This is a genomic window from Cobetia sp. Dlab-2-AX, assembly GCF_024124625.1.
Taxonomy (GTDB): Bacteria; Pseudomonadota; Gammaproteobacteria; order Pseudomonadales; family Halomonadaceae; genus Cobetia.
The window spans coordinates 1-115,343 of record NZ_JAMXRV010000009.1 but is presented as its reverse complement, the minus strand read 5'-3'; the positions used below and the strand labels follow the sequence as shown (position 1 = coordinate 115,343).

Genomic DNA, 115,343 nt, shown 5'->3' with positions numbered 1-115,343 from the left:
CAACGGCATCGACTGGAAGATGATCGATGCCTTGCTGGCGGTTCAGCAGGAGCTGCATGCCCGCGCTCGGGAATCAGGCCTGCGCGCCGTTGTGCTATCGGGCGAGGGGCCCAGTTTCTGTGCGGGGCTGGATATCGCCGCCATCATGGGCGACGCCGCCCGCGTGCCGCAGTTGCTGGTCGCGGGGGCCAACGGCTGTGCGCCACAGCGCAATACCGTGCAGCAGCTGGCGCTGGGCTGGCGAGATGTCGGGGCGCCGGTCATCGCCGCCTTGCATGGCAACGTCTTCGGGGGCGGCCTGCAGATCGCGCTGGGGGCCGACATTCGCCTGTGTGATCCTGATGCGCGTCTGGCGGTGCTCGAGATCGACTGGGGCATCATTCCCGACATGGGCATCAGTGTCAGTGCGCGCGGCGTACGACCGGACTGGCTGCACGAGTTGACGTGGAGCGGGCGCAAGGTCGAGGCCAACGAGGCGCAGAGCGCTGGCCTGGTCACGCGTGTCATCTCCAGTCCGCAGGAGGAGGCGTTGGCCCTGGCGCGCCAGATTGCCGGGCGCTCTCCCAGCGCCATCCGCGCGATCACGCGTCTCTATGACGAGGCCCTTGATGCGCCGGAAGCCGAGGCACTGGCGCTTGAGGCAGAGCTGCAGTCCTCGCTGCTGGGACGCGCTGAGCAGACCGAATGCATCAAGGCCAAGCTAGAGGGGCGCGCGCCGCGCTTCTGCCCCTGACTGGCCGGGAGAGATGGTCTTGACTTGACGGGCGAAGGTTGGCGGGCTCAGGTTATCCACACCCACTTTGCCGCTGCGGTCGCTGATGCGGATAATGGGGACATTGTCCACCCCTGCGATTCGGCGGCCCCTTGATGTCAATGTTCCTGTCAGCCATCACTTCCCTGTCAGCCCTCACGCCCCTGTCAGCCATCTCTTCCCTGGGCCTGCCTGCCGGCAGCGCGCCCACTCGCGTGTCTCGCTGGGCGGCGCTGAATGTTTGAGCTGCGCCCGTACCAGCAGGAGGCCGTGCGGCGTACCGTCGAGCACTTTCGCCGCAGTGATGAGGCGGCGGTGGTCGTGCTGCCCACCGGCAGCGGCAAGTCACTGGTGATCGCGGAGCTTGCGCGTATCGCGCGTGGGCGTGTGCTGGTGCTGGCGCATGTGCGCGAGCTGGTCGAGCAGAACCACGCCAAGTACGAATCCTATGGCAAGGACGCCGACATCTTCAGTGCCGGCCTCAAGCGCAAGCAGGCCTCGCGTCAGGTGGTGTTCGGCTCGGTGCAGTCAGTGGTGCGCAACCTCGATGCCTTCACGCCGGCTGAGCAGGCGACTGATGCTCAGGCGGCGCCCTTCACGCTGCTGGTGATCGATGAGTGCCACCGGGTCTCGCTGGAGAAGGACGCCAGCTATCGCAAGGTCATCAATCATCTGCGCGAGCACAATCCGCGCCTCAAGGTGCTGGGACTGACGGCGACGCCGTATCGTCTCGGTCAGGGCTTCATCTTCCATCGTCACTATCACGGCATGGTGCGCGGGGATGATGACTGCTTCTTCCGTGATTGCGTCTTCGAGCAGCCGCTGCGCCTGATGGTGCGGCAAGGCTTTCTGAGTGAGCCGCGGCGCGTCGATGTGGCGGTGGCGCGCTATGACTTCTCGCAGCTGGCGCCCGGCATCGGCGGCAGCTTCCAGGAGGCGGAGCTCAACGAGGTGGTGCAGGGCTCGCGCGCGACGCCGGGCATCGTGCTGGATATCGTCGCCCAGGCACGCGAGCGGCGCGGCGTGATGGTGTTCTGCTCCACCGTCGAGCATGCCGAGGAAGTCACCGCACTCCTGCCTGACGGCGAGGCGGCGCTGATCACCGGCGAGACCCCCGGCGAGGAGCGCGAGCGGCTGATCAATGCCTTCAAGGCCCAGCAGCTCAAGTATCTGGTCAATGTCGCGGTGCTCACCACCGGCTTCGATGCGCCGCATGTCGACCTGATCGCCATCCTGCGGCCCACGGAATCCGTCAGTCTCTATCAGCAGATCGTCGGGCGTGGCCTGCGTCTGAGTCCCGGCAAGACGGACTGTCTGATTCTCGACTACGCCGGCAATCCCTGGGACCTCTACGCGCCGGAGGTAGCGACGCCAAAACCGGCCGGTGACACCGAGATCGTCCAGGTCGAGTGCCCGGTATGCGGCAATGCCAATCTGTTCTGGGGACGCAAGGATGGCGAGCTGGTGGTCGAGCACTTCGGGCGCCGGTGTCAGGGACTGGTCGAGTCGCCGGAGGGCGAGGGCAGGCCGCTGGTGCAGTGTGACTTCCGCTATCGCGCCAAGGCCTGCCCGCAGTGTGGCGAGGCCAACGACATCGCCGCCCGCCATTGCTACGCCTGTCAGGCGCGACTGGTCGACCCGGATGACAAGCTGCGCGATGCGCTCAAGCTGCGTGATGCGCGGGTGCTGCGCGTCAGCGGCTGGCAGCTGGAAGAGGCGCGCAATGGGCGCGGTCTGCCACGCTTGAAGGTGACCTATTACGACGAGGATGGCACCGATCTGTCCGAGTGGTTCGCGCTCGAGACCCCCGCCCAGCGCCATGCCTTTCGCTTGAGCTTTCTCGCGCGCCATCTGCGCGCGCCGGGCAGTGACTGGGCACCGAAGGACATCGCCGAGGTGCTGGCAGGCGAGGAGCGTCTCAAGGCGCCGGACTTCGTCATCGGGCGCAAGAGCGGTCGTTACTGGCAGATCCGCGACAAGCTGTTCGACTACGCCGGGCGCTATCGCACAGGTATCGCCGCCGGCTGACAGGCGCGCTGGCCGCTGCGTGATCCGGTCGCGTGGCGCATGTTGTCAGGGACACGACGTCGCGGGGATGCTGATCGGGGCCTCGGGTTGCTAGACTGGCGGCTTCATACGCCTCAGGGAGAACTCACAAGGTGAGTGCCACCGATACCTCGGCCAGGCTGGTGTCCGGCTTACGCCCCACCGGACACCTGCAACTCGGACACTATCAATCCGTGATCCGGCGCTGGACCGAGCTGCAATACCATCACGATGCCTATTTTCTGGTCGCCGACTGGAACGCGCTGGCGGTCAGCGGTCACGCGCCTCACGAGATCGAGCAATACAGCTGGGCGATGGTGATCGACTGTCTCGCCTGTGGGGTCAACCCCAAGGTCGCTACCCTGTTCATCCAGTCCTGGGTGCCGGAGCTGACCGATGTGCACATGATCCTGGCCAGCGTCACGCCCAAGGCATGGCTGGAGCGTCTGCCCAGCTACCGCGAGATGGTCGCCGGGCTCGGTGAGCAGCAGGGCGCCAGTCTGGCCATGCTCGGTGCGCCCCTGATGCAGGCGGCCGACATCCTGGCGCTGCGGGGGCAGGTGGTGCCCGCCGGCCCCGAGCAGCGTGCGCATATCGAGTTCACCCGTGAGGTCGCCCGGCGCTTCAATCATCGCTATGGCCGCGACGCCGGCTTCGAGGAGCAGGCCGAACGCGCCATCGCGCGCCTGGGCAAGAAGAGCGGCCGCCTGTACCGCGAATGGTTGAGCGACTATCAGGAAGAGGGCGATCTCGAGGCCTTCGAGCGCGCGCGTGGCCTGCTGGCCGAGACCAGCAAGCTCAACCGCAACCAGCAGGAGCGCCTGCTCGGCTATCTGGAAGGTGGCGGGCGCCGCATCCTCGGCGAGCCGGAACACTGGCAGGGGGAGGTCGAGCCGCTGCTGGGCATGGAGCTCAAGACACACAAGGCCGCACGGGAAGACGCCATCTTCCTGCGCAGCGGGCGCGACGATATCGCGGCCTGCGTGCGCGAGATGCCCACCGACCCTGCGCGCGTGCGCCGCAAGGACCCCGGCGACCCGCAGCGCTGCCCGCTGTGGACACTGCATGAAAGCTTCACGCCCGCCTCGGACCGCCAGTGGGCGGAGGAGGGCTGCCGTGATGCCAGCATCGGCTGCCTGGACTGCAAGGGCTGTCTGATCGAGCATGTCGACGCGGCGCTGACGCCGATTCGTGAGCGTGCCGAGGCGTTGGAAGGGGAGCATGGCAAGGTGCGCACCATGATGACAGAAGGCGCCGAGCGGGCCCGCGACACCGTGCGTGACACCCTGGATGAGCTGCGGCGCGTGATTGGCCTGACCTATCGCTAGACGCGGGCGGCGTCGAGCGCGGCTCCGGCGTCTTACCGGCGGCGCAAAGACTTGGGGGATGGGGCGCGAGCCGCTAGAATGCCCGTCCCCCAGACCCACCTTCACCCGCCTCCTGCAGGAGATGTCATGAGCGACCTGCTCGATGGCGCCAGTTTTGCCCTCACTGATGGGCTTAAGCCCGCACCTCTCGTCACGCCCACGACAGTGGCGTCGACGGTGCTGGCGCGCGTCAATGACACCGCGCTCACCGAGATGCCGCAGGACCTGTACATCCCGCCGGAGGCGCTGCGTGTCTTTCTCGAGACCTTCGAGGGCCCGCTGGATCTGCTGCTCTACCTCATCCGTCGCCAGAACCTCGATATCCTCGCCATCAATGTCGCGGCCATCACCCATCAGTACATCGAGTATGTCGAGCTGATGCATGCCATGCAGATCGATCTGGCAGGGGAATACCTGCTGATGGCCGCGATGCTGGCGGAGATCAAGTCGCGCAGTCTGCTGCCGCGTCAGCCGAAGGAGAGTGATGACGACGAGGAAGAGGATCCGCGCGCCGAGCTGATTCGTCGTCTGCAGGAATACGAGCAGACCAAGCTGGCTGCCGAAGGGCTGGATGAGATGCCGCGCCAGGGCCGCGACTGGTTCGTGGCCACGGCAGACCTCCCTGAACTCGAGACGCGCGTGGTGCACCCTGATGTCGACCTGTCGGAATTGCTCGGCGCGCTGTCCGGCCTCTTGCGTCAGGCGGACCTCGTCCAGGCGCACACCATCTCGCGTGAGGTGATGTCGACCCGCGAGCGCATGCTGGCGATCATGAATCTGTTGACCCATGAGCACTTCACGCCCTTCGAGAAGCTGTTCACGCTCGAGGAAGGGCGTGCCGGTGTGGTGGTCAGTTTCATGGCGATTCTGGAGCTGGCCAAGGAATCGATGATCGAGATCGTCCAGAACGCGCCGCTGTCACCGATTCATGTGCGCGCCCGCACGCCGGAACCGGACCCCGAGGATGACGAGGACTGGCTGGCGCTGGAATTCGCCGACGAAGACGAGGTGGCGGCCGATCAGGGGGCGTTCGATGACGCAACGTACGATGACGCAGCGTCCGATGATGCGCAGACGTCACCTTCCTTACCCCCATCCGACGAGCAGGAGAACGCGGCGTCATGAGTTTGCGCGATGTCCCGCTGGACCAGATCATCGAAGCGGCCCTGCTGGCCGCTGGCGAGCCATTGACGCTAGAGCGCCTGGCCGGTCTGTTCGATGAGTATTCAAGCCCGACCAGGCCCGCGCTGCGTGAGGCCTTGAGCAAGCTGGAGGCGCGTCACCCGGCCGACAAGAGCGCGCTGGAGCTGATCGAGACCGCCAGTGGCTGGCGGCTGCGCGTTCGCCAGCAGTACTCCCCCTGGGTATCGCGGCTGTGGGAAGAGCGTCCGCAACGTTATTCACGCGCCTTGCTGGAGACCCTGGCGCTGGTGGCCTATCGTCAACCGGTGACCCGCGGCGATATCGAGCAGGTGCGTGGCGTGACGGTCAGCTCCTCGATCATGCGCACCCTGGTCGAGCGCGGCTGGGTGAGAGTGGTCGGCCACCGTGATGTGCCGGGGCGTCCGGCGGTCTTCGCCACCACGCGTCAGTTCCTTGATGACTTCGGTCTCAAGACGCTGGAAGAACTGCCGCCGGTGCATGAACTGAAAGGCTTCGAAGGACTCGAACAGCTCGAGGCAGACCTGTATGATGTGCCGCCCTCTCAGACCTTGCCGCTGCCGGACGACCCGGACGGCGAGACGGAGGAGGCACCGGCAGACGGCGCTGATCCAGAGCATGAGACAGCGGCTGAGTCAGCACCTGACGCAGAGGCTGGGGAAAAGACTGAATCAGGCGCTGAGACAGGTCTTGAATCAGGTCTTGAGTCAGAGGGTGAGACCGACACCGGCACCCCGGTGCCCGACGACTGGCAACCGCCGGACGTCACCGCCGAGCAGCTGGAAGAGGCGCTGAAGACGCGCGCACTCGATACCGCCGGTGCCTCGGCTGACACACCGAACACAGCAGCACCCTCCGCCTCACAGGCGGAAGATAACCACGCCGGGATGGCGTCCACCGGCTCGGGGTTCGACTTCGCCACACTTGAAGCGCGCCTCAGCCAACGTTTGCGCGGTGCAGACGAGGATGACGACGCTGCCGATGCGCAGCCGCACGACTCCTCCGCTGCCGGGACCGTCGATGATGACGACCCTGCGTAGGCGAAACTCCTATAGATGAAATGGTTCATGTCATGAGCAAGACAGACTCTGATAAGCGCAAGACCTCTCGCCCTGGCAGCGGCCAGGCAGGCAACAAGCACGCTGGTGGCAAGGCCGCGACCGGCAAGTCCACGCGCGGCAGCAAGGCCAATGTCGGCAAGAAGCCGGCTGCCGGCGATGCGCCGGAGCTGCGTCCGCTGCCGCCGCAGGCCAAGGGCGACAAGCTGGTCGAGGACGAGAAGCTGCAGAAGGTGCTGGCGCGCTCCGGTTTCGGCTCCCGCCGTGAGATGGAAGCCGCCATCAGCGCCGGTCGCGTCAAGGTCAACGGCAAGGTCGCCCAGCTGGGTGACCGCGTCGGCCCGCGTGACCAGGTCAGCCTCGATGATCGCCCGCAGAGCCTGAAAGGCGCGGAAGAGACGGCGCGTCGCGTCATCATGTACAACAAGCCGGAAGGTGAGCTGTGCACGCGCAAGGACCCGGAAGGCCGCCGCACCGTCTTCGAGCGCCTGCCGCGTCTGAAAGGCGAGCGCTGGATCGCGATCGGTCGTCTCGACATCAACACCAGCGGTCTGTTGCTGTTCACCACCGATGGTGAGCTGGCCAACCGTCTGATGCACCCCTCGACCCAGATCGAGCGTGAATACGCCGTACGTGTCATGGGTGAGGTCAAGCGCGAGCACGTCGTCAACATGGTCAATGGCGTGATGCTCGAAGATGGCCCGGCGCGTTTCACCGATGTGCAGGAATTCGGTGGTGAAGGTATCAACAGCTGGTTCCACGTGGTGATCATGGAAGGCCGCAACCGTGAGGTGCGTCGTCTGTGGGATTCCCAGGGGCTGACCGTCAGCCGCCTGAAGCGCGTGCGCTACGGCAACATCTTCCTCGACAAGCGCGCTCGCGCCGGTGAGTGGGTGGAGATGGAGCAGAGCGAGATCGATGAACTGTCCACGCTGGCAGGTCTCGAGCATCGCAAGGCGCCGGCCCTGACGCCGGACGAGCAGAATCGCTGGAGCCGCGACAAGCAGAAGCGTCGTCCGGTGCGTGCCATGAAGAAGCCGCCGCAGCGTATACGCAAGCCGCGCTGATGGCGTAGTCGGTGAGGACGGCGATGCGCCGTCATTCACTGACATGGCATGAGCTCGTGGACATGCCACAAGCTCGTGCGACCTAAGTGGTAGCCCGCAAGCCCGCGCCCATCGCGGGCTTGCGTGTCTTTGTCACAGGGGCTGGCCCACGCGCTGGCGCGGGCGTTTCACGAGGCGCCAGCGGACAAGCTGGTCATTTACTTGAAGTTTTTTTGCAAAAGGCTTGCGTCGAAACGGGATCGGCGGTATCTTACGTCCCGCTTCGCAAGGGTCGTTAGCTCAGTGGTAGAGCAGTTGGCTTTTAACCAATTGGTCGAAGGTTCGAATCCCTCACGACCCACCATTCTCTGGAATGGTCTCTTGCAAAGCACCCGGCGGCGGGTCGTTAGCTCAGTGGTAGAGCAGTTGGCTTTTAACCAATTGGTCGAAGGTTCGAATCCCTCACGACCCACCATCCGCCACCCAGTTTTGGGTCGTTAGCTCAGTGGTAGAGCAGTTGGCTTTTAACCAATTGGTCGAAGGTTCGAATCCCTCACGACCCACCAGATCTTGCCCCGTGCCTTCATTGGTGCGGGGCAATTTTTGTTACGCGAGAGGAAAGAGTCCGTTGCCCCCAAGTCGACTGGAGCCGCGATCGCGCCAGGCGTATCCTTGTGGGCGAGCCAAGGCTCATGTCCGCTCAGTGCGGACGACGCTGCGGGCGATAGACGCCCAAGGCACACGCCGCAGTCTGGGGAGCCCAGCTGCAGCGCTGGCAGGGCCGCCACGGGCCGTTCGTGTCCGGGCCGAGTCCTGACCCACTCAGCACAGGGGGAGCCCCTGTGGGCTAGGTGAGAGACACATGAACAGCCTGACTAATGCCATGCCGGGTCGTGAGGCCCACAATGCCGTCCGTGAGCAGGTGCGCGAGCATCTGGCCCGCGCTTACTGCCCGACACGCCCTGCCGCCGAAGATGTCGCGCTGATCGACGAGATCAAGCGGCTGCTCATCGAGCGTGATGCCGCACTGGTCGCGCATTACTATTGTGACGACGCCATCCAGCAGCTGGCCGAGGAAACCGGTGGCTGCGTCGCCGACTCGCTCGAGATGGCGCGCTTCGGCGCCCGCCATGAGGCTTCGACACTGATCGTCGCCGGCGTGCGCTTCATGGGCGAGACCTCCAAGATCCTGTCGCCGGAGAAGCGCGTACTGATGCCGACGCTGGAGGCGACCTGCTCGCTGGACCTCGGCTGCCCGGAAGACGAGTTCGCGGCCTTCTGTGATGCTCATCCCGACCGCACCGTGGTGGTGTACGCCAATACCTCGGCGGCCGTGAAGGCGCGTGCCGACTGGGTAGTGACTTCCTCGATCGCTGTCGATGTCATCGAGCACCTGCATGCCCGGGGCGAGAAGCTGATCTGGGCGCCGGACAAGCATCTGGGCGCCTACGTGCAGAAGCAGACCGGTGCCGACATGCTGCTGTGGGACGGCGCCTGTATCGTCCACGACGAGTTCCGTGCCCAGGGCATCAGTGACCTGCTCAAGGTCTACCCGGACGCCGCGGTGCTGGTGCACCCGGAATCACCGCAGTCGGTGGTCGAGCTGGCCGATGAGGTCGGTTCCACCTCGCAGCTGATCAAGGCCGCCGTCGAGCTCGAGAATCAGCAGCTGATCGTCGCGACCGATCGTGGCATCTTCTTCAAGATGCAGCAGGCCGCGCCGCACAAGCAGCTGTACGAGGCGCCGACCGCCGGCAATGGCGCGACCTGCAAGAGTTGTGCGCACTGCCCGTGGATGGCGATGAACGGCCTGGAGAATCTGGCCGCCGTGCTGCGTCGCGATCCGGCGGAAGCCAATGCCGAGGAAGTCTTCGTCGATGATGACCTGCGTGAGCGCGCCCTGAAGCCGTTGACGCGGATGTTGGAATTCAATCGCGGCTGAGCGCTGACGCTGATCGCCACCGATTGCTGCCTGCATGAACCAGGACCGCCGCTCCCGATTCCCCGGGGCGGCGGTTTTTGTTTGCCTGGTGCTTCGAGAGGGAGGGTGCCTCAGAACTCCTCGATGGCGTTGCGATAGCGCTTGAAGTCCTCCCGGCGTGAACTGATACGGTTGGCCATGCTGAAGTCGCCGTTCTTGCGTGCGGCCTCGTCGGCCAGCTTGAGCTGAGCGAAGGCCTTGTCCATGCGGCCCTCCAGCTGATCGAATTCGGCGCGATACAGGAAGGCCTCGGCGGTGTGGCCGCTGCGCCCACTGGCCTCGGAGGCCAGACTCCAGACCTTGGGGTCATCGGGATGATCGCGGCGCATGTCCTCCAGCTGCTGGCGCGCAGCGGCGGGGTCCTGTTGCAGCGCGACTTCCGCCATGGCCAGGCGGGTCGGCAGGTAGTCGGGTTGCAGGCGCAGCAGGCGTCTGGCGCGGCGGGTCGCCTCCTCATAACGCCGGGCATCCCGCGCGACCTCGACCGCACTGGCGCTGATCAGGGTCAGGTCAGGATGCTTGTCATGCAGGCGGTCCAGTGCGGCCAGTGCCTTGTCGACCTGGTTGTGCTCCGCCGCGGCCAGCGCCTGATAGTAGGCAATCGCGTCGGGGTCGGGGTTGTCTTCGCGCAGTGTCGTCAGTCCCTGCTCGGGCTGGCGCAGATTGAGCGCCAGCAGGGCGCGGGCACGGATCATCGCGTAGGCGAGTTGCGCGAGCGGGTCGGGTGTTACCTTCTGCATGGCGTCGGCACGCGCCTGGGTGTCGCCGATACGTGCCTCGGTCACCGGGTGCGTGAGCAGAAATTCCGGTGCGTTGCCGCCCTGCAGGCTGGCCATGCGTTGCATGGCGCGGAACATGCGCGGCATGGCCTCGGGGTCGAAGCCGGCGCGTGACAGCGCATCGATACCGACGCGGTCGGCCTCCTGTTCGAAGCGGCGCGAATAGGCCAGCTGGTCGGAAATGGCAGCGGCCTGGGTGCCGGCCATGGTCGCGATGCCCGCTGAGCCGCCACCGCCCGCCGCGATCACCATGCCGGCGAGGAAGCCGGCCAGCGTCGGCAGGCGTGTCTCGGCCTGGCGCTCCATGTTGCGCGCGAAGTGATGCTGGGAGAGGTGGCCCAGCTCGTGGGCGAGCACCGAGGCGAAGGCGTCGCGGTCCGGCGCGAAGGCGAACAGCCCTGTATTGACGCCGACCACGCCGCCGGGCACGGCGAAGGCATTCAGCTGGCTGCTGGCGACCAGCGTGATGATGAAATCGCGGTCATCCAGCTCGCTCCACGGCGCCAGTTGACGCACGATGCTACCGATCCAGTCCAGAGTGATGGGATCATCCCATTCACGCACATGGGCGCGGAACTGACGTAGCCAGGCGCGACCGATACGATATTCATCGTTGCTGGAGATGCCGCCACTCGCACTCCCCAGGTCCGGCAGTCCATAGTCGTTCTGGGATGCGGCTGGTGCACTGGCGACCGGCGCGCCCATCAGCAACAGGCCGAGCAGGGCGCTCGACAGGGTGGCAAGCCCGCGGCGTCCGATGCGAACGCGTCCGCTCAAGGGGGGCAGCAACGACATGCAGGCAATCCTCTTCGATATGGCGCAAGGTGCGGTCGGCTCGCAGGATTGCCGGGCGCCGCACTGGCGTTGACGACCCTGCGTGAGTCCGGGCAAGACGCAGCCGCGCAGGGCGGAAAGTTGCTTTGTCAGGCAAGGTGCCCTTAAATCGGGGCGTTTTCAAGCTGCACTCTCCACGGCGTGCGGCAGAACATCATAACGAGAACGGAAGGGCAGATGGCATTCGAACGACCTGGCGCTGAGACTGCGAATCCGATGGTTGACTCCACGGCCGATACCCACCTGCAGACGCTGGATGCGCGCGGCCTGCACTGTCCGTTGCCGCTGCTGCGCACCAAGCTCACACTGGCTGGCATGGGTGCCGGCGAGCAACTCGAGGTCCTCGCCAGCGACGCCGGCGCCTGGGGCGACATCCCTGCCTATCTGGCGCTGAGCGATCACGCGCTGGTCTCGCGTGAAGAGACGCCAGAGGGCGATTACCGCTTCGTGATCAAGGCGCTGTGCGAGGAAGATCCGTCATGACCATGAAGACGTTGTTGCGTGGCTGGATCGAGCGCTATTTCTCCGACGAAGAAGCGGTGGTGCTGTTTCTGGTGCTGGTGCTGGTGTTCGCCGCCGTCATCTGGCTGGGCAGCATGCTGGCGCCATTCTTCACCGCCCTGATCGTCGCCTTCCTGCTGCAGAGCGGCGTGAGCTGGATGGAGCGCCGTGGCCTGCCACGTCTGGCGGCGGTCAGCCTGATGACGCTGGTGTTCATGGGCATCATGCTGGCCAGTGCGCTGATCCTGCTGCCGCTGGTCTGGCATCAGCTTGCCAATCTGATCCAGGAGATTCCCGGCATGTTCGCCTCCGGGCAGCGCTGGCTGGGCGAGCTGCAGGAGCGCTTCCCCGGCCTGATCACGCCGGAGCAGGTCCAGCAGTGGGTCGGCGCCGCCGGGCGTGAGCTGACCCAGTTCGGGCAGCGCGCGGTATCGCTGTCGCTGGCGTCGCTGGGCAACCTGATGGGGGTGGTGATCTACCTGGTGCTGGTGCCGATCCTGGTGTTCTTCATGCTCAAGGACCGCGAGCGGCTGGTGGACTTCACGCTGGCGCTGCTGCCACGCAAGCGTCTGCTGATGAACCGGGTCTGGAACGAGATGGATGATCAGATCGCCAATTTCGTGCGTGGCAAGGTGATCGAGATCGTCATCGTCGGTGGCGTCAGCTACGTCACCTTCGTCGCCTTCGGGTTGCCGTATTCAGCGCTGCTGGCGATCGTGGTCGGCTTCTCAGTGCTGATCCCCTACATCGGCGCGGCAGGGGCGACCTTGCCGGTCGCCGCCGTCGCCGGTTTTCATTACGGGCTGGGCGATACCTTCATGTACGTGATGATCGCCTACGGCATCATCCAGGCGCTGGATGGCAACGTGCTGGTGCCGCTGCTGTTCTCGGAGGCGGTCAATCTGCACCCGGTGGCGATCATCCTCGCGGTGCTGTTCTTCGGCGGCATCTGGGGCTTCTGGGGGGTGTTCTTCGCCATCCCGCTGGCGACCCTGATGAAGTCGCTGCTCTACGCCTGGCCGCGCCGGGCACGCGCCGAGGAGAATCGGGTCGCGGACAAGAGCGCCTGATCGAAAAAGCCCCGCCAATCGGCGGGGCTTTTTTCATGGCTGAGGCGGCTGGCACACAGGCTCTCTCTACCCAACTGCTTCCAGACGAGCTGCTGCCACTCGAGACTAGCGGGCAGCGTTGAGCTCGCGGGCGGCTTCCAGCACTTCCTCGACATGGCCCTTGACCTTCACGCCACGCCATTCGCGCGCCAGATTGCCATCGGCGTCGATCAGAAAGGTGGAGCGCACCACGCCGAGACTTTCCTTGCCCATGAATTTCTTCATGTGAATGACGTCAAAGATCTTGCACAGGGTCTCGTCCGGGTCGCTGATCAGCTCGAACGGGTAGCCCTGCTTGGCCCGGAAGTTCTCGTGGGTGCGCAGGCTGTCGCGGGAAACGCCGAGAATCACGGTGTTGGCCGCGTCGAATGCCTCGAGGTTGTCGCGGAAGTCACCGCCTTCGGTGGTGCAGCCCGGCGTGTGGTCCTTCGGGTAGAAATAGATGACGGCTTGCTTGCCCTTGAGGCTGGCCGGAGTGACTTCGGTATCACTGGTGGCCTGGGCGGTAAAGTCGGGAATTGGCTGACCGAGGCTGACGCTCATCGTGCTCTCCTGGCGATGACTGACGGCCATGTGGCGGCTGACAGTGCTGAATGATGAAAGAAACCGGCAGTGATGGGCATCGCGCTTGCCCGCTTCTGCGGTGTGTCCTGCATTACACGCAGGGCGTCCTGACTTGTCAAAGACGGGGCAGAACTCTTGTGTTTCACCGTCTTGGCGACCAACGCCATCGTGGCCATCCACCGTGCATCTGCCCCGCGGACAGGCGAGGGAATCCACCGCTTTGCACAACGGGTGCAGATGGCGTCTGTACAGGCTTCGATGGTCTTTGTAACATCATCACCCTTGACGCGACTCGCGTGTCGGCGTGCCCACGCAATCAGAGTCCTGCGTCAACCAATTTATGTCAGATGTCTGTCCCCGGGATCCGTTGTTTCAACAGCGCAGGGACACGCCTGGCACATCAGGCACCAGAGGAGAATTCGAGGGATGATCACAGGTAGCATTGTCGCACTGGCGACCCCGATGAAGGCCACCGGCGAGATCGACTGGGACGCCCTGCGCCAGCTGGTCGCCTTCCACCTCGAAAATGGCACCGATGCCATCGTCGCCGCCGGCACTACCGGCGAGCCGACCACCATGTCCTTCGCGGAGCACTTCGATGTCATCCGCTGCGTGGTCGAGACGGTCGCCGGCAAGATTCCGGTCATCGCCGGCACGGGCGCCAACGCCACCTCCGAAGCGGTCGAACTGGCTCGCTACGCCAAGGAAGTCGGTGCGGATTACTGCCTCTCCGTGGCGCCGTACTACAACAAGCCGACCCAGGAAGGGCTCTACCAGCACTTCAAGGCCGTCGCCGAGCAGGCCGGTATTCCGGTCATTCTCTACAACGTGCCGGGTCGTACCTGCTCCGATATCTACAACGAGACGGTCTTCCGCCTCGCCGAGCTCGACAACATCGTCGGCTTGAAGGATGCCACCGGCAACCTGGAGCGTGGTCAGGAACTGATCGACCGTCTCAAGGGCACCGACTTCGCGCTCTACTCCGGCGACGACCCCACGGCCTGTGACTTCATCCTGATGGGCGGCCACGGCGATATCTCCGTGACGGCCAACGTCGCGCCGCGCCTGATGCACGAGATGTGTGAAGCCGCCGTGGCCGGCGATGCCGAGCGCGCTCACCAGATCAACACGCGCCTGATGCCGCTGCACTCCGCGATGGGCGTCGAGTCCAACCCGATCCCGGTCAAGTTCGCCATGCACCGCATGGGCCTGTCGCCGGAATCCGGCGTGCGTCTGCCGCTGACCTGGCTGTCCGAGCAGTACCACTCCACGGTCGAGGAAGCACTGCAACTGGCCGAGGTGCTCAACTGATGAGTCAGCGTTTCGTGCCACTGGCCCTGCTGACGGCGCTCGCGGTCGCAGGCTGTTCCAGTGATGGCTACTACTACGATCGCAACAGCGAGTATGCCGATGCCAGCATCGCACCGCCGCTGGAGCTGCCGGACACGATCAATCGTGGTGATTACCAGGATTCCATGCCGGTACCGCAGGCCAGCAGTGACTTCCTGGCCAGCGACGACTTCGAGGCGCCGCGTCCCCAGCCACTGGCGACCAGCGAGCAGGGCGGGCGAGAGTTCGTCGCCATGCGGCAGAGCGGCGATGCCCGCTGGCTGGCCGTGAACGCCGCGCCGGCAGCGGTGTGGACACGTCTGCAGTCCTTCGTGCGCGACCAGGGCCTCGATGTGCAGAGCATCGATGCCGGCAAGGGCGAGATCACCACGGCCCAGGGCATCATCAGCGTCAGCCAGGGGCTGCGTGCCGATGCCTCCGAAGTGCGTTGTCAGCAGGGCGACGATGTCGCCGGCAGCTGCCTGAACGCGCTGAGCGGCTATCTGGCCGCGTCTTCCGCCGATAGCGGTGTCTCGCTGGCAGCCCAGTCGCTCAGTCGTGATGACCGCGTGCGCCTGGAAGGCCGCGATGGCACCTGGCAGGTCGATCTGGCGCTGGACATCGAGCGCAGCTGGGCCGAGCTGCTCTATCAGCTGCAGAAGAACTTCAACACCGACTACCAGACGCTGACCGATCAGGACCGCTCGCGTGGCGAGTTCATGGTCGATTACATCCCGCGTGAAGAGCGTGATGGCGGCTGGTTGGGTATCGGGGGCGATGGTGATCCGGTGCCGATGATACTCAAGCTGCGCGCCGAGAATGACCACACCCTGGTCACGGCGACCCGTGCCGATGGTGAAGAGACCACGCCGGCACTGGCGCGTGAGCTGCTCGACGCCGTGGCGTCGACACTGCGCTGAGCATGTGGCTCGACACGCCTTGCGCCGCCTCATCTGACGACTCGTCGGGTGAGGCGGCTGCGTCGTTTCAGATCCCCCTCCCGGTGGCAGGTAGTGGGGCGCTGGCGGATGGCCTGACGGCCGCCCTTGGGCCGAGTGGCGACGCTCAGGGCGTGCTGGCGATGGCTTCGCTGGGCAGCGGCAGCAAGGGCAACGGCACGCTGATCCGCACTCGCGAGGCACTGGTGCTGGTCGATTGCGGCTTCACCCTTAAGGAGACCGAGGCCCGTCTGGCGCGCCTTGGCGTGCATCCCTCGCAGCTGGACGCCGTGCTGGTCACCCATGAACATGGTGATCATCTGAGCGGCGTGGGGCCGTTGGCGCGTCGCCACGCTGTGCCGGTGCATCTGACCACCGGCACCTGGCTTGCCGGGCGCGCGAAGAAGCTGGGCACGTTGCCGAGTCGCCATCTGATCACGCCGCAGCAGGAATTCGCGATCAAGGATCTCGAGATTCTGCCGGTCACGGTGCCCCACGATGCGCGCGAGCCGGTGCAGTTCGTGTTCAACCGACGCGGTGAGACGGCCGCGCGTCGCCTCGGCGTGCTGACCGATCTCGGCCATGTCAGCGAGCATGTGCTGCAGTGCTTTGCCGATTGCGATGCGCTGGTGATGGAGTTCAATCACGATCCGCAGATGCTGGCCAGCGGGCCGTATCCGCCCAGCCTCAAGCGGCGGGTCGGAGGGCGGCTCGGTCACCTGGCCAATGCCCAGGCGTGCGCCGCCTTGCCCTATCTGGGGCTGGCGCGCCTGCAGCGGCTGGTGGCCTCGCACCTGTCGGAGAGCAACAACCATCCGACATTGGCCCGGGAAGCACTGGCCCCCTGGCTTGCGGATGACGATAGTCGCCTGATCATCGCCGCGCAGGACAGCGGCTTTGGCTGGCAGGCCATCGCCTGATTTTCATGACGCCCGGTCGCTTCGCGATCGGGCGTTCGTGATTCTGGACGAGCTGACCAGATGGACAGCTCTCGAATCACGTTATACACCAACGCCACAGTCCCTCTCGGCTGGGCGTGACAGACTCAAGCGTGATCGATTCATCGTCGACCGCCTCAACACTCGACGCGTCTAGCGTCATCAGGGGGAATCTCATGGAAAAGCGTGAAGAGCTCTACGCTGGCAAGGCCAAATCCGTCTTCGTCACTGACGACCCGGATCTTCTGCTGCTGGAATTCCGCGACGATACCAGCGCCTTCGACGGCAAGCGTATCGAGCAGCTCGACCGCAAGGGCATGGTCAACAACAAGTTCAATGCCTTCATCATGGAGAAACTCAAGGCGGCCGGTATCCCGACCCACTTCGAGCGTCTGGTCAGCGACAACGAGTGCCTGGTCAAGCGTCTCGACATGATGGCGGTGGAGTGCGTGGTGCGTAACATCTCCGCCGGTTCGCTGGTGCGTCGTCTGGGGGTCGAGGAAGGCCTCGAGCTCAATCCGCCGACCTTCGAGCTGTTCCTCAAGAACGACGAGAAGGGCGACCCGATGATCAACGAGTCGCTGGTCGAGACCTTCGGCTGGGCAGAGCCCAAGCACCTGGCGCGCGCCAAGGAACTGACCTTCCAGGTCAACGACATCCTCAAGCAGCTGTTCCTCGACGGCGGCATCCTGCTGGTCGACTACAAGCTCGAGTTCGGCGTCTTCAAGGGTGAGGTCGTGCTGGGTGACGAATTCTCGCCGGACGGCTGCCGTCTGTGGGATGCCGAGACGCGCGAGAAGCTCGACAAGGACCGTTTCCGCCAGGGGCTGGGCGGCGTGATCGAAGCCTACGAGGAAGTCGGTCGCCGTATCGGTATCGATTTCTCGGCCTGAGCCTGAGCCTGGGTGACAGACAGGGGCCCTGAGGTCCTGACGTCACGCAGACAGCGCATCAAGGAACGGCCCCCTGCCATCGGCAGGGGGCCGTTCCTGTTGTTCGGGCGGCAATCAGGAAGGCGCCATGAACGAGGGTCGCTTACGACGCGCGCAGGCTGGCCAGATCGATCACCTGGCGGGCGACAGCCGCGAGGGCGTGGTCCTGGCCTTCGTCATCCAGGCTGCCATCCTCGTGGAAGGCGCTGGCGGCACGCGAGACCGCGATCTGCTGGGGCGCGACCAGCATGCCGAGGTTGTTCAGGTACAGGCGCACGAAGGGCAACGCCCGCATGCCGCCCATGGCACCGGGGGAGGCCGAGACGATGCCGACCGGCATGCCGCGCAGGGCATCCATGCCGCTCTGGCCATCCGCCGCCGGGCGTGACAGCCAGTCGAAGGTGTTCTTGAGCAGCGGACTGAAGAAGCCGTTGTATTCCGGCGTCGCCAGCAACAGCCCCTGATGGCTGGCCAGCATCCCCTGCAGGCGGTCGGCGCTGGCGGGACGGCCATTGGCCTCTTCGTTGTCGCCATCGTAGAGCGGCATCGGGAAGTCGTTGAGATCGAGCAGGCTGACCTCGGCACCTTCCTGTCGGGCGTGGTGCGCCAGGCGCTCGATCAGGCGTCGATTGACGGAGGCCTTGCGGGTACTGGCGGCAAAGGCAAGCAGACGGATACTCATGCGGCGGACTCCCGGTGAAACGAGTGGAGATGAAGGAACGCACGCCCAGTATGGTCGGGTCTCGTGACGGTTCGCCAATCCAATCTGGCATTGTCTTGATCTGGCGCGCGCAATCCTTCGATCCGCTTCATGCAAGGCGTGGCCCCCCCCCCACTGGACAAGGCGTTGCTCTGACCCGCGCAGGGGCTTGATCAGACGGCCACGATGGCCGCGACCTCCATCGTCAAGGAGCCATCGGGTTGCGTGCGGGCCGTGAAGCGCACATCCACGTCCACCAGCCGTACGCCATACTGGCGCTTGCCATCGGCGGACCTGGCGGCGTGATAGGCGGGGCGCGGGTCCTGGGCGAGCACTTCCTCGATCAGCGCGCGCAGCGTGGCGCTGTCGGCCCGCGTTGCCAGTGTCTGCTCGGCCTGAGCGCAGAAGACGACGGCGTGGCGCGGCGGTGGCGCAGGCGCATAGCCGGCACGCGCTTCGGGCACCGCATCGACCCACGGCAGATAGGGCTTGATGTCCATTACCGGTGTGCCATCGAGCAGGTCGTGGCCGCGCAGCAGCAGGCGCACGCCGTTGCGCTTGCCCGGCTGCCTGTCATCCGGCGTGGTATTGGCCGCCGTCTCGACGCCTGCCAGTTCGACCACCGACTGCCCCAGTCGATTGGGACGGTGGGTGCTGCGCGAGGCGAAGACGCCGGTGCGCGCATTCCCCCCCAGGCGCGGCGGGCGGATCAAGGGCGTCCAGCGTGTGGGGCTGGCGTGGAACAGGAAGTGGATCCACAGATGGCTGAAGCCCTCGATGTCGCGCACGCAGTCCGGGTCATCGAAGGGTGGCAGCAGGTGCAGGATGGCACTCGCATGACGCGCCAGCCCCGGCTGGCGGGGAATGCCGAACTTGTCCGGGTAGCAGCTTTCGATGATGCCCACCGGCTGCATGGCCTGTTGCCCCAGCGCCGCGGCCTGCTCACGCAGATGAGGGGGCAGCAGCGGCAGGCGCCTGGCCAGTGCGACGTCGCTCATCGGGCGCTCGGCCGTGTCGGCGGTCGGGTGGGGGCTGGCGGGCTGATCGGAAGAGGACATGGCAGGACCGTGGCAGAGGCTGAAGTGATGATGGCGCAGAATGTCGTGTGACATTCCAGGCCGCCATGATGCCATGCTCGTCGTCGCACGGCATGACTGGTCTCGTCGGGTCGGCTTGTGTAGTCTGCCGCGATGGCAGCGCCGCGTGGCGCTGAATCGTGATGCTGGTGACGGGGCGTGAAGGTCCCGCGCGACTCTTGAGGGCAATCTTGATCATGTCAGACCCCATCGCCATTGCCACTGCCGACGGCCTGTTATCGACATTGGACCTCGACCGCCTTGCACTGGCGAGCCAACAGTTGATCGAGGCCGGTCAGGCGCTGGACGCTGCCGGACAGGTGCCGGCCACCGGCGGCAACTTCTCCTGTCGTCTCAGTGATCGTCTGATGGCGGTCACCGCCTCGGGCTGCCACAAGGGCCGCCTGACCAGCGGCGACATTCTGGTCAGCGATTTTGCCGTCAGGCTGCAGGGCACTTCCCGCAAGGCCTCTGACGAGGCGCGCCTGCATGGCCAGCTCTACGAAGACCTGCCCCACGCGCAGGCGATTCTGCATACCCACTCCCGGGCCGCCACCGTGCTGTCGCTGTGCCATGAGGGCGACACCCTGAGCCTGGAGGGTTTCGAACTCAACAAGGCGCTGGAAGGCGTCAAGAGTCATGAGACGGCGGTACGTCTGGCCGTCTTCGACAATACTCAGGATATCGAGGCGCTGGCGCTGGATGTGCGTGCCCGACTGGCCGCCGATGCCGGTCTGCACGGCTACCTGATCCGCGGCCATGGCCTCTATACCTGGGCCAGCAGCATGGCGGCCTGCCGCCGCCACGTCGAAGCGCTCGACTTCCTGATGGGTTGTGAACTGGAACTGAGGAGACAGCGATGAGCTTTCTGGCCATCTACGCCGAGCAGGACGCCTCGCGTCCGCAGTTGATCACCAATGATGGCGCGCAGATCGCCAGCGAACTCGAGGCTGAAGGCATCCGCTTCGAGCGCTGGACGGCGGGCTGCGAGATGCGTGATCCCACCGACCAGGCCCAGGTGCTGGCGGCCTACGCCGACGACGTCGCACGTCTCAAGTCCGAGAGCGGTTTCGTCACCGCCGACGTGATCGGCCTGACGCCGGATCACCCTGACCGCGATGCCCTGCGCGGCAAGTTCCTCGATGAGCACCGCCACGCGGAGCACGAGGTGCGTTTCTTCGTGCGTGGCAGCGGCATCTTCTATCTGCATCTGGGCGAGCGCGTGCTGGCGGTTGGTTGCGAGAAGGATGACCTGATCGCCGTGCCCGCCGGCACGCCGCACTGGTTCGACATGGGGCCGACGCCGGACTTCACCGCCATCCGTCTGTTCACCAATCCGGAAGGCTGGATCGCCAACTTCACCGACAATGACATCGCTGCCCGCTTCCCGCGTCATGAAGCGCTGGCCGAGCACTTTACCCAGACCGCAGCCCCGCATTCCCAGGAGTCCGCATGATTCGCGCCATCGTCACTGACATCGAGGGCACGACCGGCTCGATTCGCTTCGTGCATCAGGTGCTGTTCCCCTATGCGCGCGCCAATCTGGGCGATTTCGTGCGTGCCAACGCCGAGCGTGAGGATGTCGCCGAGCAGCTGTCCGCCACCCGCGAGCTGGCCGAGGCACCGAAGGCCGATCTCGAGGCCGTGATCGCCATTCTGGAAGGCTGGATCGATGCCGACCGCAAGGCCACGCCGCTCAAGGCGCTGCAGGGCATGGTCTGGGCGCAGGGCTACGCGGACGGTGACTTCACCGGCCATGTCTATCCTGATGCCGTGAAGGGATTGCGTGACTGGAAGGAGCGCGGCCTGTCCTTGTATGTCTACTCTTCAGGCTCCATCCAGGCCCAGAAGCTGCTGTTCGGGCATTCCGATGTCGGCGATCTGACTCCGCTGTTTGCCGGCTACTTCGACACCACCACGGGCCCCAAGCAGGAAGCCGAGAGCTATCGCCGCATCGCCGGTCAGCTGGGCATTCCTGGCGCGGAGATCCTGTTCCTGTCGGATGTCGTCGCCGAGCTGGACGCCGCCGCAGCCGCCGGTTTCCATACCTGGCAGCTGGTGCGGGAGCCGGACATGATCACCGGAGATCATCCCCGGGCCAGCCGCTTCGATGAGGTGTCCTTCAGCGGCTGAGCAGGACGTTTCTGTGGCAGGTGTCAGCCGTGGGCCTGTCAGATATTCCATGAATACAGCGTCCTCGTTCGAGGACACAAGGAGGACGAACGATTGCACAGCCAGACCGATAGCCGTGAAGTGGCCAGGGAGCGTGTTCATATCGTGGCGGCGCAGCCGGAGCATGCCGCGGATCAGGCCGAGGTGTTCTATCAGGCCGTCATGCAGGGCCGCTCGTCAGCATCGCTTCGAGGTGCTGGTGGCGGAGCGTGATGGTCGCTGTATCGGCTTCTGCGAGTACGCCCCCGAATGGCCGCTGGCACGCATCGAGATGCTTTACGTCTACCCGAGTCTGATGGGGCAGGGCATCGGCAGCCAGTTGCTGGCGGCGGCCGAGCGCGACCTGCGCGAGCGCAAGGTGCGCGTGATGAGCCTGGATGCCAGTCTGACGCTGTCACCGGGCCTGGCCCGCCGTGGCTGGCAGAGTCTGGGGCTTGAGCACGTCAAGCGCGATGGCGTATGCCTCAAGCGCGAGCGCTTCGAGAAACGTCTCGATCAGTGAGCGTCGCCTCTTATGGAGGTGGACTTCAGACATGCCCCCGCCGGGGCTCCGGCGGGGGCATGTGTCTTGATGGGGGGGATGTGTCTTGATCGGGGCCACATGGCCGGTCGATGCCTCAGCGCTTGCACAGATGCATGTGGCGCAGTACGCCACCGGGGCCGAGGTCACGATCCTCGAGTCGCTGCAGTGCATGGCCTTCCAGCAGACCATCCAGCGGCACATTGAGGTTGGTGGCTACCAGCTGTGCCAGCGGGTTGAGCAGGCGCCGCAGCCGCCCGGCCGGGCGCTTGCCGCGCAGGCCCTTGTCGAGCAGTGACAGCTCGCCATCACTGGCCAGCACGCGCAGCGCTTCATCGAAGGCGCGCTGGGGTCGGGGTACCACGGCGATGATCAGGTGGGCGATGACGACATCGAAATAGCCATCGGGGAATTCGAGCGCCATGGCGTCGCCCGGCTTGACGTTGGCATCGAAGCCCAGCGTCTCGGCACGCTCGCGACAGCGGCGCAGCATGGCGGGGGAGGCGTCGATCACCTCGAGTTCGATGTCACGGGGCAGGAAGGGCAGGTCGAGCCCGGTGCCGCCGCCGAGCAGCAGCACGCGGGTGCCCGCCTGGATATCGAGAGTCGCGATGGCCTCGCGCCGCGCGGAGCGCAGGATACGGGCGGCCACACGGTCATAGATCGGCGCGTAGAGACTCCAGCGGCGCGTCTGCCAGCCGCCGCCTGATGCCCTGGGGACTTCAGGCGGATGCTGATGAGGAGATGGCGGGGACATGGGGCGCCTCCCTGGCGGCATGGCAATGTGTCGTGACAGAGGGGCCGGCGTCAGCGGCGACCTCTGCAGGACAGGAGCTGGCCAGCAGGAAGGCATTCACCTGTCGTTGGCTAGCGGGTCTCGACAGTGTAGATGCGCATCGACAGGTCGATGGAGGTCACGTCCTTGGTCAGCGCGCCGATCGAGATGCAATCCACTCCGGTGGCCGCGATGCCCGGCAAGGTGACCTCACTGACGTTGCCCGAGGCTTCCAGCACGGCTGGCTTGGCATGCGCCTTGTTGCGCGCCACGGCCTCGATGAGCTGATCGTTGTCGAAGTTGTCGAGCATGATGACGTCGGCGCCGGCATCCAGTGCCTGGGCCAGCTCCTCGAAGTTCTCGACTTCCACTTCACAGGTGACGTCGGAGGCGATGTCGCGTGCCTCACGCACTGCCGCCGCGATGCCGCCACAGGCAGCGATATGGTTTTCCTTGATCAGGAAGGCGTCATAGAGGCCGATGCGATGATTGTGGCCACCGCCGCAGCTGACGGCGTACTTCTGGGCGACCCGCATGCCCGGCAGGGTCTTGCGGGTATCGAGCAGGCGCACGCCAGTGCCCTCGACTAGCGAGGTGTAGTGGTTGGCGCGGGTCGCGGTGCCGGAGAGCGTCTGCAGCAGGTTGAGCGCTGCACGCTCGCCGGTCAGCAGCGAGCGGGCTGGGCCTTCCAGCTCCAGGAAGGGCGCGTCGGCCTCGAGGCGATCGCCATCGCTGGCCAGCCACTTGAGGCTGACGCGCGGGTCGAGACGACGAAACAGCTCGTCGACCCAAGCCACACCGCACAGGATGGCCGGCTCGCGGCTGATCACGCGTGCCTTGGCCCACTGGCGCTCCGGAATCAATTCGGCGGTGATATCGCCACCGCCGACATCCTCGGCGAGCAGGCGGGCGGCGCTGGTACGGATATCCTCGGCGAGGGCGTCGTGGAAGTTCATGCGCGTCTGATCCTTGTACGAAGAGTGCTGCCGGAGCCGGGGTCTGTGCGTGTGCCGGGGCAGTGGCACAGACCCGTGGCTGCCGAGCATGCCATAATGTGCGCCATTATAGGAAAAGCCACGCGAGCGGTCAGTCCCCGCGTGCGATGACCTTCCCGTCTGGAGTCTTCGATGCCCCCCTTGTCCTCTTCCCCGCGCTCGGGTCACCTGACGCGTCTGGCGGTCACCCCTGAGCACTGGCTGGAGAGCGCCCGTCAGGTACCGTCTCCCAATCACAATGCGCGTCCCGAAGGAGAAATCTCGGCGCTGGTGCTGCACTCCATCAGCCTGCCGCCCGGCCGCTTTGGCGGGCCGGCCATCGAGCAGCTGTTCACCAATCAGCTCGATCCCGGTGCCCATCCCTATTTTGCCGATATCCATCAGCTGCGCGTCTCGGCCCATGTGCTGATCCAGCGCGACGGTCGACTGGTGCAGTTCGTACCCTTCGATCGTCGGGCCTGGCACGCCGGTCGCTCGCGCTGGCATGACGGTCAGCGTGAACGTGTCGAGCTCAATGACTTCACCATCGGCATCGAGCTCGAAGGCGATGAGGTGCATCCCTATCGCGATGTCCAGTACCGCACCCTGGCACGCACCGTGGCCGGCCTGATGGCGAGCTATCCCGCGCTGACACGCGAGCGCATCACCTCGCATGCGCGGATTGCGCCGTTGCGCAAGACGGATCCAGGTCCAGCCTTCGATTGGGCTTACTTCGATCGCCTGCTCGGCGGCATTCAGGACTAAGGTCGCAGGCGCCTCGCGATGGTGCGTTGCAGCATCATGCGGCGTCGCCGAGCAGGAAACGCCCAGTGGCGGGCCGCGTTGGTAGTTTTACTACATCATGGCTGTCGAGGTCGGCTCAGTCTGGCGCATGAGTCCCGACCGCAAGGCGCATGAGGCCAGTGCTGCCGCGGGGCAGCCAAGCGTTGCACCTGCCCGATGAGTCTTGCTGCCCTGAATTGGCACGCGGGGGTGTTTGCGGTATCTTTCACGCCAAATGACTGCATCTTGTGCCCTGCTTTGGCGCAGGATGCGCGTCGAGATTGACGGCCGGCAAGACCCGGTCATGACAGGTCTATCGGAGATGCGACCCACCCAGAAGGTCGTGCCCACACTGAAGAGCGCCACTGGTTTCGATATCGCTGTTCGTCGAAACGTCTGACAAAAAATTTCTTCACTCGGAGAGACGTCTATGAGTCTGGAGGCAAGAGAAGATCTCGATCCGATCGAAACCACGGAATGGTTGGACTCCCTGGAATCGGTTCTGGATCGTGAGGGTGAGGATCGTGCCCAGTACCTGATGACACGCCTGGCCGACCGCCTGCGTCGTGATGGCCATCAGGTGCCCTTCTCGGTGACCACGCCCCATCGCAACAGTATCCCCGTGCACCGCGAAGCGCGCATGCCGGGCGACCTGTTCATGGAGCGTCGTATCCGTTCGCTTATCCGTTACAACGCCATCGCTCAGGTGATCCGCAACAACCGTGCCCACAAGGGCCTGGGCGGTCACATCTCGAGCTTCATGTCCAGTGCGACGCTTTACGACGTAGGTTTCAACCACTTCTTCCGTGCACCGGAAGGAGATTTCGAGGGCGATCTGCTCTACATCCAGGGCCACGTGGCGCCGGGCATCTACGCCCGTTCCTTCCTGGAAGGTCGTCTCAGCCAGGAGCAGATGGACAGCTTCCGTCAGGAAGTCGACGGCAATGGCCTGTCTTCCTACCCGCACCCGTGGCTGATGCCGGATTACTGGCAGTTCCCGACCGTCTCCATGGGTCTGGGCCCGATCCAGGCGATCTACCAGGCGCACGTCATGAAGTACCTCAACTCGCGTGAGTTGAAGTCCATGTACGACCGCAAGGTGTGGTGCTTCATGGGTGACGGCGAGTGTGACGAGCCGGAATCCCTGGGTGCCATCTCGCTGGCGGGTCGCGAGAACCTCGACAACCTGATCTTCGTCATCAACTGCAACCTGCAGCGTCTTGACGGTCCGGTGCGCGGCAACGGCCGCATCATGGACGAGCTGGAAGGCGTCTTCCGTGGTGCCGACTGGAACGTGCTCAAGGTCACCTGGGGTCGCTTCTGGGATCCGCTCTTCGAGCAGGACAAGAAAGGCATCCTGCAGAAGCGCATGGACGAGGCGGTCGACGGCGACTACCAGAACTACAAGGCCAATGGCGGCGCTTACACCCGTGAGCACTTCTTCGGCAAGTATCCGGAGACGGCCGAACTGGTCAAGGACATGTCAGATGACGACATCTGGCGTCTGAACCGCGGTGGCCACGATCCGTACAAGGTCTATGCGGCGTACCACGAGGCGGTCAACAACGCCAATGGTCGTCCGACCGTCATCCTGGCGCACACCGTCAAGGGTTACGGCATGGGCATGGGCGATGGCGAAGCCGCCAACGAAGCCCACCAGGTCAAGACCATGGAGCACGAAGCGCTGAAGAAATTCCGCGACCGCTTCGGCATCCCGCTGACCGACGAGCAGCTCGAGGAAGTGCCGTACTACAAGCCGGCGGATGACAGCCCGGAAATGAAGTACATGCACCTCATGCGCGAACGTCTGAACGGCTACCTGCCGCAGCGTCGCACCGAGTATGAAACGCTGGAAATCCCGCCGCTGGACGACAAGATCTTCGCGTCCCAGCTCAAGGGCTCCAACGGCCGCGAAGTGTCCACCACCATGGCCTTCGTGCGCGTGCTCAACGGTCTGGTCAAGCACAAGACCCTCGGCGAGCGTGTCGTGCCGATCATTCCTGACGAAGCGCGTACCTTCGGCATGGAAGGCATGTTCCGTCAGCTGGGTATCTATACCGCGGCAGGCCAGAAGTACGAGCCGGTCGACAAGGGCCAGATCATGTATTACCGCGAGGACCAGAAGGGTCAGGTCCTCGAGGAAGGCATCTCCGAGGCAGGCGCCATGTCTGCGTGGGTGGCGGCGGCAACGTCCTATGCCAACCACAACCTGCCGCTGATGCCGTTCTACGTCTACTACTCGATGTTCGGTTTCCAGCGCATCGGTGATCTGGCGTGGGCCGCAGGTGACCTGCAGGCACGTGGCTTCCTGGTCGGCGGTACTGCCGGTCGTACCACCCTGAACGGTGAAGGTCTGCAGCACCAGGATGGCCACAGCCATATCCTGGCCTCGACCATCCCGAACTGCCGTACCTATGACCCGACCTACGCTCACGAAGTGGCGGTGATCGTGCAGGACGGCATGAAGCGCATGTTCGAGCAGCACGAGCCGGTCTTCTACTACCTGGCGGTGATGAACGAGAACTACGAGCAGCCGGAACTCGAGACGGTGCCCGCAGAGGACATCATCAAGGGGATGTACCTGCTCAAGGAAGGTGGCAAGGACGGCAAGGCACGCGTTCAGCTGCTGGGTTCCGGCACCATCCTGCGTGAAGTCGAGGCAGCCGCCGAGATGCTCAAGCAGGACTACGGTGTCGATGCCGACATCTGGAGCGTCACCAGCTTCAACGAGCTGCGTCGTGAAGCGCTGGAACTGGATCGCCAGGCCTTCCTCAAGCCGGAAGAGACTCCGGCCAAGCCGCACGTCACCCAGTGTCTGGAAGGTCGTGACGGCCCGGTCGTGGCTGCCACCGACTACATGAAGCTGTTCGCTGACCAGGTTCGCGCCTGGGTCCCGACTGACTATCACGTGCTCGGTACCGACGGTTTCGGTCGTTCCGATACCCGCGAGAAGCTGCGTCACTTCTTCGAAGTCGACCGCAACTTCGTCACCGTCCAGGCCCTGAAGGCGCTGGCGGATCGTGGTGAGATCGACCGCAAGGTGGTCGCGGAAGCGATCAAGACCTACGGCATCGACCCCAACAAGCCGAATCCGCTGAACGTCTGAGCGGAGATCGCGGAACAGGCGAGCGGCACTCCCTCCTCGACATCATGATGATGCGCAGGTGATTCGGGTGTCGCTCCCCGTGCACGTTTTGGAAGGAGCACGATCTTGAGCAGCGAAATCATCAAGGTTCCCGACATTGGCGGTAGTTCCGATGTCGAGATCATCGAGATAGCGGTGGCGGTGGGAGATGTCATCTCCGCCGAAGACACCATGATCACTCTTGAGTCCGACAAGGCCAGCATGGATGTGCCGGCACCGAAGGGCGGCAAGGTGGTGAAGATTCTCGTCAAGGAAGGCGACACCGTCTCCGAAGGCGACGATATCCTGGAGCTGGAAGCCGAAGGCGGTGGTGACACCTCCTCTGACGCTTCTGACGAGCAGCAAGCGCCGAAGGAAGAGGCTCCCAAGCAGGAAGCCTCTGAGCAAGCGCCGAAGGAAGACGCTTCTGCACCGAAGGCCGCTTCCGGTGGCACCCAGACCGTCGACATCGTCGTGCCGGACCTGGGCGACTCCGAAGCCGTGCCGATCATCGAGATGGCCGTCTCCGAAGGCGACGAAGTCGACGCCGAAGATGCGCTGATCACGCTGGAATCCGACAAGGCCAGCATGGACGTCCCGAGCCCGCACAAGGGCAAGATCGTCAAGCTGACCGTCAAGGAGGGCGACAGTGTCTCCTCCGGTGATGTCATCGGTCAGATGGAAATCGCCGGTGAAGGCGGTGACAGCGCGTCTGATTCTGCGCCGGCCGAGCAGGCCTCTTCTTCCGAGTCCGCCTCTGAGGATGCGTCTTCCGAGGCACCGGCTGCTGAAGAAGCGCCGGCCTCCGGTGAGCCGGAGCGCAAGGAAGTGCGTGTCCCGGATCTGTCCGGCAGCGACAGCGTGCCGATCATCGAGATGGCCGTGGCCGTCGGTGACGAGGTCAACGAGGAAGACGCCCTGATCACGCTCGAGTCCGACAAGGCGACCATGGACATCCCGAGCCCCTACAAGGGCAAGGTGGTGGAGCTTTCCGTCAAGGAAGGTGACACCGTCTCCGAGGGTGACCTGATCGGTTACATCGAGGTCGCGGGTGCCGCGCCTGCGCCGAAGGCTGCCAAGTCCGAAGCGCCGGCTGCGCCCAAGGCGGAAAAGAGCGAGCAGAAGCCGGCTCCGACACCGGCCGGTGCGCCGAGTCCGGAAGCCCAGATGGCCGCTCACAAGCCGAGCAAGGGTGCCAAGGTCCACGCAGGGCCGGCGGTTCGCCTGCTGGCACGTGAGTTCGGTGTCGACCTGGCGGATGTCTCCGGCAGCGGTCCGAAGGGCCGTGTGGTGAAGGAAGATGTCCAGGCCTACGTCAAGCAGATGATGCAGAAGGCCAAGTCCGCACCGGCAGCCCCTGCCGCGCAGGCCACCGGCGGTGCCGGTATCCCGCAGGTGCCGGATCAGGACTTCAGCCAGTTCGGTGAGATCGAAGAGAAGAAGATGGGCCGCCTGATGAAGGCCGGTGCCACCAATCTGCATCGCAGCTGGCTCAACGTCCCGCACGTGACCCAGTTCGATGAAGCCGATATCACCGAGCTCGAGGCCTTCCGCAAGTCCATGAAGGCCGAGGCGGAAGCGGCAGGTGCCAAGCTCACGCCGCTGCCGTTCATGATCAAGGCGGCGGCTCACGCGCTGGCCAAGTATCCGCAGTTCAACGTCAGCCTCAAGGCCGACGGCGAGACCCTGGTGCACAAGAAGTACGTGCACATCGGTATCGCGGTGGACACGCCGGACGGCCTGATGGTGCCGGTGATCCGCAATGCGGATCAGAAGAGCCTGCTGGAGCTGGCCAAGGAGTCCGTGGAACTAGCCAAGAAGGCGCAGACCAAGAAGCTCAAGCGCGAAGAGATGACCGGTGGTTGCTTCACCATCTCGAGCCTTGGCTCCATTGGCGGTACTGCCTTCACCCCGATCGTCAACACGCCGGAAGTCGCCATCCTGGGCGTCTCCAAGGCGCAGATGAAGCCGGTGTGGGACGGCGCTGCCTTCCAGCCGCGTCTGATGATGCCGCTGTCACTGTCCTACGATCACCGTGCGGTGAACGGGGCGGATGCAGCACGCTTCACGGCGTATCTGGCTCAGGTGCTGACCGACGTGCGTCGCATGCTGCTCTGATGATGCCTGTGGTATGAAGCGCGGGTGCCGTGACCTTCCTGGAAGGTTTCGGCATCCGTCGCTGACAGGCCTGGCTGACAGGTCTGGCTGAAATAACGGCCTCCTTCGGGAGGCCGTTTTTTTGTGCATGTCCGTTGGCGTGGCAGGGCGGCGACCGCTGTTGCTGCTCTGCACAACATGCGATGCTTCACGCCAACCTGCCGCGATCTGCCGCAGCGTGCTGGCACCACCCGGGAAGGCCGGTTCTCGCAACACACAAGGAGCAAGACAATGGAATGGTTGATGGACCCTTCGGCATGGGTGGCTCTGGCGACCCTGACCGCGCTTGAGATCGTGCTGGGCATCGACAACATCATCTTCCTGTCGATTCTGGTCGCGCGGCTGCCTGAGTCCCAGCGTCAGCGCGGGCGCATGATCGGCCTGGGCCTGGCGATGGGCATGCGCATCGTGCTGTTGATGTCGCTGTCGTGGCTGATGTCGCTGACTGCCCCCTGTTCAGCGTGGCCGACTTCAGCTTCTCGGGACGTGATCTGATTCTGATCTTCGGGGGCCTGTTCCTGCTCGGCAAGAGCACCCACGAGATCCACGCCAACCTGGAAGGCGAAGACCCCGCCGAAGAGGGCGCGAAGAAGGGCAGCGCCAGCTTCATGGCGATCATGGTCCAGATCGCCTTGATCGATATCGTCTTCTCGCTGGATTCGGTGATCACGGCGGTGGGCATGGTCGATCACCTGATGGTGATGGTCATCGCCATCGTCATCTCGGTGGGCATCATGATGGTGGCTGCCAAGCCCATCGGCGATTTCGTTGATCGTCACCCGACCATCAAGATGCTGGCGCTGTCCTTCCTGATCATGGTCGGCATGATGCTGATGGTCGAAGGCTTCGGTGTTCACGTGCCCAAGGGCTACATCTACGTGGCGATGGCCTTCTCGCTGGCGGTGGAAATGCTCAACATCCGTCTGCGCAGCAAGCGCGCCAAGGCCGTGCGCCTGCGTCGCAGCAGCCAGGCGGAAGACGTGACCGAGTGAGACATTGGCACACCAACGACTGACATGACTCAGCCTGATCACGCCATGGCAACCGAGCAAGGTGGCCCGGCGTGAGTGGAAAGACGCCCTCTGCGACCGCGTGCCGCAGGGGGCGTTTTCGTGTCATGACAGCCGTGTATGGCAGGTCGGCAACCGGCGAGGAGGGCGACAGGCCCTCCTGCGCGCCAAGACAGTGCCAAAGGGCGGCATACGCGCCTTTGGTGTGCTTGTGCCGGCGTCGTGTGAACGGTATCGTCAGCTCTACATTGCATGGCGATGACATAATGAGATCATCCGTGCGCGCCGTCGTTTCGCGCAGCATATATTGATCCGCTGCCCATATTCATCCTGGTCATCGATACGCTCGATGCGTTCGGCCCTCATGAGGTAGTCGAGCGTCTCGACGCCGCGAGTTTCGCCGCTTCACCTCGATCATGTCGACGACCAGAGCGCCTTGGATGGCTATCTGCCGCCGAGGGCAAGGTGCACCAGCGCCAGATGACCCTTTACACCCGTTTGATGCTTTTCATTTGCACACTCAAGGAGCAGTACCGATGCGTTTGATCCTGTTGGGCGCCCCCGGCGCCGGCAAGGGCACCCAGGCCCAGTTCATCTGCGAGCGTTTCAACATCCCGCAGATCTCTACCGGAGATATGCTGCGCGCCGCGGTCAAGGCCGGCAGCGAGCTGGGACTCAAGGTCAAGGAGATCATGAATACCGGCGGACTGGTGTCCGACGAGATCATCATCGCCCTGGTCAAGGAGCGCATCAGCCAGCCCGATTGCGAGAATGGCTTCCTGTTCGACGGCTTCCCGCGCACCATTCCGCAGGCTGACGCCATGAAGGAAGCGGGCGTGAAGCTGGACCACGTGGTCGAGATCGCCGTCGCTGACGAAGAGATCGTCAAGCGTCTGTCCGGTCGTCGTGTGCACCCGGACTCCGGTCGTGTCTACCACATCGAGTACAACCCGCCGCGCGAAGAAGGTAAGGACGACGTCACCGGCGAAGCCCTGATCCAGCGTGAAGACGACCGCGAAGCCACCGTGCGCAATCGTCTGTCCGTCTATCACGAGCAGACGGAACCGCTGGTCGAGTACTACTCCAGCTGGTCTGCCACTGGCGATGCCCAGGCACCGGCCTACCACCGCATCGAAGGCGTCGGCTCCGTCGACGACATTCGTGCCCAGCTGGTCAGCGCGCTGGAGCACTGATTGCCCGGCACGCCTCAGGTGGCTCAGCTGGAACAGCTCGGATCGCGCTGGTGAAGCCGGCCGCCTGACGAGAAACGCCCGTAGACATTGTCTGCGGGCGTTTTTTGTTCTTCGCATACTGGCGCGAATCAGGAATGAGGCGTTGCGGCAGGCCGCTCGACGGCGTTGGAGCGGGGGTTGCAGCAGGAGTGACGCCCGCGGCCGACACCAGCCGTGGACAGCCTGCGTCTTTTGCTGCCCGCGGGGGACGGGTAGAATCGCGTCACATTTTTCTGACGACGAACCGCCCATGACCACGCTTCTGGCCATCGATGCATCCTCTTCCGCCTGTTCCGTTGCCCTGTGGCAAGACGGCATTGTTACTGCCGAGCGCTGTGAGGCTCCCCGTCAGCACACCAAGCGCATGATGCCGATGATCGAGACGCTGCTGAGTGCCGCCGATCTGACCCTCAATGACCTCGATGCCCTGGCCTATGGCCACGGACCGGGTTCGTTCACCGGATTGCGCATCGCCGCCGGCACCATCCAGGGGCTAGCCTTCGGTCTCGATGTGCCGGTGATCGGCGTCTCGACGCTGGCGGCCCTGTCACTGCAGGCCCACCGCCTGCATCACGCGCGTTTCGTGCTGCCGATGCTGGATGCACGCATGGGCGAGCTCTACACCGGCGCCTATCGCGTCGTGACGCGCGCTGACGGCGAGATCGCGGTCGAGCAGGTGCTACCCGAGCAGGTCTGCGCGCCGGGCCTGCTGGAGCTGCCTGCGGCGCTGCGTGAGCATGACTGGCTTGCAGTCGGTTCGGGGCTGGTGATGCACGACGAGCTGCCCCAGAGCGTGCGTGCCAGCCTGGCATTGCAACTGCCCGAGCCGCAACCGGATGCCGAGGCCATGGTGATGCTGGCCGCCCAGGCGTATGCGCGCGGTGAAGCGGTGTCGGCGGTCGAGGCCCAGCCGGTCTATCTGCGCAACGAGGTGGCATGGCGCTGATGGCGCCAGGGATCGCCATCTCGTTGCGTCATCGTTGGGTTCAGCCAAGGCTGACATAAGGTTCGCGCATCATCATGTTGCGCCCGACACTCGCGGCGCGGCTTGACGCAAAGCGTTGTTATGTCACTACGGCACGTGCAGTGCCACAGACGATGTCTGTCGTCCGTGTGGGCCACTGAGGCCCGTCTCTCTTAAAAGGATGTTTCATGGAACTCATGCATGTGGTGGCGTTGGCCGTCATTCAAGGTCTGACGGAATTTCTGCCGATTTCCTCCTCCGCCCACCTGATTCTGCCCTCCCAGGTGTTCGGCTGGCCGGACCAGGGGCTGGCGTTTGATGTCGCGGTACACGTCGGTACCTTGTTGGCCGTGGTGATGGCCTTTCGCAAGGATGTCGCCAATATTCTCGCTGGCTGGTTTGGCCAGTTCAGTGGCGGCGGCACGCTGGCGGCGCGCCAGACCGAAGACAGCCGTCTGGGCTGGGCAGTGCTGCTGGCGACGCTGCCGGCCGTGGTCTTCGGCGGCCTGCTGGGCGATGTGGTGGAAACGGCCGGGCGCTCGATCGCGGTGATCGGTACCACCACCATCGTCTTCGGTCTGCTGCTGTGGTGGGCGGACGTCAAGGGCGCACGCACGCGTGACCTGGCGACGCTGACGCTCAAGGGGGCGCTGATCATCGGCCTGTTCCAGGCACTGGCCCTGATTCCCGGTACCTCGCGTTCGGGCATCACCATCACCGCCGCGCTGCTGCTGGGCTTCGAGCGTCAGAGCGCCGCGCGCTTCTCCTTCCTGCTGTCGATTCCGCTGATCGTCGCGGCCGGCCTGCTCAAGGGTCTGGAGCTGATCGAGACCGGCAGTGAGGCGCAGCTGTTCGATGTCGCTCTCGGCGTGGTGCTGTCCTTCGTCTCCGCGCTGGTGTGCATCAAGCTGTTCCTCAAGGCCATCGACAGCATCGGCATGCTGCCCTTCGTCATCTACCGTCTGCTGCTGGGCATGATGCTGTTCGGCATGCTGGCGTTCCTGTAAGCCCTGCCATTGCTGTAAGCCCTGCCATTGCTGTAAGCCATGCGCGCGATGACGTAAGCTTGCCCCCTGACGGCGCCGCTCTTGTGGCGCCGTCGGCGTTTGTCAGCCTGATCGCATGCCATGCGAGTTTCCCTTTTCCTGCGTTCACCGTTTCTCATAGAGCCCATCCATGCTGCCACCCGAAGACTCTCTCGCTGCCCATGATGCAGCCGACGATGCCGCTCCCGTGATCGCCATTGCCCGTTCACGGCTGCAGACGCGCCCGGAACTCGCCATGCTGGCGGCACATTTCGGTATCGCACTGCGGGAAGATGACGAGATGCCGGCGCTCAAACTTGAGGTGGTGCTGGACGAGCAGGGCGCGCCGCGGCTGGTGATCGCCGGAGACGAGCGCGAATACGGCAAGCCGCTGTGCGTCGATTTCGTCGCCGGTCGTGCCGATCATCGCCGTCGTTTCGGCGGGGGGCGCAATCAGCTGATCGCACGCGCCTGTGGCCTGAACCGAGGCGCACTGCCGAGCATCGTCGATGCCACCGCAGGGCTCGGGCGTGATGCCTTCGTGCTGGCGAGTCTCGGGGCACCGGTATTGATGATCGAGCGCGTGGCGGCCACGGCGGCGATTCTGGTCGATGGGCTGACCCGGGCACAGGGCTGTGCGGATGACGAGATTCGCGACATCGCGCTGCGCATGCAGGCGCTGCACGGTGATGCCACGCGGGAGCTCGGGGAGCTGGTGACGCAGTGGGATCAGCCGCCTCAGGTGGTGCATCTCGACCCGATGTACCCGCACCGTGACAAGTCGGCCCTGGTCAAGAAGGAGATGCGCGTCTTCCGCGCCCTGGCCGGTGATGATGCGGATGCCCCGGCGCTGCTCGAGGCGGCGCTGGAGGTCGCGACGCATCGAGTGGTGGTCAAGCGGCCACGCAAGGCCGAACCGATCGGCGGGCTCGCGCCGAGTCATGTGGTGGAGGAGAAGACCAGCCGCTACGACGTCTATGTGAAGCAGGCGCTGCGCTGACGCCTGACGATAGCATCAGCGATGTAACAGTCTCCGCCAAACGCAAAAGCCCCCGCTCGCGATCTGATCGCGGCGGGGGCTTTTGTGCCAGGGGCCTCGGCCCATCATCTCATTCGCGCTGAGAAGAGGCGTTGGACGACTTGTGGCCTGCTGGCACGGCTCCGTCAGCGGCCTCATGGTCGTCGAGGGCTGGAGTCTGCTCCTCGGCCATGCCTTCAGACGGGGCGCCGCTCTCTTGCTCGCTCTCGGCCTCGTTCTCGCTGTCGCGCAGGCGTACATGCTGCAGGCGGTGGCGCAGGGCGGGGTCGAACAGATCGCGGCCATGTACCTGCAGGTCTTCCAGCGCTTCGCCGAAGCATAGCTGGCCGCTCTCCAGCCAGATGAAATCCAGTTCCAGCAGGGTATCAAGCAGGCCGCTGAACAGACGCTTGTCGAAGAACTCCGGTGCATTGAGGCCCGACAGCAGGGTCAGGCGTTCGGCCAGGGCGCCGGAATGGCTCTCGAGGGACTCGCGGTCCAGCGTGCCGCTGCCGTGCTGCAACAGGGCGGCGATCAACAGATAGCCGCGTTCCAGCGTCGGTTGTACCGGCTGAGCCAGCAGATGTAGCTGCTCGGAAGGCTTTTGGCTGGCCATCGGACGTGACCAGCGCTCCGGAGTGTCGCCAGTCGCCGCTTGATGCTCCAGCAGGCCTTCCTCGCTCATCAGAGCCAGCGTGGCGGCGATATCTGCTTTCAGCTCAGGGGCCTCGGGGACGAACAGCTCGCGCACCAGCAACGGCCAGGCGGGACTGATCTGATCTTCCAGTGCCTCGAGGGTGTACTGGGCCGTATTGCGGAAGGCGAAGGCGATCAGCGCGGGCAGCGCCAGCAGGTGCAGCACGTTGTTGCGATACCAGGTCAGCAGACTGGCCTGCTCCGGAGTGGCGATCACCAGCTCGCCAAGGCTCTGCGGACGCAGGGTGATGAGCCCCAGATGCGCGCAGTGAGCGACCCACTCGTCTGGCGTGCCCTCGGGCAGGCTGTGGTCATGACGGCCCGGCAGCTTGTCGGCGATACGCACCAGCATCGCCAGCTGGCGTTGCAGCAGGCTGGCCTCGATGGCGTGGTGGGCGGTGGACAGCAGCACCAGCGCCGTCAGCGAGACCGGATTGAGCGCGGCGGCGGCATTGATGCGCGTGGCGATTTCATGCCCGAGTTGCGGCACCGCCCGGGTCAGCCATTCTGGGCGGCGCTGATGGCGGCTGGCCTTCCAGTCCGGCGCGGTCTCATCCAGCCATTCGCCCAGCTTGAGCGGCTCGCCGATGTTCAGGTAGACCTTGCCGAAGGGCTGCTTGAGCTGGCCGAGCACGCGGATGAGGTCCAGCGGTGATTCCTTCTTCTTGCTGGCTCCCGACAGTTCGCGCTGATAGCTCAGGCTCTCGAAGACCTTCTCGTAGCCGATGTAGACCGGCACGAAGGCCACTTCGCGGCGCGTATCACGCAGGAAGGAGCGCAGGGTCATCGCCAGCATGCCCGGGCGCGGGGGCAGCATGCGGCCGGTGCGTGAACGCCCCCCCTCGATGAAGTACTCCAGCGGGTGGCCACGGGTGATCAACTGGTGCACGTACTCGTCGAAGACGGTGGCGTACAGGCGATTGCCGCGGAAGCTTCTGCGCAGGAAGAAGGCGCCGCCACGGCGCAGGATCGGGCCGATGATCGGCATGTCGAGGTTCTTGCCTGCAGCGACGTGGGGCGTCATCAGGCCCTCGTGGAACAGCACGTAGGACAGCAGCAGGTAGTCGATATGGCTGCGATGACAGGGCACGTAGATCAGCTCGCAGTCGCCGGCAATGGCCTTGACCTGCGACATGCCACGTACCTCGACACCGTCGTAGAGCTTGTGCCACAGCCGCTTGAGGGCATGCGCCAGAAAGCGCTGCACCGGATAGCCCATGTTGGAGGCGATCTCGCGACCGTACTGCAGGGCGCGCTTTTCCAAGCGTGCCGGCGCTTGATTCTGCTCGCGCGCCAGCTCACTGATCACGTCCTGCACGGCGGGTGCCTTCTGCAGGTTGCGAATCATGGTGTGGCGGTGGGAGAGGTCTGGCCCCAGCAGGCGGGTTCGCATGCGACGGAAGTGCACGCGCAACAGGCGCGAGATGCGGCGATGCGCCAGCGCCGTGTCCTGCGGGCCTTCCCTGAGCGCTTCGTGCAGCCTGAGCGGCTGGCCGAAATGCACATCCACCGAGCGCCCATGGGCCAGAATCGCGATGGCGCGGCGCAGCACGCCCGTCACCCGCCAGCTATCGGCGGAGATGAACTTCCAGAAGCCGAATTCCTTGCCCGGTGCACGCCCCCAGAACACGCTGACCGGCACCAGCTGCACCTCGACGTCGGCCGGGGCGTCTTCCAGCGCGGCGATCAACTTGGCCAAGCGACGTGACAGCAGGCTCCTGTCGCTGCGCGAGCGCCGCAACAGGCGGAGACGAGAGTGGCTCAGGCGCAGGTCGCCTATGCTCAGGGACAGGGTCGGAGAGGGCAGGCCACGTGCCTCGCACAGCTGCTCGACCACCAGCTCGTCGGACAATGCCTGGTACGGGAAGACGTAGACCACCGGCAGCGCCGGGTCGAGGTTCAAGGCGCTGTGGTCCAACGCATTGATGTCGGGCTCCACCGCGCGCAGTTCCACCCACTTGTCCAGCAGACGGCGACTGACATTGCGCAACGGGCGCAGGGCTAAGGTGACTGGCGACATGGTGAGGCTCTCGCAGGTGTGGACAAGGACGGACTACCGGAAACGACAATCTGTCGGCGTTCACGAATAAAGCATCGGGACGATGAATGAGGGTTGATTACGACGTTTTCATGGTCTGGCTGGTAGTGCTCAGCGCGAGCATGATATTGAACATTATACGCATTCTGCCCGCAGACGCCGTGGCAGGGTGCTTGGTGACTGAGTACGTAGCGACTGAGTGCGCAGTGACGAAGCGCACAGTGGCAGCATCTGGTGGTGCACCGTCATGGGCATCGCCATCGGTATCGTGCCGTGCAGGGAAATGACGGGAGGCAAGGCATGCTGGGAATGTGGCGATCAGGCAATCGATTCACCTTGCTGCCGGAAGGTGCGCGGTTTCTGCCCAGCATGCTGGAGGCGGTGGAAACCGCACGCCATTCCATCCTGTTGGAGCTGTATCTGGCCGAGAGCGGCCACCTCAGTCGCGTACTGATCGATGCGCTGTGTGGCGCGCGCCGCCGCGGCGTGACGGTGCTGGTGCTGCTGGATGGCTTTGGCTCGCTGGGCCTCGAGGAGGCTGACCGCCAGCGCATGATCGAGGCCGATATACAGCTGCGGATCTACAACCCGCTTGCCTGGTGGCGGCTGGGGCGCAACCTGACGCGTGACCATCGCAAGCTGCTGGTGGTCGACGGGGAGGTGGGCTTCACTGGCGGCTTCGGGGCGGTGGATGTCTTCGCCGAGGCCTGGTCGGAAGTCGCGATACGCATCGAGGGGCCGTGCATCAGTGACTGGGTGCGCCTGTTCGCACGCGTGTGGGACTCCGCGGCCAGTCGTGGCCATGGCAGCCGGCTGGCGGTACGCAGCATCAATGTGTGGGCGTGCCGGGTCGAGGGCTATCTGGGTATGCGTGGGCGGGTAGTCTGGGGGCATGGTTTCCGCTATCAGGCCATCCGTCATTCCCTGCAGCATCAGGCCAGCAGCTCACGCAAGCGGCTGTGGGTCTGCACGCCATACTTCGTGCCGACCTTCAGCATGCGGCGGCGTCTCAAGCGCGCGGCGCGCCGAGGTGTCGATGTCCGTTTGCTGATCGCCGGTCAGCATCATGATCACCCGGGCGTGCGCTCGGCGGGGCAGCGCTTCTACGCCGGGCTGCTCAAGGCGGGCGTGCGTATCCATGAATTCCAGCCACGCTTTCTGCACGCCAAGTTCTCGCTGGCGGATGACTGGGTGACGCTGGGATCGTGCAACTTCGATCATTGGAGCCTGCAGTGGAATCTGGAGGCCAATCAGGAGGTGCAGGACCATCGCTTCGCCGCCGACGTCGCCACGCTGTTCGAGCATCATTTCGCCCACAGCGTCGAGATCACCCAGGCCGCCTGGCAGCGTCGGCCATTGATGCAGCGCTGTCGCGAGTGGGGGTATGGCACCCTGGATAGCCTGGTGACGCGGCTACGCTAAGCGGCTCGCAGCTCTCAGACATTGCTTCAACTGGCATTGCCTGAACAGACGCGGCTGCGTGGAACCAAAACGCCGGACGACCCATGAGGTCGCCCGGCGTTGTCATTTTCAAGGCTGCATGGCGCACAGTGCGCCATGGCGAGCTCAGCGCTTCTTGCCGCCGCCCTTGCCACCGCTCTTGTTGCCACCCTTGCCACTGCCCTTGTTGCCGGCATGCTTGCTGCGCGGAATGCCGGCTGCACCCGGCGCGGCGGACCCCTTGCGACGCGGCGACGGCTTGGGGCTTTCCGGCGGGACACGGTAGAGCAGGTAGAGATCCAGCAGCAGTTCCGGCAGCTGGTTGACGAAGCGCTGGGCACCGATCGGGTCGGCGATCAGCTCACCGATCTCCGGGTCTTCATCCTCGAAGACGCCGGAGATGGCCATGAACGGCAGCAGCAGTTCGGCGGCAGTCTCTTCCTGGGTGCCGAACCAGGCCTCCTCGTCCATGAACACGCCTTCCATGAAGCCGGCACACCAGTCGCCGATCGGTGTCTCGACGGGGTCGGCACCGCCCAGCTCCAGCTCGAACAGCAGTTCCGGCAGCACGCCGTGCTCGAGGGCATCGATGGCGTTGGCACGCATCTGCTCGAACAGGGAGACGACTTCCGCTTCCTGCTGCGGGCTTTCGTAGCTTGGCTGCCCCTGGAAGAGTTCCGGCAGCCACAGGCTGGAGGGCACTTCGCGCGGCGCGATGGCCAGTGCCAGCATGAAGCCATGCGCACTGATGATATCGAGAGCTTCCGGGCCGACGATGTCGGACTCGAGGAATTCGTCGAGGATGTCGAGGGATTCATCATCCAGCAGCGGCTGGGTCTGGACAGGCTCGGCCATGGGGGAGTCTCGCGTGCGATAAGGGGAGAAGTCGAACAGTGCCGCCTGGCTACCTGGGTGAACCAAGAGGAACCGGGCAGGCGTGAATGGCGCTAGTGTATCATTTCACGCCTCGAGGAGTGGTACGCTCGCTCGTCATCAGCTCATCCGTTCCTTCGCTCTGCTGTCTGGTCATCGTGTCATGTCATCATCCACTCGTCGTGTCGTCAGTCGCCACCGCTTTGCGCCCGATCATCCCCTGGCCTGCCTGGGGGAGACCCCCGCGACGCCGTTGCCGCTGGCCGATGCCGCCGCGCTCGAGACGCTGACGGCGCCTGCCCTGCACGCGACGCTGGAGGCGCAGGTGCTGGCATGTCTGGCACGCGCGCGTGCCCTGTTCCCAGAGCTGCGGATGCCGTCAGTCTCCTGCCGCCTCAAGGGGCGCACGGCGGGCACGGCGGATTCGGCGCGCCAGCGGCTGCGCTTCAATTGGCAACTGCTCAGCGAGAATTGCCATCTCTTTCTCAGCCAGACCGTCCCCCACGAGGTCGCGCACTGGGTGGTGATGGAGGTGGTTGAGCGCGCCGGCAAGACGCGTGTCAAACCCCATGGCCCCGAGTGGCAGCAGGTGATGACCAACCTCTACGGCATCCCGCCGGAGGTGACGCATCGCATGGATGTCTCGACTGCCAGTCCGACGCCCTGGGCCTATGGCTGTGGCTGCGATACCGCGCACTATTTCAGCTCGCGACGCCATGCCAATGCCCAGCGCGGCCACCGCTATCGCTGTCGGCGCTGTGGCCAGGAATTGAACGGGCCCTTGAATGACCCGGCGTGCAATGCGTCGACTACGCGTTGAGGCGCATTTCGCTCGCTGGCGCGTCATTGCAAAGTGCGAGTCGCGCCAGAGGGTGTCTTTTCAGGCGGTTTCTGTCCTCCGAACGTCGCTGTGACCTTGGTGTAATTTGTTGATAAACAGTTGAAATAATTAGTAAAAATTTATCTACCAAGGTCTAGTGTGTGGCCCCCCCATGCTTGGGTTTAAGCTGAAATGGACTTGCCTCGGCTCGCCTGCGCTTCACGCATGCCGCGTGGGACAGCGAGTCGCCAGCCAATCCGTCAGAGGTCACGCCACATGAGCGAACATGCCAAGGTCCATCCGGTCACTCCCGATGCCGCCGCCCACGCCTGGGCAGACCGCGAGCGCTATCAGGCCATGTATCAGCAGTCCGTCGAGGCACCGGAGACATTCTGGGCCGAGCAGGCCCAGTCACTGGACTGGTTCGATGCGCCCTCGGTGATCCGCAATACCAACTTCGGTCCCGGTGACGTCGATGTGCGCTGGTTCGAGGATGGCAAGCTCAACGTGGCGCACAACTGCCTCGATCGCCACCTCGCCGAGCGTGGCGATCAGGTTGCCATCATCTGGGAGGGAGACGACCCTAACGAGTCCCAGTCGATCACCTATCGCGAGCTGCACGCGCGTGTCAGCCAGTTTGCCAATGGCCTCAAGGAGTTGGGCGTCGAGCGGGGCGATGTGGTCACGCTGTACATGCCGATGATTCCCGAAGCCGCGATGGCGATGCTGGCCTGTACACGTATTGGTGCCGTGCACTCGGTGGTATTCGGTGGCTTCTCGCCGGACGCGCTGGCGGGGCGTATCGTCGATTCCAGCTCGCGCATCGTGATCACCGCCGATGAGTCACTGCGGGGTGGCAAGCGCGTACCGCTCAAGGAAAACGTCGACGAGGCGCTGGAGCGTGATGGCACCGACTGTGTCGACCACGTGCTGGTGGTGCGGCGTACCGGCGGTGAGGTGAACTGGGGCAGCCGCGATGCCTGGTTCCATGAGCTGGTGGACCGTCAGTCCAGTGACTGTCCGGCCGAGGCGATGGGCGCCGAAGACCCGCTGTTCATCCTCTACACCTCCGGTTCCACCGGCACACCCAAGGGCCTGAAGCACACCACGGGCGGTTATCTGCTCTATGCCGCGATGACCCATCGCTACGTGTTCGATTACCACGATGGCGATATCTATTGGTGCACGGCGGATGTCGGCTGGGTGACGGGCCACAGCTACATCGTCTACGGACCGCTGGCCAATGGCGCGACCACGCTGATGTTCGAGGGTGTGCCCAGCTATCCGACCCACGGGCGCATCGGCGAGATCGTCGACAAGCACCAGGTCAACATTCTCTATACCGCCCCGACCGCCGTGCGTGCGCTGATGGCACACGGTGACAGCGTGATGGACTCAAGCTCGCGCAAGAGCCTGCGGCTGCTCGGCTCGGTGGGCGAGCCGATCAACCCCGAGGCTTGGGAGTGGTTCCACCGCGTGATCGGCAATGGCAATTGCCCGCTGGTGGACACCTGGTGGCAGACCGAGACCGGCGGCATCATGATCGCGCCGCTGCCGGGCGCGACCGACCTCAAGCCGGGCTCCGCCACGCTGCCGTTCTTCGGTGTGCAGCCGGCGCTGGTCGACAACGAGGGCAACATTCTCGAGGGTGCGACCGAAGGCAATCTGGTGATTCTCGACAGCTGGCCGGGGCAGGCACGTTCGATCTGGGGCAATCACGAACGCTACGTGCAGACCTACTTCTCCACCTATGCGGGCATGTACTTCACCGGTGATGGCTGTCGTCGTGACGAGGATGGCTACTACTGGATCACCGGACGCGTCGATGATGTGCTCAACGTCTCTGGCCACCGCATGGGCACCGCCGAGATCGAGTCCTCGCTGGTCGCGCATGAGGCGGTCGCCGAGGCCGCCGTGGTCGGCTATCCCCATGACATCAAGGGTCAGGGCATCTACATCTACGTGACGCTCAATGATGGCATTGAAGCCAGTGATGAGCTCAAGAAGACGCTGACCCAGTGGGTGCGCAAGGACATCGGCCCGATCGCCTCGCCGGATGTCATCCAGTGGGCGCCGGGGCTGCCCAAGACGCGTTCCGGCAAGATCATGCGCCGTATCCTGAGGAAGATCGCCGCCAACGAGACCGACGGCCTCGGCGATACCTCGACACTGGCAGACCCGTCAGTGGTGGATGACCTGATCGAGCAGCGCGCCAACCGCTGAACGCGGCGAGTGACGGTCGTCGCGGCCTGACAAGACACGCAGCGACAGCAAAGCGCGGGAGCCTGGCTCCCGCGCTTTTTTGTGTCTATCTGTGGGCATCTGTCTGTTCGTATTCCTGGCCCACGCTTTTGCGCTGTGCGAGACGTGAAAGGTTGGCCATCGAGGAGGCGCTGGCTTGATAATGACATGGAAGCTCATTTACCCAATCAATTCATGATCAAGGCCGCCCCCATGTCAGCAGGCAAGTCGGATGCATCCTGCCCCGCCTCTCAGCCAGCCAGTTCTCCCGCCAGTTCTCCCGCCGCCGCGTCGTCCAATGAGGGCGAGAATCGTCCTCGCGCCGTCATCCTGATGTGCTTGTCGGCGATCTCGTTCGCGCTGATGGGAGCGATGGTCAAGCTGAGCGGCGACCTGCCGCTGTTCGAGAAGGTCTTCGTGCGCAACCTGGTCAGTCTCGGCGTGGCGGTGGTGATGGTGCGCATGGCGGGCGCGCGTCTGCTGGGCCACTGGCACCACCAGCCGATGCTGATGGCGCGGTCACTGATCGGACTCGGCGGCGTGATGAGCTTCTTCTACGCCATCGATCATCTTCTGCTGGCAGATGCGACTATTCTGAATAAGCTATCGCCGTTCTTCGTCAGCCTGTTCGCCGGCCTCTTCCTGGCCGAGCGCCTTGGTGGCTGGCGGCTGGCCGGCATGCTGGTCGCCTTCTCTGGCGCAGCGCTGGTCATCAAGCCGCAACTGGCATTTGCCGCGGGCGGGGTGGAGGCATTGTTGCCCGCCATGGTCGGGCTGGGTTCGGCAATGCTGGCGGGGGCGGCCTATACGCTCATCCGTGCGATGAGAGGGCGCGAGGCCTCGGCGACCATCGTGCTGCATTTCTCGCTGGTCTCCAGTGTGGTGACATTGGTGCCGATGTTGATGAATCCGGTGATGCCGAGCGGCCCTCAGGCGCTGGCCTTGCTGGGCATCGGCGTCTTTGCGGCCGGCGGTCAGATTCTGATGACCACGGCTTATCGTCTCGCACCGGCGGGGGAAGTATCGATCTATTCCTATCTGACCATCGTGTTTTCGGCACTGGCGGGCTGGGCCATCTGGGGCGAGGTGCCGGATATCGCCAGTCTGATCGGCTTCGTGCTGATTGCCGGTGTCGCATTGATCGGCTGGCATGCCAGTCGCGTTGCGGGTAGGGTTGTCTGACTCACCATCCCCAGGATGCTGTCAGAATCAGCGCACGGATTGTTCGCTCGCCGGGCATCAATCCGTGCGATACTCGTGTTCCCCGAGCGAAACATCAGTACATCTTCCGATGGTGGGCTGCTTTGTTAAACGTGCGTTTTATGGGGTAACATGCCAGAAAATAACGGCGATTGTTGACCGGCCAGGAAGGTCGGTGATGATCACCATCGGGGTTTTGGAGGAGACTCAATGGCCTTTGCCCAGAAGTTCATCGTTGCAGACGATCACCCGCTCTTTCGTGCCGCACTGACCCAGGCGCTTAGACAAGTCGCCTCTCAGGCAGAGATCGTCGAGGCTGACAGCATGGAAGCGACCAACGAAGTCGTTGCCCGCCATCCCGATGCCGACCTGATCCTGTTGGACCTGCACATGCCGGGAGCCCACGGCTTCTCCGGTCTGATCCAGTTGCGTGGCCAGACACCGGACATCCCGGTGGCGGTCGTGTCCGGTAGCGAGGAGCCCTACGTGGTGCGCCGCGCCATCGATTATGGCGCCTCCGGCTTCATTCCCAAGTCCGCCAGCCTCGACGTCATCGCCGAAGCCATCGGCGAGATCCTCGAAGGTGAGGTCTGGCTGCCGGCAGATATCGCCGAGGCCATGGGCGAGTCTTCCGAGGATGAATCGCGCTTCGCCGAGGCGATCGCGTCACTGACGCCGCAGCAGTTCCGCGTGCTCAACATGCTGACGGAAGGTCTGCTCAACAAGCAGATCGCCTATGAGCTGAATGTGTCCGAGGCCACCATCAAGGCCCACGTGACCGCCATTCTGCGCAAGCTGGGCGTGCATTCGCGCACCCAGGCCGTCATCGCGGCCCAGCGTCTGGAAGTCGAGCCGCCGAAAGTCCGCTCCTGATCCCGCGTCAGCGCTTGAGCTGTGGCTCTCCTCGAGAGTCGCATCTTCACGCCACAAAAAGCCCGCCCTGTCGCTGACAGGGCGGGCTTTTTGCTTCTACCAGGTCTAAAGATCGACAGGCCAGCCCGACTGATCAGGGGGCTGGGTCATCCGTCGCGGCGTCGGAGGCATCACTCGCGCCACTGGTGTGCTTCTCGGCGCGATTGGCCTGCAGGGTGCGCGTCAGCAGCGCACGCAGCGCGGCGGGTCGCACCGGCTTGAGCAGCAGGTGATAGCCCGCACGGCGCACTTCCTCGGCGACTTCATCGGTGCGGTCGGCGGTGATCACGATGCCCGGCACCGAGCCCGCCAGACGCTCATCCAGCGCATCCAGTGCCATCAGGCCAGTCACCTCGTTGTCGAGGTGGTAGTCGGCGAGGATGGCATCCGGATCACCATCCAGGTTGCGGATCACCGACTTGGCGCCGCCGATCGAGGTCGCCGTGAACACCTCGCAGCCCCAGCCGGACAGCATCGCCTTCATGCCTTCGAGAATCAGGCTCTCGTTGTCGATGCACAGGACGCGAGTACCGGTCAGCTTGTTGCCGGCGCGCTTGCGAGCCGGCACGGCATCCGGCAGCTCGGCCGCCGGCAGCTCCTTGCTGATTGGCACGCTGACGGCGAAGACGGTGCCGATGCCGACCCAGCTGCGCACCGTGATCGGGTGGTCGAGCACCCGGCTCATGCGTTCGGCGATCGACAGCCCCAGGCCGAGGCCCTTCTCGCTCTCCTTGTGACGCTCGGTCTGATCGAGACGCCGGAATTCCTGGAAGATCTCGGTCAGCTTCGACTCGGGAATGCCGGGGCCGGTGTCCCAGACCTCGATGCGAATGCGATCGCCCAGACGGCGGCAGCCCAGCAGCACATGGCCCTGACGGGTATAGCGCACCGCGTTGGAGAGGAAGTTCTGCACGATGCGTCTGAGCATCTGGCCATCGGAATCCACTGCCAGCTGGGTCATCACCACCTTCAGGTCAAGTCCGCGATCTTCCGCCATCACCTCGAACTCGGCCTTGAGCGGCTTGAGGATGTCGGAGAGGCGGAACACGCTGCGCCGCGGTGCCAGGGCGCCTGCGTCCAGCTTGGAAATGTCGAGCAGGGTGCTGAGCAGCTCCTCGGCGGCCTGCAATGAGTTGTCGATGTGATTGGTGGTGGTCTTCATCTCGCCTTCGACCTGCTGGGCGAGGGCGGAGGTGAACAGACGCGCCGCATTCAGTGGCTGCAGCAGGTCGTGGCTGGCCGCGGCCAGAAAGCGTGTCTTGGAGGCATTGGCATCCTCGGCCAGCTGCTTAGCCTGACGCAGTGCCTGCTCGGCCTCGGCGCGCACGCGGTTCTCGGTGCGCAGGGCCTCGTTGACCTGTGACAGCTCCTGGGTACGCACGCGCACGCGCTCTTCCAGGTTCTCGTTGGTCTCCTTGAGGGCGATCTCCGCCAGACGTCGCTCGGTGATGTCCTGATAGAGCGCGAAGAAGCCGAGGATGTTGCCCTTGGTACTGAAGTGCGGCGTATAGGTGACCAGCATGTAACGCACGCCGCCTTCCGAGGCTTCCAGCGAGATCTCGAAGGAGACGCGCTCACCGGACAGCGCGCGCGTCATCCACGGTGCACGCTGGCGATAGATGTCTTCCGGCATCGCCTCTTCGGCGGGCTCGCCGATCACGGCGGTACGGTCGATGCCCATCACCGCTTCATAGGCACGGTTGGTGAAGAGGTAGCGGCACTCCTTGTCGAAGTAGGCGATCAGCGCCGGCACGTTGTCGGTGTAGATGCGGATGTTGTTTTCCGAGCGGATCAGCGCCTCTTCGGTGCGCTTCTGCTGGGTGATGTCCTGATAGGTGTAGACGAAGCCGCCACCGGGCATCGGATTGCCCTGGATCTCCATCACGCTGTCATCCTGGCGATAGCGCACGTAGCGGTGCGGCTCGCCGTTGCGGATGGCATCCAGTAGCTGGTCGACGTGCTCTTCGGGGTCGCCCGGTCCGTATTCGCCGTTGTGGGCGTTGTAGCGGAAGATGCGATCGATGGGCGCGCCGACCCGGATCAGGTTGTCGGGGAAGCGGAACATGTCCAGGTAACGCTGATTCCACACCACCAGGCGCATGTGCTGGTCGACCACGCTGATGCCCTGGTGGATGTTCTCGATGGTTGCCTGCAGCAGGGCGCGGTTGAATTCGAGCACCTGCGAGGCTTCATCGACGATGGAGATGACATCCGAGATGCCGATGCCGCGACCCTGCAGCGCCGAGTTGACGACGATGCGTGCCGAGGAGGCCCCGAGCACCGAGGCCAGGAAGCGTTCGGTGAACTGGATCAGGTCGATGGAGGCGCGTGCATGCAGCTCCAGCGGCTGGCCACTGCGGCGCGCGTAGTCCTCGAAGGCGCGCTCGACCTGCTCGTGGCTCAGGAAGCGCTCACACAGGACGCGCAGGTCCGAGACGGAGGTGGAACCGGTCCAGGGGCGCGAGACGCTGGTCTGACGGGTCTCGACGCTGTCGACGAACAGTGAGGCCTGGATGCGCTCGACCACGCGCTGCGGCGTCATCTGCGAGACGAAGATGTAGCAGAACAGGTTCAGGCCGAGTGACAGCATCACGCCGTGGGTCAACGGGTCGTTGAAGCGGAAGCCGAACAGGCCATGCGGCGACAGCCAGTCGATGCCCAACGGGCCTTGATTGACGATCTCGGCCGGCATTAGACCCGCCTGTGCCAGTGCCGGGATGAGCAGGGTCCAGGCCCAGACCGCGAAGCCGACATTAAGGCCGACGATGACACCAAGACGGTTGCCACGCTTCCAGTAGAGGCCGCCCATCAGCGAGGGCGCGAACTGGGCGACGGCGGCAAACGACAGCAGGCCGATGGCCGAGAGGGTGCTGTATTCGGCGATCAGCAGATAGAAGCCGTAGGCCAGCGCCAGGATCATCACGATGGTCAGGCGGCGCGCCAGCAACACGATATGGCTGTAGTCGCGTGCTTCGGTATCGAACCAGCGCAGGCGGAACAATAGCGGAATCACGATCTCGTTGGAGATCATGATCGAGACCGCGACGGCGGCGACGATCACCATGCCGGTGGCGGCGGAGAAGCCGCCGATGAAGGTCAGCAGGGTCAGCCAGGTCTGGTCCGCCGCCATTGGCAGTGCCAGCACGAAGCTGTCCGGTGACACCGAACCATCGGGGAACATGGTCAGGCCGGCGGCGGCGATCGGCAGCACGAAGAAGGAGATGGCGACCAGGTAGATCGGGAACATCCAGCGCGCACGGCGGGCGTCATCGTGGTGGGTGTTCTCGACCACCGCGACGTGGAACTGACGCGGCAGGCAGAAGATCGCCAGCATCGCCAGCAGCGTCTGGGCCCAGAAGCCGGTGCCGAAGGTCTGAGTCTCCAGCTGCTGTTGCAGCTCCAGATAGGTGTCGGCCTTGGTGAACAGATCGCCCAGGCCATTGAACATGCCCCAGGTGACATAGACGCCCAGGGTCAGGAAGGCGACCAGCTTGACCAGCGATTCGAAGGCGATCGCCTGCAACAGGCCGACATGGTGCTCGGTGGCGTCGGTGTGGCGGGTGCCGAACAGGATGGCGAACAGCGCCATGATCGCCGCGACATAGAAGGCGGTATCGCCCAGCCAGGCGGTTCGCGTGACGTCGCTGGTGTCGGTGAGTACCTGATAGGCGCTCGAGACGGCCTTCAACTGCAGGGCGATGTAGGGCAGGGTGCCGACCAGGGCCACCAGCGAGGCGAACACCGCCAGCGACTGTGTCTTGCCGTAGCGCGAGGCGATGAAGTCGGCGATCGAGGTGATGTTCTGGCGCTTGGCGACCCGAATCATCTTGAGCAGGATCGGCCAGAACAGCAGACAGGCCAGAATCGGCCCGATGAAGATGCTCAGATAACTCCAGCCGCTGGTCGCGGCCTGTCCGACGCTGCCGTAGAAGGTCCAGCTGGTGCAGTAGACCGCAAGCCCCAGACTGTAGACCGCTGGGCGCCGATTCGGCGACCCGTGTTTCTTGGCGTTGCGATCACCCCGCCATGCAATCGTGAACAGCACCGCGATATATGCGAGTGCCACTGCGATCAGCCACCAACCCTGGAACATGTCGCTCTCCTCTCTGGAAGCGCCATTCTACGCAGCCCCGCCACGAGTCCCAAGCACTGTGCATGACAGACTCGGCGTCTTGAGAGTCGTGAGGGAGATGCTCCGTCATCCATTGATACGCAGAGGCCTCGATGATCGGCGTCAAGAAGCCGTAATTGGCGTCTGCACAACGGGCTTATTTTTCGGTATCGGCCAATGTCATGCGCGCAACGCGCGGAAGATTTCGTCGTTCATCCTTCGCCCATTTGGCCAATAGACCAAGGGATTGCATCTTTAGGATATGAATCAACTTGTTGATTTGAAATGAATTGCATCGTTCTCAACCTTGCTCCATCAGGGGTGGCTGACATTCTCGACTAAAGTCAGCCTGCAACGTTGCAGGGCCTTGTCTACTGTCAGATTCGAGTCGCCAAGTTTCCTGTCATGGCTTGAAAAGCGCAGGAAATACCCATCAACCGCTGAGGAAGGATCATCCACTGATGGGTGGCCATCGATCTCTGGATCACCAATCACTCCACTTCGCCAATCACAATAACAATGCGAGAACACCATCATGAAGGAAGCGAATGCCAAGGCGTATTGGTCCGCCAATATCAAACTGATCATGGGCTATCTCGTGGTCTGGTTCGTGGTGTCCTATGGATGCGGGATATTGCTGGTGGACGTGCTGAACAACATCCAGTTCTTCGGTTTCAAACTGGGCTTCTGGTTTGCGCAACAGGGGGCGATCTACTTCTTCCTCGCGCTGATCATTCTGTATGCCCGTTCGATGAACAAGCTCGATGAGCGCTTCGATGTTCACGAGCAATGAGTCAGTGACACGCCGGGCATAGGCCGCTCGTCGTGACGCGCCGTTGTGTGAATAAGAACAATATGATCGACATCGCCAAGGACACTGCCAATGGATGTTCAACTGCTGACCTATCTCTTCGTGGGCGCATCATTTGCGCTCTATATCGGGATCGCGGTGTGGTCGCGAGCCGGTTCCACCAAGGAATTCTATGTCGCCGGGGGTGGCGTTCACCCCATCGCCAACGGGGCAGCGACCGCCGCTGACTGGATGTCGGCGGCCTCGTTCATCTCGATGGCGGGCATCATCGCCTATGTCGGCTATGACGCCTCCGTCTACCTGATGGGCTGGACCGGCGGCTACGTGTTGCTGGCCATGCTGCTGGCGCCGTATCTGCGCAAGTTCGGCAAGTTCACGGTGCCGGACTTCGTCGGTGACCGTTACTACTCCAGTGTCGCACGCACCGTGGCGGTGATCTGCGTCATCTTCATTTCCTTCACCTATGTCGCCGGCCAGATGCGCGGTACCGGTATCGTCTTCGCGCGTTTCCTCGAGGTGGACGTGAATGTCGGTGTCGTCATCGGCATGGCAATCGTCTTCTTCTATGCCGTTCTGGGGGGCATGAAGGGCATCACCTACACCCAGGTGGCGCAGTACTGCGTGTTGATCTTCGCTTTCCTGGTACCGGCCGTCTTCCTGTCGATCATGATGACGGGCCATGTGCTGCCGCAGACCGGCTTCGGCGGCACCCTGGTGGACGCACAAGGCAACGATACTGGTGTCTATCTGTTGCACAAGCTTGATCAGGTGGTGACCGATCTCGGCTTCCGTGAGTACACCGAGGGTTCCAAATCCACTATCGATGTCTTCTTCATCACCGCCGCGCTGATGTGCGGTACCGCTGGCCTGCCCCACGTCATCGTGCGCTTCTTCACGGTGCCGACGGTCAAGGATGCGCGTATCTCCGCCGGTTGGGCGCTGTTCTTCATCGCCTTGCTCTACACCACTGCGCCGGCCGTGGGCGCCTTCGCGCGAGTGAACCTGGTCGAGACCGTCAATGACACCGCCTATGAGGAGCTGCCGGGCTGGTTCTACAACTGGGAGAACACAGGGTTGATCGGCTGGGTCGACAAGAATGGCGACGGCATCATCCAGATGCGTGGCGGTGATCCCTTCGCGGGCAAGCCGAGCTATGAAGGCAGCGCTGACAGCCAGGCAGCACGCGGTGAGCACGGTCAGCGTCTGGTGAGCAACACGCCCACCGACAACGAGAGCGAGGTCTACATCGACCGCGACATCATCGTGCTGGCCAACCCGGAGATCGGCAACCTGCCAGCATGGGTCATCGCACTGGTAGCGGCGGGTGGGGTGGCGGCAGCACTCTCGACGGCGGCCGGTCTGTTGCTGGTCATCTCGTCGGCCATCTCGCATGACCTGCTCAAGAAGACCTTCAAGCCTGATATCAGCGAGAAGCAGGAGCTGATCGCGGCACGTCTGGCGGCGGCAGTGGCCATCGTGATCGCCGGTTACTTCGGCATCAATCCGCCAGGCTTCGTGGCGCAGGTAGTGGCCTTTGCCTTCGGGCTTGCGGCATCGAGCTTCTTCCCGGTCATCCTGCTGGGGATCTTCTCCAAGCGCATGAACAAGGAAGGTGCTATCGCGGGCATGTTGGTCGGCCTGGTGTTCACCTTCAGTTACATCGTCTACTTCAAGTTCATCTCGCCGGAACTCAACAGTGCCGAGAACTGGTTGCTGGGTGTGTCGCCGGAGGGGATCGGCTCACTGGGCATGGTGCTCAACTTCGTCGTCGCAGTCATCGTCTGCAAGATGACCCCGCCGCCGCCCGAGCACATCCAGCATATCGTCGAGGACATTCGTGTTCCGCGCGGGGCCGGGACAGCAGTGGATCACTGATTCAGGCAGCAGGGCCTGTTCGCGCAGCACGCAGCATCGGCGCGAACAGGCCCCCGTTTCCCGAAGCCCCGTCTTGCAATTGCAGGCGGGGCCTCGTGGTTTGAGGGCTCGTGCATCGATCAGCGATGCACGCGCAGAGGGGAGTCGCTGTCATGCAAGCGTCACTGGTGGATATCGCGTTCGAGGAGCCGCCGTTCAGTCTGCTGGATGAGCGACTTCGGCAACGACTGGCCGAAGGGGTGGATCTTCACTATTTCGAGGCACTGGCACAGCCGCTGGTGCCGGGGGCCGTCGGTGAGGCGGTCTACATCATTCACAAGGGCGAGGTGGCGGAACTGGCCGCTGATTCGGCACTGCCGGACGCCGCCACGCTCGACAAGGCGCAGCGCGAGGGGCTGGATGCCTGGGGCAGTCTGCGCATCGGTCATTACACCGCGGGAGACCTGTTCGGGGCGCTGACGCTGCTCAATGGCCATTGCCGTACCCGTTTCGTCTGCGAGCAGGAGACGCTGTGCTACCAGCTACCCGCTCAGCTGTTCTTCTCGCTGTGCCATGAGTGTCCTGCCTTCGGTGAGTACTTCCAGCACAGCCTGAGTGACAAGGCGCGGCTGCTGGCGGCGCAGCGTGATACCCGTCAGGGCGCGAGTCGCGACCAGGCGGGCTTCATGCTGGCGCGGGTGATGGACTGCATGCGTCCGCCGCTCAAGCTGGCGGCCAGCGCCAGTATCGAGCAGGGCGTCAAGGCCATGCAGACGGCGGGGGCGGACAGCCTGATCATCTCTGTCGAAGGGCGTCAGGGCGTGGTGACACGCACAGACCTGCTCAATGCGCTGGTGATTCAGGGCTTGGCTCCCAACCATCCGCTCGCCTCGCTGGGCAGCTTTGCGCTGGTGGCGGTCACGGCGGAGGAGTATCTGTTCCAGGCGCTGGTGCAGATGACTCGCCATCGGGTCGCGCGAGTCGTGGTCAAGGAGCGCCTGACGCCTGACGCGGCGGTCGTCGGGGTCATCGAGCTGACCGACGTGCTGGGGTTCTTCTCCAATCGCAGTCAGCTGGTGAGTCTCGAGATCGAGCGCGCCTCTGACATGGCGGCGCTTGAGCAGGCCAGTGCGCGTCTGCCGGAAATGGTCAGGGCGCTGGCGATGCAGGGAGTCCACATACGCCATGCGATGGGGCTGTTGAGTGCGCTCAACGGGCGCCTGATCGAGCGCACCTTCGCCATGCTGGTGGCGGAGGAACACCGAGCCTCCAGTTGCCTGATGCTGATGGGTAGCGAAGGTCGCGGCGAACAGATCCTCAAGACCGATCAGGACAATGGGCTGATCATCGCCGATGGCCACCAGTGGCCCGAAAACGAGGACATCCTGCAGCGCTTCAGTGACGCCCTGGCAGGTCTCGGCTATCCACCATGCCCGGGCAACATCATGGTCTCCAATCCGGAGTGGGTCGCTACCGAGTCGCGCTGGCGCGGCAAGATCGCACGCTGGTGCGCCGGGCGCGATGGCGAGGCGCTGATGAATCTGGCCATCGTCTTCGATGCGCGCGCCAGCGGCGGCAATGAAGCGCTGGTCGACAGCTTGCGCGGCCATCTGGTGCGCCACGCCAGGCGCAATGAACTGCTGCTGTCGCACTTCGCGCGCCCGGCGCTGCATTTCTCGACCCCGCTGACGCTGTTCGGCTCTTTGCGCTCGCCGCGCCACGGCATCGATATCAAGAAGGGCGGCATCTTCCCCATCGTGCATGGCGTTCGCACCATGGCGCTGGAACGTGGAGTGATGGCCACCGGTACCTTCGCGCGGCTTGAGGCGCTGGTCAGTGATGGGCGTATCGAGGCCAGCGACAGCGCCGACCTTGCCGAGGCACTGTCGCTGTTTGCCGAGTTGCGTCTGCGCCAGCAGCTGCGCCATCTGGAAGAGGCCGAACACGGCGCTGCCGTCGGCAGGGCTGGCGACTCGCGAAGGGATGGCCAGGACACGACCTCGGCGGCGCGGGAGGCGGGGAGTCGCAACCTGATCATCACCCAGTCGTTGTCCTCGTTGGAGCGTGATCTATTGCGCGATGCCCTGAGTCGGGTCAAGGACTTCAAGCAGCGCCTGTCACATCGTTATCACCTGGAATACTGAACCGGCCTCAAGGCCGAGGGGAGGTGGCATGTTCGAACAACTGAGACGCGCCAGTGATCGTCGTCGTCATGCCCAGGGCGAGTTCGCCGAGCTCTTTCGTCCCTGGCATGCCTCCGAGCGGGGCGGGGAGCGTGTGGCGCTGGACTGCGAGACCACCAGTCTCGATGTCGGTCACGCCGAGCTGGTCTCGCTGGCAGCGGTGCGTTTCGATGCGCGCCATATTCATACCTCCAGCGCCTTGTCGCTCTACCTGCAATGCCCGCAAGGGCTGCAGGGCGACTCGATCCGTATCCATCTTCTGCGCGGTATCGATCTGCATGGTGGAGAAGCGCTGGGGGATGCACTGCGGCAGCTGCTGGAGTTCATCGGCAATCGCCCGCTGGTGGGCTGGTGCATCGACTTCGATGTCGCGGTGATCAACCGTCACCTGCGGCCACGCTTCGGCTTTGATCTGCCCAACCAGCGTCATGATCTGGCGCGTGATTACGCTAGGCGCTGCAAGCATGAGCAGCCGGATGCCGCCCCGGACCTGCGTTTCGAGGCGATGGCTGACGCCCTGGGCGTACCGGTGATCGGTCGCCACAGTGCGTTGGGGGACGCCGTGACCAGTGCGCTGATGGCGCAACGCCTGATGCAGGCACCGCTGTCGCCCTCGCTGGCCAGTCAGGCCTGAGTCAGTCGACATCATCCTCAAGGCTATTATGCCAAGGTCTGTTGCCGGAATGTCCAATGGCCCGGCGCACTGCCTTTGTCCACACTGGCAGCCATACGACACGCCCGCTGCGGCGATATGTCGACACGAATTGCACGCCAGTGCACTACCGGCCAGCAGGACGGCCAAGCCATGCAGGATGCAAGACCGAGCAGCTTTGATAACCATAATGAAGCGGCGACAGCGAGCAAAGGCCATGTGTGACAAGGACCTGCTGTCAGCCAGCCTCTGTCAGGCCTGAGGACGGCATCATTCTCTTCAGGATCGTCATCACTGCGCCAGGTGATGACTGTCGGGCCCCGGGCATCTGCTCGGGGCCCGGCTTCAGATAAGGCATCCGCCCACGATTGCCTTCCTTGTGACTCAGGGGTACTTGCCCACGAGGTGCGACATGCTGATCGCGACCAACACGCTGTTGATTCTTGGCCTGGCCATCGTGCTGTTTGCCTACGGCCTCTATATTCGCCGGACACAGGACATGCGCGGTGTGCTGATGTTCTGGTCACGCAAGCTTGCGCTCACTGCGCTTGAATTCAGACTGCAACGCTTCGGTATCCTCGTGATGCTGGGCGGGGTGGTGATCCGCTATCTGGAAGTGCTACGCCTGTTCTAGCCTGCGCCCGCTCTAGCTTGCGCCTGTTCTAACTTGCGCCTGTTCTAGCTTGCGCGGCCTTCCTGCAAGCGCCGCTGTTCCCCACGGTGCATGCCACACGCCAACGCCCGCTGATTGCGGGCGTTGGCGTATCTTGCGTCGGCGCCACGCCACCTTCCCCGACAGGTGGCAGGCCCCCCCGCCTGAAGCACGCTGCCTCTGTGACCGTCTACTGGCCAATGCTAGACTGTGCGCCCTTCCAAACTGTCAGCCTGATGCCCCATGTTCACACCCGATAGCGAGCTTTCGTCCAGCCCCACTGATGCGGCCACTGCCAAGCGCGAATTGAACAAGTTGCAGAAGCGCCTGCGGCGCAATGTCGGTACCGCCATCACCGATTACGGCATGATCCGTGATGGCGACAAGGTGATGGTGTGTCTGTCCGGGGGCAAGGATTCCTACACCATGCTGGATATCCTGATGAACCTGCAGCGCAATGCGCCGGTGCAGTTCACGCTGGTGGCAGTGAATCTTGATCAGAAACAGCCCGGCTTCCCGGAGCATGTGCTGCCGGCATGGCTCGAGTCGGTGGGCGTCGAGTATCACATCCTTGAGCGCGACACCTATTCCATCGTCAAGGAGAAGGTGCCGGAGGGCAAGACGACCTGCGGGCTGTGCTCGCGTCTGCGTCGCGGCTCGCTGTATGGCTTCGCCACCGAGATCGGTGCGACCAAGATCGCCCTCGGTCACCACCGCGACGACATCCTCGAGACGCTGTTCCTGAACATGTTCTTCGGTGGCAAGCTCAAGACGATGCCGCCCAAGCTGCTTTCCGATGACCAGCGTCATATCGTGATTCGTCCGCTGGCCTACTGCCGTGAGTCCGATATCGAGGCCTATTCCAACGCCCGCGAGTTTCCGATCATTCCCTGCAACCTGTGCGGCTCGCAGGAGAATCTGCAGCGTCAGGTGGTTAAGGAGATGCTGCAGGACTGGGAGAAGAAGCATCCGGGGCGTCTGGAAACCATGTTCCATGCCGTCACCTCGGTGGCGCCATCACATCTGGCAGACCGCGACCTGTTCGATTTCGCCGGCCTGGATGAGCACCGTGACCGCTTCCAGGCATCGCGTATCGATGCGCTGGACATGAGTTCCGAGCAGGCCGGCATGGCCGATGATCTGTTCGAGGCCGAGCGCCGCGTCAAGCCGCTGGCCGACTCGGCGGCCTCGCTGGGGCATGAGCTGTAAGCCACACTCGACTGGCCATCGTCAGACATCATGAACGCCACCTCGCTTGCGGGGTGGCGTTCTGCATTTCAGGCGTTCACTTTCCCTCTCGGCGTTGAGGGCTGGCACACCTGGCGTGAGTCAGGGTTGAAGGCCCGCGACCATTGTCGTCTCGCTTGCTGGCGCGACAGTCCGCATGCTTTGGTCATGTCAGGTGACTGAAGGGCAGGGAGGCGGCGATGGGCAATGATGTGGATAGTGACGAGCGCGGCAATGGCCAGCAGGGCCAGCGACTGGCGGCGACCGTGTTGCATGGCTTCGATGAATATCGATCACGCTTCAAGCAGATCTCCAGTGATGCGCGGCGACGCTTCATCGAGGCCGACTGGCGTGAAGCCCAGCAGGCCTCCGCCGCGCGCATCAACCTCTACGATGAGAAGGTCGCCGCCACCATGGAGCGGCTGGAGCGTGCCTTCGAGCCTGACCGCCTGTGCGAGTGCACCCTGTGGGGCGAGGCCAAGCGGCAGTATATGGCGCTGATCGATCAACGCCTCGACTACAAGCTGGCCGAGACCTTCTACAACTCCATCTTCTGCAGCGTGTTTTCCCATCGTCACATCCGCGACGACTGGATGTTCGTCTCGCCATCCCGCCAGAGGCCGGCACGCCATTCCGGCTTGAGCATCAGTCATCGTGTGCCGGTCGAGGGTGACTGGGCCGGGGCACTCGACTCCGTGCTCAACGAGGCACCGCTGGGGATCGCCTTCGAGCATCAGGGGCGCGATGTGACGCTGGGTGCCGAGATGTTGCTCGCGACGCTGCCTGAGGCGGTGCGCGATGCGCCGGACGCTGCCTTCGAGATGCTGCGCAGCGTCTTCTATCGCAACAAGGGCGCCTATCTGGTCGGGCGCATCGAGGGAGGTGGCCAGACCCTGCCATTGGTGTTGCCGGTGCTGCATACCGAACGCGATGGCGTCTATCTGGACACCGTGATCATCGAGCCGGAGGAGGTCTCGATCATCTTCTCCTTCACGCGGGCCTACTTCCAGGTCGAGATCGAAGTGCCCAGCGAGGTGGTCGGGTTCCTGCAGACCCTGATGCCCGAGAAGCCCATCGGCGAGCTGTACGCCGCCATCGGCTTCTACAAGCATGGCAAGACCGAACTGTTCCGCGGCCTCAACCAGCATGTGGCGAGTCGCTCCGATCGGTTCATCATCGCGCCCGGCGTGCGCGGCATGGTGATGGCGGTCTTCGTGCTGCCCAGTTACCGGCTGGTGTTCAAGCTGATCAAGGACCGCTTCGCCCCCGGCAAGGACATGAGTCGTGATCAGGTGCGCGAGAAATACCGTCTGGTCAAACGCCATGATCGCGTCGGGCGACTGGCAGACACGCAGGAATTCTCGAACTTCACCGTCGGCAAGGACCACTTCGACCCGGCCTGTCTCGAAGAGCTGCTGGAGGTGTGCAGTTCCTCGATCAGCCTGCGCGGCAACAAGGTGCTGATCCGTCACTGCTATACCGAGCGCATGATGACGCCGCTCAACCTGTATCTCGAGGAGTGTGACGCCGAGGAAACCCGCGCGGTGCTCAATGATTATGGCAACGCGATCAAGCAGCTGGCTGCCGCTGATATCTTCCCCGGCGACATGTTGCTCAAGAACTTCGGCGTCACGCGCCACGGGCGGGTGGTCTTCTATGACTACGACGAGATCAGCTACCTGACCGAGTGCAACTTCCGTGAGATTCCCGAGGCACGTTACCCCGAGCAGGAACTGGCCAGCGAGCCCTGGTATTCGGTGGGGCCCAACGACATCTTCCCCGAGGAGTTCGGCCCCTTCCTGTTTGCCGACCTCCAGCTGCGCAAGCTGTTCTACGAGCTGCATCCCGAGATCTTCCAGGCCAGCTGGTGGCGTGGCCTGCAGGACGCCATCGCGCAAGGGCGCGTGATCGATGTCTATCCCTATCGCAACAAGCGTCGCTTCGGTGTCGATCGCAGTCAGGACTTCATCGATGACTGAGTGTGATCGCCATGCCCGCTGTTCGAACCTGTCCAATGCCAGAGAGAGTGCTAGATGAGTGAAGGCTTCAAGGACCCCGGTGCACGCCATGGACGCCATCTGGTCGTGTTGAGTGGCGCCGGCATCAGTGCCGAGAGCGGCCTGCGCACCTTCCGCGCCGAGGATGGCCTGTGGGAAGAGCATCGTCTGGAAGACATCGCGACGCCGCAGGCCTTCCGACGTGACCCTCAGCAGGTGCTGCGCTTCTACGATGATCGCCGCACCCAGGTGCGGCGTGCCAGGCCCAACGCGGCCCACAAGGCGCTGGCGGAGCTTGAGCAGCACGGCTTTCGCGTCTCGGTCATCACCCAGAACATCGACGATCTCCATGAGCGTGCAGGCTCGCGCGAGGTCGTGCACCTGCATGGCGAGATTCTCAAGGCGCGCTCCAGCGTCGACCACGGCCTGCGCTATCCCTTGCCGCGTGGCGGCATTCGCCTCGGGGATCTGTGTGACAAGGGCAGTCAGCTGCGCCCGGACGTGGTGTGGTTCGGTGAGGCGGTGCCGCTCTATGCGGTCGCCGAGGAGATCGCCGCCGAGGCGGATCTGCTGTTGATCGTCGGTACCTCGCTCAAGGTCATGCCGGCCTCCAACCTCTATGCAGCAGCACCGCTGGACGCCCCCATCGTGCTGGTTGACCCGAATGCCGATGAACTGGCCGAGCCCGGCGTGCTGCCGCTGGCCGAAAGTGCCGGTCAGGCGGTACCGAGGCTTGTGCGCCATTGGTTGTATCAGGGCCACCTGGGACTGCCTGATACGTTATGATGCGCGCCTTCAGGCCTGCCATGGGAGGCGGGCCAGCAATTTCCGGGAAATCGATGCCCCGGGCGACCGAAAAGTGAAAAGCATGTTCGAGACGCTGAATCGTTTCTTCCCCTTGTGGGCGCTGGTCTTTGCCGGCATCGCCGTGGTGGCTCCGACGCCGTTCGTGGCGCTCAAGGGCACCATTCAGCCTCTGCTGGCGCTGATCATGTTCGCCATGGGCCTGACCCTGTCGCGTGACGACTTCATACGCGTGGCACGTCGCCCCGGCCCGATCGCGCTCGGGTTGCTGCTGCAATATAGCGTGATGCCACTGGCCGCCTTCCTGATTGCGCGTCTGCTGGGGCTGGACCCGGCGCTGACGGTGGGCATGGTGCTGGTCGGCGCCACGGCAGGGGGAACCTCCTCCAACGTGATGACCTGGCTTGCCGGCGGACACGTGGCGCTATCGGTCTCGATGACCATGGCTTCGACGCTGCTCTCCATCGTGATGACGCCGCTGCTGACCTGGTGGCTGCTGGGCACCGATATCGACGTGCCGGTCAGCGGCATGCTGCTGAGCATCGCCAAGCTGGTGGTCGCACCCATCGTGCTCGGCGTGGTCGTCCACCACTTCGCGCGAGATCTGATCCGCGAGTGGGAGTCGGCATTGGCGAGTCTGGCCATGCTGGCCATCGTGCTGATCATCGCCATCGTGGTCTCGCTCAACGTCGGGCGCCTCGCCACGCTGGGCCCGCTGGTCGCGTTGGCGGTCGTGGCACACAATGCCATCGGCCTGAGCGCAGGCTATGGCCTGTCGCGTCTGTTCGGACTGGATGAACGCACTTCGCGCACCATCGCCATCGAGGTCGGCATGCAGAATTCTGGTCTGGCGGCGTCACTGGCCAGTCAGTTCTTCTCCGCCACGGCGGCGCTGCCGGGGGCGATCTTCTCCATCTGGCACAACGTCTCGGGGTCGCTGCTGGCAGGCTACTGGAAGCGTCGTCCGCCCAAGTTCGTGACCGGCAGCAAGCACCGCTACGAGGTCTGATCCCGCGAGTTGATAGCTTGAACTGTGATAGAGGAATAGGAGAGAGGGACACGCATGCTAGAATGCGCGTCCCTTTTTCTTGGTTCTGACTGCTCATCATGTGTGATTCCCGCCCCCCGCCGGCTGATGGCGACGATATCGCCGCCTGTGCGCCTCACTCTGCCTCTGCTGCCGCCTCCAGTGTCGATGGCGACACTGTGGCAACCGATACCGTCGCGCCAGGCGAAGGCAGTGGCATCACCACGCTGCCCAGTGGCGAGCCGGAGGCGTGGCACGGGCGGCATCCGCGCCGCGAGTTCAAGGCACGTGGCAGTCAGGTGATTCGCTGTGAGGCGTGCCGCCTGCCCAGACTCAATTGCCTGTGTCCCTATCAGGTCACCGCCGAATCGCGGATCAAGTTCTGGCTGATCACCCATCCGCTGGAACATTACAAGCCGACCAATACCGGGCGTCTGATCTCGGATGTGCTGGCGGGCACCGAGGTCTTCAGCTGGTATCGCGTCGAGCCGGACCCGCGCCTGCTGGCGCTGCTGGAAGATGAGCGCTATCAGCCCTTCATCATCTTCCCGGATGACCAGTCCGATTACGCCGACCGCGTGGTCGACGTGAATGCCATCGCCGGCGTCGGCGCCGATGTGGCGACGCATACTGCCAGCGGCGAGGCGCGCGTTCCGGTGTTCATCCTGCTGGATGGTACCTGGCGTCAGGCACGGCGCATCTTCCGCAAGAGTCCGTATCTGGACGGCTTGCCGGTGTTGCCATTGCACACCACGCGTCTGACGCGCTATCACCTGCGCAAACCGGCGTCCCAATCACATCTGTGTACGGCGGAGGTGGCGGCGGAGCTGTTGCGTCAGGCCGGAGAGGAGGCGGCGGCCAGCGTGCTGGATGATTACTTCGATGCCTTCAACGACTGCTATCGTGCCAGTCGTATCCACTATGTGCTGGAGCCGACCGCGCCGATGCGACGCCTGCTGGCGCGCCGTGACGCCACTACCGACGAGTCATAGTCGAAGCAATACAATACAAAACGCCCCCGTCGGAGTGCTCCGACGGGGGCGTTTGCTTTCAAGGTGATGCTCCTGGCGCGTTGGGGGTTATCGTCACGGCTGTCAGCGCCGCCAGAAGGCCGGCGTGAACAGCACCAGGATGGTGAAGATCTCCAGACGCCCCAGCAGCATGGCGAGGATCAGGATACCCTTGGCGGCCCCCGGGATATCGCCGTAGTGGGTCGCGACCTCGCCCAGTCCCGGCCCCAGGTTGTTGAGCGCCGAGCCGACCGCAGACCACGCCGTCACCTGGTCAAGCCCGGTGGCCAGCATGCCCAGCATCATCAGCACGAACAGCATCAGGTACACGGAGAAGAAGCCCCATACCGCCTCAGCCACCCCCTCGGAGATGCGCATCTTGCCGACCTTGACCGACAGGATGGCATTGGGGTGGATCAGACGATGGATCTCGCGCACGCCCTGCTTGAGGATCAGCAGGATGCGGATGACCTTCATGCCGCCACCGGCGGACCCGGAACAGGCGCCGATGAAGGCGGCGATGAACAGCATCATCGGCAAGACGCCCGGCCAGCCGGTGAAATCGGCGACGCCGAAGCCGGTGGTGGTGGCGACCGAGACGGCCTCGAACAGGCCGTGGCGCAGCGCCTTGCTGTCATCGTAGCTGCCGGTGAGCAGCAGGCCGGCGATGGTGACGCAGGCCAGGATCAGCAGCAGGATCAGGAAGAAGCGCGTCTCCGGGTCGCGCAGATAATGGCTGATGCGACCCTCGCGCCAGGCGGCGAAGTGCAGGCCGAAGCTGATCGAGGATACCACCATGAAGAACACGCAGATCATCTCGATGCTGGCGGAATCGAAGTAGCCGATGCTGGCATCGTGGGTCGAGAAGCCGCCGACCGCGACGGTCGAGAAGCTGTGGCCCAGGGCATCGAACCAGCTCATGCCGGCCGCCCAGTAACTGGCGAAGCACACCAGTGTCAGCGCGGCGTAGATGTACCACAGCGCCTTGGCCGTCTCGGTGATGCGCGGCGTCAATTTGGAGTCCTTCAGCGGGCCGGGGATCTCGGTGCGGTAGAGCTGCATGCCGCCGATGCCGAGTGTCGGCAGGATCGCCACCGCCAGCACCACGATCCCCATGCCGCCCAGCCATTGCAGCTGCTGGCGATAGTAGAGGATGGAGTGAGGCAGCAGATCGAGTCCCGTCATCACCGTGGCGCCGGTGGTGGTGAGTCCCGAGAACGACTCGAACATGGCATCGATGATGGTCAGGTTCGGGTCTTCGGCGAGCAGGAAGGGCAGCGAGCCGAAGGCCCCCAGCACGGTCCAGAACAGCACCGTGATCAGGAAACCATCGCGGTTGCGCAATTCCTTGCGGGCGTGCCGATTGGGGTAGAAGAGCGCGAAACCGGTCAGCAGGGTGATGCCCATCGCCACGGCGAAGGCGCTCAGGGTGTCGTCCTCGAAGACCCTCGAGATCAGCATCGGCGGCACCAGCGTCAGGCTGAACAGCATCAGCAGGATACCGAGGATGCGAGAGATCACGCGTAGACTCATGCGGCGCCTCCCTGAAAGAGGCGCAGCGTGGCGAGGCCACCGAGTGACAGTCGGTGCGGGCGCGGGGCGGTAGTCATTGAGGCCGGCATCAGAAGAAGGTTAACCCGACCTGGAACAGGCGCTCCACCTCGCGGATGCGACGCTTGTCGACCACGAACAGGATGACGTGGTCGTTGGACTCCACCACCAGGTCATGATGCGCCACCAGCACTTCCTTGCCGCGTACCACGGCACCGATGGTGGTGCCCTCCGGCAGATTGATATCCTCGATGCGTCGGCCTACCACCTTGGAGGAGCGCTCATCGCCGTGGGCGATGGCCTCGATGGCCTCCGCCGCACCACGGCGCAGCGAGTGGACATTGACGATGTCACCCTTGCGCACGTGGGTCAGCAGGCCGCCGATGGTCGCCTGCTGGGGCGAGATGGCGATGTCGATCTCGCCGCCCTGCACCAGGTCCACGTAGGCCGCGTTGTTGATCAGCGTCAGCACCTTCTTGGCGCCGAGTCGCTTGGCCAGCATCGACGACATGATGTTGACCTCGTCGTCGTTGGTCAGCGCGCAGAAGATGTCGCAATCCTCGATGTTCTCCTCCAGCAGCAGACGCTTGGAGGTGGCGCTGCCGTGCAGGACCACGGTGCGATCGAGGCGCTCGGAGAGGTTGGTGCAACGCGCCAGCGAGTGCTCGATGATCTTGACCTGATGGCTGTGCTCCAGCGTCTCGGCCAGACGCTCACCGATATGGCCGCCACCGGCGATCACTACACGGCGGAAGTTGCGATCGACGCGTCGCAGCTCGCCCATCACGGTACGGATGTCCTTGCGTGCCGCGATGAAGAACACCTCATCATCGGCTTCGATCACGGTGTCACCGCGCGGGATGATCGGACGGTTGCGACGATAGATGGCGGCGACGCGGGTATCCACGTTGGGCATGTGACGCCGCAGGAAACCGAGCTCCTGACCGACCAGCGGCCCGCCGTAATAGGCCTTTACCGCGACCAGCTGGGCGACGCCATTGGCGAAGTCGAGCACCTGCAGGGCGCCGGGGTACTCGATCAGGCGGCGGATGTGGTCTGTCACCACCTGCTCGGGGCTGATCAGCACGTCGACCGGGATGGCGTCATGCGAGAACAGGCCCTTGCGGGTCAGATAGGCGGTCGAGCGTACGCGCGCGATCTTGGTCGGCGTGTGGAACAGGCTATGGGCGATCTGACAGGCGATCATGTTGACCTCGTCAGAGTTGGTCACCGCGATCAGCATGTCGGCATCCTCGCCACCCGCCTGCCGCAGGATCTGCGGATAGCTCGCCGGCCCCGTGACCGTGCGGATGTCGAGTCGGTTGTGCAGCTCGCGCAGCCGTTCGCTGTCGGTATCCACCACCGTGATGTCATTTTCTTCATGGGCCAGGTGTTCGGCGAGCGTTCCGCCGACCTGACCTGCGCCCAGAATGATGATTTTCATGTCCGGCTCGTCCGCTGTTGCTCAGTCGGCACAGGATAAACCAGTGCCAAGACGGAAGACAGCCGCGCCCCGAGAGTCGGGGCGCGGCTGTCCGGGAATGTCAGGCGTGGCGTCTCATGTCATCACGGACGTCGCGCCGACACGGCTCGCCTGGCTGTGATCAGGCGCTGGCCTTGGTGATGTGGGCCAGGTAGAAGCCGTCGTGGCCATTGACCTGCGGCAGCATCTGACGGCCAGCACCGGAGACACGCCCCCAGTCGGCCTTGATGGTCTCGGCCTTGGCGTCCGGCGTCGCGGCCAGGAAGCGGTCCATCACGCGGGCGTTTTCTTGGGTGATGATGGAGCAGGTGCCGTAGACCAGGGTGCCGCCGGGCTTGAGCATGCCCCACAGATTGGCCAGCAGCTTGCCCTGCAGGCGTGCCAGATCGCCGATGTCGTTCGGGCGACGCAGCAGCTTGATGTCCGGGTGACGGCGGATGACGCCACTGCCGGAACAGGGCGCGTCGAGCAGGATGACGTCGAAGGCTTCGCCGTCCCACCAGTCGCGTTCGCTGGCATCGGCACACACGACGCCGGCACCCAGCTCCAGACGCTCCAGCGTCTCTTCCACGCGCTCGAGGCGCTCGCCGTCGATGTCGATGGCGGTGGCGTCCAGGCCCGGGAAGCGCTCCAGCATGTCCGCCAGCTTGCCGCCCGGCGCGGTGCAGGCATCCAGCAGACGCACGCCTTCTCCCTCGGCGTTGATGGCCGTCACGGCCGGCGCCAGCAGCTGACCGGCCAGCTGGGCCGCTTCATCCTGCACACTGACCAGGCCTTCCTCGAAGCCCGGCAGGGCGCTGACGTCGCAGGCGCTGGTCAGGGTGATGCCGTGCTCGGCGAACGGGCAGGCCACGCCTTCGATCTCGGCTTCCGCCAGCTGGGCGAGGTAGTCATCGCGGCTGATGGCGGCGACATTGACGCGCAGCGTCATCGGCGCCTGGGCGTTGTTGGCCTCGGCGATGGCCTGCCAGTCGTCCGGCCAGTTGCGCTGGAAGGTATCCAGCAGCCACTGGGGATGGGACAGGGCGACGGCGGGGTCCTTGTCGACCTCGGCTTCCAGCGCTTCCTGCTCACGCTGGAAACGACGCAGACAGGCGTTGAGCACGCCGGTGGCCCAGCCCTTGCCAAGGCCACGGGCGGCGCCAGCGGTCTCACCGACGGCGGCGTGCGGGGCGATGCGCATGTACAGCAGCTGATAGAGGCCGAGCAGCAGCAGGGCGTGGATGTCCTGATCCTGCGACTTGAAGGACGACTTCAAAAGCTTGCCCGCCAAGGCATCCAGACGCGGCAGCTGACGGCAGACGCCGAAGCACAGTGCCTTGTAGAGGCCCTGGTCACGCCCGGCGACGCCAGACGGCAGGCTGTCCAGATTCAGCGAGGTGCGCGCGGCCAGCACCGGGGCCAGCGTGCGCGCAGCCGCGACACGCACCGCAGCGCCCGGCGAGGCCGGTGCATTGTCAGGCTTGCGACGGGCGCCGCCGTGCTTCTGACCGCCGCCCTTGCTGCGGGCCGGCGGCAGGGAGTTGCGCTTCTTGCCGTTGCCCTTGGAGGACGGGTTGTCTGACTGGCTCATGCGGAAGTCTCGGTCTGGGAATCGGTATCAGGGGCGTGATCTGCGCCGAGGACGAGGCCCTCGGGGAAGCGCGCAGCACGGGAGTTGAGCAGGTCCTTGACGGACAGCGGCTTGGCGCCGGGCAGCTGGGCCCGGGTGATCTCGAGCACCTCATGGCCGTCACCGCAGGCGATGCGCAGGCAATCCTTGCCGGGCGCCAGCAGGGTGCCGGGCGTCACGCTGTCGGTGAGGCGTTGCTCGCCGGTGCGCGACATCCACAGGCGCAGCGGCTCGCCTTCAAGGCGGGTCCAGGCCACCGGCCACGGATTGAAGGCGCGGATGCGCGCGTCCAGCTCGGCGGCAGGGCGGGTGAAGTCGAGTTCGGCCTCGGCCTTGGAGAGCTTGGCGGCGTAGGTCACGCCGCCTTCCGGCTGGCGGGTCGCGGGCAGGTCGCCTGTGGCGATGGCGTCGAGGGCCGTGACGATGGCCTCGCCACCCTGGGCCGCCAGCGCATCGTGCAGCTCGCCACCGGTGGTGCTGGCGGTGATCGGGGTGCGGCGGGTCAGCAGCATGTCACCGGTGTCCAGGCCGGCATCCATCTGCATGATGGTGACGCCGGATTCGCTGTCACCGGCTTCGATGGCACGCTGGATCGGCGCGGCACCGCGCCAGCGCGGCAGCAGAGAGGCGTGGATGTTCAGACAGCCCAGACGCGGGATATCGAGCACCGCCTGCGGCAGGATCAGCCCGTAGGCCACCACCACCATGATGTCGGCCTCGAGGTCGCGCAGAATCTGGCGATCGGCCTCGTCCTTGAAGTTGAGCGGCTGATGGACAGGGATATCATGCTGGAGTGCCAGCTGCTTGACGGGGCCCGGGGTCAGCTTGCGACCACGCCCGGAGGGGCGATCAGGCTGGGTGTGGACACTGATGATCTCGTGGCGACTGCCCAGCAGGGCCGACAGACACTCGGCGGCGAAATCGGGGGTGCCGGCAAAGGCGATGCGCAGGGCTTTCGACATGTGCTATGACTCATATAGGAGCACGGAGGCGGCCGTGCTCAAGGTGCTGACGGTTGCGGCAGGACAGCCAGCGCGACAGGCGCGGCTGATGGACCCGTAACCGCACGAAGGCCGAGGGCATCCCCTCGGCCTTCGTGCGGTGCCGCCATGCGCTCAATATCGGCCGTGTGGCCGAGCGTGAGGGATCAGGCTTCTTGCAGCTTGTGGCGTTTCTGCATCTTCTTCATCACCCGATCACGCTTGAGCGGGGAGAGGTAGTCGACGAACAGCTTGCCTTGCAGGTGGTCGTGCTCGTGCTGGATGCAATGCGCCAGCAGGCCATCGGCTTCCAGTTCGTAGGCATCGCCGTTGCGGTCCTGAGCCTTGAGTCGTACCTTCAGATAGCGCGGGACTTCGGCATAATATTCAGGAATCGACAGGCAGCCTTCCTGCATCGGTTGCTGTTCATCACCGATCGGGGTGTATTCCGGGTTGATCAGCACCAGCGGCTGGGACTGATCTTCGCTGACGTCGATGACGATGAGACGGCGATGCTCGTCGACCTGTGACGCGGCGAGGCCGATGCCGCGGGCGTCATACATGGTCTCGATCATGTCGTCGATCAGGGTCTGCAGCTCGGCGTCGATCGTGTCGATCGGGGCGGCAACGTTGCGCAGACGCTCATCAGGGAATTCAAGGATTTCGCGTTTGGCCATGGCTGGTGTAATTACCGTTGTGCTGTCAGAAAGGATTTGCCTGATATTGTAGTGTGCGCAAGCGAGGAACGGAACCGAATGCCGTCAATGCTGCTACTATCGCGGCAATAGTCAGGATTGATCTGGCATGGCGATGGACAGGGGGCAGCAGCCACCAGGCGCGGGGCAGAGCGGGTCTGCGCGGTGCGGAGTTCAGAACAAGACCATCACCACCGAGCGATGGGTGGCAATAACGCAAGGGACGCAGGAATGGGCATGAAACGACTGGTCGGCAATGCCGTCTTCACGGCACTCCTCGGCATGGCGACGCTGGGGGCAAGCGCAGGGATGTCGCTGGCACAGGCAGCAACCGTGCGTGATGACGTACCTTCCACCTATGTGGTGGTGCGTGGCGATACGCTCTGGGACATCTCCGGACGCTTTCTGCGTGAGCCCTGGCTGTGGCCGGAAGTCTGGCGCGCCAATCCGCAGATAAAGAATCCGCACCTGATCTATCCGGGCGATCGCATCTCGCTCTACTACGAGAATGGTGAGCCACGTCTGCGCCTGGAGCGCGGCCAGGGTGGTGTCGTCAAGCTGTCTCCCCAGATCCGCAAGATTCCCAAGCGCGAGGCGGTGCCACCGATTCCGCTGGAGAAGATCTCGGCCTTCCTGAAAGAGCATCGCGTGATTGACCCGGCGCTGCTCACCGATGCGCCCTATATCGTGGCCGGGGATGACACCCGCCTGATCAGCGGCGCCGGCGATACCATCTATGCCCGTGGCAACTGGTCCGCCAATGACACCTACAGCGTCTACCGCAAGGGCCAGCGCTATCTGGACCCGGATACTCAGGAGTTTCTGGGGCTGGAGATGATCAGCATCGGCGACATCAAGCTTGAGCGCCGCGAAGGCGATATCGGTGTGCTGCGTGTGCTGTCGGCCAATCGCGAGATTCTCAATGGTGATCTGTTGCTGCCGGCGGACGGTGGTGCGATCACCACCAGCTTCCAGCCGCAGCCGCCCGAAGAAGATGTGGGCGGCGTCATTCTCGCGGCCCCCGATGGACTGCGCAACATCGGTCGCAATGACATCGTGGCGCTCAATCGCGGCAGCCGTGAAGGCATCCAGCCGGGATACGTCTTCGGTATCGAGCGCCGTGGCGAGACGATCACCGACCCCGTGACCGGTGAGCCGATCACCCTGCCCGGTGAGGAAGGTGGTCTGGTGATGGTATTTCGCATCTACGACAAGGTCAGCTACGCGCTGGTGATGCAGGCAGCACGCCCCTTGAGCGTCGGTGACAAGCTGTTGGAGCCCCACGGCTGATCGAAAGCCTCTGTCACCCGCAAGCATCGGCGTGGTGAAACGACTCATCGTGCTGAAGTGAACAACCAGGGTAAGTCATTAATCCGCCCGGGAGGTGTGGCGTGTCGATCGATGTCGAACAGCGCGGCCCCTCGCGGGCGGATTTCGTCTTTCTGGCGCGCCTGCCGGGCTTTGGCACGCATATCGCGGCCAAGCTGCGTGAGCGTGCCGACTGGCCGCAGGGCTGGCTGGCCATACTGCCGCCACGCCTGGCGGCACCGCTGCGCCTTTGGTGCGAGCGCCCCGAATCCTCGCCGCTCTATCAGCAGGTGATGACAGACCTAGCCTGGCATGCGCCGGCGCAGGGCTATCATCTGCTCACCCCCGCTGACCCCGAGTGGCCCGCCATGCTTGATACCCTGCCGGACCCGCCGTTGGCGCTCTGGGCGCTGGGGCGTCAGTCGCTGCTTGAGTTGCCCATGCTGGCCATCGTCGGCGCACGCAAGGCCAGTCATGCAGGCCTGCGGCATGCACATGACTTCGCGGCTGAGCTGGTCTCTCGTGGCTGGAGTGTTGCCAGTGGGCTGGCGCTGGGAGTCGATGCCGCGGCGCATCAGGGAGCCCTGGCGGCGTCAGCGCGTCTCGGCGCACATGACTATGCGGCCAACCCCTCGACGCTGGCGGTGCTTGGCTGTGGGGTCGATGTGGTCTATCCCGCTCAGCATCATCATCTTCGCCAACGGCTGTTGGAGGGTGGCGGCCTGCTGCTCTCGGAGCATCCGCCAGGCACCGGCGCGCATGCGCGTCATTTCCCACGCCGCAATCGGCTGATCACCGGTCTGTCACTTGGCGTGCTGGTGGTCGAAGCCACGCTGCGCAGTGGCTCACTGGTCAGTGCCCGGCTGGCGATGGAGCAGAATCGCGAGGTGTTCGCGCTGCCGGGACGCATCGATGACATCACCGCCAGCGGTTGTCTGGAGCTGATTCGTCAGGGGGCGACGCTGGTACGCGACGTCGATGACATGCTGGCGGAGCTCAAGCACCTGCTGCCGGCGCACTCGACCGAGCAGTCGTCAGCGCAGGCCCGGGTGGCGTCGTCCACACAGCCCGCTGCCGTCTTTACGGGCTCTCTCTCAACCCCTCGCTCAGCTAATCGTTCAGCCACCCGCGACGCTGCATCGTCACTGCCCCTGCCATCGCTCGAGATGCCAGTCTCACAGGCAGTCACACCCCCTGTCAGTCAGGAGGCGGCACCGTTGTGCTTTCTGGGGGCGGTGCCGCTGGCGCTGGACAAGCTGGTCGAGCTGAGCGGCACCTCGGTCAGCGAGCTGAGCATGCAGTTGCTGGAACTGGAGCTCGAGGGGCGAGTCATGCAGGCGCCGGGTGGCTGGAAGCGGCTCTGAGGTTCTGAGCCAAGGTCGCCGTCCTGACAGTGATGATCGGAGGTTGCCGACCTGGCAGTGATGATCCGAGAGGCCGGCACCCTGAACTCATTTGCCCTGGTTGATCGTGCCGCTCTCGGGCTGCCAGGCATTGAGCGCCGCATCACGCATGGCACGCTTCTCGTGCTCACTGGCACCCCAGTTGCCATCGTAGAGCACGCCTTCCCACTCGCCGTAGGTCGGGTTTGGCAGCAGCACGAAGCGACGGCCGAACTGATCCGCCTGGCGGGCAACTTCGGCATTGCGTGCGCGGGTGGTGGACTGCTGGAAGGCCTGATCGAAATCGCCGAGGTTATCGCCCATCAGCAGCGCGATGTCATGCTCGGCCGTGACCCGCGCGCGGCGCGCGGTCTTGTCGGAGCTGTCGGTGCGCGGCATCACGTGCTCGGCATTGGCCTGCGGGAAGCCGAGCGCGGCAAGATTGGCGATGGTGGCCTGCTTGCCGGCCGCCTTGCGGTTGGTGATGTAGTAGACATCGACGCCGCTTTCGTGAGCGTAGTTGAGGAACGCCACGGCGCCCGGTGAAGCCGTGGAGACGGCATCATCCACCCAGTCAGCCCAGCTCTGGCTGTCGTAGGTACGACCTTCACGCAGTGCCCAGCCGCCGTAGCTGGTGGTGTCGAGCACGGTGTCATCGACATCGACGACCACCGCCAGCGGCTTGTCCTGTGCGTGACGACGTGCCAGCGCCAGATTCAGGCGGTCGTGGGCCACGTTGAAGGCCTGCAGTGACAGGGCATGAAACTCTGCGCTGCGCTGTATCCACAGGGTCGCCAGCATGGCCTGGTCGCTCAAGGGCGCCTGCGTTGCGGCATCCTGCAGCGGGGCAGGGCGTGGCGCCGGCGCTGTGGGTGTCTGGGTGCCAGAGCTGGCACAGCCTGACAATGCCAGCAGTAGAGCGGCTGAGGTGGTCAGTGAGAAAGCGCGACGCATGGATCACATCCTTGTCTGAAGAAAAGAGGGAGGGAAAGTGGCGGAACGCCACAGGCCCGGCGCTGAAGACTGTCCAGCAAAGTGTCCAAATGACCTCGATAGTCTTTTGAAACAAGCCTTTGCGTCAGTTTCGCAATACCCTGAGGGCGATGGACCCCTTCATCATGCCGTGAACCGGTCGGTGCGCCTATGCCACCCCGGCGCGACGCCGTGTTGCGTCGATGTGCAGCGTCGGTCTCGCGCCGGTGAGCGTGCTAGAATCGCCGCCATCGTGTTGCCGCAGCTAGGAGTTCGAGCAGATCATGAATGTCAGTGATGTTTCGCTGGATCAGCGTGCCCTCGACGGCGCCGCTGCCTGTCTTCGCAATGGGGGCATCGTTGCCTATCCCACCGAGGCCGTCTGGGGGCTGGGGTGTGATCCCGACGATGGTGAGGCCTTGGCACGGTTGATCAAGCTCAAGTCCCGTGACGCCGCCAAGGGCCTGATCCTGATCGCCGGTGATATCGCTCAGCTGGAACCCTGGTTGGCGGGAGTTACCGTCGAGCAGCGTGGGCAGCTGCTGGCCAGCTGGCCAGGACCTTATACCTGGTTGGTGCCTGACAATGGCCGTGCGCACCCCTTGCTGCGCGGTGAACACGTCAGCCTGGCCGTGCGCGTGACCGATCATCCGCTGGTCCAGGCATTGTGCGCCGCCTTCGGTGGCCCGCTGGTGTCGACCTCGGCCAACCGCGCCGGCGAGTCGCCTGCCATGACTGCAGACGAGGTGCGTGATGCCTTCGGCGACGCGCTGGTCAATGACGTGATCCTCGAGGGGCCGCTCGGTGGCAACCCGCGTCCCAGCACCATTCGTGATCTCGCGACCGGCAAGGTACTGCGCGCCTGAGCAGCAGGATCGCCGCTCGGGTTGATCCAGATCAGTGCCGCGTCATCCAGGTGCCCAAGAGGGGCATTTTCCGATCTGCCGAGCGCAGCGTGTCGCGGTAAGCTGGCAGTTCACCGCCAGCAGCGGCCAACGACGGGTGTCGCCCCGTCATCATTCATTCCCGTTCTACCGGAGGCATCGTGGCCCACGCCAATCTCGAAGACGTCAAGGTCTACCTGCTCGATCTGCAAGATCGCCTGTGTGAGGCGCTGCAAGCCTGCGATGGCCAGGCAAGTTTCCGTGAAGACAGCTGGGAACGCGCCGAGGGCGGCGGTGGTCGCTCACGGGTCATCGAGAATGGCGGCGTCTTCGAGAAGGGTGGCGTCAATTTCTCGCATGTCTTCGGACATGAATTGCCGGCTTCCGCGACGGCGGTACGTCCGGAGCTGGCCGGTCGCAGCTTCCACGCCGTCGGGGTCAGCTGGGTGCTGCATCCGCACAACCCGCACGTGCCGACCAGCCATGGCAATGTGCGCTTCTTCATCGCCGAGAAGGAGGGCGAAGCGCCGGTATGGTGGTTCGGGGGCGGCTACGATCTGACGCCGTTCTACCCGCATGAAGAAGACGCGCGTCACTGGCACCAGACGGCCTATGATGCCTGCATCGCCTTCGGCAGTGATGTCTATCCGCGTTACAAGGCCTGGTGTGACGAGTACTTCTACCTCAAGCATCGCGACGAGACGCGGGGCGTGGGTGGCCTGTTCTTCGATGACCTCAACGAGTGGGGCTTCGAGCGCTGTTTCGCCTTCCAGCAATCCGTCGGCGACAGCTTCCTTGAGGCGTATCTGCCTATCGTCGAGCGCCGCCGCGAGACGGCCTATGGCGAGCGTGAACGCAACTTCCAGCTCTATCGCCGCGGGCGCTACGTGGAGTTCAACCTGGTCTGGGACCGCGGCACGCTGTTTGGCCTGCAGAGCGGCGGACGCACCGAATCGATCCTGATGTCGATGCCGCCGGTGGTGCACTGGGAGTACGGCTACGAGCCCGAGGAAGGCAGTGCCGAAGCGGTGCTGTATCGCGACTTCCTGCATGCCCGCGACTGGCTGGGCGAAGAAGCCTGATCGCCGCATTGACCTGACGCTTTTCTGTGATTGTCCCGGAGTCCTGATGTCCCGTTACGCTGTATTCGGCAACCCGATTGCCCACTCGAAATCCCCGTTGATTCATCGCACCTTCGCTGAGCAGCTCAAGGATTCGCTGAGCTATGAGGCACGACTGGCGCCGGTCGGTGACTTCGCGGCCGGTTGGGCCGAGTTCGTCGCCGAAGGTGGCCAGGGGGCGAATGTTACCGTGCCCTTCAAGGAGCAGGCCTTCCGGCTGGTCGATGTGCTGAGCCCGCGTGCCCGACGCGCCGGCGCCGTCAATACGCTGATGCTTGGCAAGACGGGTCAGCTATACGGCGATACCACCGATGGTGTCGGCCTGACCCGTGATCTCGAACGTCTCGAGGCGCCGCTCAAAGGTGCGCGCATCCTGATTCTCGGCGCGGGTGGCGCCGTGCGTGGTGTGCTGGAACCTCTGCTGGCCAGGCAGCCGGCGGCCTTGGTGATCGCCAATCGCACCGTTGCCAAGGCCAGTGCGCTGGCCGAGGACTTCGCCGACCTGGCGGGGGGAGGCTGCCTGCTGTCCGGCGGCAGCTATGCGGCCATCGAGGGCCAGTTCGATCTGGTCATCAATGGCACCAGCGCATCGCTGGGCGGCGAGCTGCCGCCGTTGCCGGATTCGCTGTTCTCTCCGCAGGCGCTCGCCTACGACATGATGTATGCCGCCGAGCCGACCGTCTTCATGCGCTGGGCCAGCGAGCGCGGTGCGCGGGTCGAGGATGGTCTCGGCATGCTGGTGGAGCAGGCGGCCGAGTCCTACTTCCTGTGGCGTCACAAGCGACCGGAGACAGAGCCCGTGGCAAACATGTTGCGCAGGATGCTGGCGGAGGGGTGATCCGCGGGAGCTTGCCGGGCATGCACGTCGATTCAGATGGCCGCCAGACGGGCAGCTAGCCGACCAGTCAGACGAAAGGCGATGAAAAGGAGCGGGGGACTCGACAGAGTCCCCCGCTCCTTTTTGGTTGGCCACGGTCCAGCGTGCTCACACCCTCGCTGTTGGCGCTCAGCTGCTCTTGACGGGGGCCGTGGCACAGGATTCGAGCCGATATCCGTACTGATAGACGCTTTTCAGCCTGAGCCCACGGCTGCCGTTCAGTCCCAACTTGCGCCGCAAGCGGCTGACGTGGGTGTCGACCGTGCGGGTCGAGATGTCTCCGTTGACTCCCCAGATCATCTCCAGCAGGTAGGCGCGTGAGTAAAGCTCTCCGACGTGGCGCAGCAGCAGGGAGGCCAGCTGATATTCGCGCTGGGTCAGGGCGACCGGCTCCTCGCCGCACCAGATGGTGTGTTCATCCGGCTCGATCCGATATTGATCGCTGATGGCCACCTTGGGCTGCAGGTAATGGGTGTCGGAGGTGACGAAACGCCTGCCCAGCGCTTCCACACGCGCCGTGAGCTCGGCAGGGCGGATAGGCTTGGCCAGGAAGTCATCGGCGCCGTGCTGAAGCGCATGCACGACATCCTCCTCTCCCTGGCTTGCGGTGATGAACAGGATCAGCCCTCGCCAGCCGTGCTCGCTGCGCAGCGTGCGTGTCAGCTCCATGCCGCAGGCATCCGGCAGTTGCCAGTCGATGATCAGCAGGTCGAAGCTGCGCTCGCGCAGCGCGCGCAACAACTGGCTGGCGCGCTCGAAGCCTGCCAGCTCATGTCCCTGGGCCTCGAGACACAGGGTCAGGTAATCACGTTGATCATGATCATCTTCCAGAATGCCGATTTGCATGTCGCTGCCTCCCCGGGTGGGTATCGCAAGCAGTCTACGCGTCTCTTGCGTGAGACCGCGTCACAATGGTTCACGTTTGGCAGGACGAAGGCGACATATACTCGTGTTCATCCCCCTTCGCTACTTTATGACACGTTGCCGCTGTTGGCGCGTGAGTGGTGAGGATGAAACGAGACGGTGAATCTCCGGCCGTCATCCATGGCTGTCCATGCCCCCTGGAGTCTTCTTATGCCGCTTCTCATTCTCCTGCGCTGCCTCACCACGGCGTTGCCTCGCATACGCCACTGGCTTCTGCTGCTGACACTGTCGTTTTCCCCCTTCGCCATGGCCCTAGAGGCTCCGCAGGGGCCGGTGGTGTTGCGCGTCACCGGGGATATTACCCATACCAACGCCGGAGGCGAGGCGCATTTCGATCGCGCCATGCTCATGGCGCTGACGCAGCGGGAAACCGTGACCACCACCCCCTGGCATGACGGCGAAGTGAGCTTCAGCGGTCCGCTCGGTTCAGCGTTGATGGAGGCGGTAGGCGTCGAGGATGGCACCATGCGTATCGTGGCGCTCAATGACTACTCCGCCAGCGCGCCGGTGCAGGACTATTTCGATTATCCGGTGATACTGGCCATGGAAGTCGATGGCAAGCGACTGCGTGTGCGCGACAATGGCCCCATCTTCATCATCTACCCCTTCAGTGAGCAGCCGGATCTCCTCAACGAGGAAATCATGACCCGCTCTGTCTGGCAGGTGAAGCGCATTGAAATTGAACGCTGACCCCGCTTTTACCGCTCAACGTCATGAGCTCTGGCAGGATGTCCGTGCATGAACCCACTCCGTTCCCTGCATTTCAGAGCCGCCATCGCCATTGCCGCGACGTTGTTCTTCGTCTCGGCATTGGTGACTGGCGTTCTGGTCTATCAGCGTCAGCAGGCACTCGAGCACAAGCTGCGTGAGAATCTGATCTGGGCGGTCTATCAGTTCGACAGGGAAGTGCGCGAGCTGCGCATGGTGGTGGCCGAGGAACAGAAGACCCCGACGCCGCCCGCCTTGATGGATGACAGCGAGCTGCTGTTGCGGCTCGACATCCTCTATAGCCGGGTGCAGTTGCTGCAGAGCGGCCAACTGGGCAGCATGCTGGCGGGGATGCCCGATCTGCATTCCCGGCTGATGGCCATGTTGCCCAGAATCGAGGTGCTGGACAGCGCCATCATGGACCTGGCGAGTCGTCAGGCGCGTGATGCGTCCCTCTATGTGCAGATACTCAGCCGGCTTGCCTCGCTTCAGGAGCAGGCCGGCGAGCTGCTGCTCAACATCAATGCCGAGGCCGCTATCCAGCGCACCAGGGAGCGCTCGGAGCTCCTCAACCTGTATGCCCTCGCGCTGTCGCTGGTGCTGCTGATGACGTTGAGCGGCATCGTGCTGGTGGTCGCGCTGATCGTCGAGAGTCGCGGACGGGCCTCAAAGACCCGCAAGCTGGAGGAGCGCACCCGGGAGCTGGATGGCATGGTGCAGCTGGCGCAGGCGGCCAGTCGTGCCAAGTCGGAATTCATGGCGATCATGAGCCATGAGATTCGCACCCCGCTCAATGGCATGGTCGGTGTGTCGGACCTCATCGGCGAGGAAGTCTCGACCCGGCGTGGCCAGCAATATCTGGCGATGCTGCGCCAGAGTGCCGAGAGCCTGCAGGCCGTCATCAATGATGTGCTGGATTATTCCAAGATCGAAGCCGGCAAGCTGGAGCTGGATCAGCGCTGCTTCTCACTGCCCGAATTCCTCGATTCCCTGGCCGCGCATTACCATCGCCAGACAGGCAGTGCCGGCAAGGGATGCTCGCGCATCTTCCTCGAAGAACGTGCCGATGATCTGCCTGTCTGGGTCAAGGGGGATGTCAATCGCCTGCGTCAGGTACTGACCAACCTGCTCAACAACGCCTTCAAGTTCTGTCCCCAGGGCACCATCCGGCTGAGGGCATCATTGGAAGACGGCGAGACGCTTCATTTCGAGGTTCACGACAGCGGTTGCGGGATCGCCGCCGACCAGGTGAGCCAGTTGTTTGCCCCCTTCACCCAGGTGGATACCTCGATTGCGCGTCGACATGAAGGCACCGGGCTCGGGCTTGCCATCTGCAAGCGACTGGTGGAGGCGATGGGCGGCGAGATCGGCGTCGAGAGCCATCTCGGGCTCGGCAGTCGCTTCTGGTGCCGCGTGCCGCTGCCGGTATTGACCGTCGCCGAGGCTTGCCCGCAGCAGGCGGTGGGAGATGCGCCCTTGCCCCATGCAAGCGTGCTGGTGGTAGAAGACAATGAGGTCAATCAGTCACTGGCGCGGGCCATGCTCGAGTATCTGGGACAGCAGGTCACGGTGGTGGAAGACGGTGAGCAGGCACTCGAATGGCTGGCGCAGGCTGGCAACGATGTCGATCTGGTGTTCATGGACATGCAGATGCCGGTACTGGATGGCGTCGAGACAACACGTCGCTGGCGTCAGCACGAGGCCGAGCAACCCGCTAGCGCTCGTCTGCCGATCATCGCGATGACCGCCAACGTGATGCAGGAGGATGCCCGCCGCTGTATCGATGCCGGCATGCAGGGGGTGCTGCACAAACCCTTCACGCGTGATGATCTGCATCGGGTGCTGCAACAGTCTCTGGCCCAGGCCTCTGATTTGCAGGCCTCTGATTCACAGAAGTCTGATTCGCAGCAGAAGGCGCTCGAGCCAGACAAGCCAGAGGCTTCGGCTGGCGAGCGGACTACCGTCATGCAGGCACCAGGCGATGATGGCGTCAGCTCGTCAGCGGCTGAAGATCAGGACGCGCAGATCGACGCTGCTCCGGCGCCCGATGTAGCAACTGACGACTCAGTCGCGCGCGCTCTGTCTGATGCTGCGCCGTCATTGCTGCAACACGCAACCTGTCAGGAGCTGCTCAAGACCCTGAGTGGCGAGGCCTATTCACGACTGCTGAGCAATTACCTGACGCGCCTCGATGGACGCCTCGACGTGATGGTGACCTTGCTGAAGCAGAGGGATCTCACCGAGCTCAAGCGCGAGGCACATTCCCTGAAGGGGGCGTCAGCCTCGCTGGGATGCAGCGGCATAGCCAGTGGTGCCAAGGCGCTGGAGGAGGCGGTGATCAGTGAGGATCTGCCCGAGGTACACCAGCATGTCGCCACATTGCGCTCCTTGAGTATGCCGACGCGGGACAGCCTCCTCGCAGAGGGCTATCTGTTCTCCTGACGGTATTGGGACGTGATGGCGTGATAGATAGCCGACAGCATTCCACTACCGTCCCTCTGGTTCTCCCGTTCCCGCCTTCTTTCGCTCTCTTCATCCTGGCTTTCACGATTCATCCTGGCTTTCACGACACAGACGCCATCCATGGCGACATGGGTGGCGTCTGTGTCGTGGGGTGTTGTGGCATTCCCGCTGTCTGTGCTGCGCTGCGGCGGGACGCCAGCCTCCTCAATGGACTGCGGAGGTGTGGCGCTGGCTGATTGCATTGACGGCACTGGGCGGGCAGCGGCTCCAGGCATTGAAATCGGTGACGGGCATGGGGTGTGCGAACAGATAGCCCTGACCGATATTGCAGCGGGTATCGCAGAGGTAATCGCGCTGTTCCGCGGTCTCGATGCCTTCGCCGACCACGGCGAGATTCAGACGCTGGCCCAGCTCGACGATGGTACGGGTGATGGCGCGCGCTTCCGGGTGGCTGTCGCTGCGCCCGACGAAGCATTGGTCGATCTTCAATTCGTCGAACGGCAGGTTGTAGAGCTGCATCATCGAGGAGAAACCGGTGCCGAAGTCATCCAGCGCCAGGCGATAGCCGCGGTCGCGAATGGCATTGAGCAGGTGACGAGCGTAGGTGAGGCAGTCGATCCCGCAGCTCTCCGTGAGTTCCAGCGTGATGGAGTGCGGATCGACATGATGCTGACTGGCCAGCGCATCCAGCGTCTTCAGCATGTCGCGGGTGCGCAGCAGCTGGGGTGACAGATTGAGCGCGAGATCAAGGTGAAGGCCCTGGGACTGCCATTGGCCCTGCTGGCGGAAACCATGCTCGATGACCTGCCAGGTGAGTGCCTCGATACGGTTGGTGCGTTCCGCCAGGGCGATGAACTGGTTGGGCATGACCATGCCGCGCAGAGGATGCTGCCAGCGCACGAGAGCTTCCGCGCCGCTGAGCCGGCCGCTGGCGAGGTCGATCTTGGGCTGATAGACGAGATGCAGCTGGCGCTCGGTCAGAGCATCATCCAGTTCATCGAGTGACAGCGGATTGCGTTGCTTGTCCAGCTCTGCCAGCAGAGAGGCCAGGTGCATGATGTCGCAGGGCTTGCCGAGCTGGCCCAGCATCTCCAGGCCACTGCGCTTGCCCCTGGCGACCATCGCTTGCATGTCGTCGTTGTGACAGGCGCTCATCAGGATGATGCCCGCCTCGACATTGCGTTCGCGCAGATAGCTGAGCACATCATCGCCGGTGAAGTCGCCCAGTTCGTAGTCCACCAGGATGAGGTCCGTCTCCAGGCAGGCGGGATTGCAGGCGATGTCCTGCAGCCCTTCGCTCTGCGTGCAGTCGAAACCATGGGCGGAAAGCAGCCCACTGATGAGCTCACGAAAATCCGGATCGTCGTCGATGATGAGTGCGTGTCGAGTCATATAAGGCATCCTCAAGCGAGTGTCGGGAATACGCTCACACCGCTGTGCATGAAGTGTCTGCATGGGCAGTGCGCAGGCGAGCAGGTGATCCCAGATTAGCAATGCGGTTACATGATTCGCGGATATCGACACATTTGACGGCGTCTTTTTACATTCGAGCTGTCAGGTCGATGAATCAGAAAGCGGGTAGCGTGAGTCAGCCAGGGAGAGGCCGCCAGGGGGAGCCAGCAAGAGGCGGGGAGGGGGGTTATCAAACAAGGAAGAGGCGGGTAGCAGGAGGGAAGTCGTCACACGCCCGCGCAGCCCCGGGTTGCCTCCGGGACTGCGCGGGCGTGTGTTGCCTGAGACTGGTCAAGCCACGCCACACGGGCGGGGTCAGCGCAGACGATCGCAGTTGGGCTTCTCGCCGGCGGCGCGGGCCTGCTGATAGGTCGGCAGAGCGGTCTCGAGGCGCTCGTTGAGGGCCGCCATGCGCTGCTCATCACTCGGGTGCGTCGACATCCACACCGGAGGTTGCGCGCCTCCGGCAGCGTTCATGTTGGCCCACAGCTTGATGCTGGCGCGCGGGTCGAAGCCGGCTTCGGCCATCAGGTCCAGCCCCAGCAGGTCGGCTTCGGACTCGTGGGAGCGCGAGAACGGCTTGAGCACGCCGTATTCCGCGCCCATGCCCAGCAGGCCCATGAGCTGATCGCCACCGGTGCCTTCGAGGCCTGCCAGTGCCTGGGTCAGCGACAGCCCGGCGGAGGTCAGCGATTGGGTCGAGACGCGCTCGTTGGCGTGGCGCGCCAGCACGTGGGCGATCTCGTGGCCGATGACGGTCGCCAGCTGGTCCTGATTCTCGGCGACCTCCAGCAACCCGGTGTTGACGCCGATATAGCCGCCCGGCAGCGCGAAGGCATTGGCGGACTCGTCCTCGAATACCTTGACCTGCCAGCCGCTGATGCCATAGCTGGCGGGCACCTTGGCGGTCACCGCATCTGCCACGCAGCTGACGTAGGCATCCTGACGTCCTTCCACCACCGGCAGCTCCTGCTGGTACTTGCTGAAGCTGGCTTCTCCCATCTTCTCCAGTTCCTGGTCCGAGTAGAGAGTCAGCTGGCTGCGGCCCAGCGGAGAGCTGGCGCAGGCACTCAGGGTGACGGACGCCGCAAGGGCCGCCAGCGGGAGCAGACGACGCAGGGCGCGGGGAGATGAGAGATCGAGCAATCCTGGCATTGGGGCCTCCTGGCTAGATGACGTGACAATCTTCAAGCGCACGGCAGGGCGACGCTGAACGTGCAAGAAACGTGCAGACAGCATAACCGGATAGGCGAAGTGGTGCAGTCAGTGAAATGATACGTTGCTGAGATCACAGCATCGTCAGGCCAGACGGGGCCGCCGGGCATGGGATACTGGGCGTGATCTGATGGGCCTGCCACGGCCCGGACCCCATGTATCTGACAGGGAATCATCATGTCGCCAGAGTTTGAACGCCGCCTCTCGCATCTGCTGGACCGACTCGAACCGATGCTGCCGCCGACGGCTGTCGAAGTGGACTGGACACGCGATGTCGCCGCCTTGTGGACTCGCCACCCCTTGGGAGGGCGCCTGACGCCGATCGCGCCGCGTGACGCCCTGACACTCGAGGACCTGCTCGGCATCGCACGCCAGAAGCGTGAGCTGCTGGCCAACACTCGTGCCTTCCTCGCGGGCAAGCCGGCCAACCATGCGCTGCTGTGGGGCGCGCGTGGCACCGGCAAGTCATCGCTGGTCCGCGCGCTGCTCAATACCCTGGGCCGTGAGGGGCTGCGTCTGATCCAGATCGATCGCCACGACCTGCCGGCACTGCCGGCGCTGGTCGCCGAGCTGGCCCAGCAGCCGCATCGCTTCATCGTCTACTGTGATGATCTGTCCTTCGAGGGCAGTGATGACGCCTACAAGGCGCTCAAGAGCGTGTTGGATGGCACCCTGACCGGGCCGCCGGAGAACGTGCTGCTGTACGCCACCTCCAACCGTCGTCATCTGCTGCCGGAGCACATGAGCGACAACCAGGCCACCCACATCGTCGATGGCGAGCTGCATCATGGCGATGCAGTGGAAGAGAAGATCTCGCTGTCGGACCGCTTCGGCCTGTGGCTGGCCTTCCACCCCTTCAATCAGGACGCCTACCTGGAGACCTGTCAGCACTGGGTGGAATGGCGGCTCGGCGCGGGCAGCTTCGATGAGGCGGCGCGTGGCGAGGCGCTGCGCTACGCCACCCAGCGCGGGGTGCGCAGCGGGCGTGCCGCCTGGCAGTTCGCCAACCTGTGGGCGGGGCAGAAGACGCTGGAGGCGTGAGCCCGGCGCTTGAGGTGCTGGAAACATCAGTGCTCGCGACATGAAAAAGCCGCCCCTGCAGTCATCTGCAGGGGCGGCTTTTTCATGGGGCAGGCTGGCGGATCGGATTCGCTGGCCTGCCATCACCCACAGGCGCAGTTCACGCCATCAACGGCGCTGCTTGCGCTCCTTGCGAGCTTCCTTGGTACGTGCCAGTGAACGCTCTTTCGCGCGTTCGCGGTCGTCAGCCCCCTGGGCGCCATCGAAGGGGTTGTCGCCGGAGCGGAACTCGAAACGCATCGGCGTACCCTTGACCTTGAGCACCTTGCGGAAGGTGTTGGTCAGGTAGCGCTTGTAGGCTTCCGGCAGACGGTTGGTCTGGTTGCCGTGCACCACGATCAGCGGCGGATTGGCGCCACCCTGGTGAGCCATGCGCAGCTTGATGCGACGGCCGTTGACCATCGGCGGCTGGTGCGCCTGGGTGGCGTCCTGCAGCAGGGTGGTCAGACGTTTGGTCGACCAGCGGGCTACGGCGCTTTCGAAGGCGCGGTCGATGGACGGGTAGAGGTCACCCACCGCAGTGCCGTGCAGCGCGGAGATGAAGTGCAGGTCAGCGTAGTCGGCAAAGCCCAGACGACGCTTGATCTCGGAGCGCATCTTCTCCTTGGCTTCGCTTTCCAGGCCATCCCACTTGTTGACCGCCAGCACCAGCGCGCGGCCGCTGGTCAGCACGAAGTCCAGCAGGTGCAGGTCCTGCTCGACCAGCCCCTGGCGGGCATCGAGCACCATCACGGCGACGTTGCACTTCTTGATCGCTTCCAGCGTCTTGATGATGGAGAACTTCTCCACCACTTCGCGCACGTTCTTGCGACGACGGACCCCGGCGGTATCGACCAGCAGGTAAGGCTTGCCGCGACGCTCGAAGGGAATTTCCACCGCGTCGGTGGTGGTGCCGGCCTGGTCATAGACCACCACGCGCTCCTCGCCCAGCAGGCGATTGACCAGCGTCGACTTGCCGACGTTCGGGCGACCGATGATGCCGATGCGCACGCCGCGATCATCCAGCTCCGGGTGCAGGTCCTCGTCTTCGCCTTCCTCGACTTCGGGGTAGGGCGAGAGCACCTCTTCCAGCAGCGTGGTGACGTTGCGGCCGTGCTCGGCGGCGATGGCGCGCGGATCACCCAGACCCAGGGTCCAGAAGTCGGACTTGCCGATCTCCTCGTCCATGCCGTCGGTCTTGTTGACCACCAGCCAGGTCTTCTTCTGGTTGACGCGCAGGTGATTGGCGATGGCCTCGTCCGCCATGTTCAGGCCGGCGCGCGCATCGACCATGAACAGCACGATGTCGGCTTCGTCGATGGCGGCCAGTGACTGGCCGGCCATCATCAGGTCGATGCCTTCCTCGTCACCGCTGATGCCGCCGGTGTCGATGACGGTGTAGGGCTTGCCGCCGACCTTGCCGGTGCCGTACTTGCGGTCACGGGTCAGGCCGGGAAAATCGGCGACCAGAGCATCACGGGTCTTGGTGAGGCGATTGAATAGCGTCGACTTGCCGACATTCGGGCGGCCGACCAGGGCGATCACGGGGTTCATGGAATCTCACAGCATTCGCAGGGATAGCATCGATGCCGGCCCCGTACGGTCTGCTTCGAACCGGTCTGCTTCGAACCATGACGGCTGGAAAGCACCTTGTGCAGGCAGGGCGATAGCGATGATATCGGACTTGGGTCACTGGAGCGCGTCGTCGGCAGGCGCCGGACGAGGCCCGTCTCCAGTATGGCCCGCGGAGCGAGCCTTGGCACTCTCCGCGGAAATGATCTCGTGGCTGAATCCTGTGGCTCTACCGACGCGAGGGAGGCGTCAGTCGACTCACGGGATCAGCGGGGGCAGCATTCTAGCATTGACAGGGAGTTGCTACCAATGGCGCATTACGACAACGGCAGCCAGGAGGCTGCCGTTGTCGTGACGAGGGCTGACCTAGCGCGCATGTCAGCTTGCGGGGCAGGCTGACATGCGCGCTCGATCAATGGCTTACGGGGCTTCGAGGTCCAGCGCCGTCAGCTCGCCATCGTTGGTGTAGACATAGATGCGCTTGCCTTCGGTCAGCGGGGTGATGCTGATGCCATCGCCCCCCACGTCATAGCGGCCGGCCATCTCCCCGCTCTGGGCGTCGATCAGGTGCACATAGCCTTCGTAGTCACCGACCACCAGCTTGCCATCGACGAAGGCCGGAGAGGTCAGCCAGCGACCTTCCAGGTCTTCGGACTTCCACAGCACGTTACCGGTGTTGGCATCCATCGCCAGCACATGGCTAGCGTTGTCGATACTGAACAGGTAATCGCCGACCACGATGGGCGTCAGATAGCTGGAGGACGGCTTGTCCCACAGCGGCTCGCCGTTGCGAGCGTCCAGTGCGATCAGGCGACCGTTGTAGCTGGTGACGAACAGGCGACCATCCTGGGTCAGCACCGGCTGGCCATCGAGATCGACCAGCTGGTCCACCTCGGTACGCCCGGACGGCACGGCGACGCGCAGGTCCCACAGTTCCTGACCTGAGCGATTGTCGAGCGTGACCAGCTTGCCGTTGGCGAAGCCAGCGAAGGTGACCGGCTGGATGACGCGCGGCGCGCCGGTGCCCCGCAGTGTCAGGGCCGGAATCGTGGCCGAGTAGGCCCACTGCTCTTCGCCGGTGAAGCGATCAAGCGCGGTCACGGTACCATCGACGCTCTGCACCACGACCAGCTCGGCGTTGTACTGCGGCGCGGCCAGCACCTCACTGGAGACACGCGTGCTCCACTCGATGCTGCCATCTTCCTGACTGACGGCGCTGACCTTGCCATCGCGCGTACCGACGTACAGGCGGGAGGCATCGGCATTCAGTGCGCTGGTGATGCCAGCTGGCAACCGTGTCTGCCAGATGTCGTCGCCACTGTCGGCAGCGAGGGCTTCCAGTTCACCGCCTTCGGCACCGACGAACAGCTTGTCGTTGGCGAAGATCGGGGACAGCGGATAGTGGGCACGGCCAAGGCCATTGCCGACCGATTCGCTCCAGACGGAATCCAGCGCGACCTGGCGATCGAAATCGACCAGCTCCTTGGGCGCATATTCCGGTTGGGCACTGCTGGCACAACCGGCCAGCAGACTCACGGCCAGTAGCGAGGCCGGTACGCTCAGACGACGAGTGACGCTCATGAAGAAGACTCCGCAGCCAGATCGGCGAGTTTCAGGTCGAGACCGTAGACCGGCTGACCACTTTCCTGCGACAGGGTGCTGGCCTGCTGATAGGCGGCGATGGCCTCATCACGCTTGTCCTGTGCGGCCAGGGCATCGCCACGCACCGCCGCCGCCTGCGCTGCCAGCGGCGCCGGCGGGCTCTTGAGCAGGGCGAGTGCCGCGTCGTTGTCGCCGCGCTCGACATTGATGCGCGCCAGACGCAGGCTGGCCAGCCCCTGCAGGTAGTTATCATCGCTGTTGTCGATCACGCTCTGCAGCGCCGTGGCGGCTGCATCGAGATCGTTGGCCTTGACCGACATGCTGGCATCCAGCAGGTGCGCCATCTGGGTGTAGAGGCTGTCGCCGTGCTCGCTTTCCAGTTCGCCGATCAGCGTACGCGCCTGCTTGACGCCGGCGTCTTCCAGCTTGGGCTGGCTGACGAGGCTGATCAGTTGTTGGTAACGCACGGAGGCCGCTTCGGACTGGCTGGCTTCGTAGTTCTGCCAGGCCTTGAAGGCAAAGACACCGGCGCCGGCCAGTACGACACCGGCAATCAGTGACTTGCCGTTCTCGCTCCACCAACGCTTGATGGCTTCAAGCTGTTCTTCTTCGCTTCTGAGCTCTTCCGCCACGGGCGGTCTCCTTGACCTGGCCGGCATGCCGGCACTTGCATTCGAGAGGCGGAGAGCTGGCTCTCCGCCCGATATTCATTGGCAGTCTCAGGCGCCGAAGACGCTGTCGAGACGTTCGCCCAGTGCACGCTGGTTCAGCGTTTCCTGGTCGCGTTCCTCGCGCAGGAACTTGAGCGCCACCGTACCTTCGATGACTTCATTCTCACCGAGAATCAGCGCGATGCGTGCACCGCTCTTGTCGGCCTTCTTCATCTGGCTCTTGAAGCTGCCGCCACCGCAATGCAGCACCAGGCGCAGGTTGGGCAGGGCGGTGCGCAGCTCTTCGGCCAGACGCATGGCTTCGCCTTCGGCCTGCTCGCCCATCGACATCAGGTAGACATCGACGGTCTCGCGGACGTCCTGCGGTACCAGTTCCAGTGTCTCGAGCAACAGGATGAGGCGCTCGACGCCCATCGCGAAGCCGACCGCCGGTACCGGTTTGCCGCCCAGCTGTTCGAACAGGCTGTCGTAGCGGCCGCCGGCACACACGGTGCCCTGGCTGCCCAGTGCGGTGGTGGTCCATTCGAACACACTGCGCGAGTAGTAATCGAGGCCACGCACCAGACGCGGGTTGATGACGTATTCGATGCCAGCGGCGTCGAGTCGTGCCTTGAGGCCCTCGAAGTGCACGCGGGATTCTTCATCAAGGTGATCCCCCAGGCGCGGCGCGGCGTCGACGACGGCGGCCATGTCCGGGTTCTTGGTATCGAGGATGCGCAGCGGGTTGCTGTGCAGACGACGCTTGGAGTCTTCGTCGAGGACATCCAGGTGCTGTTCGAAGTATTCGACCAGCAGGTCACGATAGGCGGCACGCGCCTCAAGGCTACCCAGCGAGTTGAGCTCGAGGGTGACGTGCTCAAGAAGGCCAAGCTGACGCCATAGACGCGCGGAGAGCAGGATCATCTCGGCATCGATGTCCGGGCCTTCCATACCGTAGGCTTCGACGCCCACCTGATGGAACTGACGATAACGGCCCTTCTGCGGGCGCTCGTGGCGGAACATCGGCCCGGTGTACCACAGGCGCTGGATCTGGTTGTGGACCAGGCCATTCTCCATCGCCATGCGCACGCAGCTGGCGGTGCCTTCCGGACGCAGGGTCAGGCTGTCGCCGTTACGGTCGTCGAAGGTGTACATCTCCTTCTCGACGATGTCGGTGACTTCGCCGATGGAGCGCTTGAACAGTGCGGTCTGCTCGACGATGGGGGTGCGGATCTCGCGATAGCCGTACTGGCCCATCAGCGCTTCCACCTGGTGCTCGAAGTATTGCCATACCGGTGACTGGTCCGGCAGCAGGTCGTTCATGCCACGAATGGCCTGGATCTTGGTACTCAACGTTCTCTCCTGAATCCTTGCGCGTCTCCCCACGGCGCTCGCATGAGGTCATGCAGGCGGGTGGGGAGACGAAGGCGCGTCACTCACGACGCGCAAGCCAGCCGAGACAAGCTCAGCTCTGGCGAATGATGGTGTCGGCCTCACGGGCCTCTTTTTCCGCGACCTTGTCACGGATGAGTCGCTCAAGATCGTCAACCAGGGTGTCATTGGTCAACTTGCTGGCCGGCTTGCCGTCCAGGTAGACCAGGTTGGCGGGGCTGCCGCCGGTCAGGCCGACATCGGTCTCCTTGGCTTCGCCGGGGCCATTGACGACACAGCCGATGACCGAGACGTTCAGCGGCGTCATCACGTCTTCAAGACGTGTCTCCAGTTCGTTCATGGTCTTGATGACGTCGAAATTCTGACGCGAGCAGCTGGGACAGGCAATGAAGTTGATGCCCTTGGCGCGCAACTTGAGGCTCTTGAGCATGTCGAAGCCGACCTTGATCTCCTCGACCGGGTCCGCGGCCAGCGACACGCGGATGGTGTCACCGATGCCATCCATCAGCAGCATGCCCAGGCCGATGGAAGACTTGACGGTGCCCGAGCGCAGGCCGCCGGCTTCGGTGATGCCCAGGTGTAGCGGCTGTTCGATGCGCGCCGCCAGGTCACGATAGGCGGCGACGGCCATGAACACGTCGCTGGCCTTGACGCTGACCTTGAAGTCCTGGAAGTCGAGGCGATCCAGATGGTCGATGTGACGCATGGCAGATTCGACCAGCGCCGCCGGCGTCGGTTCGCCGTATTTCTTCTGCAGGTCCTTTTCCAGCGAGCCTGCGTTGACGCCGATGCGGATCGGGATGCCGTTGTCGCGGGCGGCGCTGACCACGGCACGCACGCGGTCTTCACGACCGATGTTGCCCGGGTTGATGCGCAGGCAGTCGACGCCAAGTTCCGCCACACGCAGGGCGATCTTGTAGTCGAAGTGGATATCGGCCACCAGCGGGATGTTGCTCTGCTGCTTGATGCGACCGAAGGCTTCGGCGGCATCCATGTCCGGCACGCTGACACGCACGATATCGGCACCGGCATCCTCGAGGCGCTTGATCTGCGCGACGGTGGCGGCGACATCGTTGGTGTCGGTGTTGGTCATGCTCTGCACGGAAATCGGTGCATCGCCGCCGACGGCCACATTGCCGACATGAATCTTGCGCGAGACGCGGCGCTTGATGGGGGAGTGACTATGCATGGGATTCCGGATCATTCACCGAGGGTAAGTTTGGCAACACTGCCGCGCGTGACGCGCGTGAGGTCGACCGCTTCATTCATGTAACGCAATTCGACGCCAGAGGCATTGCCGATGGTCAGCGTGAAGGGCGGCTTGCCTTCCAGCGTCGTGCTGGTGCCGGCCTCGTTGTTGCCGCGCAGCAGGCGCTCGCCATCGGCATCACGGATGTCGGTCCAGGAATTGATGTTGAACGTCAATTCTAGCTTGCGCGGGTCTGCCGCCGGTGCAGCATCCTCTGCTGCGCTCTCTTGTGAGGTGTCGGCACTGGCATCGGCGACTGTGCTCACGTCAGTGGTAGCGGCGCTCTCCGTGGCAGCGTCAGACGCTTGCGTACCAGTCTCTGCAGCGCCCGGCGCGCCAGCGTTCGTGTCGAGCGCGTCAGCACTCTGCGCTGTCGCCTCGGACGAGGTGGCTGCCTCGATGGCAGACGCATCACCGGTGGCAGTAGCAGTGGAGGACGGCGCCGCTTCACTGGCAGAGGACTGCGAGAGCGAAAGCTCGATGGAGCCATCGGCGTTCACGACCGGTGCGGCGCTGTCCGCATCGCTGCCGTCTTCGAGGGCGGAGGTTTCGGCCGGCGAGGTGCGGCCATAGTCGCCGCTCTGCCACCACACGTAGCTGAGGCCGATCAGGCCGGCGATGACCAGCAGGCTGACGAGGCGGAACAGGTACTTGCCCATCTTGCCCGGCGGGCGCACCGACGGTGTGGAGCTGGGAGTGTAGCGCTCGGCTTCGGTGGTACCGAACTGGGCATTGTACTGCCCGACGATCGCTTTCTCGTCCATACCCAGCAGGCGGGCATAGGCACGCAGATAGCCGCGACGGTACGCGGCAATGGGAATCTGGTCGTAGTGGTCGCGTTCCAGGTCATCGACCAGGCTGGGGCGCAGGTTGAGCTGTGTCGCCACCTCATCACGCGACAACCCCTGATGTTCGCGCTCCAGCTTGAGGCGCGTGCCAGGCAGTGCATCACTGGCGTGCTGATCAGGGGCGGGTTGATGTTCGCTCATGGCGCATCCTTGTAAGGAAAAACTGTCTACCGAACGCACATCCGGGCGCTCTTCCGGTACTGCGGGAACTGCTCCTGATACTGGAGCATGCTGACTGATGCTGTCGCGCGACTGGCCGGGTACTACACGACTCGTTGATCATCGTGCGAGCGAGCAGCGTGAAAAGCGATGACTCCCACGCCAATCGACGCGTACGAACACACGTTCGTCCGCGTCGGCACTATACCAAGCCCGCGCCGAGATTTTCACCGGCAATTCGGTCTTCTCGGCCCTGCTTGCAGCGCCCCCGCCCAAGAGGTGGCCCCATCAGCGGCGTCGTTGCGCCTTGCTCAGGGAGTGCGAATCACCGCGCGACCGGATTCCCGTGTCATGACCTGCTCCAGCTGACGGCTGTAGAGGTCTGCCAGACGGCTGTCGCCGCGAGCTGTAGCCACATCGACGGCCAGGGCAAGACTGTCGCTGTCGGTGCCTGCCAGGCGGAAGTAGCGGCTCAGGGCCGACTGGGCGGCGTCATTGTCGCCGGCGTCATGTGACATGCGTGCCACCGCCAACCAGGCCTCTGACTCACGCGGGTTGATCTTGACGGCTCGCTCGAAACTCTTCGCGGCCTCGCTGGTCTTGCCCAGCTGCATCTGACAGCGGCCCAGATTGGTATAGAGCTGACCACGATTGTCGTAGGTCAGGTCTTCCGCTGCGATCTCGAGCTGACGACAGGCCGCGACGTATTCACCGCGAGAATAGAGAAAGGCTGCGTAGTTGTTGCGCGCACGGGTGAAGGACGGATCGCTGGAAATGGCCTGGTTGAAATAGTCATCGGCGAGCACGTTCTCCCCCTGGCGCTGATAGATCATCGCCAGCCCGGCTTTGGCCTCGGCATTGCTGCTCTGCAGCTTGAGTGCCTTCTGGAAGGCATTGTCAGCGCGCTGCAGCTGATTACGACCCAGATAGGCCTCCCCGAGTTCCACATAGGCGTTCGAGGCCTTGTTGTCATCCGGCGGAGCGTAGGGGTCGTTGGTTTCCACGCGTGTCGCACAGCCTGCGAGGGTCAGGCCGGCAAATCCGAGGCACAGCAGCAGGGCTCTGGTACGGCGAGAGAGGCCGCGAGCAGCGGTGCGGATGTGGGAATCATGCTGGCAGGGGCCCTGGGCGACAGGGCCATGCGCATTGGTGCGATGACGGGGCAGACGACTCGGCATGCAATCCTCGCGTGGATGAAGGCTCATGATGTGCCTGCGGACGAGGGTCGCGGCAGGCAACAAAAGCGCCCCCATCAAAGCGCCGCACCTGCCTCAAGTCAAGGCGGCAGGGCGGCGCGTCGCCATGGCGATGGCGTCAGGTCAGTGCTGGCAGCCGCTCAGTCGGCGTCGAGCTGGATGGCGTTGATGTAACGCTCGGCACGACGGGTGCGGTCCTTGACCTGGCCGACCAGCTGGCCACAGGCGGCGTCGATGTCATCGCCACGTGTGGCGCGCACCGGTGCGGTGTAGCCCAGCTCATAGAGACGCTGCTGGAAGCGCATCACCTGGTTGCGTGACGGCTTCTCGTAACCGGAATGCGGGAACGGGTTGAACGGGATCAGGTTGATCTTGCACGGCAGCTCGTCGAGCAGCGCGGCCAGTTCCTCGGCGTGCTTGATCTGGTCATTGACGTCCTTGATCAGGGTGTACTCGATGGTGACGATACGGGCGTCGTCACACTTGGCCAGGTAGCGATGGCAGGAGTCGAGCAGCGCGCGGATGTTCCACTTGCGGTTGATCGGCACCAGCACGTTGCGCAATTCATCGTTGGCCGCGTGCAGCGAGATCGCCAGACTGACGTCCATCTCATCGCCGAGCTGGTCCAGCTTGGGCACCACACCAGAGGTGGAGAGGGTGACGCGACGCTTGGACAGGCCATAGGCGTTGTCGTCCAGCATCAGCTTCATCGCCGGCACGACATTGTCGTAGTTCATCAGCGGCTCGCCCATGCCCATCATCACCACGTTGGTGACCGGACGCTTGCGGGTGTCCTTGCGGTCTTCGGCGCCACGGGTGGCGACCCACACCTGGCCGATGATCTCGGCGGCGGTCAGGTCACGCTCGAAGCCCTGCTTGCCGGTGGAGCAGAAGCTGCAGTCCAGCGAGCAGCCTACCTGGGAAGACACGCACAGGGTGCGACGGTTGCCGTTCTCGGACGGGATCAGCACGGTCTCGACGTAGCTGCCATCGCTGACTTCCAGCACCCACTTGCGGGTGCCGTCCTTGGACTCACCTTCATAGACGATGCCCGGCGCACGGACCTCGGCGACCTGCTTGAGGCGCTCGCGCAGCGGCTTGGCAAGGTTGGTCATCTCGTCGAAGCTGTCGACGCCTTCCTGGTGAATCCATTTCATCACCTGGGTGGCGCGGAATTTCTTCTCGCCGATGCTCTCGAAGAAGGCTTCCATCGCCGGGCGCGGCAGGCCCAGCAGGTTGGTGAGCTTGACGGCGGCAGGGGCCGCGGCATCGGTGGCAGTTGCAGTGGTATCAGTCATGGTATGGGCCGGTCGTGTCAGGGATGGGCAGGCGTCTCACAAAGGATAGACGTCTGCAGGGCGACGCTGTCAGCGGAGGTGGCGATGGCTCGCAGACCTCAAGAGGCTCTCGTCATCAGCGCAGTGCGCGTGGGCGTCACATGGCGTGGGGAGAGGGCGCTGCAGCGGCTTTCAGAAAAGCGTATCGGACCTGCTCAAGCGTCGAATCTGCTTCAGGGGATGCAGGCTGTCGCGCGGCGCTTCAGCACGTCCGATACCACGACGGCCCCGCCTCGCAGGCAGGGCCGTCGTGTCATGCACGGCTGAGAGACGCGTGCCCCGAAGGGCCGGGCTTCTCAGTCGTACAAGGCGAAATCAACCGCGCGGGCAGATTTCGTTGTCGCCGAAGAAGTAGGCGATTTCGCGAGCGGCAGATTCCGGCGCGTCAGAACCGTGAACGGCGTTGGCGTCGATGGAAGTGGCGAAGTCTGCGCGGATGGTGCCGGCTTCAGCTTCCTTCGGGTTGGTAGCGCCCATCAGGTCGCGGTTCTTGGTGATGGCGTCTTCGCCTTCCAGCACCTGGATCATGACCGGGCCGGAAGTCATGAAGCCGACCAGCTCACCGAAGAAGCCACGTTCGCTGTGCTCAGCGTAGAAGCCTTCGGCCTGTTCCTTGGACAGGTGAACCATCTTGGAAGCGACGATCTGCAGACCGGCCTTCTCGAAGCGAGAGTAGATTTCGCCGATCACGTTCTTGGCAACGGCATCCGGCTTGATGATGGACAGAGTGCGCTGAGTCATGGTGAATCTCCTGAGACAAGCTTTGAAGAGCCGCACGGCAGATGCCGCACGGCGGAAAACGGGCTCTGTCGGCATGCGCGCGACAAAAGTGGGCGGCATTATAGCGGCAAGTGCCACCGGCTGCATCCATCATGCCTGAGTCGCATGACGCACAGATGGCAAGCGCCTCGTCGGCATGGGCTGGCGAGGCGCTGAGGGTCGGCTCAGACGTTGAGGTCTGGCTTGGACGCTGAAGCCTGGTCTACACGCTGAAGCCTCGTCTACACGCTGAAGCTCTCGCCACAGCCACACTCGTCCTTGACGTTGGGGTTGTTGAAGCGGAAGTAGCGGTTCAGGCCGTCCTTGACGTAATCCACTTCGGAGCCGTCGAGCACGGTGAGGGCTTCGCTGTCGACATAGACGGTGGCGCCGTGATCGACGAAGACGGCGTCTTCCTCGTTGGCCTCGTCGGCGAAGTCGAGCACGTAGCTGTAACCGGAGCAGCCGCTTGGCTTGACCGAGACACGCAGGCCAAGGCCGTGGCCGCGCTCGGCCAGCACGACACGGATCTGGTCGGCGGCGGAGGGGGAAATCGACAGGTGTGCCATGAGCAGTCTCCCGGGTCAGGCGCGCAGCGAGGTCAGGGCATGCCTGAGTTCGCCGAGCGCGGATTCAATGTCGATGGCGGTGGTGAATCGTCCGAAGCTGAAACGCAATGACGCCAGCGCCAGTGGACGGGGCACCCCGATGCCGGTGAGGACGAACGACGGTTCGACACTGGCGGAATTGCAGGCCGAACCGGTGGAAATCGCGATGCCGCGCAGCGCCATCAGCATCGCCTCGCCATCCACGCCCTCGAAGGCGAGATTGACGATGTTGGGCGCACTGACCTCTATATCGGTATTGAAGTGCACTCCTTCAAGGCCGGCAAGCCCGGCGACGAACTGATCACGCAGCGCGATGAGGTGCTGGTGATCAGCGTCGAACTGCTCGCCGCTCAGGCGGTAGGCCTCGCCCATGCCGACGATCTGATGGGTCGGCAGGGTGCCGGAACGCATACCGCGCTCATGACCACCGCCGTGGATCAGGGCATCGACCTTGATCTGCGGCTGGCGACGCACGTACAGCGCGCCGATGCCTTTGGGGCCGTAGGCCTTGTGGGCGGACAGCGACAGCATGTCGATAGGCTGACGGCTGACATCGATCTGCACCTTGCCGGGCGCCTGGGCGGCATCGACATGGAAGGCCGCGCCATGCGAATGGGCGATGTCGCCCAGCGCATCCAGGTCATTCAGGCTGCCCAGCTCGTTGTTCACCGCCATCAGCGATACCAGGAGGGTGTCGCTGCGCAGGGAGTCGCGCAGGCTGTCCGGGCTGATGCGGCCGTCAGGCTGCGGCGCGATGCGCGTGACCTCGAAGCCTTCTGCTTCCAGCGCACTGGCGGTATCCAGAATCGCCTTGTGCTCGATGGTCGAGGTGATCAGATGGCGGCCGCGCGCGGCATTGGCACGCATGTAGCCGGTCAGCGCCAGGTTGTCGGCTTCGGTGGCACCGCTGGTCCAGACGATCTCGCGCGGGTCGGCACCGATCAGTTCGGCGACCTGACGACGTGCGCCCTCGACGGCCTGCTCGGCCAGCCAGCCCGGCATGTGACTGCGCGAGGCCGGATTGGCGAAGGTGCCGTCCTGCGTCAGGTGACGCATCATCAGCTCGGCAACGCGCGGGTCGACGGGCGTGGTGGCGGCATAGTCAAGGTAGATCGGCTGGGACATGGTGACTTCCTGAAGACATGACGAACGGGTTCAGCTGCCCTGCATGACGGTGATCGGCGTCGGCTCGCACGCCTTGCGCTGGCGACTGGCGATCTGGCGAATCTCTTCGCGCGCGACCAGGTCGGCCAGGCTGATGCCGTCGAGAAAGCCGTGGATCTCGTCGGACAGATCACACCACAGATGGTGCGTCAGGCAGGTGTCACCGGCCTGACAGTCCGACATTCCCTGACAGCGTGTGGCATCGACTGACTCGTTGACGGCGTCGATGATGCACGCCACCGAGGTGGTCTCGAGTTCGGTGTCCAGCAGATAACCGCCACCGGGGCCACGCACGCTCTTGACCAGACCTGCACGCCGCAGACGCGCAAACAGTTGCTCCAGATACGACAGCGAGATGCCCTGGCGTTCGGAAATATCGGCCAGACAGGTCGGGCCGCAACTGGCATGCAGGGCCAGATCGAGCATCGCGGTGACGGCGTAGCGTCCCTTGGTGGTCAGGCGCATGACAGAGTCCGTGAGCAGATGGAGCCTGCGACGTTGAGGACGAGGCCGGGCGTAGTCGCCGCCTCTGGCGAGACGGCGTCTCAATGCGCCCCATTATGGTGGGGTGGTCTGGCGGGGTCAATCCCGACTGAATTGGTCAACTTTAGCCATGCTGACGTTCGGCGGGTTCCTGCGTATCGCTTGCCTGCTCGGTCGGTGCCTGCTGGGGAGAGGCCTGCTCGGAGCGCGGCTGGTCATCAGGGGCAGTGCCCTGCGATGCGCTGGATGCGGCGGCGTGGGCCTTGGGTGAGGTGCTGCCCTGGGCCGCGGCCACGTCAGCGACGGTCGTCTCGCCGCCGCAGGGCCCCAGTTCATCGATCAGCTGGGCGAAGTCGGCGTCATCGAGCTCGGGCAGGCGCCCAGCGCGATAGCTGGCATCCAGCTTGCGCAGCGTGCCGCACATCTGTTCGATGCGCTTGTCCACGGCATGCATGTGATCGAGCATCGCGTGCATGGAGCGCGCGACCGGGTCGGGCATGTCCTGGCCCATGCCGTAGGCATCGAAGCCGAACTTCTCCTTCATGGCCTCGCGGCTTTCCGGGTCGACCGACGGCTCCTCCGCCACATCCGGCTCGGCACGCTTGACGATCTTGCCGGGAATGCCGACGACGGTGGCGCCGGCAGGCACTTCACGCGTGACCACGGCATTGGAGCCGACCTTGGCGCCGGCACCGACGGTGAACGGGCCGAGAATCTTGGCGCCGGCACCGACGATGACACCGTCGCCGAGGGTCGGGTGGCGCTTGCCGGCGTTCCAGGTGGTGCCGCCGAGGGTGACGCCGTGATAGAGGGTCACGTCATCGCCGATCAGGGCGGTCTCGCCGATCACGACGCCCATGCCGTGGTCGATGAAGAAGCGCCGACCGATGGTGGCACCCGGGTGGATCTCGATGCCGGTCAGCCAGCGCATCAGGGTCGAGCCGGTGCGCGCCAGCCATTTGGCGTTGTGGCGCCACAGCCAGTGATTGATGCGATGGGCCACCAGTGCATGCAGGCCCGGATAGTTGGTCAGGACTTCAAAGAAGTTGCGCGCTGCCGGATCACGGGCAAACACGCTATCGATGTCTTCACGCAGTCGAGTGAACATGGCGTGTCCTCAGGAAGTGCGGTTGGCCGTGTCGGCTTGTGCCAGGCGAACCTGCTTGTCCACCGCGGAAAGAATGCCGCGCAGAATGTTGATTTCCATGCTATCTGGACGCGCGCGCAGATAGAGGCGACGCAGGCGTGCCATCAGCTGGCGCGGCTGTTCCGGATCGAGGAAGTCGACGCTGATCAGTGTCTTCTCGAGATGCTCGAACAGGCGCTCGAGGTCGGCATGGCTGGCCAGCGGGCTGTCCCAGTCGATACCGAACGGCTGGTCATCCTCGGCACGCGGCGTCTCGCCGGCGGCTTCCTGGTCGGCCAGCCACGCCTGGCGGCACTCATAGGCCAGCACCTGCACTGCTGCGGCCAGATTCAGCGAGCTGAAATCCGGATTGGTCGGGATATGCACGTGGCGGTGGCAGCGCTGCAGCTCTTCATTGGAGAGCCCGGAATCCTCGCGGCCGAAGACGATGGCCACGCGGGCATCCGGCAAGCGGGCTTCATCGGCCAGGGTGGCAGCGAAGGCGCGCGGCGTGATCATCGGCCACGGCAGGTTGCGGGAGCGTGCGCTGCAGCCGACCACCAGGCTGCAATCCGCCACGGCCTCTTCCAGCGTCTCGTGCACCGAGGCGCTGGCGACGAGTGCATCGGCACCCGAGGCGCGTGAGGCGGATTCCTGGCATTGCACCTGACATCGCGGCGCGACCAGTGCGAGATCGGCCAGGCCCATATTGAGCATGGCGCGGGCTGCACCACCAATGTTGCCGGGATGGCTGGTGCCAATCAGGACAATGCGCAGACGTTCAAGCATGAGGACTTCCAGGATAGCGATTGAAGGGCAGGGCAATCGACGCGGCCCGGCCACCGGGCTGGGCGAGACGTGCGCCAGAGCCCGATATCCTAGCATGAAGCCAGCGCAGGGAGCAGTCAGCTGCGGCGTGATCCCGCCGTCTCTCTACGGCGAAGATCGCGTGTCGCGATGGCAGCTTGAGCCGAGCTCTGATAAACTACGCCGTCCCGTCATGTCGCAACATGTGTTCGCCCTCGTTGGCGCCGCGTGCTGTGGCGGCTGGCAGCCTGCATACCTTGCACTATGCAGCGCGCCCCGCGCCGTATCAGGATTTCTGTACGGGCTACATGACCACCTGGTCCGATTGCACCCAGTTTCGCTCGATCCGTGTTGCGCCGCGTTGGTATCTCACGCGCCGTGGCACCCGTTCTTTAACAGCTCCCGACTCGTCAAGGCCTTGATCATGCATCCGATGGTCCAATTTGCGCTGCGTGCTGCACGCGGTGCCGCAGAGCAGTTCGTCCGTGCTCGTGAACGTATCGAAGTCGCCCGTGGCGACAACGATCTCGACACCTTCATTGCAGACACTGCACGTCGCGCCGAAGCGCACATCGTGCGTCAGCTGGAGCGCGGTTATCCGCAGCACGGTCTCTCCGGCCGTTATACCGACCATCGCGATGGTGAAGGTCAGGGCTCTGACTACCACTGGCGTATCGAGCCGGTGCACGGTTACTCCAACCTGGCATCCGCGGCCTCCGGCTTCGCGCTGTCCGTGGTCTGCCTGTTCAAGGGCCGTGCCGAGCACGCCGTGGTCATCGCGCCGTTCACTGACGAAGAGTACATCGTCAGCCGTGGCCGTGGCGCCCAGCACTCCGGTCACCGTATCCGCGTGACCAACGCCACCGCCATCGAAGGTGCGCGTCTGGCGATGGGTCTGCCGGAAAGCTGGCAGCGTCCGCGTCACCTGCCGACCTACCTCTCCATCGTTCAGCAGGTCGGCCCGCAGGTCGAGATGCTGCGCACCAGCGGCTGCGCGCTGCTGGACGTGCTCGAGCTGGCCTCCGGTCGCGTCGATGCCGTCTATGTGCTGGGTCTGGATGCCGGTGACAGCGAGATCGTCAGCCTGTTCCTGAAGGAATGTGGCGCACTGGCAGGCAGTGCCGACGGCACGCCGGTCGTGGTTGCCGAAGGCACCCTGATGGCCGCTGGCGCACGTCTGTACAAGGCGCTGGCGCAGACCATGCAGCCGCACCTGTAAGCCCCTGCAAGACGACGTGACCTGACAGCCCTCGGGGCCGTCTGGAGAACGAAAAAAACCCCACCTCGCATGAGGTGGGGTTTTTTTGTGCCTGGCGATCCGTGCCTGGCGGTCTGTCTCTGATGGAGGAGCGAGACGCTTACGGCGCGCCGTCCTCGAACTGCTCCTTGGGCGGGGGGATCAGATCCACACGCTTCAGGCCGACCACCAGCAATAGCGCCGCTGCCACGTAGATGGACGAGAAGGTCCCCGCGACCACACCGATGATCAGTGCGATGGCGAAGTTGTGGATCATGTCGCCGCCGAGGAAGAACAGCGCCAGCAGCACCAGCAAGGTGGTGCCGGAGGTGGACAGTGTGCGTGACAGCGTCGCGTTGATGGCGTCATTGAAGATCGACGGCATGTCATCGATACGCGATTTGCGGATGTTCTCGCGAATGCGGTCGTAGACGATGATGGTGTCGTTCAATGAGTAGCCGATCACGGCCAGCACCGCGGCCAGTACCGTCAGGTCGAAGTCGAGTCCGAACAGGGCGAAGATGCCCAGCAGGATGATGACGTCGTGACCCAGCGAGATGAGTGCGCCGAGGGCGAACTTGTACTGGAAGCGGAAGGCCACGTAGACCATCACCACGGCCAGGGCGAGCAGCATGCCGAGACCGGACTGGTCACGCAGCTGATCACCGACCTGGGCGCCGACGAACTCGGCGCGAATCAGGTTGACGCTGTCACCGGTGGCCTGCAGGTGTGCCACGATGTCATTGCCGATGCCGGCTTCGAAGCTCTGCTGCAGACGCACCAGAATCTCGTTGCTGGCACCGAAGGTCTGGACCGAGACATCCTTGTAGCCGGCGGCTTCCAGTGTCTGGCGCACGCTGTCCAGCGCCGGTGCCGCCTGGTATTTCACTTCCACCAGGGTGCCGCCGGTAAAGTCGAGGCCCAGGTTCAGGCCATGAATCACAAGGGCGCCAATGGCCACGATCGTCAGCACGATGGAGACGATGAAGGCCGCGCGCCGCTTGCTCATGAAGTCAAACTGTCGCATCACGATGGCCCCTCAGATCCAGAGTTTCTTGAGTGTCTTGCCGCCAATGGCAAGATTGATGATGCCGCGCGAGACCATGATCGCCGTGAACATCGACGTCAGGATGCCGATGGACAGCGTCACCGCGAAGCCCTTGACCGGGCCACTGCCGATGGAGAACAGGATCACCGCGACCAGCAGGGTGGTGATGTTGGCATCGACGATGGAGGTGAAGGCGCGCTCGAAGCCGGTATGCACCGCTTGATGCAGCGGCATTTTGGAACGCATTTCCTCGCGGATACGCTCGAAGATCAGCACGTTGGCATCCACCGCCATGCCCAGCGTCAGCACGATACCGGCGATACCCGGCAGGGTCAGGGTGGCGCCCAGCATCGACATCGCGGCAATCAGGATCGCCAGGTTGGCGGTCAGGGCCACGTTGGCGACGACACCGAAGGCCTTGTAGCGCGCCAGCATGAACAGCACGACCAGCAGCAGGCCCAGCTCGACGGACAGGATGCCGCGCGAGATGTTCTCGGCGCCCAGGCTCGGGCCGATGGTGCGTTCCTGCACGAAGTAGATCGGCGCGGCCAGAGAGCCGGAACGCAGCAGCAGCGAGAGCTCCTTGGCTTCCGTCGGCGAGTCGAGGCCAGTGATGCGGAAGCTGTTGCCCAGCGCGCTCTGGATGGTCGCCAGGCTGATCAGCCCCTTCTCGGTGTACGGGATGCGCTTCTCGACCTTCTCGCCGTCTTCCATCACGGTGCGCGTGCGGGTCTTGTGCTCGATGAACAGTACCGCCATGTTGCGGCCGATCGCGGCACGCGTGACGCGGTTCATGATCGAGCCACCGGTGCCGTCCAGGTTGATGTTGACCTGCGGACGGCCGCTTTCATCGAAGCTGGTGCTGGCGCTGGAGACGCTGTCACCGCTGATGATCACGTCCTTCATGATGTTGGCGGTGCGGCTCGGCTGGTTGCGGAACGCGAAGCTCTCCATCTCGCTGGCCGGCGTGTCACTGGCCGCTTCGAGACGGAATTCGAGGTTGGCGGTGGCACCCAGTACGCGCTTGGCGGCGGCCGTGTCCTGCACGCCCGGCAGCTCGACCACGATGCGGTTCGGGCCCTGGCGCTGAACCAGCGGCTCGGACACACCCAGCTCGTTGACGCGATTGCGGATCGTGGTCAGGTTCTGATTGACCGCGTAATCCTGAATCTCCTTGACGGCGGCGGCGGTCAGGGTGAGGTCCAATACGGCCCCACGCTCGACATCGCGCTCGTCGTATTCGAAGTTCTGGAAGTCGCGCGAGATCAGTGAGCGCGCCTTCGAACGGTCTTCCTCATCGGAGAACGTCAGGCTCAGGGTGCCGTCGTCGACTTCGCTGCCGCGGTAGCGAATACGCTCCTCGCGCAGGGTTTCCTTGATGGCGCTGGCGTTGACTTCCAGGCGCTGCTTGACCGCGGCGTCCATGTCGACTTCCAGCTGGAAGTGGACACCCCCACGCAGGTCAAGGCCCAGCTTCATCGGTGAGGCACCGAGGCTGGCCAGCCACGACGGCGTGGCATCGGCCAGGTTCAGCGCGACGATGGCGTCATCGCCGAGTGCCTCGCTGATCAGTTCCTTGGCGCGCAGCTGCTGGTCGTTGCTGGTAAGGCGAATCAGGCCGGTGGAACCGTTGAGTTCCCCGGACTTGGGCGTGATGCCGGCGTTTTCGAGGGCACTGGTGGCGCGATCGAGGTCTTGCTGGTCGATGGCCTCGGCGCCGCTGGCGGCACTGATCTGCACGGCCGGGTCTTCGGGGTAGAGATTCGGCAATGCGTAGATCACGCCGACGGCAAGTACCAGGCAGATCACCAGGTACTTCCAAAGCGGATAGCGGTTGAGCATGGCAGCCCTGTCCTTGGTGGAGCGGGAGAGAAAAGCATGCTGCCGGCACAGGGGCCGGCAGCAGGAGGGATCAGATGGACTTGATGGTGCCCTTCGGCAGGACTGCAGCCACGGCAGACTTCTGCACGTTGACTTCGTTGCCTTCGTTCAGCTCCATGGTGATGAACTGCTCGCTGACCTTGGTGATGCGGCCAACCAGGCCACCACCGATGACGACTTCGTCACCCTTGGCCAGATTGCTGATCAGGTTCTTGTGTTCCTTGGCGCGCTTGGACTGCGGACGCCAGAGCAGGAAATAGAAAATGACCACGAAGCCGACCAGCATGACGATCTGGCCGATGGCGCCGCCGCCGGCGACAGCCGCTTCGGCTTCCGCGTGTGCGGCAGGAATCAGGAATTCCAGCATGTGTATCTCCAGAGGTTACGAGTGAACTGTTGTTATGCAATGAGCGTGATTCAGGCTCTTCTTCACGTCTGGCTCGAGTCGAATATCAAGACGACCGGAGGATTTGGCCCCCGGTCGTCATTCGCCTCGATCAGTCGGCCAGCGGCGGCACCGGCAGGCCGCGCGCGGCATAGAACTGTTCCACGAAGTCCTGCAATGTACCCGCTTCAATTGCACCGCGCAAACCAGCCATCACGCTCTGGTAGTAGCGCAGATTGTGGATGGTGTTGAGCATCGAGCCGAGCATTTCTCCACAGCGATCAAGGTGATGCAGATAACCGCGCGAGAAATTGGTGCAGGTGTAGCAATCGCACTCCGGGTCCAGCGGTGAGGTGTCATGCTTGTGGACGGCGTTGCGGATCTTGACGGTGCCCGTCGGCGTGAACAGGTGGCCGTTGCGCGCGTTGCGGGTCGGCATCACGCAATCGAACATGTCGACGCCACGCCGCACGCCCTCGACCAGGTCTTCCGGCTTGCCGACGCCCATCAGATAGCGCGGCTTGTCCTCCGGCATCCACTCGGGAAGGTAGTCGAGGACCTTGATCATCTCGTCCTTGGGCTCGCCCACGGAAAGGCCGCCGATGGCGTAGCCGTCGAAGTCGATCTTCTTGAGGCCCTCGAGGGACTTCTCGCGCAGGTCCGGATACATGCCGCCCTGGATGATGCCGAACAGCGCCGACGGCGAGTCGCCATGCGCATCGTAGGAGCGCTGTGCCCAGCGCAGGGACATCTCCATCGACTTGCGCGCTTCATCATGGGTGGCCGGATACGGCGTGCACTCATCGAAGATCATCACGATATCGGAGCCCAGCGAGCGCTGCACCGCCATCGATTCCTCCGGGCCCATGAAGACCTTGGAGCCATCGACCGGTGAGCGGAAGTGAACGCCCTGTTCGGTGATCTTGCGCGTCTTGCCCAGCGAGAAGACCTGGAAGCCGCCGGAATCGGTCAGGATCGGCTTGTCCCACTGCGCGAAGTCATGCAGATCGCCATGCGCCTCGATGACTTCCGTGCCCGGGCGCAGCCACAGGTGGAAGGTGTTGCCGAGGATGATCTCGGCGCCGATGTCCTTGATGGACTCCGGCGTCATGCCCTTGACGGTGCCGTAGGTGCCCACCGGCATGAAGGCCGGGGTTTCCACGGTGCCGCGCGGGAAGGTCATGCGGCCACGACGTGCACGGCCATCGGTCGCGAGCTTTTCAAAGCTCATGAAGCATTCTTTACGCATGGTGCTCTCTTTGCTTGGCGGCGAAACAGGCCGCAGCTGGTGTGTCGATGCCACTATGTCATCAAGCCACTAAGTCGCTATGCCGCAGCATAGCGCGGGGCGCGTTAACTGCGCATGACACGGCCCTCGGCGAATGCCGGGACCATGTCGGAAGGGGGGGTCAGGCGCGTTCCAGCAGCATGGCATCGCCATAGCTGAAGAACTGGTAGCGCTCTTCCACCGCCGCCTGATAAGCCGCCATGGTGTGCTCGTAGCCGGCGAAGGCCGAAACCAGCATCAGCAAGGTCGATTCCGGCAGATGGAAGTTGGTGATCAACAGATCCACCACCTGCCACTCGTAGCCCGGGTAGATGAAGATGTCGGTGTCGCCGGAGTAGGGGGCCAGCTCACCAGCGTGGGCCTTGGCGGCGCTCTCGAGGCAGCGCACGCTGGTGGTGCCGACGGCGACCACGCGGCGACCGGCGGCGCGGGCACGGGCGATCTTGTCGCAGGCTTCCTGACCGACCTCGATCCATTCGCTGTGCATGTGGTGCTCGAGAATGCTGTCGACGCGCACCGGCTGGAAGGTGCCGGCGCCCACATGCAGGGTAACGAAGGCGGTCTCGATGCCTTTCTCGGCCATGGCGGCCATGATCGGCTCATCGAAGTGCAGGCCCGCCGTCGGGGCGGCCACGGCGCCATCGCGCTTGGCATAGACCGTCTGATAGCGCTCGCGATCCGACAGCTCGTCATCCCGAGTGATATAAGGCGGCAGCGGCATGTGGCCGTGCTGGTTGAGCAGCTCGATCATCGGCGTCTCGCCGTGGAAGCGCAGCTCGAACAGTGCCTCCTGACGGCCTTCGACCACGGCCGTGATGCCACCTTCGAAGATCAGCTCGGTACCCGGCTTGGGCGACTTGCTGGAGCGGATGTGCGCCAGGCCGCGATGGGCGTCCAGCGGGCGCTCCAGCAGCATCTCGATCTTGCCGCCGGAGGCTTTCTGACCATGCAGGCGCGCGGGGATCACGCGGGTGTCGTTGAAGACCACGACATCGCCGGGTTCCAGCTGCTCGAGCAGGTCCGGGAAGCGACGGTGCACGATCTCGCCGCTCTTGCCATCCAGATGCAGCAGACGGCAATCGCTGCGCTGCTCTGACGGGTAGCGGGCAATCAGCTCATCCGGCAGACTGAAATCGTAATCGCTGCGCTGCATCGGGCGCGCGTCGTTAGGTGTGGCAACGCCCGAGGCATCACCGGAATCGATACGTGACATGGCCAACCTGACACTCTGATAGCACGAGGCGCGTGGTGCGCTCCGTGGCATGCGTACATGCACAATGGGGAGATGCCGCCCGTGAGACACTATCGCTCTCGTCGCGAGCGCATGACTCCCTTTCTGCGGGTGGGGCAGTCAGGTGCGACACTCTCGAGGCCTTGGCTGTCCGGGCAGACGAAAAAGGTCGCTCATGATACCCAATGCCATCGTCCACGCGAAGACCCGTTTGCGGGCGACACGCCTCAGCCCACTGCGGCGTGGGGTGTGAGGAAGCGCTCCATGTGTCTGATCTGACGCCAAAACTCGTTGACCTTGGCGCAATGTCCCGTATAATTTCGCTCCGTTGCCGGTGTGGCGGAATTGGTAGACGCAGCGGATTCAAAATCCGCCGCTTAATAGGCGTGTCGGTTCGAGTCCGACCACCGGCACCAGAATTGAAAAAGTCGCTTTCGAGCGGCTTTTTGCGTTTCTGGCTCCCGCCGATTCATCTCCCTTGTGGTCCTTCGCTCGCGCTCAGTCTGTCTCTACCCCTGTCCCGAATACCTGTCCTTGCTTATCTCTTCACGCTTCGCCTGTCATGGCGATGGCAGCTGCTTGTCTGTGTTCTGTACGTGACGGCAGGGGTCCAGACCCAGACACAGGAAAGCCCCGAACGAATGTCGGGGCTTTCCTGTGTCTCGTGCATCCAGACGGCGACTTAGGCCTGATGTGGAATGCTCTTTACGCGTCGATAGAGGCTGTTGCTGGCGAGGGAGGGATCGAGGAGCGCGATGCGGGTGTTCTGGATCGCGAGTTCCTGGCGCAGGGTGAACCACTTGCCGACGTATTCATGGCAATCCTGGCAGTGCACCAGGTGGTCGGCTGATGGAGTGTGGTACTGATACTCCATCTTCAGGCCGGAGCATGCCGGACAACACAGTGCGGCTTTCGCTTTCCCTTCCATGTCTCCTCTCCCTCTCAGCATTCGACTGAATTCGGTTAGGTTCAGCGTAGCGGTCTCTTTCCTTGAGTGCGCAAGCCTGCCAGTCATGAGTGCCCATGAACCAATCTCTTAGGCTCGTGGATCTTGCTGGCCAGGGAGTGAAGCTTCCCATGCTTGCGTGTCATCCTTGACAGGGCCTGTCCCTGGCTGCACTTCCTGTGCACTTGGCCCGTCACTACGCTGAACCTGCCGCTCTTCCTGAGCAGCGATCGGGCGCTGCTGACCCGAAAAATCTTGGACACCTTTCAGAAACTGACTGAATTCGGTGTCATTCAGCGTAGTGATCTCTTTCCCTGAGCTCGCAGGCTGCCAGTCATGAAGATTCGTAAACCTACCCGCTCAGGCTTACGAATCTTCCTGGCCGGGAGCGAAGTCCCCAAGCCTGCGCGTCATCCTTTGACAGGGCCTGTCCCTGGCTGCACTTCCTGTGCACTTGGCCTGTCACTACGCTGAACCTGCCGCTCTTCCTGAGCAGCGGTAGAGACGTTACTGGTTATCACAAACTTGTACAACGCCTAATTTGTTGCACAAGTTTTCGAATGTGTAAAATTCTGTACTTTATTATGTTCTCATATAAATCCATGCACGACGGCCGCCTTCGAGTGCGGACTGTCCAGCCCGTGTGACACCCATCGTGAGGGGCATTTCCAGGTCGTCCATATGGCCTGCTGCCGCATCAGCACGGCGCTTGATACACTCGACTGCGTCTGCCTCAAGACTTGGTGGGAGTCGTATGTGCCCGATACTCGCATCCCATCTGCAACGCAGGATGGGGAGGGCGGGCCTCATCGCGAGCGCCGGGCTACTGTCAGGTGATCCCCCAGGTGTATGTCCGAGGCCGGCGCAGTGTCGCTTTCACCAATTGACTGGAACATGCAATGACCTTCATGCATTGGATGCCGCTGAATCTGTGGTTGTCACTGGTTGCGCTATGCGCGATGGGGGCGATGTCGCCCGGACCGAGTCTGGCGATGGTGCTGCGCCATACCCTGGGCGGCGGCAGGAGTGCGGGGGTCGCCGCCGGTATCAGTCATGCGCTGGGAGTCGGGTTGTATGCCGCGCTGACTGCCTGGGGGCTCGGCGCCTTGATCGTTCATTATCCGGGCGTCTTCCAGACGGTCATGCTGCTGGGTGCAGCCTATCTGGCCTGGTTGGGGATCAAGGCGCTGCGGGCGGGCCGCGGTGGAGCGCTGGAGGCGCAGGCCGTCACGACGTCCCGCTCCATGGCGATTCGCGATGGTTTCATGGTGGCGCTGGCCAACCCCAAGTTGATCCTGTTCTTCGTGGCGCTACTCAGTCAATTGATCACGCCGGAGATGAGCGAGATGGGCAAGTGGCTGGTCGTCGTGACGGCCATGGGTATCGACGGGCTCTGGTATGTGCTGGTGGCACTGGTGCTGTCGCATTCGCGGGTGCTGCCCTGGTTGCAGGCGCGCGCGATGTGGATCAATCGTCTGACGGGCGTGGTGTTGCTGGGGCTGGCGTTGCGGGTGGTCTGGGGGCTTTGAGACAGCCTGTCAGCCCCGTGAGGATCTGGCGCTTCTTGAGAAAACGGCCCTGGCACTTTGTGTCAGGGCCGTTTTACATGCGCGTTTTGCATGCGCGTTTTGCGGGTTGAGGCGTTTGTAGATAGAGGTGTTTGTCGATAGAGGCGTATGCACCGATGGCGTTACTCACTGAGCGACATCATCTCGGCGTAGTCCTTGATCGAGATCTCAAGGCTCGTGTCAGGTCTCGCCAGGAAATGCAGCGTCAGCGGCAGCCTGTCGCCCGCAGTGAGTGGCTGCGTCAGCCCGATCAGCATCAGGTGGGGGCCGCCACCGGGAGTCATCGTCAGCGGCGCGTCAGAGGAAATCGCCAGTTGCTCGATTCTGTGCATCTGCATGCGCTCTTGCGTGACTTGCATGCTGTGCAATTCGACCGTGGCGGCCATCGGCGTGCTGGCGCCTGTCAGCACGGCATCGCCCTTTGTGATCGAGAGAGTCAGGTAGGCGGCCCCGGTCGTGGCACCCGGTGGCGTCGGTAGTGCGAAGGCTTGCTCGACATGGGGGATGGCGGATGGAGGCTCCTGCGCAGTGGCGTGAACCGTGGCAAGGGAGAGCAGGGCCAGCGACGCCAGCCATCTGCTGGCGGTGGTGGCGATGGTGCGAAGGGCGGTCAGGCCAGCCGATATCTTTCCGGCGCGTCGCGGCGCGCCATGTCCCTGGCGAGGTTGCCTCATGCTGTGCGCATCTCCTGTCTGGGTGTGTAAAGAGAATGACCATGGGAGCGGTCCATGATGCCAGTGTGGTGTTTTCTGACGTCGATGGCCTCTAGTGTAGAGGCTATTGCAGAGAGTTCTGTTTTAGGTGATTTGCACGAATGCGAGCGTCACCTGTTGTCAGGGGGTGAAGGCAGGTGTCCGGGCCGCAGTTGAAGGCAGCCTCGTCGCATTCTGCTACCGTGGGACGCATTGGTCGATGCTATCCGGCGGTGTAGGTCGTCGCGGGTAGCTATCGAAGTGATTCAAGGACAGGCAAGGAACAGGGAACGGTGATCCAGGACGAAATCATTCAGCTGGTCGATGCGCAGAATCGCCCTTGTGGCACGGCACCGCGTCGCTTGATGCGTCGCTACCGCTATTGGCACCGTGCGACCTATGCCTTCGTGCTCAATGGCCGCGGTGAGCTGTGCATCCAGAAGCGTACCCTGAGCAAGGAAGTGTTCCCCGGCTATTTCGATCTTGCCAGCGGGGGGGTTGTCGGGGCCGGTGAGGCCGTGCAGGTGGCTGCCCGTCGCGAGCTGGAGGAAGAGATTGGCGTGCGCGGTGCGCCGCTCAAGCATTGTTTCGATTTCTGCTACACAGACGCGACCAACCATGTCTTCGGCAGTGCATTTCTGGTGCATTACGATGGCCCGCTGACCCTGCAGGCTGAAGAAGTGGCAGATGCCTTCTGGGTCACGCCTGCTGATGCGCTTGCGTTGCATCCTTCAACCCCTGATAGCCGTATGGCCCTTGAGCGCCTGATTCGTGAAGGCTTTCTGAGTGAGAGCCTGGGCCGATGATCTTCGCTTTTCCTTGTCGAGCCTGGGCAGCAACGCCGCTGGCCTTGCGTCATCTGGCGTGTGCTGCCCATCGTGATGGCCGCATCTCCTCCTCCCCACTTTGTTCTGGAGTCTTTGCATGAATGCCAAGGTATTGCCACAGCAGCTGGAAGAGGTGGAAGTCGCATTGTCGGCGGTGCTGGCGGGCAAGCCGCGCCAGATCCGTCTGGCGCTCTGTTGTCTGCTGTGTCGTGGTCATGTCCTGGTCGAGGATTTGCCCGGGCTGGGCAAGACGACCCTCGCCCAGGGGCTGGCGCGTCTGATCGGAGCGGACATGCAGCGGGTGCAGTTCACCAGCGATCTATTGCCGGCAGACATTCTGGGCGTGTCGGTATTTGATCCGCGTGAGGGCAACTTCCGCTTCCACCCCGGCCCGGTGTTCCACTCGCTGGTGCTGGCGGACGAGATCAACCGTGCCACGCCCAAGACGCAGAGCGCGTTGCTGGAGGCGATGGAGGAGCGTCAGGTCACGGTGGAGGGCGAGACCCGTCGCCTGCCAGAACCGTTCTTCGTGATCGCGACCCAGAATCCGCTCCAGCAATCCGGCACCTTCCCGCTGCCGGAGTCCCAGCTGGACCGCTTCCTGATGCGGCTGTCATTGGGCTACCCGGAACCCGCAGCCGAGCGCGAGATTCTCAAGGGCAATGCCGGGCGTCAGCATATCGAGGCGCTGCGACCCTTGTTGCCCGTCTCGGTGCTCAAGGAGTGGCAGGCCGCCGTGGACCGTGTGCGTCTGTCTGACCCGCTGCTGGATTATCTGCAGGCGCTGGTGGCGGCGACGCGCAGCTCGCCGGAAGTGGCCTATGGTCTCTCGACGCGCGGGGTGCTGGCGCTGGCCAGTGCTGCGCGTGGCTGGGCACTGCTGGCAGGACGTGACTATGTGCTGCCGGAGGATGTGCAAGCGGTCTGGGCGCCCGTCGTGGGGCACCGCCTCAGTGAAGGCAGTGTTGTCGAAGGTGAGGCCATGGCGCGCCATCTGCTCGGGCAGGTGGCGGTGGTGCCTGCATGACCCAGATGGCGAAGCCCGGGGCATGGACGCGCGTGAAAGCCCGCATGCTGCGCAAGATGTCGACTGGCGGAGGTGAGGCGCTTCATCACGCGCGCTTGATGATCTTGCCGACGCCCTTCGGGCTGTTCTGGGCAGTGCTGGTGATTCTGCTGCTGCTGTTGGGGATCAATTACGAGAACTCGCTGGCGCATGGTCTGTCCTTCTGGCTGTTCGCCGTGGCAGTGGTCAGCATCTTTCGCAGCTGGCGCAATCTGGCGGGCGTGCGAGTGCAGCTGATCGCCGATGGCGAGGCGTTTGCGGGCAATACGTTGCGCGTCATGGTGCGCCTCACCGGTCGGGCTCGCTCGCATGCCATCGATGTTCGGCTGGGAGAGGCGCGCCAGCGACTCGAGATCCATGACGGCGAAGGCAGTGCGCCGCTGGAGCTGGCTGCCTTTCAGCGTGGCCAGTTCTCATTGCCGACGCTGACGCTGGAGTCGCGCTGGCCGTTGGGACTGGTACGCCTGTGGGCCTGGGTCGCGATCGACACGCCGGTCCTCGTCTATCCACAGCCAGAGCTTCCCTCCACCCCGCAGGGCAGTCGTCGCACGCTCGAGCAGATAGAGCAGGGCGATTTCGCCGGTCTGCGCCGCTATGTACCGGGTGATGCGCCAGCGCATATCGCCTGGAAGCACTGGGGGCGCAGCGGCGAGCTGGTCACCAAGCGCTTCGAGACGCCTGCGCGTCCCTCGCTGTGGCTGGATTACGAGGCCTGTCGTGGCGATATGGAGCAGCGGCTCTCGGAACTCACGGCACGCGTACTGGCGGCGGAAGGCGCCCAGGCGACCTATGGTCTGCGGCTGCCGGGGCAGACATTGGCCATCGCCAGTGGCGGGGCGCATCGCCGTCGAGTGCTTGAGGCATTGACGCTGTTCGGCGGCGAGGGAAGGTTGCCATGGTCCGCCCAGCTGGAGGCCAGTGAGGCCGCCGAGCGAGCCGGCGCGAGTCGTCCCTTGAGCCAGGAGGGCAGCGTATGACCTTGTCGAAAGCCAGCTCCTCTGGTGCCAGACGACACTGGTGGCAGCGCAAACCGCTGACGCCTGATCAGGCATTGGGCTGGCTGGAGCTGCGCCACCTGTTCATCGGCCAGTGTCTGGTGCTGGCGCTGCATGTGCTGTGGATGCCGGTATGGCTTGCCCTGCCGGCCTTGCTGGCGGCGTTGTGGCGCTTTCAGCAACTCCGGGCGCGAGTTCCGCGCGCTGGCATCCTGTTGCGGCTGGCGGCGGTGGCCATGGTCGCGGCGGGCCTGTTTCTCGAATACGGCCAGATGCTGCGCCTGGAGGCAATGATCGGCCTGCTGGTCGGCATCTATCTGCTCAAGCTGCTGGAGACGGACAGCCTGCGCGATGGTCGCGTGGTCTGCGGGCTGGGTTTCGTGGTGCTGGCGGCGGCCTTCCTGCATGACCAGGGGCCCTTGATGGCGGCGGCCTCGGTCATGGCCGCGGCGTGGCTGGTCGGCGGGCTGGTGTTGATCGCCGGTGCACGCGAACGTCGCGAGGCCATGCGGGAGACGGCTTGGCTGATGGGGCTGTCCCTGCCGCTGATGCTGGGCTTGTTCGTGCTCTTTCCCCGCTTGCCGCCGCTATGGAACGTGCCGCAGCTCAACGAGGCCACCACGGGGCTTACCGACAGTGTCTCTCCCGGTGATATCGCCGCTCTGGGTCGCAGTGATGCCCTGGCGTTTCGGGCGCGTTTCGACACCGGACTGCCTGCGGCCTCCCAGCGCTACTGGCGTGTGTATACCCTGAGCCTGTTTGATGGCGTGCGCTGGTCGCGCGCCACGCCGGAGCGTCTTCAGGAGGCGCTGGGCGGGCCAGCCGAGCGCTACGTTCAGCGCGGGACGCGTAGGGAGGGGGAAGTCGCGCGTCATCGCTATGAGCTGCTGCTGGAGCCGGACCCGCGCCCTTGGCGGCCGAGCCTCGGCACGCCACTGACGACCAGTCGCGAGGTCCGTTACCTGGTCGACGGCACCCTTGAGGGGCTGGCGTCACTCAATACCCGCGAGCTGCTGGAGATGTCTTCCTCCGGTGCGCCACCGACAACGGCTCCGCAATGGATGCAGCGCCTTGATCAGCTATTGCCCGATGATGGCAATCCGCGTGCCCGTGAGTTCGCTCGCGATCTGATGCGGGAGTCGGGAGGAGATCCGCAGATCTTCCTGCAACGCCTTTTCCAGTATTTCAATCGCCAGCCTTTCCACTACACCTTGACGCCACCGCGTCTCGAGGGGCTCAGCCGTGTCGATGATTTCCTGTTCGACAGCTTGCGGGGCTATTGCACGCATTACGCCTCTACCAGCGTTTTTCTGGCGCGTGCTGCCGGGTTGCCGGCGCGGATGGTTGCGGGGTATCTGGGCGGCGAGGCACAAGGCGATGGCATCGGTGGGCCGCAGGAATTGAGCATTCGCCAGTATGACGCCCACGCCTGGGTCGAGGTGTTCTATGCCGGCCGCTGGCATCGATTTGATCCCACCGCGGCGGTGGCTCCCGAGCGAATCTCGCAGGGGGCGCTGAGCCTGCAGGGGCAGCCGGGCTTCATGGCCGATGCTGGCTTGCGTGCCTTCACGCTGAATAATTCGTTGCTCAGTGATCTGAGGCGGCAGTGGGAGCGTTTCGAATACCGCTGGCAACGTAGCGTGGTGGGGTTCCGTCTCGACGAGCAGCGAAATCTCTGGAAGCGACTGTTTGGTGACTTCCGCTGGGAGTGGCTTGTCTGGGGTGTGCTCGGGCTGCTGGCCAGTGTGGTGCTGGCAGGCGTGGCACTGGTGTTGTTGTCTGGCCGTGAGGTGTCAGCGCACGCAGGTGTGCGGGCCTACCGCAGGTTGGTGAAGCGGCTGGAGCGTACGGGCCATGGCCCTCACGTGGGCGAGGCGCCCGGCAGCCACTTGCGTCGTATTGCTCAGCAGCAGCCGCAGAATGTAAAAGTATTGTTACATTTGGCAGATCTGATTGAACAATGGCTCTACAACGATGCTACGGTATTAGCGAGATCTCATGATCAATCACCGCCCTTGCGTAGTATCCGGCGGCAGTGGTCTGTTCAGTCTCGCAAGATTCGCTGAGGCGCAACGACGACCTTCATGAGTGTGAGTAACTGATTGATAGAGGTTTTTGTGATTAGACATCTAATCATCATGGCGCGATGCCACTACTGAAAATTGCTAAGTTGCAGTAAGTGATTTTGTGTATCAAAATGTAAATATCCGTTCTTTTCGATCATGCCATTGTCCCCTTCGCAGCATGATGCAGCACCTTTCCCCAGCAGGAGTATGCCCCCATGGTCCAGGTCATCCGCACAGAAGGCACAGTACTTGTTGTTTCCTCCACCAACGAGGCGCAGCGTGTCGTCAATGGAATGACGCTTGAACCGACAGCCACTCTGGTCGCACCGCAGGGCGCGATCGTGGTGCTGGAAGACGGCACCCAGCTTGTGGTGCCGCAGGGGGCACCGATCGGCGTTGAGGTCTTGTTGGCCGAGTCGCGTGGGGAAGCGCCTGTTGACCCGACAGTGGAAGCGTTGCGCGAAGCGATCGCTCGTGGCGAAGACCCGACCGCGATTCAGGAAGCTCCCGCAGCGGGTGAGAGTGGCGGTGCGCCAGGCAGCAGTCGTAGTGGTTTCCTGGATGCCTCTGGGGTGGGGCGCGAAGGGCGTGTCGAACGGACCTCCTATGAATATGAGGGCGGCTTTACCGACCCGGAATTCAATGATGAGGACGAAGATGGTCTGGGGCTGGATCTTGATCCGACACTGCCGACAGAGGTCGTGCTGTCCTTGTCGGTCGACGCGCCGGCACTGACCTCCGACACCACGCCGACCATCGTCGGCACTACCGATGCCGAAGACGGCAGCACCGTCACCCTGGTCATCACTGACAGCGACGGCAACGAACAGACCGTCACCACCACCGTCGAGAATGGCGCCTACACGGTTGACGCCGAGACGCCGCTGAGCGAAGGCGAATACAGCGTCGAAGCCTCGGTCACCGATCCGGCCGGCAACACCGCGACCAGCAATGACGTGGGCGAGATCGACGCAAGCGCCCCGGCACTGACCGTCGATGCCCCCGCGCTGACCTCCGACACCACGCCGACCATCGTCGGCACCACCGATGCCGAAGACGGCAGCACCGTCACCTTGGTCATCACCGACAGCGATGGCAACGAACAGACCGTCACCACCACCGTCGAGAACGGCACCTATACGGTTGACGCTGAAACGCCGCTGAGCGAAGGCGAGTACAGCGTCGAGGCCTCGGTCACCGATCCGGCCGGCAACACCGCGACCAGCAATGACGTGGGCGAGATCGACGCAAGCGCGCCGGCGCTGACCGTCGATGCCCCCGCGCTGACCTCCGACACCACGCCGACCATCGTCGGCACTACCGATGCCCAGGACGGCAGCACCGTCACGCTCGTCATCACCGACAGCGAAGGCAACCAGCAGACGGTCACCGCGACCGTCGAGAACGGCACCTATTCTGTCGATGCCGAGACACCGCTCAGCGAAGGCGAATACAGCGTCGAGGCCTCGGTCACCGATCCGGCCGGCAACACCGCGACCAGCAATGATGTAGGCGAGATCGACGCAAGCGCGCCGGCGCTGACCGTCGATGCTCCGGCTCTGACCTCCGACACCACGCCGACCATCGTCGGCACTACCGATGCCGAAGACGGCAGCACCGTCACCCTGGTCATCACTGACAGCGATGGCAACGAACAGACCGTCACCGCCACCGTCGAAGATGGCACCTATTCCATCGATGCGGAAACGCCGCTGAGCGAAGGTGAGTACATCGTTGAGGCCTCGGTCACCGATCCGGCCGGCAATACCGCGACCAGCAACGACGTGGGTGAGATCGACGCAAGCGCCCCGGCGCTGACCGTCGATGCTCCGGCACTGACCTCCGACACCACGCCGACCATCGTCGGCACTACCGATGCCGAAGACGGCAGCACCGTCACCCTGGTCATCACTGACAGCGATGGCAATGAACAGACCGTCACCACCACCGTCGAGAACGGCACCTATACGGTTGACGCTGAAACGCCGCTGAGCGAAGGCGAGTACAGCGTTGAGGCCTCGGTCACCGATCCGGCTGGCAACACCGCGACCAGCAATGATGTAGGCGCCCTGATTGGCGGCGATTCTGGAGAGGTAACGGAGGATGGCGTTACCGAAGCTTCCGGCGCGCTTGTCGATGTCGAAAGTACTGATGTTGTCGCTAGCACGCAAAGCGATGATTACGGCACTTTTAGCGTCAACGAGGCTGGCGAGTGGACCTACACCCTCAATAACGAAGCCGCTGTCGTTCAGGGGTTGAATGAAGGTGACACTGTCAGCCAGGCGTTCGTGGTCGAGCTCAGTGATGGTTCGACCACCACGGTCGACATCCTGATCACCGGTATGCCCGATGGCGTGCCGACCATCAGCGGCATCAGCGGCGCGGACGACAACAGCGTCACCGAAGCCACCGGCGACACCGTCACCGGCAGCTTCACGGTCGCCGCCACTGCCGGGATTGCCACGGTCACCATTGCTGGCGTCGATGCGGATACGCCGGTCGACATCACGGGTGCGACCGAGGCCGATCCGGTGGTCATCGAGGGGAGCGAAGGCACCCTGAGCGTGACCGGTTACAACGCCGGGACCGGTGAGGTTACCTACTCTTACGTCGAGGATGGCGAGACCGAGGATCACTCGGGCGGCGACATCACTGACAGCTTCGCGGTCGTGGTCACCGATATCACCGGGCAGAGCAGCACTGACAGCCTGGATATCGCGATCCTCGATACCGCGCCGGAGGCCAAGGCTGACGCGCGCAACATCGGCGAAGACACCACCACGGCCCTCGACGGCAACGTCATCGACGGCGCCAACGACACCGCCGACACCATTGGCGCGGATGCCACCACGGTCACTGACGTCGACGGCAGTGCCGTCACGGCAGATGCCGCTGCGGTCGTCACCGGCAGCTACGGCACGCTGACGCTCGAAGCCGACGGCAGCTACAGCTACGTGCTCGACAATGCCAATCCGGCCGTGCAGTCGCTGGACGACGGTGAGTCACTGACCGACGTCTTCAGCTACACCATCACTGATGCCGATGGCGATGCCTCCAGCACCA

96 protein-coding genes and 4 tRNA genes (1 of these 100 running past the window's edge) are annotated in these 115,343 nt (G+C 63.8%); 61 read left to right on the top strand and 39 right to left on the bottom strand.

Annotated features, from left to right (window positions below; all coding sequences use genetic code 11):
• The 10 genes from NH396_RS14490 to nadA form a co-directional block, all read left to right on the top strand.
• Positions 1 to 733 carry the 3' portion of a crotonase/enoyl-CoA hydratase family protein gene (locus NH396_RS14490; protein WP_253064611.1) on the top strand. Its footprint begins 95 nt before the window's first position, so only the last 733 of its 828 coding nucleotides appear in the window; its start codon lies beyond the left edge, outside the window; the stop codon is at positions 731 to 733.
• Positions 734 to 988: 255 nt separating this feature from the next.
• Positions 989 to 2,779: a DEAD/DEAH box helicase gene (locus NH396_RS14485; RefSeq protein WP_253064610.1), complete on the top strand. Its 1,791-nt coding sequence runs from the start codon at positions 989 to 991 to the stop codon at positions 2,777 to 2,779.
• A 131-nt stretch (positions 2,780 to 2,910) separates the two neighbouring features.
• Complete coding sequence (locus NH396_RS14480) at positions 2,911 to 4,125, top strand: hypothetical protein (RefSeq protein WP_043336371.1); 1,215 nt, start codon at positions 2,911 to 2,913, stop codon at positions 4,123 to 4,125.
• 126 nt (positions 4,126 to 4,251) lie between these two features.
• Positions 4,252 to 5,289: a ScpA family protein gene (locus NH396_RS14475; RefSeq protein ID WP_253064609.1), complete on the top strand. Its 1,038-nt coding sequence runs from the start codon at positions 4,252 to 4,254 to the stop codon at positions 5,287 to 5,289.
• Positions 5,286 to 6,365: an SMC-Scp complex subunit ScpB gene (scpB, locus tag NH396_RS14470; protein ID WP_253064608.1), complete on the top strand. Its 1,080-nt coding sequence runs from the start codon at positions 5,286 to 5,288 to the stop codon at positions 6,363 to 6,365. Before NH396_RS14475 ends, scpB begins: the two co-directional genes overlap by 4 nt.
• A 32-nt stretch (positions 6,366 to 6,397) precedes the next feature.
• Positions 6,398 to 7,450 (top strand): 23S rRNA pseudouridine(2605) synthase RluB, encoded by a 1,053-nt coding sequence (gene rluB / locus NH396_RS14465; protein WP_253064606.1) that lies wholly within the window; start codon positions 6,398 to 6,400, stop codon positions 7,448 to 7,450.
• A 268-nt stretch (positions 7,451 to 7,718) separates the two neighbouring features.
• A tRNA-Lys gene (locus NH396_RS14460) sits at positions 7,719 to 7,793 on the top strand.
• Positions 7,794 to 7,829: 36 nt separating this feature from the next.
• Positions 7,830 to 7,904, top strand: a tRNA-Lys gene (locus tag NH396_RS14455).
• 16 nt (positions 7,905 to 7,920) lie between these two features.
• Positions 7,921 to 7,995: transfer RNA gene (locus tag NH396_RS14450), tRNA-Lys, on the top strand.
• Between the two features lie 317 nt (positions 7,996 to 8,312).
• Positions 8,313 to 9,371 (top strand): quinolinate synthase NadA, encoded by a 1,059-nt coding sequence (gene nadA / locus NH396_RS14445; protein ID WP_253064620.1) that lies wholly within the window; start codon positions 8,313 to 8,315, stop codon positions 9,369 to 9,371.
• 110 nt (positions 9,372 to 9,481) lie between these two features.
• Here nadA and NH396_RS14440 read toward each other — a convergent pair whose 3' ends face one another.
• Positions 9,482 to 10,984, bottom strand: a complete 1,503-nt coding sequence (locus tag NH396_RS14440; protein ID WP_253064604.1) for a M48 family metalloprotease — start codon at positions 10,982 to 10,984, stop codon at positions 9,482 to 9,484.
• Positions 10,985 to 11,239: 255 nt separating this feature from the next.
• Here NH396_RS14440 and NH396_RS14435 point away from each other — a divergent pair, with 255 nt between their 5' ends.
• Together NH396_RS14435 and NH396_RS14430 are read left to right on the top strand one after the other, a co-directional pair.
• Positions 11,240 to 11,506, top strand: coding sequence for a sulfurtransferase TusA family protein (locus tag NH396_RS14435; protein WP_253064602.1), 267 nt, complete (start codon positions 11,240 to 11,242; stop codon positions 11,504 to 11,506).
• Positions 11,503 to 12,594, top strand: a complete 1,092-nt coding sequence (locus NH396_RS14430) for an AI-2E family transporter (protein ID WP_176677946.1) — start codon at positions 11,503 to 11,505, stop codon at positions 12,592 to 12,594. The genes NH396_RS14435 and NH396_RS14430 overlap by 4 nt, the downstream gene beginning before the upstream one ends.
• Before the next feature lie 105 nt (positions 12,595 to 12,699).
• On the opposite strand, the gene NH396_RS14425 is transcribed toward NH396_RS14430, so the two are convergent.
• Positions 12,700 to 13,176, bottom strand: coding sequence for a peroxiredoxin (locus NH396_RS14425; RefSeq protein WP_253064600.1), 477 nt, complete (start codon positions 13,174 to 13,176; stop codon positions 12,700 to 12,702).
• A gap of 447 nt (positions 13,177 to 13,623) precedes the next feature.
• Here NH396_RS14425 and dapA point away from each other — a divergent pair, with 447 nt between their 5' ends.
• The 4 genes from dapA to purC all read left to right on the top strand — a co-directional run bounded on the left by dapA (position 13,624) and on the right by purC (position 17,295).
• On the top strand, positions 13,624 to 14,508 hold the full coding sequence (dapA, locus tag NH396_RS14420; protein ID WP_043336386.1) for a 4-hydroxy-tetrahydrodipicolinate synthase: 885 nt from the start codon (positions 13,624 to 13,626) through the stop codon (positions 14,506 to 14,508).
• On the top strand, positions 14,508 to 15,446 hold the full coding sequence (locus NH396_RS14415; RefSeq protein WP_176677945.1) for a hypothetical protein: 939 nt from the start codon (positions 14,508 to 14,510) through the stop codon (positions 15,444 to 15,446). The genes dapA and NH396_RS14415 overlap by 1 nt, the downstream gene beginning before the upstream one ends.
• Before the next feature lie 161 nt (positions 15,447 to 15,607).
• A complete protein-coding gene (locus NH396_RS14410; protein ID WP_176678473.1) occupies positions 15,608 to 16,384 on the top strand; it encodes an MBL fold metallo-hydrolase in 777 nt (258 codons plus the stop codon).
• Between the two features lie 194 nt (positions 16,385 to 16,578).
• Complete coding sequence (gene purC, locus NH396_RS14405; RefSeq protein ID WP_175089098.1) at positions 16,579 to 17,295, top strand: phosphoribosylaminoimidazolesuccinocarboxamide synthase; 717 nt, start codon at positions 16,579 to 16,581, stop codon at positions 17,293 to 17,295.
• A gap of 142 nt (positions 17,296 to 17,437) precedes the next feature.
• Here purC and NH396_RS14400 read toward each other — a convergent pair whose 3' ends face one another.
• Positions 17,438 to 18,016, bottom strand: a complete 579-nt coding sequence (locus NH396_RS14400) for an NAD(P)H-dependent oxidoreductase (RefSeq protein WP_253064598.1) — start codon at positions 18,014 to 18,016, stop codon at positions 17,438 to 17,440.
• A 191-nt stretch (positions 18,017 to 18,207) separates the two neighbouring features.
• The gene (gene tsaA / locus NH396_RS14395) at positions 18,208 to 18,948 is read right to left on the bottom strand and encodes a tRNA (N6-threonylcarbamoyladenosine(37)-N6)-methyltransferase TrmO (protein ID WP_253064618.1); all 741 of its coding nucleotides are present in this window, start codon (positions 18,946 to 18,948) and stop codon (positions 18,208 to 18,210) included.
• A gap of 359 nt (positions 18,949 to 19,307) precedes the next feature.
• On the opposite strand from tsaA, the gene NH396_RS14390 reads away from it, so the two are divergent.
• The 5 genes from NH396_RS14390 (at position 19,308) to NH396_RS14370 (ending at position 21,784) form a co-directional block, all read left to right on the top strand.
• Positions 19,308 to 19,973, top strand: coding sequence for a methylthioribulose 1-phosphate dehydratase (locus tag NH396_RS14390; RefSeq protein ID WP_253064596.1), 666 nt, complete (start codon positions 19,308 to 19,310; stop codon positions 19,971 to 19,973).
• On the top strand, positions 19,970 to 20,566 hold the full coding sequence (locus NH396_RS14385) for a cupin (protein WP_176677942.1): 597 nt from the start codon (positions 19,970 to 19,972) through the stop codon (positions 20,564 to 20,566). The genes NH396_RS14390 and NH396_RS14385 overlap by 4 nt, the downstream gene beginning before the upstream one ends.
• Positions 20,563 to 21,243 carry an acireductone synthase gene (gene mtnC / locus NH396_RS14380; RefSeq protein ID WP_253064594.1) on the top strand — a complete coding sequence of 227 codons (681 nt, stop codon included), beginning with the start codon at positions 20,563 to 20,565 and terminating at the stop codon, positions 21,241 to 21,243. Before NH396_RS14385 ends, mtnC begins: the two co-directional genes overlap by 4 nt.
• Before the next feature lie 93 nt (positions 21,244 to 21,336).
• Complete coding sequence (locus tag NH396_RS14375; protein ID WP_253064592.1) at positions 21,337 to 21,495, top strand: hypothetical protein; 159 nt, start codon at positions 21,337 to 21,339, stop codon at positions 21,493 to 21,495.
• Positions 21,434 to 21,784 carry a GNAT family N-acetyltransferase gene (locus NH396_RS14370; RefSeq protein WP_366071736.1) on the top strand — a complete coding sequence of 117 codons (351 nt, stop codon included), beginning with the start codon at positions 21,434 to 21,436 and terminating at the stop codon, positions 21,782 to 21,784. Before NH396_RS14375 ends, NH396_RS14370 begins: the two co-directional genes overlap by 62 nt.
• Before the next feature lie 115 nt (positions 21,785 to 21,899).
• Here NH396_RS14370 and NH396_RS14365 read toward each other — a convergent pair whose 3' ends face one another.
• Together NH396_RS14365 and nadC are read right to left on the bottom strand one after the other, a co-directional pair.
• Positions 21,900 to 22,559: a class I SAM-dependent methyltransferase gene (locus NH396_RS14365; RefSeq protein WP_253064588.1), complete on the bottom strand. Its 660-nt coding sequence runs from the start codon at positions 22,557 to 22,559 to the stop codon at positions 21,900 to 21,902.
• A 110-nt stretch (positions 22,560 to 22,669) separates the two neighbouring features.
• Entirely contained in the window at positions 22,670 to 23,533 is an 864-nt protein-coding gene (nadC, locus tag NH396_RS14360) for a carboxylating nicotinate-nucleotide diphosphorylase (protein ID WP_176677938.1), read from the bottom strand.
• Between the two features lie 171 nt (positions 23,534 to 23,704).
• Here nadC and ampD point away from each other — a divergent pair, with 171 nt between their 5' ends.
• The 9 genes from ampD (at position 23,705) to NH396_RS14315 (ending at position 34,846) form a co-directional block, all read left to right on the top strand.
• A complete protein-coding gene (ampD, locus tag NH396_RS14355) occupies positions 23,705 to 24,316 on the top strand; it encodes a 1,6-anhydro-N-acetylmuramyl-L-alanine amidase AmpD (protein WP_253064586.1) in 612 nt (203 codons plus the stop codon).
• A 448-nt stretch (positions 24,317 to 24,764) separates the two neighbouring features.
• Positions 24,765 to 27,440: a pyruvate dehydrogenase (acetyl-transferring), homodimeric type gene (gene aceE, locus NH396_RS14350; protein WP_253064584.1), complete on the top strand. Its 2,676-nt coding sequence runs from the start codon at positions 24,765 to 24,767 to the stop codon at positions 27,438 to 27,440.
• A gap of 105 nt (positions 27,441 to 27,545) precedes the next feature.
• Positions 27,546 to 29,576: a pyruvate dehydrogenase complex dihydrolipoyllysine-residue acetyltransferase gene (aceF, locus tag NH396_RS14345; RefSeq protein ID WP_253064582.1), complete on the top strand. Its 2,031-nt coding sequence runs from the start codon at positions 27,546 to 27,548 to the stop codon at positions 29,574 to 29,576.
• Positions 29,577 to 29,846: 270 nt separating this feature from the next.
• Positions 29,847 to 30,110, top strand: coding sequence for a hypothetical protein (locus NH396_RS14340; protein WP_253064581.1), 264 nt, complete (start codon positions 29,847 to 29,849; stop codon positions 30,108 to 30,110).
• Entirely contained in the window at positions 30,044 to 30,607 is a 564-nt protein-coding gene (locus NH396_RS14335; protein WP_253064580.1) for a TerC family protein, read from the top strand. Before NH396_RS14340 ends, NH396_RS14335 begins: the two co-directional genes overlap by 67 nt.
• Positions 30,608 to 31,161: 554 nt before the next feature.
• Entirely contained in the window at positions 31,162 to 31,818 is a 657-nt protein-coding gene (adk, locus tag NH396_RS14330) for an adenylate kinase (RefSeq protein ID WP_131432716.1), read from the top strand.
• Positions 31,819 to 32,107: 289 nt separating this feature from the next.
• Entirely contained in the window at positions 32,108 to 32,803 is a 696-nt protein-coding gene (gene tsaB / locus NH396_RS14325; RefSeq protein WP_253064579.1) for a tRNA (adenosine(37)-N6)-threonylcarbamoyltransferase complex dimerization subunit type 1 TsaB, read from the top strand.
• A gap of 206 nt (positions 32,804 to 33,009) precedes the next feature.
• Positions 33,010 to 33,828 carry an undecaprenyl-diphosphate phosphatase gene (locus NH396_RS14320; RefSeq protein WP_253064578.1) on the top strand — a complete coding sequence of 273 codons (819 nt, stop codon included), beginning with the start codon at positions 33,010 to 33,012 and terminating at the stop codon, positions 33,826 to 33,828.
• 319 nt (positions 33,829 to 34,147) lie between these two features.
• On the top strand, positions 34,148 to 34,846 hold the full coding sequence (locus NH396_RS14315; protein WP_253064616.1) for a class I SAM-dependent methyltransferase: 699 nt from the start codon (positions 34,148 to 34,150) through the stop codon (positions 34,844 to 34,846).
• A gap of 109 nt (positions 34,847 to 34,955) precedes the next feature.
• Here the strand turns inward: NH396_RS14315 and plsB are convergent, their stop codons facing one another.
• On the bottom strand, positions 34,956 to 37,580 hold the full coding sequence (gene plsB, locus NH396_RS14310; RefSeq protein ID WP_253064577.1) for a glycerol-3-phosphate 1-O-acyltransferase PlsB: 2,625 nt from the start codon (positions 37,578 to 37,580) through the stop codon (positions 34,956 to 34,958).
• A gap of 318 nt (positions 37,581 to 37,898) precedes the next feature.
• Between plsB and NH396_RS14305 the strand changes: the two genes are divergently transcribed.
• Positions 37,899 to 39,020 (top strand): phosphatidylserine/phosphatidylglycerophosphate/cardiolipin synthase family protein, encoded by a 1,122-nt coding sequence (locus NH396_RS14305; protein WP_253064576.1) that lies wholly within the window; start codon positions 37,899 to 37,901, stop codon positions 39,018 to 39,020.
• A 144-nt stretch (positions 39,021 to 39,164) separates the two neighbouring features.
• On the opposite strand, the gene NH396_RS14300 is transcribed toward NH396_RS14305, so the two are convergent.
• Entirely contained in the window at positions 39,165 to 39,893 is a 729-nt protein-coding gene (locus NH396_RS14300) for a YecA family protein (protein WP_253064575.1), read from the bottom strand.
• Positions 39,894 to 40,074: 181 nt separating this feature from the next.
• On the opposite strand from NH396_RS14300, the gene NH396_RS14295 reads away from it, so the two are divergent.
• The 4 genes from NH396_RS14295 to NH396_RS14280 all read left to right on the top strand — a co-directional run bounded on the left by NH396_RS14295 (position 40,075) and on the right by NH396_RS14280 (position 45,045).
• The gene (locus NH396_RS14295; RefSeq protein ID WP_253064574.1) at positions 40,075 to 40,731 is read left to right on the top strand and encodes a SprT-like domain-containing protein; all 657 of its coding nucleotides are present in this window, start codon (positions 40,075 to 40,077) and stop codon (positions 40,729 to 40,731) included.
• A gap of 276 nt (positions 40,732 to 41,007) precedes the next feature.
• Complete coding sequence (gene acs / locus NH396_RS14290; RefSeq protein ID WP_253064573.1) at positions 41,008 to 42,954, top strand: acetate--CoA ligase; 1,947 nt, start codon at positions 41,008 to 41,010, stop codon at positions 42,952 to 42,954.
• 186 nt (positions 42,955 to 43,140) lie between these two features.
• Positions 43,141 to 44,154: a DMT family transporter gene (locus NH396_RS14285; RefSeq protein WP_253064572.1), complete on the top strand. Its 1,014-nt coding sequence runs from the start codon at positions 43,141 to 43,143 to the stop codon at positions 44,152 to 44,154.
• Positions 44,155 to 44,382: 228 nt separating this feature from the next.
• Positions 44,383 to 45,045, top strand: a complete 663-nt coding sequence (locus NH396_RS14280) for a response regulator transcription factor (RefSeq protein ID WP_176677926.1) — start codon at positions 44,383 to 44,385, stop codon at positions 45,043 to 45,045.
• A 133-nt stretch (positions 45,046 to 45,178) separates the two neighbouring features.
• Here the strand turns inward: NH396_RS14280 and NH396_RS14275 are convergent, their stop codons facing one another.
• Positions 45,179 to 49,177: a NahK/ErcS family hybrid sensor histidine kinase/response regulator gene (locus NH396_RS14275; protein ID WP_176677925.1), complete on the bottom strand. Its 3,999-nt coding sequence runs from the start codon at positions 49,175 to 49,177 to the stop codon at positions 45,179 to 45,181.
• Between the two features lie 553 nt (positions 49,178 to 49,730).
• Between NH396_RS14275 and NH396_RS14270 the strand changes: the two genes are divergently transcribed.
• The 10 genes from NH396_RS14270 (at position 49,731) to NH396_RS14225 (ending at position 61,394) form a co-directional block, all read left to right on the top strand.
• Positions 49,731 to 49,988, top strand: a complete 258-nt coding sequence (locus tag NH396_RS14270) for a DUF4212 domain-containing protein (RefSeq protein ID WP_043333789.1) — start codon at positions 49,731 to 49,733, stop codon at positions 49,986 to 49,988.
• A gap of 90 nt (positions 49,989 to 50,078) precedes the next feature.
• The gene (locus NH396_RS14265; protein WP_176677924.1) at positions 50,079 to 51,881 is read left to right on the top strand and encodes a VC_2705 family sodium/solute symporter; all 1,803 of its coding nucleotides are present in this window, start codon (positions 50,079 to 50,081) and stop codon (positions 51,879 to 51,881) included.
• A 152-nt stretch (positions 51,882 to 52,033) separates the two neighbouring features.
• Entirely contained in the window at positions 52,034 to 54,004 is a 1,971-nt protein-coding gene (locus NH396_RS14260; RefSeq protein WP_253064570.1) for a DUF294 nucleotidyltransferase-like domain-containing protein, read from the top strand.
• A gap of 28 nt (positions 54,005 to 54,032) precedes the next feature.
• Entirely contained in the window at positions 54,033 to 54,677 is a 645-nt protein-coding gene (locus tag NH396_RS14255; protein WP_253064568.1) for a 3'-5' exonuclease, read from the top strand.
• Positions 54,678 to 55,107: 430 nt separating this feature from the next.
• Positions 55,108 to 55,329 carry a hypothetical protein gene (locus NH396_RS14250; RefSeq protein ID WP_043333792.1) on the top strand — a complete coding sequence of 74 codons (222 nt, stop codon included), beginning with the start codon at positions 55,108 to 55,110 and terminating at the stop codon, positions 55,327 to 55,329.
• 261 nt (positions 55,330 to 55,590) lie between these two features.
• Entirely contained in the window at positions 55,591 to 56,556 is a 966-nt protein-coding gene (gene ttcA, locus NH396_RS14245) for a tRNA 2-thiocytidine(32) synthetase TtcA (protein WP_253064567.1), read from the top strand.
• A 218-nt stretch (positions 56,557 to 56,774) separates the two neighbouring features.
• Complete coding sequence (aceK, locus tag NH396_RS14240) at positions 56,775 to 58,553, top strand: bifunctional isocitrate dehydrogenase kinase/phosphatase (protein ID WP_253064566.1); 1,779 nt, start codon at positions 56,775 to 56,777, stop codon at positions 58,551 to 58,553.
• A 54-nt stretch (positions 58,554 to 58,607) separates the two neighbouring features.
• Positions 58,608 to 59,357 carry a Sir2 family NAD-dependent protein deacetylase gene (locus NH396_RS14235; RefSeq protein WP_052384572.1) on the top strand — a complete coding sequence of 250 codons (750 nt, stop codon included), beginning with the start codon at positions 58,608 to 58,610 and terminating at the stop codon, positions 59,355 to 59,357.
• 82 nt (positions 59,358 to 59,439) lie between these two features.
• Positions 59,440 to 60,384 (top strand): bile acid:sodium symporter family protein, encoded by a 945-nt coding sequence (locus NH396_RS14230; RefSeq protein WP_253064565.1) that lies wholly within the window; start codon positions 59,440 to 59,442, stop codon positions 60,382 to 60,384.
• 98 nt (positions 60,385 to 60,482) lie between these two features.
• A complete protein-coding gene (locus NH396_RS14225; RefSeq protein WP_253064564.1) occupies positions 60,483 to 61,394 on the top strand; it encodes a DTW domain-containing protein in 912 nt (303 codons plus the stop codon).
• Between the two features lie 102 nt (positions 61,395 to 61,496).
• Here NH396_RS14225 and NH396_RS14220 read toward each other — a convergent pair whose 3' ends face one another.
• The 5 genes from NH396_RS14220 to def form a co-directional block, all read right to left on the bottom strand.
• A complete protein-coding gene (locus tag NH396_RS14220) occupies positions 61,497 to 62,945 on the bottom strand; it encodes a TrkH family potassium uptake protein (RefSeq protein WP_253064563.1) in 1,449 nt (482 codons plus the stop codon).
• 88 nt (positions 62,946 to 63,033) lie between these two features.
• On the bottom strand, positions 63,034 to 64,407 hold the full coding sequence (gene trkA, locus NH396_RS14215; protein WP_176677919.1) for a Trk system potassium transporter TrkA: 1,374 nt from the start codon (positions 64,405 to 64,407) through the stop codon (positions 63,034 to 63,036).
• A 160-nt stretch (positions 64,408 to 64,567) separates the two neighbouring features.
• Positions 64,568 to 66,019 (bottom strand): 16S rRNA (cytosine(967)-C(5))-methyltransferase RsmB, encoded by a 1,452-nt coding sequence (rsmB, locus tag NH396_RS14210; protein WP_253064562.1) that lies wholly within the window; start codon positions 66,017 to 66,019, stop codon positions 64,568 to 64,570.
• The gene (fmt, locus tag NH396_RS14205; RefSeq protein WP_253064561.1) at positions 66,016 to 67,020 is read right to left on the bottom strand and encodes a methionyl-tRNA formyltransferase; all 1,005 of its coding nucleotides are present in this window, start codon (positions 67,018 to 67,020) and stop codon (positions 66,016 to 66,018) included. Before fmt ends, rsmB begins: the two co-directional genes overlap by 4 nt.
• Positions 67,021 to 67,205: 185 nt before the next feature.
• Entirely contained in the window at positions 67,206 to 67,715 is a 510-nt protein-coding gene (def, locus tag NH396_RS14200) for a peptide deformylase (RefSeq protein WP_043333797.1), read from the bottom strand.
• Between the two features lie 255 nt (positions 67,716 to 67,970).
• On the opposite strand from def, the gene NH396_RS14195 reads away from it, so the two are divergent.
• The gene (locus NH396_RS14195; RefSeq protein WP_176677916.1) at positions 67,971 to 69,023 is read left to right on the top strand and encodes a LysM domain-containing protein; all 1,053 of its coding nucleotides are present in this window, start codon (positions 67,971 to 67,973) and stop codon (positions 69,021 to 69,023) included.
• Positions 69,024 to 69,124: 101 nt separating this feature from the next.
• Positions 69,125 to 70,405 (top strand): DNA-processing protein DprA, encoded by a 1,281-nt coding sequence (dprA, locus tag NH396_RS14190; RefSeq protein WP_253064560.1) that lies wholly within the window; start codon positions 69,125 to 69,127, stop codon positions 70,403 to 70,405.
• 87 nt (positions 70,406 to 70,492) lie between these two features.
• Here the strand turns inward: dprA and NH396_RS14185 are convergent, their stop codons facing one another.
• Entirely contained in the window at positions 70,493 to 71,377 is an 885-nt protein-coding gene (locus tag NH396_RS14185) for a 5'-nucleotidase, lipoprotein e(P4) family (RefSeq protein WP_253064559.1), read from the bottom strand.
• Between the two features lie 302 nt (positions 71,378 to 71,679).
• Between NH396_RS14185 and NH396_RS14180 the strand changes: the two genes are divergently transcribed.
• The 3 genes from NH396_RS14180 to aroE all read left to right on the top strand — a co-directional run bounded on the left by NH396_RS14180 (position 71,680) and on the right by aroE (position 74,238).
• Positions 71,680 to 72,261 (top strand): Sua5/YciO/YrdC/YwlC family protein, encoded by a 582-nt coding sequence (locus NH396_RS14180; RefSeq protein ID WP_253064557.1) that lies wholly within the window; start codon positions 71,680 to 71,682, stop codon positions 72,259 to 72,261.
• A 179-nt stretch (positions 72,262 to 72,440) separates the two neighbouring features.
• The gene (gene hemF / locus NH396_RS14175) at positions 72,441 to 73,361 is read left to right on the top strand and encodes an oxygen-dependent coproporphyrinogen oxidase (RefSeq protein WP_253064555.1); all 921 of its coding nucleotides are present in this window, start codon (positions 72,441 to 72,443) and stop codon (positions 73,359 to 73,361) included.
• A 43-nt stretch (positions 73,362 to 73,404) separates the two neighbouring features.
• Complete coding sequence (gene aroE, locus NH396_RS14170; protein WP_253064615.1) at positions 73,405 to 74,238, top strand: shikimate dehydrogenase; 834 nt, start codon at positions 73,405 to 73,407, stop codon at positions 74,236 to 74,238.
• Between the two features lie 168 nt (positions 74,239 to 74,406).
• Here the strand turns inward: aroE and NH396_RS14165 are convergent, their stop codons facing one another.
• Positions 74,407 to 75,123, bottom strand: a complete 717-nt coding sequence (locus tag NH396_RS14165; RefSeq protein ID WP_176677913.1) for a response regulator transcription factor — start codon at positions 75,121 to 75,123, stop codon at positions 74,407 to 74,409.
• Between the two features lie 228 nt (positions 75,124 to 75,351).
• On the opposite strand from NH396_RS14165, the gene NH396_RS14160 reads away from it, so the two are divergent.
• Complete coding sequence (locus NH396_RS14160) at positions 75,352 to 75,891, top strand: hypothetical protein (protein WP_253064554.1); 540 nt, start codon at positions 75,352 to 75,354, stop codon at positions 75,889 to 75,891.
• 48 nt (positions 75,892 to 75,939) lie between these two features.
• Entirely contained in the window at positions 75,940 to 78,351 is a 2,412-nt protein-coding gene (locus tag NH396_RS14155) for an ATP-binding protein (RefSeq protein ID WP_253064553.1), read from the top strand.
• Between the two features lie 225 nt (positions 78,352 to 78,576).
• On the opposite strand, the gene NH396_RS14150 is transcribed toward NH396_RS14155, so the two are convergent.
• Together NH396_RS14150 and NH396_RS14145 are read right to left on the bottom strand one after the other, a co-directional pair.
• A complete protein-coding gene (locus tag NH396_RS14150) occupies positions 78,577 to 79,764 on the bottom strand; it encodes an EAL domain-containing response regulator (RefSeq protein ID WP_253064552.1) in 1,188 nt (395 codons plus the stop codon).
• 375 nt (positions 79,765 to 80,139) lie between these two features.
• Positions 80,140 to 80,979 (bottom strand): M48 family metallopeptidase, encoded by an 840-nt coding sequence (locus NH396_RS14145; protein ID WP_172978723.1) that lies wholly within the window; start codon positions 80,977 to 80,979, stop codon positions 80,140 to 80,142.
• A gap of 237 nt (positions 80,980 to 81,216) precedes the next feature.
• Here NH396_RS14145 and NH396_RS14140 point away from each other — a divergent pair, with 237 nt between their 5' ends.
• Positions 81,217 to 82,080: an ATP-binding protein gene (locus tag NH396_RS14140; RefSeq protein ID WP_043333805.1), complete on the top strand. Its 864-nt coding sequence runs from the start codon at positions 81,217 to 81,219 to the stop codon at positions 82,078 to 82,080.
• Between the two features lie 147 nt (positions 82,081 to 82,227).
• Here NH396_RS14140 and der read toward each other — a convergent pair whose 3' ends face one another.
• The 14 genes from der to NH396_RS14070 form a co-directional block, all read right to left on the bottom strand.
• Complete coding sequence (gene der / locus NH396_RS14135; RefSeq protein ID WP_253064551.1) at positions 82,228 to 83,652, bottom strand: ribosome biogenesis GTPase Der; 1,425 nt, start codon at positions 83,650 to 83,652, stop codon at positions 82,228 to 82,230.
• Between the two features lie 438 nt (positions 83,653 to 84,090).
• A complete protein-coding gene (bamB, locus tag NH396_RS14130) occupies positions 84,091 to 85,251 on the bottom strand; it encodes an outer membrane protein assembly factor BamB (protein WP_253064550.1) in 1,161 nt (386 codons plus the stop codon).
• Complete coding sequence (locus NH396_RS14125; RefSeq protein ID WP_253064549.1) at positions 85,248 to 85,904, bottom strand: tetratricopeptide repeat protein; 657 nt, start codon at positions 85,902 to 85,904, stop codon at positions 85,248 to 85,250. The genes bamB and NH396_RS14125 overlap by 4 nt, the downstream gene beginning before the upstream one ends.
• A gap of 87 nt (positions 85,905 to 85,991) precedes the next feature.
• Positions 85,992 to 87,275, bottom strand: a complete 1,284-nt coding sequence (hisS, locus tag NH396_RS14120) for a histidine--tRNA ligase (protein WP_253064548.1) — start codon at positions 87,273 to 87,275, stop codon at positions 85,992 to 85,994.
• 112 nt (positions 87,276 to 87,387) lie between these two features.
• Positions 87,388 to 88,503: a flavodoxin-dependent (E)-4-hydroxy-3-methylbut-2-enyl-diphosphate synthase gene (gene ispG / locus NH396_RS14115; protein WP_043333809.1), complete on the bottom strand. Its 1,116-nt coding sequence runs from the start codon at positions 88,501 to 88,503 to the stop codon at positions 87,388 to 87,390.
• 11 nt (positions 88,504 to 88,514) lie between these two features.
• Positions 88,515 to 89,552 carry a RodZ domain-containing protein gene (locus NH396_RS14110; RefSeq protein ID WP_253064547.1) on the bottom strand — a complete coding sequence of 346 codons (1,038 nt, stop codon included), beginning with the start codon at positions 89,550 to 89,552 and terminating at the stop codon, positions 88,515 to 88,517.
• A 329-nt stretch (positions 89,553 to 89,881) separates the two neighbouring features.
• Positions 89,882 to 90,775 carry a type IV pilus biogenesis/stability protein PilW gene (gene pilW / locus NH396_RS14105; RefSeq protein ID WP_253064546.1) on the bottom strand — a complete coding sequence of 298 codons (894 nt, stop codon included), beginning with the start codon at positions 90,773 to 90,775 and terminating at the stop codon, positions 89,882 to 89,884.
• 131 nt (positions 90,776 to 90,906) lie between these two features.
• Entirely contained in the window at positions 90,907 to 92,064 is a 1,158-nt protein-coding gene (gene rlmN / locus NH396_RS14100) for a 23S rRNA (adenine(2503)-C(2))-methyltransferase RlmN (protein WP_176677902.1), read from the bottom strand.
• Between the two features lie 354 nt (positions 92,065 to 92,418).
• On the bottom strand, positions 92,419 to 92,844 hold the full coding sequence (gene ndk / locus NH396_RS14095; protein WP_043333812.1) for a nucleoside-diphosphate kinase: 426 nt from the start codon (positions 92,842 to 92,844) through the stop codon (positions 92,419 to 92,421).
• Between the two features lie 260 nt (positions 92,845 to 93,104).
• Entirely contained in the window at positions 93,105 to 93,431 is a 327-nt protein-coding gene (locus tag NH396_RS14090; protein ID WP_176677901.1) for an iron-sulfur cluster assembly accessory protein, read from the bottom strand.
• 15 nt (positions 93,432 to 93,446) lie between these two features.
• Positions 93,447 to 94,595: an aminotransferase class V-fold PLP-dependent enzyme gene (locus NH396_RS14085; protein ID WP_253064545.1), complete on the bottom strand. Its 1,149-nt coding sequence runs from the start codon at positions 94,593 to 94,595 to the stop codon at positions 93,447 to 93,449.
• 30 nt (positions 94,596 to 94,625) lie between these two features.
• Complete coding sequence (iscR, locus tag NH396_RS14080; protein ID WP_175089144.1) at positions 94,626 to 95,099, bottom strand: Fe-S cluster assembly transcriptional regulator IscR; 474 nt, start codon at positions 95,097 to 95,099, stop codon at positions 94,626 to 94,628.
• Positions 95,100 to 95,241: 142 nt separating this feature from the next.
• On the bottom strand, positions 95,242 to 96,225 hold the full coding sequence (cysE, locus tag NH396_RS14075; RefSeq protein ID WP_253064543.1) for a serine O-acetyltransferase: 984 nt from the start codon (positions 96,223 to 96,225) through the stop codon (positions 95,242 to 95,244).
• Between the two features lie 9 nt (positions 96,226 to 96,234).
• Positions 96,235 to 97,032, bottom strand: coding sequence for an RNA methyltransferase (locus NH396_RS14070; RefSeq protein WP_253064541.1), 798 nt, complete (start codon positions 97,030 to 97,032; stop codon positions 96,235 to 96,237).
• Between the two features lie 442 nt (positions 97,033 to 97,474).
• Here NH396_RS14070 and NH396_RS14065 point away from each other — a divergent pair, with 442 nt between their 5' ends.
• Positions 97,475 to 98,269, top strand: coding sequence for an inositol monophosphatase family protein (locus tag NH396_RS14065; protein ID WP_153636514.1), 795 nt, complete (start codon positions 97,475 to 97,477; stop codon positions 98,267 to 98,269).
• A 139-nt stretch (positions 98,270 to 98,408) separates the two neighbouring features.
• Here the strand turns inward: NH396_RS14065 and secF are convergent, their stop codons facing one another.
• The 5 genes from secF to queA all read right to left on the bottom strand — a co-directional run bounded on the left by secF (position 98,409) and on the right by queA (position 104,042).
• Positions 98,409 to 99,314: a protein translocase subunit SecF gene (secF, locus tag NH396_RS14060; RefSeq protein ID WP_253064539.1), complete on the bottom strand. Its 906-nt coding sequence runs from the start codon at positions 99,312 to 99,314 to the stop codon at positions 98,409 to 98,411.
• Positions 99,315 to 99,326: 12 nt separating this feature from the next.
• Complete coding sequence (secD, locus tag NH396_RS14055; protein ID WP_253064538.1) at positions 99,327 to 101,177, bottom strand: protein translocase subunit SecD; 1,851 nt, start codon at positions 101,175 to 101,177, stop codon at positions 99,327 to 99,329.
• Positions 101,178 to 101,247: 70 nt separating this feature from the next.
• Positions 101,248 to 101,583: a preprotein translocase subunit YajC gene (yajC, locus tag NH396_RS14050; protein ID WP_153636512.1), complete on the bottom strand. Its 336-nt coding sequence runs from the start codon at positions 101,581 to 101,583 to the stop codon at positions 101,248 to 101,250.
• Positions 101,584 to 101,713: 130 nt separating this feature from the next.
• Positions 101,714 to 102,850, bottom strand: coding sequence for a tRNA guanosine(34) transglycosylase Tgt (tgt, locus tag NH396_RS14045; protein WP_253064537.1), 1,137 nt, complete (start codon positions 102,848 to 102,850; stop codon positions 101,714 to 101,716).
• 160 nt (positions 102,851 to 103,010) lie between these two features.
• Positions 103,011 to 104,042 carry a tRNA preQ1(34) S-adenosylmethionine ribosyltransferase-isomerase QueA gene (gene queA / locus NH396_RS14040; RefSeq protein WP_107336757.1) on the bottom strand — a complete coding sequence of 344 codons (1,032 nt, stop codon included), beginning with the start codon at positions 104,040 to 104,042 and terminating at the stop codon, positions 103,011 to 103,013.
• 408 nt (positions 104,043 to 104,450) lie between these two features.
• On the opposite strand from queA, the gene NH396_RS14035 reads away from it, so the two are divergent.
• A tRNA-Leu gene (locus NH396_RS14035) sits at positions 104,451 to 104,536 on the top strand.
• A gap of 266 nt (positions 104,537 to 104,802) precedes the next feature.
• On the opposite strand, the gene NH396_RS14030 is transcribed toward NH396_RS14035, so the two are convergent.
• Positions 104,803 to 105,048, bottom strand: a complete 246-nt coding sequence (locus tag NH396_RS14030; protein ID WP_200017634.1) for a hypothetical protein — start codon at positions 105,046 to 105,048, stop codon at positions 104,803 to 104,805.
• Between the two features lie 935 nt (positions 105,049 to 105,983).
• Between NH396_RS14030 and NH396_RS14025 the strand changes: the two genes are divergently transcribed.
• Positions 105,984 to 106,595, top strand: coding sequence for a LysE family translocator (locus NH396_RS14025; RefSeq protein WP_253064614.1), 612 nt, complete (start codon positions 105,984 to 105,986; stop codon positions 106,593 to 106,595).
• 161 nt (positions 106,596 to 106,756) lie between these two features.
• Here NH396_RS14025 and NH396_RS14020 read toward each other — a convergent pair whose 3' ends face one another.
• Positions 106,757 to 107,308: a copper chaperone PCu(A)C gene (locus tag NH396_RS14020; protein ID WP_253064536.1), complete on the bottom strand. Its 552-nt coding sequence runs from the start codon at positions 107,306 to 107,308 to the stop codon at positions 106,757 to 106,759.
• Positions 107,309 to 107,619: 311 nt separating this feature from the next.
• On the opposite strand from NH396_RS14020, the gene NH396_RS14015 reads away from it, so the two are divergent.
• From NH396_RS14015 to NH396_RS13995, 5 genes are all read left to right on the top strand, one after another.
• Positions 107,620 to 108,132, top strand: coding sequence for an NUDIX domain-containing protein (locus NH396_RS14015; RefSeq protein WP_253064535.1), 513 nt, complete (start codon positions 107,620 to 107,622; stop codon positions 108,130 to 108,132).
• A 118-nt stretch (positions 108,133 to 108,250) separates the two neighbouring features.
• The gene (locus tag NH396_RS14010; protein ID WP_253064534.1) at positions 108,251 to 109,180 is read left to right on the top strand and encodes a MoxR family ATPase; all 930 of its coding nucleotides are present in this window, start codon (positions 108,251 to 108,253) and stop codon (positions 109,178 to 109,180) included.
• Positions 109,177 to 110,196 (top strand): DUF58 domain-containing protein, encoded by a 1,020-nt coding sequence (locus tag NH396_RS14005; protein WP_253064533.1) that lies wholly within the window; start codon positions 109,177 to 109,179, stop codon positions 110,194 to 110,196. Before NH396_RS14010 ends, NH396_RS14005 begins: the two co-directional genes overlap by 4 nt.
• Positions 110,193 to 112,280 (top strand): DUF3488 and transglutaminase-like domain-containing protein, encoded by a 2,088-nt coding sequence (locus NH396_RS14000; RefSeq protein WP_253064532.1) that lies wholly within the window; start codon positions 110,193 to 110,195, stop codon positions 112,278 to 112,280. Before NH396_RS14005 ends, NH396_RS14000 begins: the two co-directional genes overlap by 4 nt.
• Positions 112,281 to 112,495: 215 nt before the next feature.
• A partial coding sequence (locus NH396_RS13995) for a retention module-containing protein (protein WP_253064531.1) occupies positions 112,496 to 115,343 on the top strand: 2,848 nt, incomplete at its 3' end.

Coding starts and splice junctions, on each gene's coding strand:
- NH396_RS14485 (WP_253064610.1), top strand. CDS start 989: ATGTTTGAGCTGCGCCCGTACCAGCAGGAGGCCGTGCGGCGTACCGTC.
- NH396_RS14475 (WP_253064609.1), top strand. CDS start 4,252: ATGAGCGACCTGCTCGATGGCGCCAGTTTTGCCCTCACTGATGGGCTT.
- scpB (WP_253064608.1), top strand. CDS start 5,286: ATGAGTTTGCGCGATGTCCCGCTGGACCAGATCATCGAAGCGGCCCTG.
- rluB (WP_253064606.1), top strand. CDS start 6,398: ATGAGCAAGACAGACTCTGATAAGCGCAAGACCTCTCGCCCTGGCAGC.
- nadA (WP_253064620.1), top strand. CDS start 8,313: ATGCCGGGTCGTGAGGCCCACAATGCCGTCCGTGAGCAGGTGCGCGAG.
- NH396_RS14440 (WP_253064604.1), bottom strand. CDS start 10,984: ATGTCGTTGCTGCCCCCCTTGAGCGGACGCGTTCGCATCGGACGCCGC.
- NH396_RS14435 (WP_253064602.1), top strand. CDS start 11,240: ATGGTTGACTCCACGGCCGATACCCACCTGCAGACGCTGGATGCGCGC.
- NH396_RS14430 (WP_176677946.1), top strand. CDS start 11,503: ATGACCATGAAGACGTTGTTGCGTGGCTGGATCGAGCGCTATTTCTCC.
- NH396_RS14425 (WP_253064600.1), bottom strand. CDS start 13,176: ATGAGCGTCAGCCTCGGTCAGCCAATTCCCGACTTTACCGCCCAGGCC.
- dapA (WP_043336386.1), top strand. CDS start 13,624: ATGATCACAGGTAGCATTGTCGCACTGGCGACCCCGATGAAGGCCACC.
- NH396_RS14415 (WP_176677945.1), top strand. CDS start 14,508: ATGAGTCAGCGTTTCGTGCCACTGGCCCTGCTGACGGCGCTCGCGGTC.
- NH396_RS14410 (WP_176678473.1), top strand. CDS start 15,608: ATGGCTTCGCTGGGCAGCGGCAGCAAGGGCAACGGCACGCTGATCCGC.
- purC (WP_175089098.1), top strand. CDS start 16,579: ATGGAAAAGCGTGAAGAGCTCTACGCTGGCAAGGCCAAATCCGTCTTC.
- NH396_RS14400 (WP_253064598.1), bottom strand. CDS start 18,016: ATGAGTATCCGTCTGCTTGCCTTTGCCGCCAGTACCCGCAAGGCCTCC.
- tsaA (WP_253064618.1), bottom strand. CDS start 18,948: ATGCAGCCGGTGGGCATCATCGAAAGCTGCTACCCGGACAAGTTCGGC.
- NH396_RS14390 (WP_253064596.1), top strand. CDS start 19,308: ATGTCAGACCCCATCGCCATTGCCACTGCCGACGGCCTGTTATCGACA.
- NH396_RS14385 (WP_176677942.1), top strand. CDS start 19,970: ATGAGCTTTCTGGCCATCTACGCCGAGCAGGACGCCTCGCGTCCGCAG.
- mtnC (WP_253064594.1), top strand. CDS start 20,563: ATGATTCGCGCCATCGTCACTGACATCGAGGGCACGACCGGCTCGATT.
- NH396_RS14365 (WP_253064588.1), bottom strand. CDS start 22,559: ATGTCCCCGCCATCTCCTCATCAGCATCCGCCTGAAGTCCCCAGGGCA.
- nadC (WP_176677938.1), bottom strand. CDS start 23,533: ATGAACTTCCACGACGCCCTCGCCGAGGATATCCGTACCAGCGCCGCC.
- ampD (WP_253064586.1), top strand. CDS start 23,705: ATGCCCCCCTTGTCCTCTTCCCCGCGCTCGGGTCACCTGACGCGTCTG.
- aceE (WP_253064584.1), top strand. CDS start 24,765: ATGAGTCTGGAGGCAAGAGAAGATCTCGATCCGATCGAAACCACGGAA.
- NH396_RS14340 (WP_253064581.1), top strand. CDS start 29,847: ATGGAATGGTTGATGGACCCTTCGGCATGGGTGGCTCTGGCGACCCTG.
- adk (WP_131432716.1), top strand. CDS start 31,162: ATGCGTTTGATCCTGTTGGGCGCCCCCGGCGCCGGCAAGGGCACCCAG.
- tsaB (WP_253064579.1), top strand. CDS start 32,108: ATGACCACGCTTCTGGCCATCGATGCATCCTCTTCCGCCTGTTCCGTT.
- NH396_RS14320 (WP_253064578.1), top strand. CDS start 33,010: ATGGAACTCATGCATGTGGTGGCGTTGGCCGTCATTCAAGGTCTGACG.
- NH396_RS14315 (WP_253064616.1), top strand. CDS start 34,148: ATGCCGGCGCTCAAACTTGAGGTGGTGCTGGACGAGCAGGGCGCGCCG.
- plsB (WP_253064577.1), bottom strand. CDS start 37,580: ATGTCGCCAGTCACCTTAGCCCTGCGCCCGTTGCGCAATGTCAGTCGC.
- NH396_RS14305 (WP_253064576.1), top strand. CDS start 37,899: ATGCTGGGAATGTGGCGATCAGGCAATCGATTCACCTTGCTGCCGGAA.
- NH396_RS14300 (WP_253064575.1), bottom strand. CDS start 39,893: ATGGCCGAGCCTGTCCAGACCCAGCCGCTGCTGGATGATGAATCCCTC.
- NH396_RS14295 (WP_253064574.1), top strand. CDS start 40,075: ATGTCATCATCCACTCGTCGTGTCGTCAGTCGCCACCGCTTTGCGCCC.
- acs (WP_253064573.1), top strand. CDS start 41,008: ATGAGCGAACATGCCAAGGTCCATCCGGTCACTCCCGATGCCGCCGCC.
- NH396_RS14285 (WP_253064572.1), top strand. CDS start 43,141: ATGGAAGCTCATTTACCCAATCAATTCATGATCAAGGCCGCCCCCATG.
- NH396_RS14280 (WP_176677926.1), top strand. CDS start 44,383: ATGGCCTTTGCCCAGAAGTTCATCGTTGCAGACGATCACCCGCTCTTT.
- NH396_RS14275 (WP_176677925.1), bottom strand. CDS start 49,177: ATGTTCCAGGGTTGGTGGCTGATCGCAGTGGCACTCGCATATATCGCG.
- NH396_RS14270 (WP_043333789.1), top strand. CDS start 49,731: ATGAAGGAAGCGAATGCCAAGGCGTATTGGTCCGCCAATATCAAACTG.
- NH396_RS14265 (WP_176677924.1), top strand. CDS start 50,079: ATGGATGTTCAACTGCTGACCTATCTCTTCGTGGGCGCATCATTTGCG.
- NH396_RS14260 (WP_253064570.1), top strand. CDS start 52,034: ATGCAAGCGTCACTGGTGGATATCGCGTTCGAGGAGCCGCCGTTCAGT.
- NH396_RS14255 (WP_253064568.1), top strand. CDS start 54,033: ATGTTCGAACAACTGAGACGCGCCAGTGATCGTCGTCGTCATGCCCAG.
- NH396_RS14250 (WP_043333792.1), top strand. CDS start 55,108: ATGCTGATCGCGACCAACACGCTGTTGATTCTTGGCCTGGCCATCGTG.
- ttcA (WP_253064567.1), top strand. CDS start 55,591: ATGTTCACACCCGATAGCGAGCTTTCGTCCAGCCCCACTGATGCGGCC.
- aceK (WP_253064566.1), top strand. CDS start 56,775: ATGGGCAATGATGTGGATAGTGACGAGCGCGGCAATGGCCAGCAGGGC.
- NH396_RS14235 (WP_052384572.1), top strand. CDS start 58,608: ATGAGTGAAGGCTTCAAGGACCCCGGTGCACGCCATGGACGCCATCTG.
- NH396_RS14230 (WP_253064565.1), top strand. CDS start 59,440: ATGTTCGAGACGCTGAATCGTTTCTTCCCCTTGTGGGCGCTGGTCTTT.
- NH396_RS14225 (WP_253064564.1), top strand. CDS start 60,483: ATGTGTGATTCCCGCCCCCCGCCGGCTGATGGCGACGATATCGCCGCC.
- NH396_RS14220 (WP_253064563.1), bottom strand. CDS start 62,945: ATGAGTCTACGCGTGATCTCTCGCATCCTCGGTATCCTGCTGATGCTG.
- trkA (WP_176677919.1), bottom strand. CDS start 64,407: ATGAAAATCATCATTCTGGGCGCAGGTCAGGTCGGCGGAACGCTCGCC.
- rsmB (WP_253064562.1), bottom strand. CDS start 66,019: ATGAGCCAGTCAGACAACCCGTCCTCCAAGGGCAACGGCAAGAAGCGC.
- fmt (WP_253064561.1), bottom strand. CDS start 67,020: ATGTCGAAAGCCCTGCGCATCGCCTTTGCCGGCACCCCCGATTTCGCC.
- def (WP_043333797.1), bottom strand. CDS start 67,715: ATGGCCAAACGCGAAATCCTTGAATTCCCTGATGAGCGTCTGCGCAAC.
- NH396_RS14195 (WP_176677916.1), top strand. CDS start 67,971: ATGAAACGACTGGTCGGCAATGCCGTCTTCACGGCACTCCTCGGCATG.
- NH396_RS14185 (WP_253064559.1), bottom strand. CDS start 71,377: ATGCGTCGCGCTTTCTCACTGACCACCTCAGCCGCTCTACTGCTGGCA.
- NH396_RS14180 (WP_253064557.1), top strand. CDS start 71,680: ATGAATGTCAGTGATGTTTCGCTGGATCAGCGTGCCCTCGACGGCGCC.
- NH396_RS14165 (WP_176677913.1), bottom strand. CDS start 75,123: ATGCAAATCGGCATTCTGGAAGATGATCATGATCAACGTGATTACCTG.
- NH396_RS14160 (WP_253064554.1), top strand. CDS start 75,352: ATGCCGCTTCTCATTCTCCTGCGCTGCCTCACCACGGCGTTGCCTCGC.
- NH396_RS14155 (WP_253064553.1), top strand. CDS start 75,940: ATGAACCCACTCCGTTCCCTGCATTTCAGAGCCGCCATCGCCATTGCC.
- NH396_RS14150 (WP_253064552.1), bottom strand. CDS start 79,764: ATGACTCGACACGCACTCATCATCGACGACGATCCGGATTTTCGTGAG.
- NH396_RS14145 (WP_172978723.1), bottom strand. CDS start 80,979: ATGCCAGGATTGCTCGATCTCTCATCTCCCCGCGCCCTGCGTCGTCTG.
- NH396_RS14140 (WP_043333805.1), top strand. CDS start 81,217: ATGTCGCCAGAGTTTGAACGCCGCCTCTCGCATCTGCTGGACCGACTC.
- der (WP_253064551.1), bottom strand. CDS start 83,652: ATGAACCCCGTGATCGCCCTGGTCGGCCGCCCGAATGTCGGCAAGTCG.
- bamB (WP_253064550.1), bottom strand. CDS start 85,251: ATGAGCGTCACTCGTCGTCTGAGCGTACCGGCCTCGCTACTGGCCGTG.
- ispG (WP_043333809.1), bottom strand. CDS start 88,503: ATGCATAGTCACTCCCCCATCAAGCGCCGCGTCTCGCGCAAGATTCAT.
- NH396_RS14110 (WP_253064547.1), bottom strand. CDS start 89,552: ATGAGCGAACATCAACCCGCCCCTGATCAGCACGCCAGTGATGCACTG.
- pilW (WP_253064546.1), bottom strand. CDS start 90,775: ATGAGCCTTCATCCACGCGAGGATTGCATGCCGAGTCGTCTGCCCCGT.
- rlmN (WP_176677902.1), bottom strand. CDS start 92,064: ATGACTGATACCACTGCAACTGCCACCGATGCCGCGGCCCCTGCCGCC.
- ndk (WP_043333812.1), bottom strand. CDS start 92,844: ATGACTCAGCGCACTCTGTCCATCATCAAGCCGGATGCCGTTGCCAAG.
- NH396_RS14090 (WP_176677901.1), bottom strand. CDS start 93,431: ATGGCACACCTGTCGATTTCCCCCTCCGCCGCCGACCAGATCCGTGTC.
- NH396_RS14085 (WP_253064545.1), bottom strand. CDS start 94,595: ATGTCCCAGCCGATCTACCTTGACTATGCCGCCACCACGCCCGTCGAC.
- iscR (WP_175089144.1), bottom strand. CDS start 95,099: ATGCGCCTGACCACCAAGGGACGCTACGCCGTCACCGCGATGCTCGAT.
- cysE (WP_253064543.1), bottom strand. CDS start 96,225: ATGTTCACTCGACTGCGTGAAGACATCGATAGCGTGTTTGCCCGTGAT.
- NH396_RS14070 (WP_253064541.1), bottom strand. CDS start 97,032: ATGCTTGAACGTCTGCGCATTGTCCTGATTGGCACCAGCCATCCCGGC.
- NH396_RS14065 (WP_153636514.1), top strand. CDS start 97,475: ATGCATCCGATGGTCCAATTTGCGCTGCGTGCTGCACGCGGTGCCGCA.
- secF (WP_253064539.1), bottom strand. CDS start 99,314: ATGCGACAGTTTGACTTCATGAGCAAGCGGCGCGCGGCCTTCATCGTC.
- secD (WP_253064538.1), bottom strand. CDS start 101,177: ATGCTCAACCGCTATCCGCTTTGGAAGTACCTGGTGATCTGCCTGGTA.
- yajC (WP_153636512.1), bottom strand. CDS start 101,583: ATGCTGGAATTCCTGATTCCTGCCGCACACGCGGAAGCCGAAGCGGCT.
- tgt (WP_253064537.1), bottom strand. CDS start 102,850: ATGCGTAAAGAATGCTTCATGAGCTTTGAAAAGCTCGCGACCGATGGC.
- queA (WP_107336757.1), bottom strand. CDS start 104,042: ATGCAGCGCAGCGATTACGATTTCAGTCTGCCGGATGAGCTGATTGCC.
- NH396_RS14030 (WP_200017634.1), bottom strand. CDS start 105,048: ATGGAAGGGAAAGCGAAAGCCGCACTGTGTTGTCCGGCATGCTCCGGC.
- NH396_RS14025 (WP_253064614.1), top strand. CDS start 105,984: ATGCCGCTGAATCTGTGGTTGTCACTGGTTGCGCTATGCGCGATGGGG.
- NH396_RS14020 (WP_253064536.1), bottom strand. CDS start 107,308: ATGAGGCAACCTCGCCAGGGACATGGCGCGCCGCGACGCGCCGGAAAG.
- NH396_RS14010 (WP_253064534.1), top strand. CDS start 108,251: ATGAATGCCAAGGTATTGCCACAGCAGCTGGAAGAGGTGGAAGTCGCA.
- NH396_RS14005 (WP_253064533.1), top strand. CDS start 109,177: ATGACCCAGATGGCGAAGCCCGGGGCATGGACGCGCGTGAAAGCCCGC.
- NH396_RS14000 (WP_253064532.1), top strand. CDS start 110,193: ATGACCTTGTCGAAAGCCAGCTCCTCTGGTGCCAGACGACACTGGTGG.